This is a genomic window from Synechocystis sp. LKSZ1 (assembly GCF_040436315.1).
In the GTDB taxonomy this organism is placed as follows: domain Bacteria; phylum Cyanobacteriota; class Cyanobacteriia; order Cyanobacteriales; family Microcystaceae; genus Synechocystis.
On record NZ_AP031572.1, the window covers coordinates 1837888 to 1953230 of the forward strand.

Below are 115343 nucleotides of genomic sequence, written 5' to 3' on the forward strand. Positions count from 1 at the left end.
TTGTCAACAGCAGCAACAACAAAATACAAAAAAATTACATTGGCACTAATGCAGGTGGAACTTCTGGAGCAGGTAACTCATTTGGTGTTTCTGTTAATTCAGGCAATAACAATATCATTGGCAGTGACGAAGATGGCAACAATGATGCCAGTGAGGGAAATTTAATTTCTGGTAATGGAAATGTAGGTGTTCTTTTCTTCGGAAGTAATAATTTTATTCGAGGCAACTATATTGGTACTAATTTTGATGGCACATCGGCTATAGGAAATGGAATCCATGGCATTTATATTGGTTCTTCTAACCATAACATTGGTGGATCAACAGCCACAGCTCGCAATATCATCTCTGGCAATAGCTTCAGTGGGGTTGCTATCTTCGCAAATCTTGCATCTAATGCTAGCAATAATATTGTGCAAGGTAACTATATCGGTACAGATATCAGTGGCAATAATCCTTTAGGTAATGGTAGTGGTGGTGGTGTTCGTATCACAGGTGCCAATAATACGATTGGGGGGACTGGTGCTGGAGAAGGTAACATTATTGCGAATAGTGCGGGCAATGGTGTGTATGTAACAGATGCTTTTAACGCTAGCCCAAGCCTCAACAATGCAGGTAATAACATCTCTGGAAATAATATTTTCAACAATACAGGTTTGGGGATTGATCTTGCCACTGTTCAAGGTGATAGCGAGGTGGGCATAACACCCAATGATTTATTGGATTCAGATGCTGGTGTTAATAACCTGCAAAATTACCCCTTGCTAATCAAAGACAATAATGGCACTGTTCAAGGCCGTCTCAATAGTGCCCCAAACACCATTTTTCGGATCGAATTTTTTAGTAACACCAATGTAGATCCCAGTGGCAATGGTGAAGGTCAGACTTATTTGACTTTTCAGAATATAACCACAGATGGTAATGGAAATGCCAGTTTTACTTTCACGCCGCCAGGTGGGTCGCTCAATATAACGGCTACTGCGACAGACCCCCAGGGAAATACCTCAGAATTTTCGAGTCCCGCAATTGTTCCCGTCGTCACGATTACAGCCATTGATGCAACAGCAAATGAAGCGGGCGATCCAGGAACCTTTCGGGTTAGTCGTACTGGGGCCCCTATTGTCCCTTTAACTGTCAGTTATGCCGTTTCAGGTACAGCTACCAATGGTAGTGATTACAACAGCCTTTCTGGAACGGTTACTATTCCCGTTGATCAAACTTTTATCGATATCGCAATTAATCCCATTGATGATATCCAGGCCGAGGCTAATGAGACGGTTATTTTAACGCTGAGTAATAGTGTCAACTACATTCAAGGAGCCAACACAAACGGCACTGTCACGATTAGCCAAAATGATTTTGTTGTTACCAATACGAATGATAGTGGCGAAGGCAGTCTGCGCCAGGCTATTCTCAATGCCAATGCCATCAGCGGAGGCAATACCATTACCTTTGCCATTCCAGGTGGTGGGGTTAAAACCATTAATTTGCTCTCGGCTTTACCGAATATTACGGAACAAGTCACCATTGATGGCACTAGTCAAACTGGTTTTGCCGGGACTCCCCTAATCGAGTTAAATGGGGCCTCCGCCGGAGCTGTGAATGGCTTGACCTTGGGCGCCGGTTCTAACGGAAGTATTATCCAAGGCCTAGTCATTAATCGTTTTGGTAGCGGCAATGGCATTCTCGTTCAAAGTAATAACAACACCATTTTGGGTAACTTCCTGGGGACAAACGCTGATGGAACAAGTGCCCAGGCCAATCTGCGAGGCGTTTATATTGATGGTGGCTCAAATAATGTCATTGGTAGCTCTACGATAGCAAGCCGTAACCTAATTTCTGGTAATACTCAACAAGGCATTGTGATTGATAAAGCCAGCGCAATCGGTAACAAAGTTAAAGGCAATTACATCGGCACAAATCTAGCAGGAACCGCGGCCCTTGCTAATGGCTTCCATGGCATACAAATTCAAGGAGGCAGTAAAAATAATATTGTAGGGATTGATGGTGATGGAGCTAATGATGCCACAGAGGGGAACCTGATTTCCGGTAATGCTCAAATTGGCGTTATTACAGAAAACACAGGAACTACAGGCAATATCATTGCTGGCAATCTAATTGGAACCAATGCGGCAGGAACCTCTGCTATTTCTAACAATACAGGAATATATATTGCGAATGGAGCTGAGAATACCCGTGTAGGGACAGACAGTAACGGCGTTTCCGATAGTCTAGAGCGCAATATCATTTCAGGAAATACTAGTTTTGGTATCTGGAATCTTAATAATGCAGGGAATCATCGCATTAGTGGCAACTACATCGGCACGGATATTAATGGAACAACAGACCTAGGCAATGGCAGTGATGGAATTTTAGTTAATGGCTCAGCTAACAACACCATCGGTGGTAATCAAGTCAGTGATCGTAATGTTATTTCTGGTAATAATCGATATGGTATTTTGCTTACTTCAGCAACCACTACAGGCAATACCATTCAAGGTAACTATATTGGTACGAATGCTAGTGGTACAGGGGCAATCGGAAATAGCAACGCCGGTATTCGACTAGAGAGTGGCACCGCCAATAACTTAATTGGTACAAATGGTGATAGCGTCAATGATCTGGCTGAAGGCAACGTTATCTCTAGCAATAGCGTTGGTATTTCTATCGCTAGTAATACAACCACCAATAACACCATTGCTGGTAATAAAATTGGAACAAATGCCGCTGGAACGGCAAATCTGGGGAATACGACTCAGGGGATTTTGATTAGCGATTCTCCTAACAACACCATTGGTGGAACGGTCTTAAATGCCGGTAATTTAATTGTTGGTAATACTCAACAAGGTATTGCGATTACAGGCAACACAGCCACCGGCAATAAAATCCAAGGCAATTCTCTTTCTAGTAATGGAACTTTAGGCGTTGACTTGGGCGCTGATGGTATCACTGCAAACGATCTAGGTGATGGTGATGCCGGGCCCAATGGTCTGCAAAATGCACCGCGTTTAAGCCTAGCTCCCAATGGAATCGTTCAAGGCCAACTCAATAGCACTCCGAATACCACTTTCCGCATTGAGTTTTTTAGCAATACTAATCCTGACCCTAGTGGCTATGGAGAAGGCCAAACCTTCTTAAATTTCATCTCCGTCACCACGGATGGAAGTGGTAATGCCAGCTTTACCTTTGACCCCAGCGCGGCCAGCAATATCACCGCAACGGCCATAGACCCATCGGGCAATACTTCAGAATTTTCCAACGTTGCGGCTCAGACTAGCCCGACCTTTACCTTGCTGACGGATAACTTCACCGCTTTTTATAATCCCACGATCACTAACCTTGACTACAACCTTGTGGGACGACAAGGCGGACTTTTGGCAACGACCCGCTGGATACCTAATACCACTACTGCCCAAGTCGGCAACCCGACCCCCAACATTGACCAAGGTAATTATCTGTTATTGAGCAGTTCTGGACGAGCGGCCCTTGACCGGAACTTTAACGGTATCAATGCCCAGGGCGGCCTCAAAATTAGCTTTGAGCTGGCCCCGAATGCTACTAATACAAATTCAACCTGGTGGGGAGGCATTAGTCTTGGCCTCTCGGAAGCAAACAAAAATATTTTTATCAATAACAATGTTCCCCACTTTGGTATTCTTTTCCGGGGCAATGGCGGCATTCAGGCCTTTGATGCTAACAGTGATGTCAGCGGCGTGAATAGTGGCTGGGGAGGTACCGGCAATAGTAGTACTCTCTATCCCTTTAGCCTTGAACTCACTGACCCCACCGATGGCAATCCTTTTAATGGCATTGGTCAAACCAAAGTTGAGGTTTTTGCTGGCAATAATTTAATCTATACCTATACCAAGGGTAACGGGGGCTATAGCGACAACTACATCAACCTAGGAACCACTGGGACTTCTGGCTTTGATAATTTCAAGCTTGAAAAACTGGGTCGAGTCCCCTTTGCAGAAAATGCCACGGGTACGGTCTATACCGCAACCGCTATCGGGGATCCCCTGCGAAATCCGAGCTTGGTCTATAGCCTCGATGGGCCAGATAAAAATCTGTTCAATATTTCTCAAACAGGAGAAATTAGCTTTAAAGTGGCTCCTAATTTTGAGGCTGCGACAGATGCAGGGGAAGATAATATCTATAACCTGACAGTGATTGCCAGTGATGCCAATTTAACGGGCTCTCAAAATGTCACCATCACAGTGACCAACGTCAACGAGGCCCCGATTAACTCCGTACCAGACGGTCAAACAACGAATGAAGATACAGTCTTAGTCTTCAGTGCCAGCAATAGCAATCTCATTAGCATTAGTGATATAGATGCCGGGTCGAATCTGGTGCAGGTGGCATTAAGTGTGACCAACGGAGTACTGACTTTATCTGGGACAACGGGATTAAGCGTTACCAGTGGTAGCAATGGCAGTGGTAGTTTTACCATCCAGGGTACAGTAGCCAATATTAATGGGGCCCTGAATGGACTGACTTATCTGGGGAATAGTAACTTCAATGGCTCTGATAGTCTGCAAATTGTTACCAATGATCTGGGCAATACAGGTACTGGTGGTGCTTTAACAGATACCGATACAATGACCATTACGGTCAATGCCGTCAATGATGCACCAATCAACACCTTACCTAGTACCTTCAGTGTTGATGAAGACACGAACCTAACTCTCACAGGTTTATCCATTGCCGATGTAGATGCTGGCGCAGAGCCCGTAACCGTAACCCTGTCGGTAAATTCTGGTACTCTAGCCGCCACAACAGGAGGAAACGTCACTGTAACAGATTCTGGAACTAGCTCGATTATTTTAACGGGAACTGTTGCTGCGATTAATGCATTTCTGGCAGGAGGATCGGCCCCGGTCTTTTCCCCCATTAGCAACTTTAATGGCGATGTTCTCTTAACCCTGATCACCAATGATCAGGGTAATACGGGTTCGGGGGGAGCAAAATCGGCTACTGATACCTCAACTATCACTGTCAATTCCGTCAATGATGCCCCCAGTATTACCAGTGGGGCAACGGCCAGCATTGCGGAGAATAGCCCCGTCTCGACGGTGATTTACACAGGGACGGCGACCGACCCTGATACAACAGCGCCTAACAATACTGTATCTTTTAGCCTCAATGGTCCCGATAAGGACTCTTTTACCATCGACTCTGATGATGGAGAAGTGCGCCTGAAAAATCCTGCTAACTTTGAAGTACAGAATAGTTACAACATAGAAGTTGTTGTCACTGATGGCGGCAATCCGGCCCTTTCAGATACCAAGGCTGTCACGATTCAAGTTCTGGATGTTACGGAAAGGTTTACGACTCCCAATCGAGACTCCATCAACACCGGCCCTGGGAACGACTTTGTCACCACCACCCTCGATAACTTGCGCCAACGAGACAGCATCAATGGCGGTGCTGGCAACGACACGCTTGTTCTAGAAGGGCCGGGTAGTACCACTCCCCTAGAGATTAACCTGAGCAATTCTTCCCAGGTACTAGTTCAACCTAACTTTATTGGACTGCCTATTCCCTTCCTCTTTTTCCCCGTTCCTTGGAGTCAATCCTCTGTTAAGGGCTTTGAGAATGTGGATGCCAGTGGTTTTACTGGCAATCTCAATCTGACGGGTAGTAATCTAAGTCAGACTCTTAAGGGAGGGAGTGGCGCAGACAGAATCTTTGGCTTAGGAGGAGATGACCTCATTGATGGTGGCCTCGGGGCCGATGAGTTAACTGGGGGCCTGGGCAATGACATGGTTTACCTCGGCAATGATAGCGCCAGGGATAAAGTGTATTACAGTGCAGGGGATGGAACGGATACCGTGTTCCAGTTCAGTCGAGCCAATGACCAGATCCTCTTCAGTGGAATTGCCAATATTGATGTTGTTTCCAACGGAAGTAATACGGAATTTCGAGTAGGAGATGGTAACATAGGTAATCCTGGGTTTGCCACGGGAAGTCTGTTAGTGAGTCTGACTGGAGTTACTGGTTTTGATTCTACGGATGCCAGTAATGGCGTTATTAGTGGAGCTACTTTTAGTTTTAGCTAAATTGCTTTCGATGCCTGCCATTAATCCGAATGTCGGTTAGTACCATCTAAAAACCATTCCCAAAGGAATCATTTCCTACCTCCTCCAAAAGCGTAGTTGTCCACCGGAAGATTAGGCCTGTTTCCAGAAACGAATAATTTCTCGGACGTGGTTCAAAACTTGGCTATCCTCCGTCAGTTGGGCAATGGCCGCTTCCGCTTCCCTCGCTAGGCGCTGGTGGGCCGTGTCATTGCTGGCCTGGAATTGTTCTAGGTTGGCCCGCAGTTGAGCCATCTCCCGACGCAGGCGTTCCCACTCGCTTTTTTGAATGGCAACCAGGGAATCCTCCCGCTCTGGATCAAGCTGTGTCTCTAAGGTTTGCATCGTACTTTCCAGTTGGTTGACCCGTCCTCGTAGCTCCAGTACATCTTCTCGAGGATACTGGATTTCTTGGCGAATCATGGTCAAGCGGATGGCTAGGTATTGATAAAAACGGACGGCTGGACGGAGGAAAGTCAACAGCAGGGTGGCAAAGGCGCTGACGTAGCCGACGGCACTAATACCTGAGCTAGCTAGATAGTATAAACCCAACGCAGATAGTAGATGCAGGGTAATGGCCGCCACGAGAGACCAACGGGCTACCTTGCGGACGTACTTTAATTGGTTTGGATCTACAGGAATATTCTTTTCTCGGGATGTAGCCGCTTCGGCCTTAACCGCTTCGGCCTCAAAATAAATATTCCAGGGAATGGTGACAACGGCCAGTAACCACCAAAAGCTGGCAATGCCGATCAACCAATCGACTAAGTTACCAGCAGGAATCTGGAGCCATTGCAGAATAAAAAAGGCGATTAAGGCCAGTAATCCCGTTCCTACGCTAAAGCTGACGTAACTAAAAAACATACCTTTGCCCCCTTGGTTTTTCTTAAGGGTATCCAGGCCCTAAAGGCCTTGAGAGGAAAAGGTTAACAGTTTCCAGATTGGCATCTCTAACCAATCATTGGCCCTCTGACGCTGATTCCCAATCCATAATATGTAAAGGGTTTGTTATTAGCAAGTATTCTGACTTAGAAATTAAGTAATTTCATCACGGCTGTGGATTTGTGTTGGCCTTGCACTAAACTTTCCCCTTTGGGTTCGGTGACGCTTCCCCGCCAAAACCAATTGGGCCAACACATCACTCCTAAGCTTGTTAGTTATATTAAGGCAAAATTAGACCCTGTAAATGAGCCAACGGCAAAATCGCTCTGACTATCAAAAATACCAACTAAGGCAATTTCTGAGGCCGAGATTGTCCTGTTACTTCCCGAATTGAAGTAATAAAGATATCCGTTTCCATTATCGTAGGCTAAAATATATCCTTGGCCCCGGGCAGCACTGGCATTGAGGGTAGCATTATCTGTTCTCGTACTATTCGATAAACCATCTAACAACATCGAACCATTCAGGCTAGCACCTAAATCTACCCCTGTTTCTGTGTTGTTAAAATTAAACAGGAACAGATCGGTTGTGGCTGTATTGAGATTTACACTAGTGGCTTGACTGACGATTGCCGTTGTGGGGCTCCCTAAACCTACACGAGTCGTCAAAGAGTCTGATAGAAGAACGGTATCGCCTACTGTCCAATCGGTAATAGTATTACGGTTGGCTGAGGTACTAATGGCACTTAAATCAAACCGATCATAGCCATTCCCCCCCGTTAAAATATCTACGCCGCCACCACCTTTAAGTGTATTAATAGCATCATTCCCTGTCAAACTATTATTACCTGCATTTCCAGTACCATTAACTGCGGCACTGCCCGTTAAGGTTAACTTCTCCACTCCAGCAGGCAAGGTCGTGGTGATCGCAGTTGTTAGAGTATCGGTAATAGTTGTCACGACAGAAGGCGTTGAGCCTAACATCCCGTTACTTGGGTTAGAAAGGGTTAAAGTAAATGTTTCATCTGCTTCACTAAGCGCATCATTAAGAATAGAAATATTAATGGCTTGACTGGTTACTCCAGGATTAAAGGTTAACGTGCCACTGCTGCTGATGTAGTCCGAGCCTGAACTAGCCGTGCCATTGCTGGTGGTATATTGGACTGTCAACGGTTTTGATCCCGCCGTATTGAGGGTGACGGTATAGCTGACAACCTGATTACTGGTCAAACCTTCTACAATTGTTTGCGGACTGCTTGCAATATTGACGATCGGAAAATCATTATCTGTATTAACTACACTGACATCGGTCGCGTCTAGCCCGTTGTAACGACTATCGCTGGAAACCGCGGGCGCCAAAACAATACTATAGGCTTGATTTCCATCTATTATGGTATCATTGACTCCAGTAATCGTTACTGTTTGGGCGATATTCCAATTACTATTGGTAAAGACTATACTGCTGACATTGACTGTTCCTTCGTTGGGGTTACTACTGCTAAGCCCAATGGTGACATTCGCTGTCGGAGCTTGATTTAAGACGACTGTAAAGGTTGCCTGTCCTCCAGCTTCCGTCGTTGTTAACCCTGAGGTGGGGGAGACGAGAATGGCTGCATTCGCAACAGGTTGAACCAAATTTCCCGTGATATAGTATTGCCCGAGACTCCCGTAGTCGGAGTAGCCTGTGGTGAGATCCCCTTTGCCAACGCCATCAATAGCTAAGTAATAGGTTCCTGCATTCAGAAATACGTTGCTAAAATTAGCGGTAAGCAAATCAACGGGATTGGATTGAAATAAAAGCTGACCATTAGTATCATAAATTCCTGCCCAAATATCCAGGTTACTACTGCCACTGGGAGGTGTTAGGTACTCAATAGAGTAGTTACCATTATTGTAGATATAGGTCTGGGTAATGGGATTAATTGCTAAATTGATATCACCAGTCCCTGTACTGAACTGAAACCAATCTTGATCCGTACTCCGTTCAATTAGTCCAAATTGATTGATATTCAGATTGCTGACACTGAGCAGACTCGCTGTTGCTAAGGTATTCCCAAAATCATCGCTCCGATAACTAAACCCATTCTGAGTGGTGATGATATTTAAATCATCTTCCAAATTGTTGGCATTGACATATTCTCCCTTGCTCCATTGGCTGAGGGGTTGGTAGTACCCCACGCCCATAATCGGGGCCCATCCGGTAGCCCCAGAACCATGGCCACTGTAATAACCATCTGTTGGCGTCCCATCATGATCCAGTCCAAGATTATGACCGACTTCGTGGGTAATGGCTTCGGCAATATTTTTTTCACCATTGCCTAAATTTTCTGGAAAAACTAAGGCTGGTTTATAGTAATCGCCAACGGAATCAAAGACATCGACATAGGCAATTCCTCCGTAATTCCCAAAATAGCTACTAATGGGGCTAATTAAGGCCCGAGTCCCATAAACCTGATCGCTAGAACTACTACGAGTGAGGTAATCTTCGCTCAATAACTGAGTCGTGACATTAACATCAAAGGGGGCAAAATCCTCTGCGACCCGTTGCCAGATGGCTTGAATGCGGGCCAATTCCGTATCATTAAAGGCTGGATCACTATCTAAACTCCAGGCTGGGGCATTGATTGCATTTCCTCCATTTTCACTATTTGTCCAGGCTGTATTCGCGGGTAGAGTATGGCCATTGAAATCTAGATAAATGGTTTTAGTCGCCGTCGGCTTACTATGCAAAAAGAAGGTATTGGCTAGACTGGTGGTGGCCATCGCGACAGCCGGTGTGCCATTGGCCAAATCTGTAGTCTGGAAATTCAAAGTATTCGTACAAAAAGGACAACGGCAGGTCACTGCTGGGTTCTGCAGAGAATGCTCCTGAGCCACTTGGGGATTGAGCCAGCCATTACCCTGGAGCAAGGTGATTGCAGTTTCTTCCGGGGGGTTGATGAGGCCTAATGTGGGAGAGAAATCAAAATTGGCATCGAAGGATCTCGGTACACCCTCGATCAACACAGCAGTTAAGGTCTGCTCAGTTCCGGCCAGGACATCCGCAGACAGGCCCTTGCCTTGATAGGCGATGGTGATAGGAAGGGATGGGGTTTCGACGGCGGCCACTCGGTCTCCCGGTTGGTTAGGCAGGGTTAACCCAAAATCTAAATTGAGGAAAGATTGTAGGGGGGTAGAGAGAAAATTCATGGGGTTAACCTCTCGGTAACAGCAACTAGTTCCGTTAAAAGGGCCTAAACCGCCCAATAACTGCCTTCGATTTCACTGTAAACAAGTGCATCCCTAGCCAACAACAGAAAAAACACTGTACATCGGCAAATCAAGAAAACTGAAGGGCCAAAGTTCAGCAGATTTACCGATAGCTCCAGAAAAAGTTCATCCTGCCAGGTCTCAGTGCTACAAAGTAAGAGGCGAGCAACAGGCCTTCATCAACCACGGGCCAATGGCTGTTAGGGGGAGAACCTCTTGGGCCGCCCCCAGTAGAATGGCCTCCCGAGGCATGCCAAACACAACACAGGTTTGCTCATCCTGGGCAACAGTCAAGCCTCCCATCGTGGCAATGGCCTGGAGCCCCTTTGCGCCATCCTTGCCCATCCCCGTTAATAAAATGCCAATGGATGCTGGCCCCCGGTGACGGGCCAAGGAATGAAACATCACATCAATAGCAGGACAGTGGAGTTCTGTGATCAGGGGAGGGGTGGTTTGTAAACGACCCCGGCGATCAATTTCTAGGTTCAGGCGCTCTGGAGCGTAGTAAACGGTACCGCCTATCGGTTCCTCATCTGGAGCCGCAATTTTGACCCGCAGAGCACATTCTTGATTCATCCAGCTCACTAAGCCGCCTAAAAAACCCTCGCTAATATGCTGAGTACAGAGAATCGGTAGGGGAAATTGGGCCGGTAGGTGACTCAATATTTTAAAAACAGCCTGGGGGCCACCGGTAGAAGCGCCGATACCGACAATACTCGGCCCCTGATCAAACCTAGGAATTGCCGGAGAAAATGAAGGCTTGGGCTCTAGGTGCTCTACTGGACGAAGGGGCCGAGTAAAAACCTTAACGCCGGCTAGAATCCGGATTTTGGTGAGCAATTCAGTTTTAATTTCCGCCTCACTCAGGCCAAGAACGGGTTTGGGTAAGACATCAATGGCCCCCGCTTGGAGGAGCTCACCAACCCTCTGCTCGTGGCCCTCCCCCACCGCGACACTGACCACTAAGATGGGCCGGGGAAAATGGGCCATGACTTGCTGAATCAGGGCCAGGCCATCCATCTCTTTCAGGTAGAAGTCCGTACAAATTACATCCGGTTTAGCCGCTGGAATCGCCTGGAGGGCTTCAACTCCCGATTGGGCCGACCCGACCACCACCAGGTCGGTAGCTGAATTGATGATGTTCTCTAGAATGTGGAGGGCAATGGGAGAATCTTCGACCAAAAAAACACGGATGGCCATGGATTTTACACGACGCGCTTACTTGCCAACACCCGTATTTTCGTGACGAGGGTATCCCGGAGGCGTTCGTAATCGGTGGGGGTGCCAGTGTTGGGCTTGGGGAAGAAATCCAAGGCCCCCGCTTGCATCAAGTTATAGATATTGTCTATATCATTGGGTTGCACGGCGTTACTAATCACCAATACGGGCCGGGGAAACTGTTGCATGACGGCCTTGGTAAATTCCAATCCATCCATGCCGGGCATCTGGAGGTCGGTACAAATCACATCCGGTTGGGTGCGGGCAATCACCTGGAGACCGGTGGCCCCATCCGTTGCAGTTCCCACCACTTCGACGGTATCAGAGGAATTAATCAAACGTTGGAGAATTTCTAGGGCGACGATGGAATCCTCGATCAAGACAACCTTAATTTTGCTCATAAATCAATTTCCTTAAACTATCCAATAATAAACTCTGATCGAAGTCCCCTTTGGTCAGGTAGTCGTTAGCCCCAGCGTCTAGACCCCGACGACGGTCATCTTCCTTGGCTAAAGTGGTGACCAAAATAATCGGTAGCTGGTCGTAAGCCCCTAGACGACGAATTTGCTCTGTGAGTTCAAAGCCGGAAAGGTAGGGCATCTCGACATCAGACACCAGGGCCGCAAAGGGCCCCTCTGCCTGCACCTTCGCTAGGCCCTCTCGCCCATCGACCGCCACCGCAACTTCGTAGCCAGCCCCCTCCAAAATTCGTCGGAGTTGGGTCCGGATGGGGAGAGAATCTTCCACTAACAGAACCCGGGGTTTGCGGATGCCCGCCGGGGTGAAGTCACTAAGAACCCCCACCGTCTGCTCAACCTCTAGGAGGGCCGAGGGATTAAGCACATGGCAGACTTCGCCGGTACTGAGAATCGTAGCGCCTAGGAGGAGGGAAATGCCGCTGAGGAGGGGGTTGGGATTTTTGAGTTGAATCTCCTGGTAGTCCCACAGGCGATCGACGATCAGGCCTTGGTACTGGCCTTGGCCCTTGAGGACGACACAGGGCCGCTTACCCGCCTGTTCCTGCATGGGTTGGCCAACAATATCTCCCAAGGCCTTGAGGAGGAGCGGTTGGCCCTGCCAAAGAATACAGGGCCGGCCCTCTAGCTGAAAAATCTGCTGAGGATCGAATAAAAAAGACAAGGCAACCCCATCAACGGGAAGGGCATAGCAATGGTCTTGAACACTAACCAGTAAGACTGGAATCACACTGCGATTAGCCCGGAGCAAGATGCGAAATCGACAGCCTTGGCCCGGTTGCGATTCCACAGCCAATTCCCCCTGTAATTTTTCCACGCTGGCCTTAACCACATCGAGGCCAACGCCCCGGCCGGAAATAGCACTCACCTCACTTTTGGTTGAAAAGCCAGGGCGAAAAATCAGAGATTGAATTTGTTCAGGGGCCATCAGGGCCAATTCGGTGGGGGTCAACAGTCCTTTTTTGACGGCTGTTTCACCAATCGCCCGGTCGTCTAGGCCCCGGCCGTCATCCTGCACTTCAATCACAATCTCACTGCCTCGGCTATAACCCCGTAACCAGAGATTCGCTTGGGGCGGTTTACCGAGACGGGTTCGCTCCGCGGGCGTTTCTAGGCCATGGTCGATGGCATTGCGGAGCAGATGGGTGAGGGGGGCCTTGATTTCATCTAAGATGCGGCGGTCTACTGCTGTCTCACTACCCTGGAGGTGCAATTGCACGTCTTTGTTTTGTTGTTTACTCAGATCCCGCACCGTGCGTGGAAAAAGATTAAAAATTGTTGCAAAGGGAAGGAGTTGCAGTTTACGGACATCCCGTTCCAGGGCCTCCGTTACAATTTCGAGTCGCGTTGTATCGGTCTGGGTTTGGCTAGTCAGTAATTGCAAACACTGGCCCATTTTTTCCAAGGCCTGGTCGATCTGAGCAAAATGCTGTTGCAGGGGAGAGCGGTGGGGGCCCTCTAGGGCCAAGGCCTGACCCTGTTTACTAGCCCGCTGGGTATTTTCCCAAAGAAGATGGAGAGTTTGAAGAACCTCCAGTTGTCGCTGCATTCTCTGCTGGGTGACGGTGAGTTCCCCCGCGTGATTGACCAGTTGATCTAACTTGGCCCCATCCACACGAATGGTATCCAGGCGTTCGGCCTCGGGGCCAATCGTCGGCGCTGAAGTAAGGGCCACAGGTTCCGTCAAGGCTTCCAGTTCAAGCAGGGGGGATGGCAGACTTGACGTAGCGGGTTCTGCCACCAGGGCCAGAAGCGCTTCGATGTCATCCTCTGGGGCATTCTGGGATAAGCTTTCTAGGGGCCAAGCCGAACTGAGATCCGCCATCGTGGGGTTAGAGACCAGGGGCTCACTACTTTCTTCCAAGAGGGTCATTAACTGGGCCGCTGTATGAAAAACACTGACTTGACTCGGTTCCCCCGTTACTGCTTCCTGGGCAATTTTTTTGATGGCATCAACCCCCTGCAATAGGCCATCACAGACCTGGGGCGAAAATTGGCCCTGGCCCTGGTGAATCGCACTTAAAACCTCTTCCAGGTGGTGGGTCAAGGATTCTGCCTCACTCACCCCCAACATACGGGAATCTCCCTTGAGAGAATGGGCCTCCCGTAACAATTCCTCTAGTTTCGAGCGATCCTGGGGATGGCTTTCCAGCCAGAGCAGACCGGCTTCTAGGTTACTGAGATGTTCCGTGCTGGCGACCTGGTATAAATGACGCAGTTCTTCATCTTCAATGAACATAAGCTAGACCATTTCCTTCAGTGACTGGGCCGATTCCGAGAGTTCCTGGGTGGCGGCTCTCACTTGCGTCACGCTACTCGCTGCCTCCCGAGCGCCTAGGTTGATGGCATTCATGGCGGATACGGCCTGCTGTACCCCAACGGCCTGTTGCTTGGAACTGAGGGCAATTTGCTGGGTATTCATGGAAATATTTTGGATAGCATCGGCAATGCGTTGGAAAGCACGTACTGTTGAATTAGCCAAACGGATGCTTTCAATGGCCTTCTTGCTACCTTCATCGGTGACCATCACCGTGCTATTGATCGAGGCCTGAATTTCCCGAATCAGAAAGCTGATTTTTTCTGCCGATTGTTTACTCTGGTCGGCCAACTTACGGACTTCCTGGGCTACCACCGAGAACCCTTTACCCTGCTCTCCCGCCCGTGCCGCCTCTACTGCCGCATTCAGGGCCAAAATGTTGGTTTGGTTGGCGATATCGGCCACCAATTCCGAAACTGTTGTGATTTGAGAGGTCTGTTCGCTTAAATGGATGATTTTTTCGGCAATGGAAGAGACATTTTTCTTGAGAACCCCAATCCCTTGTACCGTGGTTTGAATCGATTCTTTGGCAGAGTTAGAAAGCTCTAGGGCCTGCTGGGCACTGGCAGCCGCCGTGTTGGCTTGTTCTGCTGATTGACGGGAAGAGGCGCCCAATTCTTCCATGGTGGTGGTGGTTTGGTTCACCGAGGCGGCCTGTTGAGAGATCACCTTATCCTGTTCTGAAATCGAAGCCGCAATTTCCGTCGAAGATGCCGCCAGTTCACTCGAGGTTTGCTTCAATGTGTTGGTTAGATTCCGCAGAACTAAAAACGCCCCCACAACCACCGCAAAGGACAACAGTAGAGAAAGGGTCTCTAACGACTTGGCCAACTGCTCATCGTTTTTGGCCTGGGCCTCGGCCGTTCCCACCATTCTGTCCGTTGTCCCAAAAAAGGTTTCACTGAGTTGAAAAAGCTCTGCTTCATTGGGGGCCGGCTGGGCTAGGAGTCCTTCAATCTTTTTCCATTCGTTTTGGACATCGAGGAGGGCCGCTCGAAAGACTGGATCGGTAGCAGGAGGTAACTTGAGGGCCTCATCACCGTTAAGCAGGCCATTAATTCGCTGACTGGTTTTTTGCTTCAGGCCGTTGATGACCTCTGGCTTACCATTGTTTAATTTCAGCTTTACTAACCGCTGGGTTCCCCCTCGAACCAAACCGGCTTGGTTGACAATGGTAGAATCCCTCGCAATATTGCCAGTTAAAATCATGAGCATGGCATCTAAGGTCGCCAACACCAGAATGCTCGCAATAATAATGGAACCCTGGGTTTGAATTTTCATAAAAATTAAGCCTCATTTGATTAGTTAATTAAGTGTCAAGAAAGCCTGAATCGCTAACCCTAATTGAGGGCACTCAAGCTGATTATCATGCGAGCGGGATCTAGGACACTGACTAGTTTTTCTTGCTGGAGAATTGTCCCCATGAGATGGCGCTCTTTATGGGTTAGGGCCTGAGCTTGAAGGGCTTCGACCTCTATTTCTATCACATCCTGAACCTGATCCATCACAATTCCAATGCTGGTTTCTTCAACTTCTAGTACCACTGCTTTACGGGGTTTGGCTTTAGAAGCGAAGGAAAGATGGAGAAGGGAATGAATATCAACAATGGTTAGGATTTCGCCCCGTAAATTAATGTTGCCGACGATATAGGCTGGGGCACAAGGAACAGGAAAATACTGCTCAATATCGATAAATTCTCGAATTTTTTCGAGGGGAAAAGCAATCAACGCCTCGGACAGTTGAATCACTGCAAACGCAGCTTTTTCTTGTTTGTTTTCTCCTTGGGAAAGCTGGGCTAAATTGATACTCCGTTGATGCAGGTTTTGACGCTCTGAAACCGTCAGATGAGGGGCATACTGTTCATAAAAATTGCCTAAAATACTGGCGTCTCCAGTTTCGGTTTCTACCTGGCCCAATTGGGCTACGGCCGCTGGGGCACGGATCAGCGTTTCGGGATTGAGGAGAGGGACTAAAGTGTCTTCGGTACGAATTAGGCCCTGTAGAAAAGCGGTACTCACCGGATTATCATGACCATAATCCGGTTCTGCCTCTAGTTGCTTTGGTGATACTTCAAGAACCCCATCAACCCCATGGACGATCAAGCCAACGAGCAATTTCTGCCATTCGAAAATAATGACACTGTCCTTCGGCGAACAGACGGGCTGGGCTAGGCCTAGGCGCTTAGCTAAATGCATCATCGGTACTGTTTTGCCGCGTAAGTTCAAAACGCCGACGATATCCGTAGGGGGCTCCGGTAGGGGGATAAGTTCTGGTAATAAAAAGATTTCCTTGACCAATTCTAGGGCCAGCGCGTAGGGACGGTCTTGGAGGTAAAAACGGAGGTAGCGATAATTATCCATGCGGGGCTAAACAAACTCCTTAACCGTGCTGAGCAATTGGTCTTTATTAATCGGCTTGGTGAGATAACGATTGGTGCCGGCCATGTGGCCCTTGGCTCGGTCAATTAGGCCATCCTTGGCCGTGAGCATAATCACTGGCGTATCCTTAAATTTGTGGAGTTTGCGAATCGTCCGACAAAATTCCAAACCGTCAATTTCCGGCATGGTCACATCTAGCAAAATCAAGGAGACCTCCCGACGATTCAGCACTCCCAGGGCATCCATGGCACTACTCGCCGAAATCACTTCGTAGTCTTCGCACAAACTGCGGCGAATCATTGCCTGGACAATCGGGCTATCATCCACACTCAAAACCACTGGCAGGGCCTGGGACTGCACAGCCATCTCGCCCTGCAGGAAGTCTAGTAGGCGTTCATTTGTCCACCGATAGTAGAGAGGCGCCAAGGTCAAGGGATCTTGATGTAGAGCTTCTGCAATATCCATAAAAGAACGCCGTCCATCGACCCACTGCTGGAGGTGTTGCCGCGTTGGATGGTGGTGGATGGTGCCTAAAACCCCTGATCTGAGACGAGGGATGGCATCTAGGGAGGGAATCGCCGATAGGTATTGGCGCCAAACCTGTTGTCGCTGGGCTATTTTCTGTAGGATGCTACTACAATCAATGCCATGACGATCCGAGCCATAGCCCATATCAAAGAATGTTTCCTCCTCCACGGCCACGGCACAGGAATAGGGCATTATTTGCTCTAGCAAAATAATCATGCGTTCCGTGGCGACTCGTTCGATATCCTCCCAGCTAAAGGCCCTTGTCCCAATAATGGTATCTAGCAGTTCCCATACCGAGGTCGCATTGGTACGTCGGGAAGCATATTCCATCAAGGAATCGGCGTAACCCACCTTAAGCCACTGGGCAATCAGGTGAACGAATTCACTCGGACTCGGGATTGTTCTTTCAACCAGCGTCAGACATCCATCCTGGAAAGCCAGAAAACAAGTCAGTTCCCGATGGCTATTTGGCAGGGCCGTGGCAGAGACTTTAACTAAGCCAGAAAATTTAGATTTCTGCAACCGGGAAAGGTGATGAACCAAGTTCTGGGAGGATTGGGAGATCTCTGAGGATGAAAGTTGCATAGCGTTACTCCTGGAGAAACAAGGATTGATTTAAGGGCCTGCTTGGGAAAAAAGGCATCTAGACCAGGCCCATTGCATTTCAGTACATATTTTCTAACTATTCTGCCTGCTGATTTCCCTGGTATTGCTGATGCTGGCAAGTATCTCAAAGTGTGCTCATTGGTCATCCCTAGTCGGCGGTTCATCGGTAGGCAAGGAACATTAATGGTTCTACGCAGAATTTACCAGTTGAAGTTCATAAATTTAATTGAATTCCACAAAAACTTAATGAATCTAAACAAAAATCAATGAACCTAAGTTAACTAAAGATGGGTCAAAAATCCCCCCGGCAAGGACGGAATTGAGCTGGGAATGCTGGAAATCAAGGCTTCAGTCTCGTTTGGTAGGGTCAAACGGCTCATGCTTTTTGACGAAATGGTCAATGTCGCAATTAGTAAAGAAAAGCAAAGATAATTTTAGGCATCGACAACAAATAGACTTATTTTTCATCAAATACAGACTATTTTTTTGGATTTTAATCATCAACTTCTCTAAGAAAATGGGAAGAAATTCCCCTGAGAAATTTTTAGTTTATTTGTCACCTCAATTGTGGTGGAACTGAATACGGGAATAACCTAACACGGTCAAAATGAGTGGAAAGTATAAAGAAATACCATTAAACTCTTGCCACTATCTCGAAAATGCAACTTGCCTGTGCTGACGATGAAAAAACAGCATACTGCTCGGGTTTGGGACTAAACCATGCAAGATTTATTGTGACTAAATTCAACGGCTTACTAACCAGGCCCTAGTCGCGCTCAACCATTGCCGACCATCTCACTAGACCACCAAGATGATGCTTGCACTCGACGATCATTCACCCAAGGAAACAACGAGATTCAGTACCGCATCTATACTATAGGAACCAGTCACTGGAAAGTCTAAGCCCATTTCTTTAACAAAAGGTCTCTTTCCCGTTTTGACACATCCCACACCTTTTCGACCAAATTTTCAATATCCAGTTCTGCACGCCTTCAGACGGCTCCGCCATCTCTACCCTAACCCTAGCCAATGAGAGTTTGGGTCGCAATTGATTGGGCCCTTTTGAGAATACCAGTACTTCTCCGTATATCACTGAAACGGCCCTGGCGGGGTTTGTAACCAATGGAGGTTTCTGAACCATTCAATGTATATAGTGTTGGCCTTGACCATTAGCCTATCCACCATCTTCGGTTGTTCTGCTGCGGTTGAACCCAAGACCGCCGGGCCAACTCAAAAGGCCCAGCAGCGAAAATTCTGACAGCTTTTACTCAGTAAACCCGATACAATCAGAAACATTGTGCAAATTTTCTGACTTCACTTCATTGGGTAACTCTGTGCAACTCAAAAATCCACCCTTGACCAGCCAAAAGATTAATTCTGCTAACAAAGAACTTCCCTTCACCTTGCAAGACCTCAAAACCGCGATCCCCGCAGAATGTTTTGAACCGTCTACCGGCCGTTCTCTGGCCTATTTTTTTGCTGACCTCGGTATTGTTGCTGGCCTGTATGCCTTAGCCGCCTACCTCGATTCCTGGTACCTTTACCCGATTTTCTGGCTGGCCCAAGGCACCATGTTTTGGGCCTTGTTTGTGGTAGGCCATGACTGTGGCCATGGTTCCTTTTCCCGCTCCAAGTGGCTCAACAATTTGATTGGCCACCTGGCCCATACCCCCATCCTGGTTCCCTACCATGGTTGGCGCATTAGCCACCGTACCCACCATGCCAATACCGGCAATATCGACACCGATGAAAGTTGGTATCCGGTGACAGAAACGAAGTACGAAGAAATGACCTGGTATGAAAAGCTATTTCGTTTCTACCTACCTTTGCTAGCCTATCCCCTCTATCTTTTCAAGCGTTCTCCCAACCGGGAAGGCTCCCATTTTTTCCCCAATAGCCCCCTCTTTCGTCCTTCCGAAAAAGCAGATGTGCTCACCAGTTCTCTGTGCTGGTTAGCCATGGTGGCATTTTTGGGCGTTTTAACCGTCCAGTTTGGTTGGCTATTTTTACTCAAGTTTTACCTCGTTCCCTACGTTATCTTTGTGATTTGGTTAGACTTGGTGACGTTTTTACACCACACCGAAGCGGATATTCCTTGGTATCGCGGGGAAGATTGGTATTTCCTGAAAGGGGCCCTGTCCACTATTGACCGGGACTATGGTTTTATTAATCCGATCCATCACCACATTGGTACCCACGTGGCCCACCATATTTTTTCCAATATGCCCCACTACCACCTCAAAACCGCGACGGCAGCCATTAAACCGATCCTAGGGGATTACTATCGTTGCTCCGATGAATCGATCTGGAAAAGCTTCTGGCGCTCCTACTGGACTTGTCATTTTGTCCCTAACCTTGGCTCTCCGGTGTTCTATCAATCCCGCTCCCAGGCCAAGAAGGCTTAAAGGTGTGTTGGAAAAGCCCCCTGTCTTCCTCAGATTGGGGGAAAAACTCAGGTTCAGGCCCCTAGACGAGGAGATTGACACCCAATCTTTGAAACCTGACGACACCAATGACTCCACCTTTCCTCCCCTTGGCAAGGGGAGGTGCCACAGGCGGAGAAGTAAAAATCTGTAGCTTCAACGTGAAGGATTAGTATAAGCGGCATTCGTGGAGGGCCTATTGGGGGCAAGGAAGAGCAACACTGCCATGGGATCATGAATAACTAAAATCATTTTTTGTCGTAGGTAAACCGCTATGCGTATTTTGATCATGGGAGGAACCCGCTTTATTGGGGTTTATCTCACTAAAGTCTTAGTTGACCAGGGCCATGAGGTCGTCCTTTTCAATCGGGGAAAACGCCCCGCTCCTCTCCCAGGCCTGCAAGAGATTCAGGGCGACCGTCAGGATATAGATCAACTGAAAGCCAAATTGGCAGGGGAATCCTTTGATGCCATTTTTGATAATAATGGCCGGGAGTTGGCGGATACCCAACCCTTGGTGGAGCTATTCCAGGGCCGTGTCCAGCACTTTGTTTACGTCAGTTCGGCAGGAGTTTATCTCAAGTCTGACCAGATGCCCCACCGGGAAGGCGACCCCATCGATCCCAACAGTCGCCACCGGGGTAAATTTGAAACCGAGGCCTACCTCTCGGAGAGTGGTATTCCCTGGACTTCCGTGCGGCCCACCTATATCTATGGCCCTCAAAATTACAACGATCTAGAGGCTTGGTTTTTTGACCGTCTTGTCCACGACCGGCCCATTCCCATTCCTGGCCAGGGCCAACACTTTACCCAGTTTGGCCATGTACAAGACCTGGCTTTGGCCATGGCGGCTATTCTTGGCAATTCCCAGGCCATTGGCCAGATCTATAATATCTCTGGCGACCGCTACGTCACCTTTGATGGTCTAGCTCGGGCCTGTGCCCAGGCCGTTGGCAAAGATCCCCAGCAGCTCAAACTGGTTCACTACAACCCCAAACAGTTTGACTTTGGCAAACGGAAGGCCTTTCCCCTGCGAGTGCAACACTTTTTTGCAGACATTACTAAAGCCCAGCAGGAATTGGCCTGGCAACCCCAGTTTGACCTCGTGACGGGGCTACAGGATTCCTTTGAGAATGATTATTGTCCATCGGGCCGCCAAGACCAGCAACCCGACTTTAGTCTAGATGACGAAATCTTGGCACGGGTCGCAGGGGCCTAATTTTTCCCTTCTCGTGTCTCCATCCCTAAACTTTCCACATTGCCCAATTGGTAACGCACCTCATCAATGGCCCCGTTCAGTTGGGCAATTTTATCCTCTAGGCGACGACGGGCCAGTTCAATATCCGCTTCGGTTTCCAGGCTATTGAGATCGGTTTCTAGGGAAGATTCCAATTCTGGCTCATTTGCTTTCTTCAAGGCCCGGTTGGCCAACACGGTTCCCAGAACACCACCGACGACACCACCGACCAAACTTCCCCAAAAGAAGCCGCTAGCAAAATTATCTTTTTGACTCATGGTATTTTCCTCCAAACAGCAAAGTAATCACGAATGATTTGATAATCAACTTGTCTAAAAACTAGGTGCCGAAGGCCCGGTCTCCCGCATCTCCTAAACCGGGAACAATATAGCCCTTTTCATTTAATCCTTGATCAATCATAGCGGCGTAGATCGTCAAACTAGGATAGGCGTTACTCAATTGTTGCAGAGCCGGCGGTGCAGCAATCACCGAAATTACCCGCATCAGGGCCGGGTCGGCTCCCCGTTGGGTCAACTCCTGGAGGGCCACCATTAGGGTTCCCCCCGTAGCTAACATCGGGTCAAGAATCACTACTTGGGTTCCAGTGGTAAACCGTTCCGGTAGACGGTTGAAATAGCAAGAGGGATGGAGACTCACTTCATCCCGCACCATACCCAAATGGTACACCGAAGCCAAGGGCAGGAGGGTCTGGGCCCCATCGAGCAGGGACAGGCCGGCTCGGAGGATTGGCACAACGGCCAGGGGCGTTTCCGGGTTAATAAAGGTCGCAGGGGCCTCGGTTAGGGGCGTTTGCACCGTCGTTTCTAGGGTCAGAAACCAGTAGCGGGTGGCCTCGTAGGTCAGCCAGCGGCCCAGTTCCGTCATCGCTGTTTTGAATAAAACCGGTGGTGTTGTCTGATCCCGTGCAATGCCCAGCCAATGTTTGATCAAGGGATGGTCGGGGACATAAACACGGAGTTGGGAGGCCATAGACGAAAAATGTTAATAAACCAATGTGTTCTAGTCTATCAAGCCCGGCCCCTGGGATTTCCGCAGTCTAGGAGAATTAAAAGGCCAAGGACCAGAGCTTGGCCCCCAACAGATAAATGCCCAAGGTAATGCTAAACGTCCAACCGTAGGCAAAGCACATCAGCAGGCCGTCGGCCTCTAGCATGGCCACCGTGAGTAATAAAATACCAATGGCTGGAAATGGATTGGTTAGAGGAATCGGCAGGATCAGCAGAACCGTTAACCAGGCCAAAACCAGGCCATTCAATCGCCAAATGTAGGGATGGGTCGCCAAAACCATTAAACGGGGCCGCGTCACTCGTTCCAAAATCTTGGTTAAGCGCTTGATATGTTTGAGGAGATGCTGGGCAAGGGCCGTGGGAAAAGACGCCCGAGCCATCTGGGCCGGTAACCAGGGCCGATGGAAGCCTAACAGCATTTGCCCCGACAGTAAGAGAATGACGACTCCCGCCACTCCCGTTAGGCCGGGGGGAATGGGAAAAATAAAGGGCAAGGCCAAGAAAGCAATCAGCAGACAAAAGCCTCGTTCCGCCGTGACGTTGAGGATATCCTTTAAGGTCAGGGATTTTTGGGCCACGAGGGTCAACAGGGCCTCAATATCCTGGGAAAATTTGAAGTTCATTGTCCACGCTGGGGCACTTCCCAAATTTTTTGACTATCTTAACTTCTTGGATATCGTCCCTGAGCTTAACTTTTTTCCAAGTCTGGGTACATCCTCTAAATTTCATCCCAACCCGTAATGCCCGACGACATCACGTAGCTGGTGACAGTGGCCTCAAAGAAATTGGCCTTGGTGTGGGCCTCTTTTTTTGTATCAGAAAAACGCTCTAGGTGAGTATAGGGACTCTTGCTATACTTGGCTTCCTTGTAGAGCGGCTCTAGACCAATGGCCCGTAAACGACTATTCGCCAGATATTTAGTATATTGCTCCGTACTCGCTTCAGTAATCCCTAGGATATTGTCCCCTACGATATGATTCGTCCAGGCGCATTCGTACTCAACAGCGCCGGCAAACATTTCATAGATTTGCTCGAGGGAATGGGGAAAGACCTGCATGGCCTCCGGGATTAATTTTTGGTAGAGGCGCACATGGCTCAATTCATCCCGGTTAATCATTTTAAAAATATCGGCACTGCCTGGCATCAACATGCGCGAGGCCAAGTTATAGAAATAGATAAAGCCATTGTAGAAGTAAAGGCCTTCCAGTAAATAATCCGCCAGTAACGCAACAAAATAGTTTTCCTGGGTCGGCTGATCAACGTACTGTTGGTAGAGACCGGCGATAAATTCACAGCGTTCTTTTAAAACCTTATCCGTCCGCCAAAAACCGTAAACATCATTACGGCGCTCCATAGGAATGATGGTCTCAATCATGTACTGATAGCTCTGATTGTGCATCCCTTCCTGGGAAATTTGCTCCGCCATACAGAGACTGATTTCCGGGGCTGTAATACTACTTTTGAGGTGGGGAATATTACAGGTCTGGACAGAATCCAAAAAGGTCAGATACGACAAAATACCATCAAAAGCGTAGCGTTCTTCGTCGGTTAAATTCCAATAGTCGGTAACATCCTGGGTAATATCTAAGCGTTGGGGAATCCAAAAATTTTCCCGCATTTGCTGATACAAACCCACGGCCCAGTTGTAACGCACATCATTCAATTGCATCAGGTTGGTCGTATTGCCAAACCAAATGGTGCGGTGCGCGACGGAATCATCTCCCGTGGGATTAAAGATGGGCGTAATGGGCATCGCGGCGGAGGCAGTCGGCTCGGCTAACAGCATGGTGATTTCAGAGCTTGGATGGACAAGAGCTAGATTAACAAACGGCTTTTTACTCTAGCACAGCATCCCCTAGAAATGCTCAGAAACCCTTTCCCTTAGCGCTCCCTAGCTAATTCTAAGTCAAGGCCTGCGGGTGATACTTAGACAAAAAATCGCTAAAGTCTGACTACACAACTGACCCCACTGTCCCCTTGCGAAGGGAAGGTGCCGCAGGCGGAGGAGTATAAACGTTGTGAACAATCGCCTTAGCTGAGCTGAGTTATCAATTGCTCAACGCGAACCTTGATTTCGTCCCGTACCCGTTGAAAGGTTTCTAGAGGCTGACCATCGGGGTCGTCCAGTTGCCAATCTTCAAAGACTTCCCGCAACACCCAGGCCTCCGGTAAATTCACGCCACAACCGCAGAGGGAAATGACGGCATCGTAGTCCTCCGCTTGAAACTCACTGATGGCTTTAGATTGTTGATCCGAAATATCAATACCAATTTCCTGCATAACCTCGACTGCTGTGGGATGCACCCGCGAGGCCTCCAGGCCAGAACTGGTGACGGCAATTTGGCCCCGCCCGAGGGCCTTGGCGAAGCCTTCAGCCATCTGGGAACGGCAGGAATTTTTCTTACAGGCAAACATTACTTTTTTCATGGTTTTTTCCGTTAAGGGTTGAATTAGGACTGTTGCTGGGCCTTGCGTTCGCTGTGGCGGTCGGTGAGGTAGTCCACCTTATCCCGCAGGAGTAGGGTGAATTTATACAATTCCTCCATGACATCAATGACGCGGTCTCGGTAGGGGGAATCCTTCATGCGGCCCTCGTCATCAAATTCTTGGTAGGCCTTGGCCACAGAAGATTGGTTGGGAATGGTAAACATCCGCATCCAACGGCCCAAAATACGCATGGTATTGACGGCATTAAAGGACTGAGACCCGCCGCTGACCTGCATCACCGCGAGGGTTTTGCCTTGGGTCGGCCGCACCGCACCGATTTCGAGGGGAATCCAATCGATCTGATTTTTGAGAATGCCGGTGATATTGCCGTGCATTTCCGGGGAAGACCACACCTGGCCCTCAGACCACTGGCTCAGGCTTAGCAATTCCTGTACCTTGGGGTGACTATCGGGGACTTGGCCGCGCAGGGGCAGGTCGTGGGAATGGAAAAATTTTACCTCGGCCCCCATCTCCGTGATGATTCGAGCCGCTTCCTCCGCTAGTAGGCGACTGTAGGAACGTTCCCGCAGTGAACCGTAGAGAAATAAAATACGAGGGGGATGGTCAAAGTGACTCATTACTGGATTCCTTAAGGTAAGAAAATGTCGAACTTGCTAGATAGACTTAGCAGGTAAGAAATAATGTTTTTCAAACCAAAACGCTACATTAACCAAACCAATCAAAACTGGCACTTCGATTAACGGGCCAATCACAGTGGCAAAAACAACTCCAGAATTAATACCGAATACGCCTACGGCTACGGCAATAGCCAACTCAAAGTTATTGCCGGCGGCAGTAAATGCGACACTAGCCGCTTGGCTATAGTTTGTCTTAATTTTCCAAGCCATGTAAAAGCTAGTGAAAAACATAAGTGCAAAATAGAGAATTAGTGGGATTGCAATTCGCACCACATCCAGTGGAATTTGTACAATCAAATTCCCTTTTAGACTAAACATCACAACGATAGTAAAGAGGAGAGCAACGAGCGTTAGGGGACTAATTCTAGGCAGAAATTTTTCGTAATACCATTGTTTGCCCTGGGCTTTGACTAAAAAGAAGCGGGTTAGAAATCCAGCCAAAAATGGAATTCCCAAATAGATCAACACGCTATGGGCAATCTCAGCAATACTCACATTAACGACACTGCCTTGTACCCCAAATAGTGGTGGCAAAACACTTAAAAAGAACCAGGCATAGGGACTATAGAAAACCACCTGAAAGAGGCTATTAAAGGCAACTAGTCCAGCTGTATACTCAGTATTTCCCCTTGCGAGGTCACTCCAAACTACTACCATTGCAATACAACGGGCTAGGCCTATCAAGATTAATCCCACCATATAATCTGGATAGTCACGCAGTAAGAAGATTGCTAAGAAAAACATTAAAAATGGGCCAATAACCCAATTTTGTAAGAGAGAAATACCAAGAACTTTACTGTTGCGTAAAACGTGCCCTAGCTCCTCGTAACGCACCTTTGCCAAGGGGGGATACATCATTAAAATCAAGCCGATGGCGATCGGTATATTAGTCGCGCCAACTTGAAATTGATTGATGATTTGATCAATGGCTGGGAAAAAGTAGCTGATACCGACCCCAGCAAGCATCGCAAAAAAAATCCACAGGGTTAGGAAACGATCCAAAAAGGAGAGTTGTTTCAGCGTTGTCGTCATAATCGATGCATCAACTAATCTTGATGCATCGATTATATATCAATTAATCTTGATTTATCAACACATCACTCTGTCTCAAGGCAATTTCGAGTCGGAAAGAGCTCCCCGAAGCGTCGATACTGACTGAGGTACTCTTCGAGCTTGAGAAATTGGGCCAAGTTGAGGCGGTAATAACTCCAGCGGCCCTGTTGCCGCATTTGCACCAGTTGAGATTCCTTCAGGGTTTTCAGGTGGAAAGAAAGCTTGGACTGACTCACCTCCAATAAGTCACAGAGGTCACACACACAAAGTTCCTGGGAGCGGAGATGGTCAAGAATCCGCAGGCGTAATGGATCGGACAGGGCCTGGAAGCCCGCCTGAAATTCCCTCAAATCAGTCATTGACATTGGCAAAAAGGGCCGCAAATGGGGATACAGTGCAACCAGCACTCACAACGGCACTCCCCCTATCCTACAATTTTTCTGGGTGATTTTTGTACTAATTGGCTGGAGCTTGGCAGTAATGGTTAAAGCGGGCCTCTAGTTGAGCGGCCGTCAAATTCTGCGTCCAATATTCAATTAAGGCATGGCCCAGAGCCCAGGCATTGCGGTCGGGGGCCGTGCGATTATCTATCAAGACGGGCCAGAGGGCCATTAGATCAAAGCTCTGGGTTTCGGCTCCCGTTCGGTTGAGCAGGGTGAAGAGGTCGTAGGCCAACTGCAATTTCCCGATCACCACCGGCAACTGTTCGATGGGAATTTGCTCTGCCAAGAGGTAGGCCAGGGCCGGTGACCCCGTGGACAGCGTGGAAATCACCTTCAGAACCGGGCTTTTCAGCAAGGCAGTCAGGCCCTGAGTCGTCGTCAACTGAAAGGTATAGCGGTCAATTAATTTAGCGGCGGCCAGGGTACGGGCCTCTAGGTTGTCCAGAAAACGGGCCAAGCGCTGTTGTTTGGCCGGAGCGATGGTGGCCAGGAGGGTTAAAGATAAGGCCTCAAGGCCCCAGGCCCGTCGTCCTAAACTCGCATCCTCGGTGACCAGGGGCAGAACCTGGGTGCAATAATCTCCTAACTGCTCACTGCGGTATTGCAGGGCTTCTCGAATGGCTACTTCCTTGGCCTGGGTTCCCCATTGCCAATCGTAGGGGGGTTGCCATTCCCGCACGGGCCGGAGTCGATCTACCTGGGTAACGATCAAGAGTACTGGCAGGGAGGGAATTTGCTGGTGGAGGTCGCGCAGAAATTCCCCATCCATCTGCAAAGACGGATCGAGGGCCGGGGTCAGCAGGAGTACCAGATCGGCCTGCCCCGCATAGTCCAGCACCTGTTGCCGTAGGTCTGAGCGTTGATTTTGCTCGTAGCCAGGGCTATCCCAGAGTAGAAGGCTTTCCCCCGTAGGAGTTTGCCACTGGAATTCCGCCAGGGTTTTGGTACTGGGCAGGAGATCGGTTTTAGCCAGATTTTTTTGAAAAAGGGTATTAATTAAACTACTCTTACCGGCCCCGGTGCGGCCAACCAGGAGTAATCGCAAGGGTTCCTCCGCCAAGGTTTCGGGGGACTCTGCCTGCTGGAATAATTCTCGCAGGGCCTGGGTTTTGGCCTTGGCTAGTTGGGGCGTTGCACTGGGCAGTTGTTCCAGGGCCGGAGATTGAGAACCGTAGAGCAGGATGGCCTGGCGAGCCAGGTTGCGTAACACATTTTCCCGTAGGAGTTGGCCCAGATTTCCCAGCAGTTGTTGGGTCGCTTGCTGACTGGTGTTGGCACTGGCTAAACGGGCCGCCGCTGCCGCTGGGTTCAATAGCCATTGACTCCAGTTCCACAGTTGCCAGAGTTTTTTCAGGGACGGTTCCAGACGTTGGTAGACCTCGTAGGATTGATAGGCCTGGCCCAAGGTGACTTGATTCAAGGCGGGCGAGAGGGTGGCAACCCAACGATCTAGGTCATCCACTGTGCCCCGTAGTAGTTGATAGGCATCGGGGAGGTAAATATTAAGTAACGGATATTTCACACCGGGATGATGGGCCTGGGCCACCAGGGTAATCACGGCTTGGCACCGCTGGCCAAAGATGGAGAGGTCTTGCCAGAGGGGCGGATCGGCCTGGGCCTGTTGGAGAATGCCGCGCAAACCAGCTTCAATCTGCGGCAGAATCTGGCCCTCGTCCGGGGGGAGGTCGAGAGTCGGAACGTCGGGTTGGCCAAAACTCTGATTTAGGGCCATGGGGGCCGTCCACCGCACTAAAAGCCAACGCCAAGGGACCAAAATAAGCAGAATAACCGCCCAAATCCAGTTCAGGCCCCAGGCATGAATTTGGTAACTAGCGGCAACGAGCAGAAAGACGATAACCCCCGCCGGAGGGGCCATCAGCAGAAACCATTGCCATCGCTGAAAACGAATTGGGGTCATCGGTCAAGCGGGAACGTTGGGTTGCGATTGCCTCAATTCTAGTCCTCCCCGAAGGAGTCACGAATAGCGAGTCCCTTCCAGGGCCATCTGCCTACAAAAAAACCAGTGAGCGGATCACTGGTGCAAAATGTTGTTGTTGAGTGAGGAAATCTTGGCTGCGTGTTCCCAACTCGCGGAGCGTTGGATTCCTTATGCTACGAATTGTAACATGCAACACGAAAATTTTGTTACAAAAAAGTAAGGATTTTTCCCTAATCAGATGTTTTTAGATATAGTGGGATGTTGGAAGGTTTTCCCCAAAGGACGACTTCCTGCTGATAAACCACCATGCCGGGCCGAGCGCCCTTGGGTTTAAAAACGTATTTCGGTTGAGTATAAATAACGGGAACTTGTTCACTGCCCCGGGCCTGGCTGTAGTAGGCGGCCCAATCCGCCGCACATTGCAGGTCGCTTTCCTCAACGCTGGCCCCCGGTGGAACCCGAAGCAAAACATGACTGCCGGCAATTTCTTGGCTATGGAACCAGAGGTCGTAGTCCGTTGCCACTCGGAAGGTGAGGTAATCATTTTGGCGATTATTACGGCCGATCCAGACCTCAAAACCGGACGGACTGGCCTGCTGGTGGGGCTGGAAGGTTTCAGTTTTGCGGAGACTGCGGGGATAGGGACTGTCTAAGTATTTCTGCTCGATGAGTTCCTCTCGAATTTCCTCCAGGGCCTGGAGGTCTTCTGCTTGGTGCTGGTTGGTCAGTTGTGCGAGGCTGGCTTCAATTTGTGCCAGGTAGGCCAATTCCGCTTGCACGTTTTCGAGGAGAGGTAGAACGACGGTTTTAGCCCGTTTTAATTTTTGATGTTGGCGGTACAGGGCCTGGGCCGTTTGGATGGCATTTTTATCGGGCCGCAGGGGAATCCGCACGGGTTGGCCCGTCTCGAAATCCGTCAGTACCATTTCCGTCATGCCCGCCTGCCATTGATAGCTATGGGCCATGAGGAGATCCGCCTGCTGTTGATACTGCTCCGATTGCTCCGATTCCGCTAAGCGTTGCTGAAAGAGAAGCGCTTTCTGTTGGAGTTTTTTATGGTGATACTGGACTTTTTGCTGGAGTTGCTGGCGTAGCTGTTGGCACTGTTCCCGCCGTTGGCCATGGCTATAGTAATCATTGATCAAGGTATTCACCTTGCCCACGGGTTCCAGCAGGCCCTGGCCCAGAACCGTATAACCGTTGCTCGTCCAACCCGGATGGAACTGCTCGGTTTCTAAGGCCTTTAACCAGGCCTGCCAGGCTTGAAACAGGCCCTGCCAATGGACTGGAGTCAGGTCAGTATTGGCAACAGTTTCTGGGAGTTGCGCCTGGGTCAACAGGGCCTGGGCCACCATCGGACTCACCCCCCGATAGATTTTAATCAACTGTTGTTTGAGGGGGCCAGGAATCAGGCTCAGTCGTTCCTGCCAGCGGGTTTGATCCTCGTCTAGACGGGGACATTCTCCCAAGAGAACCGGCGGTGGCGTATAGGGTTGGCCCGTTTGCACCGTTCTGACCCGCGATTGCTGGGCATTGACCTGATGGGCCACGGTGATAATTTGCTGGTGGGCATCGGTGAGCACCAGGTTGCTGTATTTGCCCATAATTTCCAAATAGAGATGGAAATGGGGGGCCTCACCGGGACGCGGGGCCACTTGTAAATCCAGAACCCGTTCCCAGGGGGCCAGGGGGGCCAGGGCGGTCAGGGCCAATCCCTTAATTTGGTGCCGCAGTTGGTCGCTAAAGGTAAAGGTGTCGGCATGGGTGGGTGGGGCCTCTCCCAGACAAAGCCGAGCGGCCTGGGGATGCCAACAGAGGGTCAACCAACCCCGGTGTTGCAAGGTTCGCAGGGCCAGGGCCAGGGTGTAGCGGTCGCGCTGATAAACCTGTTCAATCCGGGCCGGTAGCCATTGCTGACGGAGTTCCGCCACAATCGCCGTCAGCGTTGTGAAATCAAAGGATTGCATGGCGGAGTCCTAGGCTTCCCCGGAGACCGCGGCCCGGTATTCCTGGGCAGATAGGGTGTGCTGGGGCAGGGATTCACCCGCCTTAACCTGGACTTTCACCAACCAGGCCTCACCGTAGGGGTCACTGTTGAGTAATTCCGGGTTGTCCAACAGTTGTTCGTTCACCTCCACCACAGTGCCACTGACCGGCGCGTAGAGGTCGGAGGCGGCCTTAACGGATTCCACAGCCCCAAAACTGGTCTGCACCGTTAGCTCATCCCCCACTGCGGGCAATTCGACAAACACAATATCGCCCAACTCATCGACGGCGAAGGCACTTAGGCCAACAGTGGCCATCTCCCCGACTAGACGTACATATTCGTGGCTATCTAGGTAGCGCAGATCCTCTGGGTATTCCATGGGCTTAACAGTAATGTCCTCTGGCTAGTTTACCCCATCTCTTAAATTGGCCCTGGCTTTGTCTAGCAATTTGGCGGAGTTATCTCCCCTTCACTTCTCCTTCTGCTATCACTACCGAGAATTTAGGAAACTGGCTCAATTGTATCGAGATTATGGAAAATTTTAGCTCAACATTTAATCATACAATAGCCCATTCTTAATCTTGAAATGAAAAGGTATAGAGTTGGTCAGGCCTCTTGGCAGAGTAATCGTCTATCCCTAATAGACCGCCAAGGAAAATAATTTATTTGCACTCGAGAGGCCCTGAACCCTAGTTATACTTCGGAGAACACTCGCGTTTATGTCTTTTGATACCAATCAGCCCAGCCTAGTCCAGGGCCTCGCTGGATACACGACGGATCCACTCTTCACAGTCGGTGAAACCATTGGCAACTATACGCCTGTTGGAATTCTCGACGGAATTGGCGCCATTGAACTCAATGGCACCACCGTTCGTTTTTACGTTAACCATGAATTAGGGCCCACCGTTGGCTATGCTTACTCCCTTGAAAATGGTACGCAATTGAAGGGGGGCCGGGTTAGCTACTTTGATGTTGACAAGCGCACTCTTAGTATTGTTGATGCGGGACTCGCCTACGACACCATCGTCAACCGAGCCGGTCAAGTCGTCGCTTCTTCGAGCGTTTATTCGCCAAGTAATCCCAGCGGCTTGGATAGCGCAACTGGATTAAATCGTCTTTGCTCTGCTTCTTTGTTTGAACCTAACCAATTTGGTTCGGGCCGGGGGTTAGTAGATCCAATTTTCTTCACCGGAGAAGAAAGTGCTGGGACAAACTATGCCCTAGACATCCAAACAAATACGCTGTACGCCCTCCCCGCCTTTGGCCGTGCCGGCTATGAAAACGTCGCTGAAGTAGACACCGGAACCACCGATAAAGTTGCGTTTGTCATTGGTGATGATACTGGCTTCTCACCGTTGTACATGTACGTCGGTAATAAAAATGCTAAGGGCGATGGTAGCTTTTTAGATCGCAATGGCCTAGCTTCTGGCAAGGTCTACGCTTGGGTTGCCGATGATCCCACGAATCCTAATGACCCGATCGAACTTAGCGCTGAGACCTTCAAGGGTACCAATAACTCGACCAATGGCAGGTTTGTCGAGATTGCCTATTACGATCCTGCGCAAGCCGGTACAAATGGCTACGATAACCTAGGATACGCAACCACCACCAAGCAAGACGACTTAGCGGCCGCTGTGAATGCATTCCAGTTGGCTCGTCCTGAGGATGTTTCTACCAATCCTGCTGATGGTACCCAGTTTGCTGTCAATGCGACGGGAACAGGTAACTTTGATAAGTGGGGAACCGTATACCGATTCGATATTGATTTCCAAAATATCGCTGCCGGTAATATCACCGCAAAGGTTGACATCCTGTTTGATGGCAATGAAGCCAACAAGCAAGACTTTGGTTTGCGGAGTCCCGATAACCTAGATTGGGCTGATGATGGCAAGATTTATCTCCAAGAAGACCGCTCCATTGACGCTTTTGGAACTATCTCTGGAGAAGAAGCTTCCCTGTATAGCCTCAATCCTTCTGTGTCTGATCCCTCCGCAACGTTAACTCGCATTGCTCAAGTTGATCGTTCTGCGTTACCGGCAGGTCAAACTGATCCAGTTCCCAATGATATTGGCAACTGGGAAACCTCTGGAATTCTGGATGTTTCCACCCTATTCGGTAACAATCCCGGTGATCTCATTGTCTTTGATGTGCAGGCGCACAGTCTCAAAGATGGAGCAATTAGTAGCCAAAATCTTGTAGAGGGAGGCCAACTCCTATTTTTGGTTGGCCCTGAGGCTACTTTAGTGCAAGACAGCGCCCTCGTGGTCGGTTCTAATGTTGCAGATACCAAGCTTGGCGGGATTGATTTTGATGGGGTTAATGATCTCGTCTTTACTGGTGCAGGCAATGATGAAGTGGATGTCCCGCTGGCAGGGGCATTGAGCGGCTTTAACCGCATTAGCGTTGGTAGTGGTAAAGATACGGTGTTTGCCGCCGATGACGATCGCGTCTTTGGTGATGCTGGCGATGACCTGCTAGATGCCACAGATGCATCAGGCTATCGTCTCTCTGGTGGAGCCGGTAATGACGACTTATTCCTCGGCGTGAATGGCCGGGCCCTGGGGGGAGACGGTAACGACCGCTTCTTCGTCCAGTCCGGTGGCGGTAATATTCTCTCTGGTGGCGCGGGCTCTGACCAATTCTGGATGCTGACGGATAGCTTACCCAGTTCTCCCAATACCATTGCCGACTTTACCCCAGGTACCGATGTGATCGGTATTGCTAACCAAGGGGCCGGGGTTGATTTTGCTGACCTCAGCTTCTCCGGTAACAACATTGCTCTCAACGGTGTCACCTTCGCCACCTTGACCGGCATTCAAACCAATACCTTAACCGCGGCTAACTTTGTGTTTGCGTCTCTGTAAACCAATTGACTTAGCCTATTAAGCCAGGGCCTGGATTTGGCCTCAGTGCTTTTATCTCAGGGAGTTGCCAGCAGGTAGCTCCCTTTTTGGGGGTGATAGTTTGGCCATGGGGATTATCCTTGGTAGAGGCCATCAATAGGACTGGCCCAGTTGGATAAATATCTCGATGATTTAGGATTGGATACCGGTTGGTTAGTGATCTTTGACCGTCGACCGGGGTCGTCTACCATGGGAGAACGAATCGAGATCGAGACAGAGGAAGTAATAAGTCCGGCGGGCCGAGCCATTATCGTGATTCACAGTTAGGCCTGGGCTTGATTGAGCTATTACCTAGAAAACTCCGTTTGAATTAGCCACAAAACTCGCCAGGGCCGTTTCAGCAGCGTACAAAGAAGCGCTGGTATCCCCAAAAGGAGCCAACCAATTGCGACCAAAGACCTCATTACTGGGGCCAGAGGTTGCCTGGCGTTCTAAAGGTGTATCAATGGCATTGCTGATTAAATCGGCACTCGCTATCTTATTGCGGATAACTGTGAGATCCTGATTATCACCTGGCTTGTTCCCATTACTGGCCCCCAGGGCCACGGCTAAAGCAAAATTGACCGGCGTGACTTGGTTCCGATCCAACAGGCCTGTCCAGAAGTCCCAACCGCCTTGCTCTGGATCTCGATTAAAAGCCAGGTTATAGACTTTTTTGACCTTGTCTCGGTTATTTAAAGCCCCATAGAGACGGTCGGCCTCACTGCCGGGAGCCGTATTCCCGAAAGAGTTGGCGAGGTCTTCAAATTCAGGACTGCCAAAGACAGCTTGTTTGGCCCCAAAAACTTGCTTCCAGAAGGCCAAACCATCCGGGTCACCGGGGCGGCCATAGTAGGCGACATAGGCAATTTGTACCGTACTTCCTTTGAGAACCAAGGGAGCGGTGGAGGTATCATCCTGTTCAATGGTGCCAATGGCCTGAGCTTTTTGGATAACGGCATTGCTGGGATTACTTAGGTTCACCACGAAGGTTTCGCTGTTTTCATCTAGAGTGTCTCCAATAATCGGCACATTAATCTGGCCAATGAGTTGGCCCGCAGGAATGGTCAGGGTGCCATTGGTAGCGGTGTAATCAGCGGGATTAGTAGGAGTAGCGATATTGCTAGGGGTCGCGGTATGGCCGGCAGGAGTTGCAGTGGAGTAGTTGACGCTGACGGGTTGGCTACTTGTCTGGGAGAGCGTAACGGTAAAGGTTAGGTTTTTAGTGCCACTGTTGCCTTCGCGAATAGCCGCATCTTGAATACTGAGATTAGGAATTACAAAGTCATCATTCTGAATGGTTCCCGTGACTGCCGTTGTTGTCCCAATGGTATAACCCGTTCCAGTCGCTAAAGTAAGAGAAACCGTTTCATCGGATTCAACAATGCTATCTGGGGTTGGGTTGACAATAACTGTCGCCGTTGCAGAACCGACCTGGAAGACAACACTATTAGCAATATTGGCGTAGTCTGTACCGTTGGTGGCAGTTCCGCCGATGGTGTAATTGACGGTCAGGGGATTGGTTAGAATACCTGCCCGAGTGAAGGTATAGACCAGATTATTGACCCCATCTTCCGTCACACTATTTGGACTCACTGCCAAGGTCACATTAGCGAGTTCACCCACGGTTGTCGTGGTTGCATCGGCCTGGGCGGGTGGGGCTTCGGTCTGTCCAAGGTTATCAATGGCCACGCTATAAAAGGCATGCGTCTTGCCCACTTGGCCGTTATAGACCGCTGAAGTCTCCGTTGTATTATCTTTCCACAGGGTAAAAGGGCCAGCATCAACGGCAACGTAGATATCATAAAAGGCCAAGCCACTGCCATTATCAGTGCCACTCCAGCTTACGTCAAAGTTTGCTTGACTATTCGTCGGCAAAGCATTGACGCGACTCGTCGGCACGTCAGTATCGAGGGTATTAAAGACGGGGTTACTGAGCAGGGCCGTTTGGTTATTGAAGGTAATCCGGGCCTGGGCATCAATGCGGGGATTATTGCTTAGGTTGGCTTTCGGTTGAATGCGATAACCGGCAAAGCCTTGGCCGGCGCCACTGGCATTATTAGCTGGTAGGAAACCCGATATCGCGCTATTCGCCTCTGTTCCTGTCGTGGGATTGATGGCTGTTAAAACCCAGGTAACTGTCCGGGTAGTGGCGTTGAGATCTGCCGTAGCATCCACAAAAACGCCAAGACTAGAGCGTAGGTCTAAACGTTCAGCGTAGGATTGGCTTCCCGTCGAGACATCAACGACAATATCCCCAAAGCCAAAGTCCTCTAGGCTGAAGGTTGTCAGGTCTAAATCCGTATCGAGGTCTACCGTGAGCACCACCTTCGCCACGGGCGTTGTTCCGGCGGGATTATTGTTGGTAAAGCGAACGGTGTAGGGAAGGACGGAACCCGCCGTCATCCAGAATTGGGAACTGAAACCATCAGGATTGATTAAGGTATTCGCACCATTGATAGTCACCTGTCGCTGCAGGGCCGTATAGCCTTGCAGGAATTCCGCCGCGTTGTTGGTCAGGGCCAGGTCAAGAATGGCATCTTTGAGCAGGTCAGGATCGGTAATCCCGGCATTACGGGCTACCTGTTCTGCCGCTGAGCGTTGGGCCGGGGTCAAGGCTTCTAGGGTAGTGATGACGTAAGGAAAATTGGGATCGGTGAAATTATTCGTGGTCTCCGTGGCCGCAATGGTGAAGTCATCACCATTATCTAAGGCCTGGACAAAAGCCTGGGCAGAAGCCGGGCCATAATCAAACAATGAGGTGGCCTGGGTGATGCGCCAACTGTTGCCATAGTCGCCGTAGAGTTGTTGAGCAGAGAGTGCTCCGCCCAGAATGGTGCCGTTACGGAGAGCAAAATCATCACTGGGATTATCATTGTTATTGCCCAGCAGGCCAACCACTTTGCCTTGACGATTATCCGCTAGGCCCAGGCCAATATCGAGATAACTACCGTTGATAGTGATGACAATCTGGTCATTGTTGGCGGTCAGGATAGTATAGCGGTTGCCGTTGCGGAGCAGAAGACTATTACCTAAGGCGTAGGGAGTGCCATCGGCAAGAGTTGTGCTGATGCCATTAATACGAGGGCCATTTTCGTTGAGGTAAAAACCGATGCGTTGTCCGTTAATTTTGAGGGCAATGGCCGTATTGACGGAGACATCGTTGCGAGTGCCCCAGGGCTGTTGTCGGGTCTGAATTTCAAAGTCGTCAACGGTGGATTTAACGAAGGTGAATTCCCCAACGGCCTGGAAGTCGTAGTTAATGCCATCAAAGGTCGTTAGGTGAGGATCCCCGTTAGAACCGCCGGTCAAAGCATTTAACAGTGAAGAGGCAAGAGAACCAAGTAGGCCGCTCAGTGCAGCTCCGTTACCCAAGCCATCATAGAGAGACTGCGCCCCCGGCCAATTTTTAATGCCACCGCCTGGATACTTGAAGCCTAGAGCAGGCGGGAGATAACGTCCGAGTAATCCACCAGAGATAATACTAATGCCTAGCCCCCCAGGTGTAAACCCACCATTAGCCCCTCCAATGGTTGAAATGCCGTAGCCGACTCCTCCCGCAATCGCTCCATAACCTAACCCAATTTCTGCTGCAACGAGAGCACCAACAGCGGCTGTGGCGGCAACACCGGCCCCAAAACCGGCAATCGCGCCAGATGCAGTGGCTCCTGCAGCGCCTTGTACGTTGATACCTGCACCATAGCCATTTGTAGCGATATAGCCTGTTAATCCAGCGATTGCTCCGTAACCAGCGGCCGCCAGAAAGGGATTGGTTCCCAAGGGATCAGTGATGGTAATGGGATTGTTGAGAGCGTATCGATATAGGTTGGTATCGCCTCCGCCCAGATTGAGGGGATCAACTTCAGTAAACCTTCCCAGGGCCGGGTCGTAAAACCGAGCCCGCATGAACATTAATCCGTTGTCATCGTTGGTGACGCCCAATTGACCGACGTATTCAAAGGGATTGGCAACGCCTTCGACTTTGACCAAGGATTCCCCAAAGGGAAGATAGCTATAGCGATTAACGTAACTGCCATCGGCCCCGGAGAGGCCAATAGTAGAGCCAAGGGCATCGGCATCATAGTAATTGGCCGAACCATTACCATCAAAGCGACTGACCAACCCGAGGCCATAGGTGTAGTTAGCGACTAAGTTCCCACTGGGGTTATATTCGCCCACAACATTCCCTAAACCCAGGGGATCGACGAGATATTCGGTGCGTTGGCCGTTAAGAATCGTGGCAATGCGATTGCCCAGGCCATCGTATTGATATTGCCAGGTTCCCTGGGGCGTGACAACGGAGACCAGGCGATTTTCGGCATCGTAGCCATAGGCTGAGGTCTGGCCGGCTTCGGTTTTGCTGATTAAATTACCATCGGTATCATAGGTGTAGATAGCATTACCAACGGTAGTGTATTGGTTCAGGCTGTTGGTGGCATAATTCTTGGTGGCCCCATTATCAATGCTGACAATCCGATTACCGGCCCCGTCGTACTGATAGCTAAGGGTGCGGCCGCCTGGGGCCAACACAAAATTCAATTGCCCCGTTGCATCGTACCCATACTGGAAGACGCCCTCTAGGGTGGTCATGCTGGTACGCCGTCCCAGGTCATCGTAGAGATATTCAAAACGAGAATTAACCGTATTATTAGCCTTGTAATTGGTTAACCGACTCAGTTGACTGCGGGGGTCATATTCGTAGGTGGTGTAGGTGCCATTACCATTGGTTTCTTTAATCAGGCGGCCAGCACTGTCGTAGTCGTAGCTAATAATCGTTTGGCCGGTGCCATTGATCAGGGTTTTGAGGCGACCCACTGTATCGTAGCTGTAGTTGACGGTATAGCCATCATTCGCCACTAATTTAGTGCGTTGGCCATCGGCATTGTAGGTATATTGCAGAGAACGGCCGGTGGGATAGATGAGACCCGTCAAGCGATTAGCTGTATCGTACTGCAAGGCTAGGGTGCCACTGCCATCCACCACACTGGTTAGATTGCCGCGAGCATCATAGCTATAGGTGACGCTGGTATTGTCGGCATACTGTTTTTTCGTGAGCAGGCCGTCTTTGTTGTAGGTGTATTGAATGCTTTGACCCCGACGATTCACCAAGTTGGTAATGTTACCCAAACCATCAATGCTGAATTGCTCACTACTACCATCGGCATAGGTTATTTTTGTCAGATTGCCCTTGGTATCGTAGGTATAGCTGACGCCATTACCCTTCGGGTCGGTGAAGCTAGTTAATTGGCTAAAATTAGCATCGTAGGTAAAGTTGAAATTTTGTCCTAGGGTATTGACTCCGCCAATTAAATTGCCCTTGGCATCATAGCGATAACGAGTAGTATCCCCATTGGGTAATCCCGTATTGAGTAGATTGCCGTCGGCATCGTAACGGAGCCGTAAATTTTGGTTATTCACCCCACGGATTTGACCGCTATTGCCCTGGTCATCGACGAGAACTTTTAGGACAGCACCCGTACTATCTGTCACTGTGATGCCGCCTGTACTGTCGTAGCTATAGGTCAGGGTCTCGGCCTGATTATTGCTGGCCTCTTTAGTTAAGCGGCCTTGGTTGTCGTATTCAAAAGTACGCTGATAACCTAAATTCGTCGTGACGGATAGCAGAGAGTATTTTTTAGCCGCAACATTGCCGGTGTCGTAGGCATAGGTCGTGGTTCCCTGGGGCGTCGTGACCGATTGTAATAACTCTCCCGTCGCATCGTAACTATAGGTATTGCTCTGGCCCGCAGAATCCGTGACTTGGCTCAGGCGGCCCTGGGCATTGTAGGTCAGGGTTAAACTATCACCATTGGTGTGAAGGAGCTTGGTTAAGCGGTTATTGCTGTATTGCAGGGTAATGCGGTTGCCGTTGGGGTCTTCAATGGCGCTAAATTTCCCGTCATTGGCAAAGGTGAAGATAACGCCATTGGCCTCTTTGAGGCGATACTGTCCATTGCTCAGGGTGATGCGATTGCCCTGATTATCGAGATAGGTTCCGTCCCCTTGCTTGGCAAAAAACCGTAATAAATCCCCGACATTACGAATCAGAATATTGCCGTCACTATCGGTGGTGACTCGCAGATCCCATTCCGTTGACCAGCCCCGACCAAGGGTTCCCAGATTGTACCGTTCCGTTAGGGATTGATAGAAAACCCGATTAAAGGTCAGCGACAAGCCGGGAGCTGGATCTAAACTATCGATGGAACTCACCAAGGGCGATGAAATCAGGGCGGCATTGGCCTGCTTCAGCTCAAAATTATATAACTGCGTCACATTATTGGTGCGTTGGCCCAGTTGACTCAGATAGGTGGCATTTTCGGCCAGGACAGTCTGGAACTGGCCCGCCGTTTGCCCTACCGCATCGGTTAAATTCTGCCACAGGGCCTCCCAGGCCGCATTGTCGATAAAACTATAGTCTGCCCGAGATTCCGCCTTAATACTGCCCCAATTAATTACTTCGTTGGCCGGGACGGTCTGGATATTAAACGAGAGCGGCCCATTGGCATTTGCTTGGTACTGAAACGTTAATTGTCCACTGGCTCCAGGAGGTAAAACACCGGCCGGGCCACTGCCATTGGTCGCCAATCCCAGGTTCAGCAGTTGTTGTAGGCTTGGACTCGTCGTGACACCGGTTGGGAAATCAATCGTTGCATTCGTAGCCGTAACCCTTAACAAGGGGGCAACCAGATCCGTTTGGCCGACGTTGGTATAGTCCACTTGAACGAAACCCGCCGCCGGATAGCTCAGCTTGAACTGGAGATTCCCCACCACGCCACTAGTTACGCTAAAGACATCATTAGCCACAAAATTACTCTGACCATTATTGGCTTTGAGGTCATACAAACCTGTACTCAGGCCTTTCAAATCAAAGGTGGCCCAGGCCTCGGTCTCGCTCACCCAATAGATCTTTTTCGCCGCTTTCTCTGTTCCATTGGGCGCAATGAGACTGAATTGATCCTGGGGAGAAAAGTTTTGACCTGTAATCACCAGCGTCCTTTCCCCCTGGTTACTGCCGGAGGCCCCCTGGGGTAAGGCCCGGATTACCGGCGTCGTAGTACTATCTAGGATGGTTAAGGTAGCGCTATTCTGCTGACCGATACTGGCCCCTTGGCTCGGATTGACCAACAACAGATTGACCGTTTCATCCGGTTCCGCAATGTTGTCTTTAACAATCGGAATAGAAACGGTTTTCGAGAGTTCCCCATCGGCCAGAAGGACGGTAATCAAGGCCCCGTTATAGTCGGCGGGGGCTTTGGCCGTACCATTACTCAAAGCCACAGAAACACTCACCTCTCCCTCACTGCCTTGGGTTCGTAGAACCGTGACTGCCGCAACGGCTGTTCCATCTTCAAGCACACTAAATTGGGGCGCACTGAATTCAAGCACACTGGGCTTAAAGACCGCTGGAATGTAGCTAAAGGCGGCGGAATTAAGGTTAAGACCTGTAATGTTCCGAAAGACACTAATCAATTCATCGGGTTCATTACCGGGTTTATCTAGAAAGAGTTGCGTGTTATTCAGGTCAACTTGCAGGCGGTAGCGATTGGCGGTTCCCCGCAGTTGTACGACATCGCCTTCCGTGGGATTAAAGTCAGCAATATCTGCGTAGTCATTCGTTCCATTACTATTCGGATTGCGGTCATCGTAGTAGTAAACATTGGCATCCCCCAAGACAAAACGGTCGGCTCCTGGCCCTCCGAGTTGGTAATCCACTTCTCCAAAGCCCGGATTGAGGGTGTTCGGATTAACCCCAACTAAACTATCGTTACCAGCTCCCCCAAAAAGTTGGTCTCGACCGGCCCCACCCTGAAGACTATCGTCGTCATCTCCTCCCGATAGGCCATCATCGCCACTACCACCTATCAAGGTATCATTGCCAGCTTTACCCTCTAGCTGGGCGTACAGGGCCGCTGAAGCATCTATCTTGTCATCACCGCCCTCGGCATTACCAAAGAAAAAGAGTTGTTCAATTTCCTTAATCGTGCCACCGGTGGATGTCGTTCCTCCATTGATATTGTTGTAGGTTACTGTGATGCCAGCTAGGGTTCCGTAGAGGTCTAGGCGGTCATTCCCTGGCCCGCCAATAAAGACATCGGCCTCAGGGACTTCTCGGAAGTAATCATTACCGGCTCCACCATCCAGGCTATCGTTACCAGCCCCCCCAAAGAGTTGGTCGTCTCCAGCTCCCCCGAAAATACTGTCATTGCCTTCTCCTCCCGTGATATTGTCGGCACCAGTACCGCCAATAAGGGTATCATTGCCCGCTCCCCCGTCTAATTGAGCGTACAAGGCCGCAGAGACATCCACCTTGTCATCACCGCCCTCAGCATTACCAAAGAAAAAGAGTTGTTCAATTTCCTTAATCGTGCCACCCGTGGACGTCGTTCCCCCATTGATATTGTTGTAGGTAATCGTGATGCCAGCCAGGGGGGCATAGATATCTAGGCGGTCATTACCCGGCCCACCGATAAAGACATCGGCCTCGGGCACTTCTCGGAAATAGTCGTCCCCCGTTCCCCCATCCAGGGTATCGTTACCAGCCCCCCCAAAGAGTTGGTCGGCTCCGCCCCCCCCAAGAATACTGTCATTACCATTTCCCCCAACCAGATTATCGGCACCAGTACCGCCAATAAGGGTATCATTGCCCGCTCCCCCGTCTAATTGAGCGTACAAGGCCCCAGATGCATCAACATAGTCATTCCCCCCATCGGCACTGCCAAAGAAAAAGAGTTGTTCGATTTCCTTAATCGTGCCACCGGTGGAAATTGTGCCCCCACTGGGATTTTGATAGATCACAGTGATACCAGCGGCAGTCCCATAGAGGTCTAGGCGGTCATTCCCCGGCCCACCAATAAAGACATCGGCCTCGGGCACTTCTCGAAAGTAGTCATCTCCCGTTCCCCCATCAAGGGTGTCATTCCCCGCTTCGCCGTAGAGTTGGTCGGCTCCAGAACCGCCCAGAATGCTGTCATTCCCCTCCCGGCCAAACAACGCATCGTCACCACCACCACCACTGATGAAGTCGTTATTCGGTGTGCCGATAAAATTGTTACTCTCATCACCGCCAATAAAGTCTTGCTTTTCGACGACAACGCTATCACCGTCCACAAAAATTAGACCCTGATCCTGCTCCGTTTGCAGGAGAGCCAGACTTTCGCTGGATAACGGAGAACCCTGCACCATAGCCGCAAAGATGGCCCCTTCATCCCCTGGGCTATCCTGCTCATTTAAAATACTGTCAATTTGATGACCGATTTCTTCCAATAATAAATTGACCAAGGATGATACGACACCCGAGGCCACAACCTGATTTAAATAGGTACTAGAGATATAAATTCGATTGGTTTGGGTTGAAAAAGCGCCATTGGCGGTACCCAATATCTCTGCGGATACAACTTCTATCGGTGGAAGGAGGCTAAAATCCCCTGCTAACCAGGCCTGACGGAGTCCTTCACTGGCGGTTTCTCCAAAAATTAGAGCCATGATGGCTGAAAAATCGGGGGATTGAGCAAAAACGGTCAGCGATGCTTCTGCCTCCACCAAAGCCTGATTCAATAAATCTAACGTAGGAGATTCAAGACTACTATCAAACTCCATCCCCAGACTGGGATTGCCAAAACAAAATAGAGTAGTCATATAGCAGCATAATAAAAAGTGTAAAGAGCTTGCTACAAAAAACTTTGCAACAACACCATCCTAATAGCTTCTATCAAAAACTAGAAAATATTTTGATGTTAATAAATATAAAGTAACAAATAAAGCATTTGAGTCTAAGCACGATTTTAGGGCTTTTGTTCGTGCTTAGTCAGACCCACTAAATCAACCTTATTATCGTCACAAACTAGTGTTATTCACAAAACTCGCCAGGGCCATTTCAGCAGCGTACAAAGAAGCGCTGGTATCCCCAAAAGGAGCCAACCAATTGCGACCAAAGACCTCATTACTGGGGCCAGAGGTTGCCTGGCGTTCTAAAGGTGTATCAATGGCATTGCTGATTAAATCGGCACTCGCTATCTTATTGCGGATAACTGTGAGATCCTGATTGTCACCTGGCTTGTTCCCATTGGAGGCCCCCAGGGCCACCGCCAGGGCAAAATTCACCGGCGTGACTTGGTTTCGATCCAACAGGCCTGTCCAGAAGTCCCAACCGCCTTGTTCTGGATCTCGATTAAAAGCCAAGTTATAGACTTTTCTGACCTTTTCTCGGTTATTTAAAGCCCCATAGAGACGGTCGGCCTCACTGCCCGTCCCAAAGCTATTGGCTAGGGTTTCAAACCCAGGACTCCCAAAAACTACCTGCTGAGAACCGAAAACCTGATTCCAAAAGGCTAGGCCACCGGGATCACCAGGCCGACCATAGTAGGCGACGTAGGCAATCTGAACGGTTCCCCCTGTCAACACCAAGGGATTGGTGGGAGTATCATCCTGTTCAATAGTGCCAACGGCCTGGTTGTTGGACAAGACAGCGCCTACGGGATTGCTCAGGTTCACCACGAAGGTTTCGCTGTTTTCATCTAGAGTGTCTCCAATAATCGGCACATTAATTTGACCCGTAAGTTGGCCCGCGGGAATAGTCAAAGTTCCTTGGGAAGTCGTGTAGTCAGCAGAATTAGTGGGAGTAGCGATATTGCTAGGGGTAGCGGTATGGCCAGTAGGAGTCGCAGTGGCAAAGTTGACGCTGACCGGTTGCGTGCTGACCTGGGAAAGCGTAACGGTGAAAGTTAAATTTTTAGTACCATTATTGCCTTCCCGAATAGTCTTATCTTGAATACTGAGATTGGGTAAAGAAGAGGTCGTTACTCGAAAAGTATCTTCTACAAATTCACCAAAAAGATTGGTTGCTCGTAGGGTGATGTCTGCGTTGCCGATCTGACCGGGTTGATAGTCTAAGATTAATTGCTGGCCCTCTAGGCGGGCATTCACTACCAAAGGATTAGTGTTATTAGTAATGCTAAACGTCAAGTCAGGCTGTTGGCTTACACTAATGCTACTAAAACGAACTAGGTTATTTGCACTAACAGACTGACCAGAAACATAGTTAATCAAGGGTAAGTTAGGAAATGAGGAGCCAGCATTGTAAGTTGTAACACTAGCAATGGCATCCATGGTGGCTAAATCATTGACACTTAAAACTTGACCGAAAGCAGTAAATCCACCATTTTGATTGTCAAGATTACTAGAATTATTATTCAAATTAAAGAACCATTCATTGGTGGCAGAATTCGGTCCACCGCCGGGAATTGGGTTGCCTTGGCTATCTGTCGCTGGAATTTTTGCCATAGCAATCGTACCGCGCGTATTAGACCGGAGTGGACTAAATTCATTCACAACGGGAGGATTACTAGGAATATCCGTTAGAGGGGGAAAGTTTTCGGTGCTATATCCCCCACCTTGAACGATAAAACTAGGAATAGAGCGATGAATAATGGTGTTGGTGTAGCGGCCTTGATCGATGTAAGTCTGGAAGTTTTGAACCGTTAGGGGGGCTCCACTGCCAACTTGATCAAACAAAACAACATTAATTTCCCCATTGCCAAGGGTGCTATTGGCCAATTGGAAACGAGCAATTTTTCCCGTTGTTCTGGGATCATCAAAGTAGGTCTTTAGATTTAGCTGGGTGTCCGGTGCATCCGCTGAAACGAAAAAATCGTTGATCGGTGTAGCCTGAATTAAAGACTCAACAATATTGGTGACATTAATTGTTAATGTTTTTTCATAAAAAAGCCCATTTTGATCAGTAACCCGAACACGAATGCTACGGGTCTTTTGAGCTTCATAATCAAAAATACTATTGCTACGAAGTTGATTATTGGAAATCGTAAATAGGTTATTATCTGCTCCTCCGTCTCCTGACACAAGGCTATAGGTAAAGACGCTTCCTGAATTAGCCCCTGGAACTGAAAAGGTACCAATCAGGGCTCCTCTGGCCTGATTCTCACTGATATTACTATTACTGAGGAGAATGTCATTCGGGGTTTGATTAACGGTAATTTCGTTTTGTTGAGTACTCATTTATTGTTGATGGTGACAACTAATACATTAAGGCTAAAATCTAAACAGACAACCAAGACCTGTTGAAGGTAAATAGTGTAATGATGCTCCCCGAACCCCTCATAAATTAACACAGGGCCTCTCAAGAATCCAAGGCCTTAGGATACATTGGGCTATGCTTTAAACTAAGGTTCCGCTGCAGCTAGAACCTGCACCCGCCGTACATCCGAAGCAATAGGGAGCGGTTTGAATCTCCGAGACCAAGTCTAGGGAGTTGGCTGCTAAGAGGTGGGCAACGGCAAGAGCCTGGCCTGGGGCCGTTTGAGCCGGCAGGGAGGCCATTTGATTAAAATCGCAGTCGTAGATATGGCCCCGATAATCAATCGATAATTGCTGGCGACACATCAATTGAGGAACCGTTGCGGGATTAAAATGATCGGCTAAAAATTGTAGGTAGGGCTGATAGAGTTGGCGGTGTTCCAGTTGGAATTGAGTCCGGCCCAGAGGCAAATTGGTAATCGTTAGTAGGTTATTAAACTGAATGTCAAACTGTTGTCCTAAAAACCGTTTGTAGTCTTGTTCTAGACTCATCTGGGGAGGCGGCAAAATAAAGCATTGGCCCTGAGGAACGGGAGGATTATAAACCAGATCTAGCCGGAGTCGAGGGTCTTGGCCATAGCCGAGGCGATTGAGCCATTGCAAGGCCTGAATGGAGCGTTCAAAAACCCCCTGGCCGCGCATCCTATCAACATTGTCTGCTAGATAGCAAGGCAGAGAAGCCACAATATGAACTTGCTGTTGAGCACAGTATTCTGGTACATCTCCAAAACTATCCTCAAAGTAAATCGTCAAATTAGAGCGAACAATGACCTGTTTTTGATGGTTTCGAGCTGCTTCCACCAGGGGTTTAAAACCATAGAGCATTTCCGGCGCACCACCGGTCAAATCCACCGTTTGAATCTGGGGAAAACGCTCAATGAGTTCAATGAGTTGCCGACAAACATCCGGTGTTAATTCCTCGGTACGATGAGGGCTGGCCTCGACGTGGCAATGATGACAGGCCAGATTACAGCGCCGACCCAGGTTAATTTGCAGGGTTGAAATGGGTTGTTTGGTGAGGGGCCGGGCTAAGCATTGTTGAAAGGCGGCTTCGGAGATGAGTGGCTCGGTATAGGCCATGGTTAACAACAGCCTCCGCCACTGTAGTGCCAGGTAGAATCCGTCACCCAAACCGACTGGGGATAGGCCAGGGCCAATTTTTGGGCGGTTTTGTCACACACGGTCGCGGGAACGCCCCTCGATAAAATATGGCCGGCTTGGTCATCTAAAAATTCCGATTCACCGTGATAAATAGCCGTTTTTCCCGTAAAGACACAGGCCCCATCCGCGGGCACGGGAACTTTAATGGCCACGGAATCTAAACTTTCTAGCAAAAGCGGTTCCGAGAGTTGGTATTGTTGGCAATCCAGAAGACGGTAGGGACGACGGGCCCGGATTTCAATCTGGCCAAAACCGACGGCGATCAGTTGGTGGATGTAGTTGTCGTAGGTTAGGGCCCCGGATAGACACATGGCCCGGAGACGTTCATCCTGTTGGAGGTGCTCAGGAATGGGTCGGGCGGCAATGGGGTCACTCATCAGGAGACGGCCCTGGGGTTTCAACACTCGAAAAGCCTCCCGTAAGGCCCGCTGGAGATCCGTCGGGGTAAAGATATTAAATAAACAATTTTGGGCCACCACATCTACCGAGGCATCGGGGACAGGTAACTGAAAAGCATCTCCTGCCCGGAGTTCCACAAAACTGCGCTCAAACCAAGGATTTTCCGCCTCGGCTAAGCTCAGGTTTCGCGCCGCCGCCACCCGCATTTCCGCCACCGGATCGACCGCAATGATGGCCCCTGGGCGACGGGAAAAGTAGGCAAATTGCAGGGCCTCTAGGCCGCCCCCAACCCCCACGTAAAGCACCGTCGGGGCCTGGCCCAATTCATTGGCATGAACCGTCGTGCCACAGCCGTAGTTCATCTCAGCCATAATCGCTGGAATCTTAAGGCCCGGCAGTTGCAAAGGACTACTCTGCACACAACACAAGCCCACCTCAGGGGTCTGGGCAACCGCTTGATAAAATTGGGCGGTGGTTTCTAGATAGGTCATCGAAGGTTGGTAATAAAATTCGCTTGTTTTATCCTGGCACGAAGCTCTCGCCAAGGAAAGTTAGGTCAGTCAAGAAATCACCCAGGATGTAATCCCATTACGTTCTACCGGCACGCTTGGTTTCAACGGCGAACTCAAAACCTTCCAGACAACTGAGAAACTGTCAAAACGGCTAGGGCGCTAGTCTGTCAGCAGATTAGGCTAAAAAGTAGCGACTCTTCAGCCGATAAGACGCAACTCAATGGCCGTTAGACCAACCGAACTCCATGCTTCCTTCCACCTTAGCTCTCCATCCTGAACTTCAACGCTACCGCGTGTCTCCTTGGCTCATGGGACTGATATACCCCCTAGGGGCTCGGATCTTGATTCCCTTCTATTTTGGCAAAATTATCATTCATGGCCAGGAACATATTCCTCGCTCTGGGCCGGTGATTGTGGCCCCGACTCACCGCTCCCGTTGGGATGCGTTGCTCATTTCCCTTGCCGTGGGGCGTCGGGCCAGTGGGCGAGACCTCCGCTTTATGGTAACCGCGACGGAGGTACAGGGCCTGCAGGGATGGTTTATCCGGCGCTTGGGGGGATTTCCCATTGATCTCAAACGGCTCGAATCCAGTAGCTTGCGCTACAGTGTGGCTCTGCTCAAGGCCGGGGAAATGCTGGTGATTTTTCCCGAGGGGGGCATCTTTCACGATGACCACATTCATCCCCTTAAGCGAGGTGTTGGTCGTATTGCCCTGGAGGTCGAACATCAATTGCCAGGCAGTCAGGTTTCGATCCTGCCAGTCTCCCTCCGCTACAGTCGGCCCTATCCCACTTGGGGAACGAAGGTCGAAATTCACATTGGCGAACCCCTGCGGGTGGACACTTACGATCTCAAAACGATGAAGGCCAGTTCAGAAAAATTAACCCAAGACCTCCAGGCTCGCCTCCAGGCCCTCCAGCCCGTCCCCGTAACTGAGATGGTTCAGATCGGCCAATAGGATTGACTTGATGAACTTCCATTTCTAAGACAAGGCAGTATAGTTAGTTGAGTGAGTAGCTCAAAAATTCGTAACCCTATGACCTACTGCCTCGGTATCGTCAACCGTTTTGGGATTGTGATGGCGGCGGACTCGCGCACCAATGCGGGGGTCGATTATATTTCCGCCTATAAAAAGCTTTTCGATTTTTCGATTCCCGGTGAGCGCGTTATTCTCCTCTGTACCTCTGGTAATCTCTCCATTACCCAGGGTGTGCTCGCTAAATTACGGCGGGATATTCAACAAGAAGAGGAAGTGAATTTACACACCCTGCCCAGTCTGTACGATATTGCCAACTATATTGGTAACCAAAGCCGGGCCATTCAAGACCAAGACCGAGCCTGGCTAGAGCGGGACAAGATCGATTTTCAGTGCAGTTTTTTGCTGGGGGGCCAGTTACCAGGAGAAGACCCCCAACTTTACCTGATTTATCCCCAAGGGAACTTCATTCAAGCCACCAAGGAAACGCCATTTTTGCAAATTGGCGAAACGAAGTACGGCAAGCCGATTCTTGACCGCACCATTACGGGCGATACCCCCCTCGAAGCCGTGGCCAAATGCGCCCTCTTGTCCATTGACTCAACCATGAAGTCGAATATTTCCGTGGGCCCGCCGATTAATTTAGTGATGTATAAGGCTAATAGCTTTGCCATGCACCATACCCTCCAATTACGCTTGGGGGCCCCCTACTTGGCCAAAATTCGTCGCTATTGGGAGGCCTCTCTCCGCCAGGCTTTTGAGGCCATTCCCGATATTGAATGGGAGCACGACCTAACGGATTCCCAAGAAGACATTTTCATTGATTAAGCCCCCAGCTAGAATAAACAAAAATTGCCAAGGCCCCATGATCTATCTCGATTCTGCGCTGGTGGAGCAGGCCCGTCAGCTTACCACTCTCCCTTGGGTAAAGGGCATCACCACCAATCCCACGCTCCTGGCCCAGAGTCCCCTTTCCCCCACAGAAACCCTGCAACAGTTGGCCCACCTCAGTCCAGGTGAACTTTATTATCAACTGCTCAGTGTTGACTACGAGGCCATGTTGAGGGAAGGGAAACAGGCCTATGAATTGATTGGCGAAAAGACTGTCCTCAAAATTCCCGCCACAGAAAGGGGTTTTCGAGTGGTCACGGCCCTCTCGCCCCAGATTACTTGCTCGGTGACAGCTATCTACCATCCCATCCAGGCCGCCATTGCCGCTGAAGCCGGGGCCAAATATGCCATTGCCTACGTCAATCGGGCCACCCGGTTATTGGGGGATGGCCTAGCGTTGGTGCGAGAGATGGCCCAGGTGCTACGAGGAAGTTCTACGGAAATCCTGGCGGCCAGTTTAAAAAATCCTAGCGAAGCGGCCCAGGCCCTCCAGGCCGGTGCCGATCATTTAACGGTTCCCTTCGAGCTACTCCAGGCTATGACCAGCCATCCTCTCTCCGAAGAGACTGTACAGGCCTTTAACCAAGGAGGCCGGGGAATCCTCTAAGCCTATGCGTTTTGAACAACAAATTGAAATCCAAGCCAGTGCCACGGCGGTGGAACAATGCTTCACCGATTTAGACCTGATGCACCGTTGGCTTAATCCGGCCCTGCGCTGTGAACCCGTTGGGGAATGGTCAACAACCGTCGGCAGTCGTAGTCGCTTTATTCTCCAGGTTCCCCTCTTAAAACCCAGTCTGCGCAATACGGTGATTCAACGGGAACCCGGCCTGGTGGTCTGGGAATTTCGGGGCTTTTTCCAGGGCCAAGACCGTTGGGAATGTCGTCCGACGGCCCAGGGAACCTTATTAATTAATTGCTTTGAATTCACCATTCCCAATCCACTCGTCAGCTTTGGCTTTCAGTTATTCGCTGCTCGTTGGACAAGTCGGGATATGCAGGCCCAGTTGCGTCGCTTGAAACAGGTGGCCGAGGCTTACTACCAGCAAGATAGTTTTTGAGCCAGAAGGCAAAGGTTTTCTTAAGGATTCAAAGTATTTTAACCAATGGCGATAGGTCTAATGTCGAAGTTAGTTATTACCCTATATGATCTTTAATATATTCTTGAGTCAAGAAAAACGATGTACGTTTTAATCGGCGGTGCTGGCATGATGGGACTGGGCTTAGCCCAACAGCTCTTAGACCTAGGACACACCGTTGCCAGCATTGATATTGACCCCTTGGCCTGTCGGTTTGCCCGCGAAAAGATTGGTGTGATGGCCTTTGAAGGCAGTGCAGTTAGCACAACGGTGCTGATCGAGGCTGGAATTCGACAGGCAAATGCTGTGGTCGCCGCCTTGAGGGACGATGCCCTGAATCTGGCCCTGGTCACCTTGTCGAGAAGCTATGGGATTTCCCATATTGTAGTTCGTATGTGCGATCGAGAATTTCTGGATGCGTATCGTCTGGCTGGTGCGAGTCATATCATTAGCACCATCGATTTAGCCGTTGCCACCATGGCCAATGCGATTGAATATCCTGAAGTTGAATCCATGATGCACTTTGAGCAAGGCCAGGTCGAAGTCCTAAAATTACCTGTCCCGGATAATTGTTATGTGGCAGGACGTACCGTGGCCCAAATTGCTCAAGATACTAACTTTCCGACGGGTTCTCTGATTATTGGCTATCAGTGTCACGCCCATGCCAGTTTAGAGATTCCGAATGGTAATACTATTCTGGAAGCCGGCTCAACTATTCTAGTCGTCACTCGTCCAGAATTTGTCAAACCAATGATCGATTACCTCGGTATTCGTGTTAATCATCGTCCAACGATAGCAGTCTCTCATCCAAATCCTTGAGGTAGGATTCCACTAAATCCTCTGGAACAATGCGCTTACGAAGCGCATGACTGACGGCACCTTTTTCAGCCAGAAAGAGTTGTCGTCGAATGCCGTCTAAATGACTGTGATTACTTTTCCCTTGTCCGGCTCTAGACTGGTTATAGGCCTCCCGCAAAACCCGTTCCGACACGGCGACTTTTGCTTGATAAGCAGCCCAAAGTTCTTCGTAAACCGCTTTGGATAATACGCCGGACTTGAGTAAATTGACTAATTCATCTTGCGCCGCTTTTGAGGCAATCAACTGAATCTGCAACTTGCCAATTTCCTGAGTTACAGCTGAAACATGACTAATCTTGAGTTGCTTAATTAGCCAGGGTAAGGCTAATCCTTGGATGACTAAAGAAAATAAAACCGCTCCAAATACCAGCTCGATAATGAACCCTCTTCCTGTTAGGGTTAACGGAATGGAAACGGCTAGGGCCATGGAGAGGGAGCCTTTAATATTACCCAAAACCAGAACATGCTGCCAGCGGAGAGGAATCGGACGATCAATCCAACGGAGTCCTGTTAATAACAAATATACGGAAAGAACCCGTCCCAATTGATAGGCTAAAATGACCAATAAAATAGAGGGTAAAGCTTGCCATAGTGTCAGGGGTTTAATTTCAATACCAATGAGTAGAAAAATAAATGTGTTGACGCTAAAGCTAGCATACTGCCAAAAACTGATTAGGGTAATCCGATCGGAAGCGGATGCACTACGAGGTAGGCCTAAATTGCCAAACACAAGGCCAGCAATAACGACGGCGACGGCCCCAGATACTCCCAAAAATTGCCCGATTTGAAAGGTGCCTAGGGCCAGGGCCACTGTCAGCAATAGACTACTTAAGGGATCTTGCAAGCGCACAAAGATAGGCAGACAAAGATAGCCTAAAATACCTCCCACTAGCCCACCACCAACCGCAACAACCAGTAACTCCTTAATGCCTTGAGCTGCGGTGATGGCACCCGTTGCATAAATCCCCAACAGTAAATTAAAGGAGACGAGGGCCGCTGCGTCATTAAAAAGTGTTTCACCCTCCACAATGGTCGATAATCGGGAGGGGACGCGAATCTCCTTAAAGACCGCAATCATTGAGACCGTATCGGTATTAGCTAAAATAACGCCCACGAGTAAGGCCGGAATCCAATCTAGCCCGAGTCCGAATTTTATTAGAACGGCAATAATCGCTGACGATAAGACCGCACCAGGGCCCGCCAGAATTGCAATGGGTTTAAAGGTGCTACGAAGGCGGCTAATATCCGTATTAATGGCCGCTTCAAAAATGAGAATTGGCAGAAAAAGATTGAGCACCAAGGAGGGATCTAATCCAATCTGACGCGATAATAGATTGGTAATGGGTAATCCGGCTAACACTAATCCCGTCACGTAGGGAATGCGTAATCGCTGGGTCACGAGCGCAACGACAGTGGCGGCCAGCAGCAAAATAATTAAAATTGTAACCAGGTCAGGAATGCTGACAGTGATTTGACTGTTCTCGGTCGCGTTGCTATTCAGGGGAGTTTGTTGTGCGAAAAGCCAGACTAGCAATAATTTACCCTCCTTAGGCGGCAAGCGCTAACTTTATAATGGCTAAGGTCTTTAGAAATCTTAACCATGGCCCGTATCAACGACAATTACCTCAAACTCAAAGCTGGCTATCTTTTCCCGGAAATTGCCCGCCGGGTGAATGCCTTTGCTGAAGCCAATCCCAAGGCGAACATTATTCGTCTAGGCATTGGCGACGTGACAGAACCCCTTCCCGAAGCTTGCCGTCAGGCCATGATTCAAGCCGTCCAGGACATGGGGGAACGGAGTCGCTTTAAAGGTTATGGCCCAGAGCAGGGTTACGCTTGGTTACGGGAAAAAATTGCCCAGCACGATTTTCAAGCCCGAGGCTGTGCCATTGATGCCTCGGAAATTTTTATCTCCGATGGCTCCAAGTGCGATACCGGCAATATCCTTGATATTTTTGGCAAGGATAATAAAATTGCAGTCACTGACCCCGTTTATCCCGTTTATGTGGATACGAACGTCATGGCCGGCAATACAGGTGACGCCAACGACCGGGGTGAATACGATGGCCTAGTGTATTTACCAATCACGGCAGAAAATAACTTCACGGCCCAGATTCCCAACGAGAAGGTGGATCTGATTTACCTCTGTTTTCCCAATAATCCTACCGGGGCCACCGCCACCAAGGCCCATCTCCAGGATTGGGTGAACTACGCCAAGGCCCATGGTTCCATCATCTTTTTTGATGCCGCCTACGAGGCCTTTATCACCGATCCAGAACTGCCCCACTCCATCTACGAAATCGAAGGGGCTCGGGATTGTGCCATTGAGTTTCGCTCCTTTTCCAAAAATGCTGGTTTTACTGGTACCCGCTGTGCTTTAACCGTTGTACCAAAAACCTTAAAGGCCAAGGCTCAGGATGGTTCAGAGGTTGAACTCTGGAAACTATGGAATCGTCGCCAGTCCACCAAATTTAATGGCGTATCCTACATTGTTCAGCGGGGGGCAGAAGCGGTCTATTCCCCCGAGGGCCAAGCCCAAGTCCAGGGCCTGATTAAGTTTTACTTAGAGAATGCCACGATTATCCGCGAACAACTCAGTGCCGCTGGCCTAACGATCTATGGCGGGATTAATGCGCCCTACGTCTGGGTCAAAACCCCCGAGGGCCTGTCGAGTTGGGACTTCTTTGACCAGCTCCTCGAAAAAGTCAATGTGGTTGGGACACCAGGATCGGGCTTTGGGGCCGCTGGAGAAGGCTATTTCCGCATCTCAGCCTTCAACAGTCGGGAAAACGTCGAGGAAGCAATGCGACGAATCACGGCGAAATTCAGCTTAACGTAAAGCTTGGGCTAGTTTGGTGACGAAATACACTGCTGGGCCTATCGTCAGAAATCTATGATTGGATGCTCATATTTTGTTTGAGGGTCTATGCATGGTCAAGGATAGTGCATCTCAGTTGCTCAGTCCGTCCTTAGAGCAGATGTTATCAGGGAACGCTTCTAGCCCTGGGGTTTGCCAAAGTTGCGGTGACTACCATCTCACAGAGGATCACTGGCAGTACATGGCGGATATGCCCCAGGATCCCATTGATTTAGTAAGTGACCTGGTAAAAATGGGTCTCTACAGCACCGAGGCCCTAGATTTAGCGGATCTGATGGTCCACCAAGAGTTACGAGAGGCCCTGTTTGTCGATCAAATGGCCGGCGATAATCCCGACCTGCGGGGCCTCTACGAAGATCTGATCAACGAGGCTGGGGGACTGGATGCGGCCTTTACAGCTGCCTTTGGCCCCCAAGCGGCAGAGTTCTTTAACACCACTGTCAAACGCGGCCCCTTTACCCGTCGTAAGTTTCTCAAGCAAGTGGCTGTCGCTGGCGGTATTTTGGCCCTGGGGTTCTCCACCCAAAATGCCCTTGGCCAGAGCAAAAATCCCAGTGGGCCGCCGGAAAAGAAAAAGCTACGGATTGGGTTTATTCCCATCACCTGTGCCACTCCCATCCTCATGTCCGACCCCCTGGGCTTCTATAAAAAGTATGGCCTAGATGTTGATCTGGTTAAAATGCCGAGCTGGGCAGCCGTCAGGGATTCCGCCATTGCAGGGGAATTGGATGCCTACCACATGCTCTCCCCGATGCCCATTTCTATCACCCTTGGCCTGGGGTCGGCGGCCTTTCCCATCCGTCTAGCTAGCATCGAAAATATTAATGGCCAGGCCATTACCGTGGCCATGAAGCACAAAGACAAAGTAAAAGGGCCCAAAGACTTTAAAGGCTTCCGCATTGGGGTTCCTTTCCCCTACTCCATGCACAATCTCCTACTCCGTTACTATTTGGCCACCGGCGGCATTGACCCCGATAAGGATGTCAAAATCAGCGCCGTCCCCCCACCAGACAGTGTGGCCAAGCTCTCCGTCGGTGATTTAGATGCCATGCTGATGCCCGACCCCTTTAATCAACGAGCGGTCTTTCAAAAGGTCGGTTTTATCCACATGCTGACTAAAGACCTCTGGAATGGCCACCCCTGCTGTGCCTTTGCGGCTAGTAAAAAATGGATTGACCAGTATCCCAACAGCTTCCGTGCCGTCAATAAGGCCATTATCGATGGCTGTGGCTACGCCAAAAATGCCGTCAATCGCACCCGGATTGCTAAGGCGATCTCCTCCCGCGAATATCTAAACCAGCCGGAACCGGTGGTGGCCGCTGTCCTGACCGGCAAATTTGAGAATGGCCTGGGCCAAACCCTGAATGTCCCTGACCGGATTAGCTTTGATCCCTATCCCTGGCATAGCTTTGCCTACTGGATTACCTCTCAGATGGTGCGCTGGAGCCTACTGCCGGCCCAACAGGCAAAATACGCCGACATTGCCAAGCAGGTCTTTATGGATGATGTGGCCCGGCAACTGGCCAAGGAAGTGGGTCAAAATCCTCCCACCAAGGAATTGCGGGTTGAAAAACTGAAGTACGACACCTTCAATCCGGCCAATCCCGCCGCCTACATCGCGGCCCAACGCAAAAAATATGGTGAGTAGTCATGGCGACTAAAAGTATTTGGCGTCGGCACGAAAATCTCTGGGCTGTTCTACTCTCCCTCCTGTTGTTAGCGTTGTTGTTAATCCTTTGGGAATGGGGCTATCAGGCCAAAATTTTTGCCGAATTGATGCCCTCGGCCACCGACACCCTTAAGGAGGTCTGGTTTTGGTTATCCAATCCTTTCTACGATAAAGGGCCTAACGATAAAGGTATTGGGATTCAGCTTTTGGTGAGCCTCCGGCGGGTTGCCATTGGCTTTACCATCGGCAGTGTGATTGCCATTCCCCTGGGTTTTTTAATTGGCCTGAATCCCATTGTCTCCAAGGCCATCGATCCCTTTATCCAATTACTAAAGCCCGTTTCCCCCCTGGCCTGGCTCCCCCTGGGCCTGGGATTGCTCAAAAGCTCGGAAATCACGGCTTTGTTCGTCATTGCCATTACCAGTGTCTGGCCAACCCTGATCAATACCAAGTTTGGGGTCAGTAACGTCGATCCAATGTATTTGGATGTGGCCCGTACCCTTGGGGCCTCTCCCTGGCGCACGATGACCAAAGTTATCTTGCCCGCCGCCGCCCCTAATATTATTGCGGGCCTCCGCATTAGCATCGGTATTGCTTGGCTGGTGATTGTTGCGGCGGAAATTCTGGTCGGAGGCACCGGCATTGGCTATTTCATCTGGAATGAATGGAACAACCTCAAAATCACGAGCATTATCACCGCCATTATTGTGGTGGGCTTGGTGGGCCTTCTGCTAGACCGGCTGTTTGGTTTGTTACAACAATGGGTCTCCTTTGGCAGAACCACCTAATCTCTTTTGTTATCGCTAACCCCTAGGGAGGCTCTGCCCCTTGATGACGCAATCTCCACTACTTCATGACGGGAATGGGTTGGCTATCCCCAAGGCCCATCTTTCTCTGCGCAATATTGCCATGGTCTACGAGGGCCAATCGGGATTTCTCGACCAAATCGTTCGACGCAAACCCAAACGCAGTCGCTATGTGGCCCTCCAAGAGATTAGCCTTGAGATTGAGCGCAATACTTTTGTCTCAATCATTGGCCCTTCTGGCTGTGGCAAATCAACACTTCTCAATATCATTGCGGGCTTGGCGGAACCCTCCGAGGGGGCCGTCACCCTCAACGGGAAATTAATTACCGCTCCGGGCCCAGACCGGGGCATTGTTTTCCAGAACTATGCCCTGCTTCCCTGGCTGACGGTCTCGGAAAATCTTCATTTTGCCATCGAAACGGTCTACCCCAAAATGCCCAAATTTGAACGGGGTGTTTTAGTCTACGAGCATCTCAAGTTGGTGGGCCTGGATGGAGCAGAACGCAAGTATCCCCATGAATTATCGGGCGGCATGAAACAGCGTGTCGGGATTGCGCGGGCCTTGGCCATCGATCCCGAAATTCTCTTGATGGATGAACCCTTTGGGGCCCTAGATGCCCTGACGCGGGGATTTCTTCAAGATGAAGTGTCTCGCATTTGGGAAGAAAAGAAAAAAACCGTGGTCATGATCACCCACAGTATCGAGGAGGCCCTGCTCCTCTCCGACCGCATTGTGATGATGACGCGGGGGCCCGCCGCTCAAATTGCGGAGGTGTTAACGGTGCCCTTTCCCCGGCCCCGCCATCGCGATACCCTAGACCAGCAGGCGGGTTACCACGACCTCAAGGCCCGCATGGAACAACATCTTTCCCAGGAGACCCGCGCCGTGGAAGAGGCCCGCATTCGCCTATCCAGCTAGGCCTGTCTCTTCGTGCAACGGTCACGAAAGCCCATTTATCCCATCTTTGTAATTAAGTATCAAGGAATTCTATGACGACCCTACCTGAGTTCACCCAAACGCTCCTTGCCGCCAAAAAAGCTAAGGGCCTGACCTTCGCTGACCTAGAAAAGATCCTCGGCCAAGATGAAGTTTGGATCGCGGCCCTGTTCTATGGCCAGGCCAGTGCCACCCCGGCAGAGGCCGAAAAAATTGCCGAGGCCCTGGGTCTCGACCCAGCGGTGACGGCGCCCCTAATGGCCTGCCCGACCAAAGGCCTTGGCCCTGTGGTTCCCACCGACCCCCTCATCTACCGCTTCTACGAAATCATGCAAGTCTATGGGATGCCAGTCAAAGAAGTGATTCACGAAAAATTTGGCGACGGCATCATGAGTGCTATTGATTTCACCCTGGAGGTAGATAAGGTGGAAGACCCCAAAGGCGACCGGGTCAAAGTGACTATGTGTGGTAAGTTCTTACCCTACAAAAAATGGTAAGAGTTTAATTGTTGCGAGTTTCCCCCCTGGGTCTGATTGGGTATCAAGGCTAGGGGGCATTTTTTTGAAAAGACAGGAACTATCGCTCCCAACGAAACTTGCGTTCCGCTTCGGAGATGGGCAGATCACAGAAATCCTCAAAGCTAAGGTAATTGCTCACCAAATATATACCGGCAAGTCTCCCAGTATTGAGGGATCTAAGAGGCTTGGGGAAGGGAGTTTTTTCCTGGCAATCGCCCTACAAGCTAATGATGGTACTGAGCAAATTTGGCCATAAAGCGCCGGTCTAGCCAGTCTTTCCAACGCCAGGCCAGGGCCGAATGCCAGGCCCAGGGCCCCCAGGAGGCCAGGGCCGTTTGTTGGCCGGTACCCAAGAGACTGAGATAACGCTTTTGGGGAATATAAGGCTTTAAGGGTTGGTGTAGACAATAGCGACGCAAATTCTCGAACAAGGGCCGGCCCTGACGCACAGCAAACACCCCGGCTTTGGGACAGGGATGGGGGGTGAGGCTAGCAATGTCGCCACTGGCAAAAATGAAGGAATGGGACAGGCTTTGCAGAGTCGGACCCACTTGAATAAACCCCCGGTCATCCAAGGTTAATCCTGACGGTCGCAACCAATCGGGCGCACTGGCCTGGGTCACCCAAAGGACTAAATTGGCCGCTATCTGATGCCCTGTCTGGTCGATCACGGCATAGGTCGTTAACGGGGCCATCGGAAAGCCTTGGCTAAAATCCTTCTCCACTGCTTTGACTGTTTTGCCTAGGCTGACTTGAATCCCTCGCTGGCGCAACATCTGACTAACCCAGCGCCTTGCTTGCCGACTATGGCCCGGCAATAAATGTTCCCCTTGGTGGAGTAAATGAATCTGGAGGCGGGGTGATATGGGCCGCTGATCAAATAGATACCTTAGACGGGCTTGCAAATTCAGGGCCAACTCGACCCCCCCGGCCCCCCCGCCAACAATCGCTAAGGTGACTGTTTTTACCAAAGGAGAGCGAGTTTTGACCAGAAAATCCTGCCAGGCTTCTAGGAATTGCGGGACGGGCTTGGCCGGCAGTACCCACTCGGCCCCGGCCAACGGGCCCAGGTACGGGGTACTCCCGAGATCTAAACTCAGTAGATCAAAGTCTAACCAACCCTGATTTGGGGTGTGTAGGCGTTGGTTATCGGGGTCAACAGCGATGGCGGTATCGAGGACAAAGCGAGCTTGGGCCCCCTCCGCCAGGGAGGGCAGATCAATATGAATTTCGCCATGGCGATACAATCCCGCCAAGTAACCAGGCACCATGCCGGAATAGGGGGCCTGATGGACATTACTAATCAGTACTAACTCGACCCCAGGGAGTGGCCGCTGGCTCCAATAGTGAAGCACCAGGGCATGGCTATGGCCGCCACCGACTAGGACAATTCTCATGGCCCTCCCATAAAAAACTTGACCTTTGGGCTTTTTACACTATAATGATTATTTGCGGCCAAAACGTGATTAATCAAAGCTATTTCAACTTTTATTTTTCCTGGTTGCCCTAGCCGCCTGAAGATACTGAGGAAGCGCTTTCCTTAAGTCTGACAGGGTTCTCGGCGCTCCGTTCAACGGTTATGTAGGATTAACTCTCCCTACCACTAGCCCGCTAACGGTTGGTCAGTTCCTGACCACTCGCTCAATCATCAACAATTCGTTGTTTTCAAAGACTTGGAGTAAGCCATTACTCCTTATCTTGGTGTTGAGCTTCTCCTTCCATCTATACCTAATTCAAAGTAGAGGGTTAGACTGTGTCTATTGGTATTTTAGGAACAAAACTGGGCATGACCCAGATTTTTGATCCAGAGCAAGGAATTGCAATTCCTGTAACGGTGGTGCAGGCTGGGCCCTGTCCCATCACCCAAGTTAAAACCCCGGAAACTGATGGCTATAGCTCCATTCAGTTGGGTTATTTAGCCGTTAAAGAAAAGGCCCTGAGCCAACCTGAGTTGGGACACCTCAAAAAATCGGAGACGGCTCCTGTTCGTCACCTCAAGGAATATCGTCTGGACAATGTTTCCGACTACCAACCGGGTCAGGCCGTAACGGCAGACATTTTTGCCGTGGGGGATCTAGTCGATGTGGCTGGCCAAACCATTGGTCGGGGTTTTGCTGGTTATCAAAAACGCCACAACTTCAAACGGGGCAACATGACCCACGGTTCTAAGAACCATCGCCTGCCCGGTTCGACGGGGGCTGGTACCACGCCCGGTCGGGTCTTCCCCGGTAAACGGATGGCTGGACAGTACGGCGCTTCCCAAGTCACCATTCGTCGCCTGACGGTTGTAAGAGTTGATGTAGAGCGTAACTTACTGCTCATCAAAGGGGCCCTCCCCGGTAAGCCCGGCACCCTGCTGAGCATTACCCCTACAAAGAAAGTGGGACGTAAATAGGTTTCCTGATTACCGCATTTCTGATTAACGGAAAGAATTATGGTTAGTTGTGTCGTTAAAAATTGGCAAGGGGAAGACGTGGGAGAAGCGTCCCTCTCGCTGAAGGTCGCCAAAGATGAAAATGCGGCCCACATTGTCCACCGGGCCCTTGTCCGTCAGCAAAACAATGCCCGTCAGGGAAATGCCTCTGCCAAAACGCGGGCGGAAGTCCGGGGCGGCGGACGTAAGCCTTGGAAGCAAAAAGGAACGGGGCGAGCCCGGGCCGGTTCGATTCGCTCTCCCCTCTGGCGTGGGGGTGGGGTGATTTTTGGCCCCAAGCCTCGGGACTACAGCACCAAGATGAATCGCAAAGAGCGTCGCTTGGCCCTGAGAACCGCCTTTAGCTCCCAATCGGAAAATCTGGTGGTGGTGGAATCCTTCGCGGAGAACCTCAGTCAACCCAAAACCAAAGAATTGGCGGCGGCCTTAACCCGTTGGGGTGCAACGGCGGATAAGCGAGTTTTGTTGATTTTGACGGATATTTCCGAAAATGTTTTTCTTTCCGCTCGTAATATTCCCTACCTCAAGGTCTTGAGGGCCGATAGCTTGAATATCTACGACATTCTCGTTGCCGATACGATCGTTACCACCCCGGAAGCCCTTGCCCAACTCCAGGAGGTTTATAGTGACTAGCCCTGATACTCGTAATCTTGCTGACCTAATTGTCAAACCCATTGTCACCGAGAAGGCCACTCTGCTACTTGAGGACAACAAATATACCTTTGATGTTCTGCCCAAGGCCACCAAGCCAGAAATTAAAGCAGCGATTGAAATGCTCTTTGATGTCAAAGTGACTAAGGTGAACACCGCCCGTCCCCCCCGTAAAACCAAGCGCGTCGGACGTTTCCTCGGATACAAGCCCCAATTTAAACGAGCGATTGTGACGCTCCAGGAAGGCGACGCCATCAGTCTCTTCCCCGATGTTTAACCTTCATTGCACTCATTACGGTACTAAGTAAACACCATGGGCATCCGTTCCTATCGGCCATACACCCCCGGAACTCGGCAGGCTAGTGTCTCCGACTTCTCCGAAATCACGAAAAGTAAGCCGGAAAAATCCCTGACCACCTACAAGCACGACCAAAAAGGTCGTAACAACCGGGGGGTCATTACCAGTCGCCATCGGGGTGGTGGCCACAAGCAACTCTATCGCATCATTGATTTTCGTCGGGACAAGCGTGATGTTCCCGCCAAAGTGGCAGCTATTGAATACGATCCCAACCGCAATGCCCGGATTGCCCTGCTTTTTTACCAAGACGGGGAAAAACGCTATATTCTAGCTCCAGCCGGATTAACTGTTGGTACTACAATTATTGCGGGAGAAGCGGCCCCCTTTGAAGTGGGGAATGCCCTTCCCCTCAGTCGCATCCCCCTAGGTAGTGAGGTTCATAACATTGAACTGATTGCCGGGAAAGGTGGCCAAATGGTGCGCTCCGCCGGGGCCTTTGCCCAGGTCGTTGCTAAAGAAGGGGATTACGTCACCATTAAGCTCCCTTCCAAAGAAGTCCGCATGGTACGCAAGGAATGCTACGCCACCCTGGGACGAGTCGGGAATGCCGATTTTCGGAACCTGAAATTGGGTAAAGCTGGCCGGACGCGCCATCTTGGTAAACGTCCCCATGTCCGCGGTAGTGTGATGAACCCGGTGGATCACCCCCATGGTGGTGGTGAAGGTCGGGCTCCCATTGGTCGCTCTGGCCCCGTTACCCCTTGGGGTAAACCGGCCCTGGGAGCCAAAACCCGCAACAAGAAGAAGCGGAGTACGGCCCTCATCGTGCGTCGTCGGACGAAGTAAGCGTTCTGTTACTGGATTTTATTACATTACTCGGATTAAACTATGGGTCGTTCTCTCAAAAAAGGGCCGTTTGTGGCGGAGCATCTCCTGAAAAAGGTAGAAAAGCTAAACGCCAAAGGCGAAAAACAAGTGATTAAAACCTGGTCTCGGGCTTCCACTATCCTCCCGGAAATGGTGGGCCATACGATTGCTGTCCACAACGGCAAACAACATGTCCCGGTTTTTGTTTCGGAACAAATGGTCGGTCATAAGCTGGGTGAATTTGCGCCGACGCGAACGTTCCGCAGTCACTCTAAGAGCGATAAAAAAGCGGGTCGCAAATAAGTCAAGAGGTCACAATACACTATGGCGATAGATACGACAGTCGAAACCAAGGCCATTGCCCGCTACGTGCGGATGTCCCCGTTTAAGGTGCGCCGTGTCCTGGATCAAATCCGGGGTCGTTCCTACCGGGAAGCCTTGATTATTTTAGAATTTATGCCTTACAAGGCCTGTGAACCTATCCTCAAGGCCCTGCGGTCTGCGGTAGCGAATGCGGAGCATAATGAAGGGTTAGATCCAGCTAGCCTGGTGGTTAGCCAGGCCTTTGCTGATGGCGGCCCCAGCCTGCGTCGCTTCCGGCCCCGGGCCCAAGGCCGAGCCTACCAAATTCGTAAACCCACCTGTCATATTACGGTTGCCGTGGCACCGTTGTTGACAGAGAACTAAGCCAACCTGTTCATTTGCCAAGCAAACTCAAACCATGGGACAAAAAATACATCCAGTAGGCTTCCGCCTTGGCGTTACCAAAGAGCACCTCTCCTGTTGGTATGCCGACGCTAAACGTTACCCAGAGCTTCTCCAGGAAGACCATAAAATTCGACAGTACGTCGAGAAAAATCTGAGTAACGCCGGCATTGCCGATATTCGCATTGAGCGTAAGGCCGACCAAATTGAACTAGCTATCCATACGGCTCGCCCAGGGGTCGTGGTAGGCCGGGGGGGATCTGGCATTGAGCAACTGCGCCAGGGCCTTCAGAGCGCTCTGGGGGGCACCCGGCAAATTCGTATCAATGTAATCGAAGTAGCCCGCGTTGATGCAGATGCCGCTTTGATGGCAGAATACATCGCCCAACAGCTAGAGCGTCGGGTTTCCTTCCGTCGCGTCGTTCGTCAGGCCATTCAACGGGCCCAACGGGCCGAAGTGAAAGGCATCAAAATCCAAGTCAGTGGTCGTCTTAATGGTGCAGAAATTGCCCGTACCGAGTGGGTTCGCGAAGGACGGGTTCCCTTGCACACCCTGCGGGCTGATATCGACTACTCCTATCGCACGGCTAAGACAACCTACGGAATCCTTGGCATCAAGGTCTGGATTTTCAAGGGAGAAATTATTCCCGGACAGGAAGAGTTTACCGCTGTCACCCCAGCCAACCAACCCCGTCGGAAATCCCGCCGTCAACAGTTTGAAGACCGTTCAGAGGATAAGAAATAGAGCACTATCCCCTGGGAACGCTTTTCTCTAGTCTGCCTCTCCTACTGATAACTAACCACTGATCGCTGATTCATCATGTTAAGTCCCAGAAGAACAAAATTCCGTAAACAGCAACGGGGCCGGATGCGAGGTTTAGCGGAGCGCGGTAGCACCCTCAACTTTGGTGACTATGCTCTCCAGGCCACGGAACCCTGCTGGATTACCTCTCGCCAGATTGAAGCGGCCCGTCGAGCCATGACCCGCTACATTCGTCGGGGCGGTAAGATTTGGATTCGTATTTTTCCCGATAAACCCGTCACCATGCGTCCCGCAGAAACCCGGATGGGTTCCGGTAAAGGTTCCCCTGAATTTTGGGTGGCCGTCGTCAAACCCGGTCGCATCATGTTTGAACTAGATGGGGTTTCCGAAGAAGTAGCTCGGGAAGCCATGCGCCTTGCAGCCCAAAAATTACCCATCAAAACTAAATTTATCACTCGTCAAGAGGAGTACATTTAACTATGCCTCTGCCTAAGATTGCCGACGCCAGAAAGCTTAACGCTGAAGAATTGGCAGAAGAAATTTTAGCCGCTAAGCGCAAACTGTTTGAATTGCGGTTCCAACAGGCCACCCGTCGCCTCGAAAAAAACCACGAATTTAAGCATACGCGTCATCGCCTAGCTCAACTGCTCACCGTCGAACGGGAGCGTGAACTCACCGCCCAATCATCCGAGGAGGAGTAAATCCCGATGGCTACTAAAGAGCGCGTGGGAACGGTTATTAGCAACAAAATGGATAAAACCGTCGTTGTTGCGGTAGAAAACCGCTCTCCCCACCCTAAATACGGCAAAATTGTCGTCAAAACCCAAAAATTCAAAGCTCACGACGAAGACAATCGCTGTCAAGAAGGCGACCGGGTTCGTATTCAAGAAACCCGTCCCCTCAGCAAAACCAAGCGTTGGATCGTGACGGAAATCATGAGCCATCAATCCTAATTGTTTACCCCCTGGAAATTGCTGTGATTCAACAACAAACCTATCTCAATGTCGCAGACAACAGTGGTGCCCGTAAACTCATGTGCCTGCGGGTTCTGGGAACCGGCAACTGTACCTACGGTGGCATTGGTGACCAAATTATCGCCGTTGTCAAAGATGCGATTCCCAATATGCCCGTCAAAAAATCCGACGTGGTTAAGGCGGTGATCGTCCGGACGAAACAACCCCTGCGTCGTGATAGTGGCATGACCATCCGTTTTGATGACAATGCCGCTGTGATTATTAACAACGACGGTAATCCCAAGGGAACGCGGGTCTTTGGCCCAGTGGCTCGTGAACTGCGGGATAAAAACTTTACCAAGATCGTTTCCCTCGCCCCGGAGGTTCTCTGATGAGTAAAACCCAAAAAGCGCCTCAACGTTACAGAATGCACGTCAAAGCAGGAGATACCGTCCAGGTCATCTCCGGTAAAGACAAGGGTAAGGTCGGTGAAATCCTGAAAACTATCCCTTCGGAAAGCCGGGTGGTGGTCAAAGGGGTCAATATCCGTACTAAGCATGTAAAGCCCCAACAGGAAGGAGAATCGGGACAAATCACTACCTACGAAGCTCCAATCCATAGCTCCAAGGTCATGCTCTATTCTGTTAAGGAAAAGATTGCCAGCCGCATCTGCTACACCTTTACCGATGATGGTCGGAAAGTGCGGATGCTCAAAAAAACTGGCGAAATTCTCGATAAATAGAGATAGATCAGCCGACAAGTCCCTCAGTAACCAGTTTTTTTACCGCCCACAATAGTTCATTTATTCTCTGACCAAGCCCAGAGAGCAGAATAAAACCATGGCCCAACGACTCAAAAGCCTTTACCAAGCAACCATCGTTCCGAAACTGAAGGAAGAATTTGGTTATACCAACATTCACCAAGTCCCCAAAGTGGTGAAGGTGACCGTTAACCGCGGTCTAGGGGAAGCTTCTCAAAATGCCAAAGCCTTGGAGTCGTCTCTAAGTGAACTGGCTACGATCACGGGACAAAAGCCTGTGGTCACCCGCGCGCGTAAGGCCATTGCCGGCTTCAAGATTCGTCAGGGGATGCCCGTTGGGGTGATGGTTACCCTCCGTTCTGACCGGATGTATGCCTTTCTCGACCGCTTGATTAATTTAGCCCTACCTCGCATTCGCGACTTCCGAGGCATCAGCCCTAATAGTTTCGATGGTCGGGGTAACTACAGTTTGGGTATTCGTGAACAGTTAATCTTTCCGGAAATTGACTACGACACCATCGATCAAATTCGGGGTCTAGACGTTTCCATTATTACCACTGCCCAAACCGATGAAGAGGGCCGCGCCCTCCTCAAGGCCATGGGAATGCCCTTTAGAAATCCCTAGGCTTCAGGAAGCAACAGCTCATCCTTGATGGCTGTTCAATGCTCACTGCCAAAGAACCCATTAGGAGTATCAACGTAAGCAATAATGGCCTCTAACGACACGATTTCCGATATGCTCACTCGCATCCGTAATGCCTGTGCAGTGAGACACTCTACCACCGAAGTCCCCACGACTAAAATGACCCGCAGTATTGCCCAGGTGCTGAAAAGCGAAGGCTTTATTGAAGATTACGCTGAAGTGGGAGAAGGGGTTAAAAAATCCCTTGTCCTGACCCTAAAGTATAAGGGCAAAAATCGTCAGCCGCTGATCAATACCCTCCAACGGGTTAGCAAGCCAGGCCTCCGGGTTTATTCTCCCTGTAAAAATATCCCTCGGGTACTGGGGGGCATTGGCATTGCCATTGTCTCCACCTCTCGCGGTATTATGACCGACCGGGAAGCTCGTCGCCAGGGCATCGGGGGGGAAATTCTCTGCTACATCTGGTAATCATAGGTCGATGACTACCCTCTGAGTAATTCTAAAGTTTAAATCTACACAACTGCTTATGTCTCGTATTGGCAAACGCCCTATTACCCTTCCCGCCAAGGTTACGGTGGAATTGCAATCGTTACAATTAACGGTTAAAGGCCCCAAGGGAACCCTGGCCCGTCAATTACCCGAAAAGGTGGCCCTCCAGCAGGCTGACAATGTCTTAACAGTGGTGCGTCAGGATGAATCACGGACAGCACGGGAGCGCCATGGCCTGGTCAGAACCCTCGTCGCCAATATGGTGGACGGAGTTTCCAAGGGCTTTGAACGTCGCCTTGATATCCAGGGGGTCGGTTATCGTGCCCAGGCCCAAGGCAATAAATTAATCCTCAACGTTGGCTACAGTAAGCCTGTGGAAATGCTGATGCCTGAAGGGATTCAAGTTGTCGTCGAAAACAATACCCAAGTGATTGTCAGCGGCATTGACAAGGAATTAGTCGGCAATATGGCCGCCAAAATTCGGGCTGTACGTCCCCCAGAGCCTTATAAAGGCAAGGGGATTCGTTACCAAGGTGAATTTGTTCGTCGTAAAGCGGGTAAAACCGGGAAGAAATAAGCTATGAAAGAGTCACGCAAAATTGCTGTTCAGCGTCGCCACCGACGCATTCGCCGAATTATTACCGGCACCCCCGAGCGGCCACGGTTAGCGGTTTTTCGCTCAAATAATCATATCTATGCGCAGGTTATTGACGATGTTGCCCAACATACCCTGGCTTCTGCATCGACCCTCGATCCCGACCTCAAAGCAGATGTAGAGACTACGGCGACCTGTGAGGCTTCAGCAGCCGTGGGTAAATTAGTTGCCCAGCGGGCCATTGCCCAGGGCATCGAAAAAGTCGTTTTTGACCGAGGTGGCAATCTCTATCATGGCCGTGTCAAAGCCTTGGCAGAGGCAGCCCGGGAAGCTGGCTTAAGTTTCTAGATAACCTTAGATATTTTACGGAGAAATTATGGCAAAGCGTCGTAAAACGAGCCGAACCAAAGCCAAAGAAACTAACTGGCAAGAGCGCGTTATTCAAATTCGTCGCGTCAGCAAGGTAGTCAAAGGAGGTAAAAAACTAAGCTTCCGGGCCATTGTTGTCGTAGGTAATGAAAATGGTCAAGTCGGCGTTGGTGTCGGCAAAGCCGGTGATGTAATCGGAGCCGTCAAGAAAGGGGTCGCCGATGGCAAAAAGCAACTGATCGATGTCCCCTTAACCAAGGCTAATTCAATCACCCATTTGGCCAACGGTGCATCAGGGGGAGCGAAGGTAATTATTCGTCCCGCCGCCCCTGGGACGGGGGTAATTGCTGGGGGAGCCGTGAGAACGGTGCTTGAATTGGCTGGGGTTAAAAATATTTTGGCCAAACAACTAGGTTCTAATAATCCCCTCAATAATGCCCGGGCCGCTGTCAATGCCCTAGAAACGCTTCGTACCTTTGGTGAAGTTGCGGAAGAACGGGGTGTCAGCATCGAGCATTTGTACACTTAGACTGCATCGCCCTGGATGTTCTCCGGTGTGTGGGTCTTGGCCCTTGTGCTCTAGCCCGTCTCTTTAGATTAAACCTTTGCAATTGGTCATCAATACTATGCAACTTAATGAATTAGCTCCAAAAGAGGGCGCGAAGAAACGCCGTCGTCGGGTCGGCCGAGGTATTTCAGCCGGCCAAGGCGCGAGCTGTGGCTTTGGTATGCGTGGTCAAAAATCCCGTTCTGGTACGGGAACCAAGGCTGGCTTTGAAGGAGGCCAAATGCCCCTGTATCGTCGCCTGCCAAAACTTAAACACTTTCCCCTCTACAATCCTAAACATTACACCGTGGTCAATGTGGGCAAACTCGCAACCCTAGCGCCCGAGACGGAAGTCACCCTAGAAACTTTAATGGAAGCCGGCATCGTCACCAGTAATGATGGCCCACTCAAAATCTTGGGTCACGGCGACCTTTCCGTCGCGCTCACGGTCAAGGCCCTCTGTAGCGCCGGTGCCAAAGCCAAAATTGAAGCCGCTGGCGGCACGGTTGTCAGCGAAGAATAGTTCCCCCGCCAGCCCGTCCCTGTGTCACCATGGGCAGTAGTAGGCGTCTTGCCTAGTGGACACTGATAACACAATCATGGATGTCAAGAACAATGGTCGTTAGTCGCGATAAAACTCCAAGTGCGCAGGAAACCTTCTTGCAAATGGCCCAAGCTGCGGGTCTCCGCGGCCGGTTGTTGATCACAATTGGGCTATTGATATTAGTGCGTCTGGGGATTTTTATTCCCCTACCGGATATCGACCGTCAAGCCTTTAGCCAAGCCATCAGCTCCAACGCGGTGTTAGGTTTCCTCGATATCTTCACCGGGGGCGGGATTTCCACCATTGGTATTTTCGCGCTGGGGATTCTTCCCTACATCAACGCCTCCATCATTATGCAGTTGCTCACGGCGGCCGTACCGGCCCTGGAAGATCTGCAGAAAAATGAAGGAGAAGCGGGTCGTCGTAAGATTTCCCAGTACAGTCGCTACGTTGCCTTGGGCTGGGGCATTATCCAGAGTGTGGGATTAACCGTGGGTCTACTCCGTCCCTACGCCCTGAACTACGGGCCTTTATTTATTGTCCAGACGGTTTTGGCTCTGACCGCAGGATCCATGTTTGTCATGTGGATTTCAGAACTATTGACGGAACGAGGGATTGGTAACGGGGCCTCTCTACTGATTTTTGTCAACATTGTAGCCACCCTGCCTCGCACCCTAGGCAATACCATCGACTATGCTCAGACCGGAGGGCGTCAAGCGATTACCTCGGTGGTTTTGTTGTTTGCGGTCTTCTTAGTGATGATCATTGGGATTGTCTTTGTCCAGGAAGGAACGCGGCGAATTCCTATCATTTCGGCCCGTCGCCAGGTCGGCAAGCGCTTATACCGTGAGCGGACAAGCTATCTACCCCTCCGTCTAAACCAAGGTGGGGTTATGCCGATTATTTTTGCCTCGGCGGTGTTGATTTTACCCTCTTCTCTAGCCAGCTTTTTTAACAACAATCAAGATTTGAGTGCCATCAGCCAAGTGCTGATCCAAGTGAGCAATACCCTTCGTCCCGGTACCTGGGTTTACACCATTGTTTATTCCTTGATGATCTTTTTCTTCAGCTATTTTTACGCCAGTTTAATTGTTAACCCCGAAGATGTTTCTAAAAACCTTAAGAAAATGGGGTCTAGTATTCCGGGGATTCGACCGGGCAAAAAAACCGAGGAATATTTAGAAGGGGTACTCAACCGCCTTACCTTTTTAGGGGCTATTTTTCTCAGTATTGTGGCAACAGTGCCGATCTTTGTTGAACGAGCCACTGGAGTAACGACTTTCCAGGGACTAGGAGCCACTTCTCTGCTGATTCTGGTCGGGGTGGCTATTGATACAGCCAAGCAAATTCAAACTTATGTCATCTCTCAGCGTTATGAGGGCATGATTAAGCAGGATTAAGACCATCGTTTCAGGCCGGGTTAAAATCCCTGCCTGATTTTTTTTACTTTTTTTAAATTCATTTTTACCACAGGTTATACACATGACAGCGGGACGGGGCTTAATTTTTTTAGGGGCACCAGGGTCGGGGAAAGGCACCCAGGCTCAAATTTTAGCGACAGACTTACAAATTCCCCACATTTCCACCGGAGATATGCTCCGTCAAGCCATTGCCGATGCCACCCCCCTAGGGCAACAGGCCAAAAGCTATATGGAGCAGGGTGAACTGGTGCCGGATGATTTAATCCTCGGCCTCATTCAAGAACGACTCGGTCAACCCGATGCCCAGAAGGGTTGGATTCTAGATGGTTTTCCCCGCAACCAGTCCCAGGCGGAATTTCTAGACAACCTCTTGACGCAAATCCACCACGAGGTGGGTTGGGTGATCAACCTCCACGTCAATGATGATGTGATTGTGCAACGGCTATTACAGCGCGGTCGAGCGGACGACCAGGAGGAGACTATTCGTCATCGCCTAGAAGTATATCGAGAAAAAACTGCTCCGTTGCTGGCTTTTTATCAAGCAGCCCAAAAACTTCACACCGTTAATGGCGATCGATCCATGGAGGCCATCTCCGACTCTCTACGAATGCTGCTGACGACTTAAAACGTTACCAAAATTTGTTAAGCTATTACAGGTGGGTCTTGATACCGCCTGGTTTTGTCTCGACTATATACCTTTCCCAAAAAAACAACAGGAGGTCAGCAAAGGATTGTCTAAGCAAGATTTAATTGAGATGGAAGGAACCGTAACAGAGTCGTTACCCAATGCTATGTTCCGCGTCGATCTAGATAACGGCTTCAATGTTTTGGCTCACATTTCCGGCAAAATTCGCCGTAACTATATCAAAATTTTACCGGGCGACCGCGTCAAGGTTGAGCTGACTCCCTACGATCTAACCAAGGGGCGAATCACCTACCGTCTTAAAAATAAAAAATAAATCCACTTCTAGGGCCTTGCAACCGCCGGGGCTTTCCTGTTTTTCCAATAAAAGCCCTCTAAGAAGCTGACAAGAGTCCCACTTATTGCTATAATAAAAAGCTTGCAGTGTTGCCAAAGAATAGGCATGAAAGTTAGAGCGTCTGTCAAAAAAATGTGTGATAAGTGCCGCGTCATCCGACGACGAGGCCGTGTGATGGTGATTTGTTCTAACCCGAAACATAAACAACGTCAGGGCTAGGACTTTCTTTAAGTCTTCATCAATCCAGTCTAATCAACAAGTACCAAATCCAACTGATAGAGGGAGAAACAACGTGGCGAGGATAGCTGGTGTTGACCTGCCCCGAGATAAACGTGTCGAAATCGCGCTGACTTATCTCTACGGCATCGGTCTATCACGATCTCAAAAAATCTTAGCAGAAACCGGGGTAAACCCCGATACGCGGGTGAAGGATCTCAGCGATGAGGATGCCTTGGCCCTGCGGACGTATATAGAGGCCAATTACGAAATTGAAGGGGATTTGCGCCGCTGGGAGGCAATGAACATCAAGCGTTTGGCCGACATTGGTACCTACCGAGGACGTCGTCATCGTCAAGGATTGCCAGTGCGAGGTCAGCGGACTCGAACCAATGCCCGCACCCGCCGAGGGCGTCGTGTTACTGTTGCCGGCAAGAAAAAAGCTCCGGCCAAGAAATAATTTTTCGACTATTGCAATTCTATTCAGCAGAAAACTTAGGCTACAACTATGGCGCGTCCAACCAAGAAAAGCGGCCCCAAAAAACAGAAAAAAAATGTTCCCAGTGGTGTCGCCCATATTCAATCCACCTTTAACAACACCATTGTTACCATTGCTGATACTCGGGGAGATGTGATCTCCTGGGCCTCCGCTGGCTCTAGTGGCTTCAAGGGGGCCAAAAAGGGAACCCCGTTTGCAGCCCAAACGGCGGCGGATAATGCCGCGCGGCGCGCCATGGAGCAAGGAATGAGACAATTGGAGGTTATGGTGAGTGGGCCAGGGGCCGGTCGAGAAACAGCGATTCGGGCCTTACAGGGGGCTGGTCTGGAGATCACCCTCATCCGTGATGTTACCCCCATCCCCCACAACGGTTGTCGTCCCCCTAAACGTCGGCGGGTGTAATCCTTGCGCCTAGGGACTCTAACGGACAAAGTTGGGATGTTAGAAAACCGCACGACATAAGCAAGCAAAGGGCTAACGAATGATAGACAAGGGAGATCACGGCTGTGGCGCAGTTTCAGATTGAGTGTGTGGAATCCACCACCAGAAAAAATCAGGGTCAGTATAGTAGATTCGTGTTAGAACCCCTAGACCGGGGTCAGGGAATTACGGTGGGGAATGCCCTCCGGCGGGTTCTTTTATCTAATTTGCCTGGGGCGGCCGTCACGGCAATCCGGATTGCTGGCGTTAACCACGAGTTTGCCACTATCCCGGGGGTGCGAGAAGACGTCCTAGAAATCATGCTCAACATGAAGGAAGTTATCCTCAAAAGCTACAGCGACCAACCTCAAATTGGTCGTTTAGTGGCGACGGGCCCCGTTACGGTCACGGCGGGACATTTTGATGTGCCTTCGGAATTAGAGGTGATTGACCCCAATCAGTACGTGGCAACCTTAGTGGAAGGGGCCAAGCTGGAGATGGAGTTTCGGGTTGAGCGGGGCACCGGCTACCGAGCCATTGAACGAGGCAAGGATGACTCCTCTTCCCTGGATTTCCTGCAAATTGACTCGGTTTTTATGCCGGTTACGAAGGTTAATTACAGTATCGAAGAAGTCCGGATTGATGGTCTGGGGATTAAAGACCGTCTGACGTTGGAAATCTGGACCAATGGCAGTGTCCATCCCCGAGAGGCCTTGTCGGAAGCAGCCCAGATTATTGCTGGCCTATTTGCTCCCCTGAAGGACCTCAACGAACTGGAGACGACCCAAAGTGATTACCAAGATGAGGTCAATCCCGAAAGCCAAATTCCCATTGAGGAACTCCAACTTTCCGTTCGTGCCTACAACTGTCTCAAGCGGGCTCAGATTAATACCGTAGCCGATCTCCTGGACTACAGCCAGGAAGACCTACTGGAAATCAAAAACTTTGGCCAAAAATCGGCGGAGGAAGTGATCGAAGCCTTACAAAAACGCTTGGGAATCACTCTACCGCTGGAAAAAGCCAAGGTCTAAATGGATAAATCAGACTAAATTTTTAACGTCTTCAGTTTAACTTTTAGGAGAAAACCAATGCGACACGGATGTCGAGTTCCCCAGCTGGGTAAACCAGCCGATCAACGAAAGGCCCTCCTGCGGGCCCTGGCCACGGAATTGCTCCGCCATGGCCAAATTACCACTACCAAGGCTAGGGCCAAAGCAGTTCGTGCCGAGGTGGATCGCATGATCACCTTAGCCAAGGATGGCTCCCTCGCGGCTCGACGACGGGCTTTGGGTTACATCTACGATAAGGGCCTGGTTCATGCCCTCTTTGCTGAGGCCCAGGAGCGCTACAAAAACCGGAATGGAGGCTACACTCGCGTGGTACGAACCCTTTCCCGTCGCGGCGACAATGCCGAAATGGCCATTATTGAGCTAGTTTAGAGCGCTAATTGTCTGTCGTGGAACATTCTTCCCCTTCTTCCCAGCGTGTTGCCCTGTTACTCCAGTATTTGGGCACCCATTTTCATGGCTGGCAACGACAACCCCAGCATCGCTCGGTACAAGGAGAACTCGAAGCGGCCCTGACGTCCGTAGTGGGTGAGGCCATTACCGTCCATGGTGCGGGTCGTACCGATAGTGGCGTACATGCAGCTGCCCAGGTAGCCCACTTTGATGTGACAGGAACAGGAATCGCCCCGGAACGCTGGGCCCAGGTGTTAAACGCCCGATTACCCAAGGATCTTTTAATCCGTGCTTCCACTGCTGTTCCGGTCGGCTGGCATGCTCGTTTTTCGGCCCTGTGGCGGCGTTATCGTTACACGATTTATACCGACCAATGGCCAAATCTCTTTGTCCGTCAATTTAGTTGGCACTACTATCGAGCGCCGCTAGAGGAAAACCTCATCCAAAGGGCCTTAACCCCCTTATTAGGCCGGCATCACTTGGCGGCTTTTCACCGAGCGGGGTCTAGTCGTCCCCATTCCTGGGTAGAGGTGCAGGGGGTCGAGTGTTATCGACGAGGGCCAATTTTAACCCTGGAAATTCAGGCCAGTGGCTTTTTGTACGGGATGGTTCGCCTCTTGGTGGGCCTACTGGTGGAAGTGGGGAGCCGTCAGCGTTCTTTAGAGCAATTCCAAGAGATTTGGATGCAGCAACGGCGCGAATTGGTTAAGTATGCGGCACCGCCCCAGGGCCTCTGTTTACTGCGGGTGGGCTATCCAGACCCACTTTTTCCGCCCAACCTTTGGTTTGATAGCCAGCCGCTCCTGAGCTTTTCCTCCCCTTGACGGGCCGCTATTGCCCAATGGTTTAACCTTTTATTGATAGCTAAAATCCATGAACAAAACCCTACTCCCCAATCCAGAAACCCTAGAACAAAAGTGGTATATCATTGATGCCGCCGATCAACGCCTTGGTCGTCTGGCCACGGAAGTTGCCATGATTCTCCGGGGAAAAAATAAACCCACCTTTACTCCCCACTTGGATACCGGCGATTTCGTGATTATTGTTAATGCGGAAAAAGTCGATGTCACTGGCAGAAAGAGAGAGCAAAAACTCTATCGTCGCCATTCTGGTCGTCCAGGCGGAATGAAAATTGAAACCTTTGATAAGCTCCAGGCCCGTATCCCTGAGCGCATTATTGAGCACGCCGTAAAAGGGATGTTGCCCAAAAATTCTCTGGGCCGCAAGCTCTTTACCAAGCTGAAAGTCTATGCAGGCCCTGGCCATCCCCACCAAGCTCAACAACCTGAAACCCTTGTCATCAATACCATTCCCGCTGGAGATAACTAATGCAAGTCACCGATTCTAAAAACAAAGTCGTTTACTGGGGGACGGGCCGCCGTAAGCAAGCCGTGGCTCGTGTCCGCCTGGTTCCTGGCACGGGCGAAATCATTGTCAACGGCAAAGCCGGGGAAATCTACTTTAACCGTATTGCTAACTACCTCCAGAGCATCAAGGCTCCCCTAGAAACTCTGGGCCTTGAGAACGAATACAATATTTTAGTTAATGCTTCCGGTGGGGGCCTGACGGGCCAAGCCGACGCGGTTAAATTGGGCGTAGCTCGGGCCCTCTGTCAGTTAGCCCCGGAAAATCGTCAACCCCTGAAGGTGGAAGGCTACCTCACCCGTGACCCCCGCGCCAAGGAACGGAAGAAATACGGTTTACACAAAGCCCGTAAGGCCCCCCAATACTCCAAACGTTAGACAGAGGAATTTGATTATGCCCAAAGCTGGTATTCATCCCACCTGGTACCCTGAAGCTAAAGTGATTTGCAATGGTGAGGTCGTTATGACCGTGGGGTCCACCCAACCGGAAATCAATGTGGAAGTTTGGTCTGGCAACCATCCCTTCTACACCGGTACTCAGAAAATTATTGATACAGAAGGCCGGGTTGACCGCTTCATGCGCAAGTACGGTATGCGAGACAAAGGCAAAAAAGCCGACGACAAATCGCAACAATAATGCTCTTATGACTCTTCCCCCTGCTTGGGGGTTTTTTTTCAAGTATTGACTGTGGCTCAGCAACCCGATTGGATTACACTCTACGAACGCTTAGCCCAGGGCCAGTCTCCCGATGACGCCTTAGTCCAGGCATGTTTGAACTCGCGCAATGGTCTGGGGGAAACCATGCTCCATTGGTACGCCATTGAAGGGGAATCTTTTGTGCTAGAGCGTATTGTGAGCCTGGGTTTTGACGTCAATACTCAAAATATTTTTGGGAATACACCAATAATGGAAGCCGCTTTGATTGGCCGCTGGGACAATGTTAAGGTTTTACAGAATCATGGTGCCCGTTTAGATATTTGTAATCAGGAGGGCCAAGACTACTGGGCTTATCTAGAGGAATTTGGCATTGTTGTACCCGAAGGGATTTTTTCATGAAACTCTTGTTGACGCTTCCGGCCCTGGCCCTGGGCCTTAGTCTTGCCCTGCCGCTGGCCCTTGTCGCCCAAAACCGGGTGGCGGTGCTAGTGCCCCTGCCCCCAGCCTCAATCCCAGAAGGACTCGGCCGGGATGAACAACTCTTTGCCCAAGACCGTCAGGCCCTGCTTCAGGCGATTAACCATAGCTTGACCTATCTCAATTCCCCGAAAGCGGCCCGCGATTACCACAACTACCCCATTGCCAGCGTCACCCAGGCCCGGGTGAAGCGCTCACTCCTCCGTTTCCAAACCCTGGTGAAACAGGCTCGCTCGGCCCAGTCCCTGCAGTCGGCAGTCCAGCGGGAATTTGTTTTTTACCAGGCCAGTGGCCACGATCAACAAGGAACAGTACACTTTACCGGCTATTTTGAGCCGATTTACACTGCCAGTCGCCGTCGCACCGAGCAATACCGTTATCCGATTTATCGTCGGCCCCCGGATCTGGCTCAATGGCCCAAGCCCCATCCCCCCCGCAGTGTTCTGGAAGGCGCAGATGGCCGAGGTCGTCAAAGTCCCCTCAAGGGCCAAGAATTATTATGGTTCCGAGACCGTCTAGAGGCCTTTTTAGTCCAAATTCAAGGTTCGGCTAAAATTAATCTCCCCGATGGTCGGCACATTTCCTTGGCCTTTGATGGGGCCACGGATTATCCCTACACCAGCATTGGCAAGGAAATGGTCAAGGATGGTATTTTTCAACCGGGAGAAATCACCCTGCCTAAGCTGATCGATTACCTTAAGGCCAATCCGGCCCAGTTGGATCGTTACCTGCCCCGCAATCAACGCTTGATTTTTTTCCGAGAGACTGCCGCTACCGTGCCAGCAAAGGGTAGCTTGGGTGTGCCGGTCACCGCTGAACGCTCCATTGCTACAGATAAAACCTTAATGCCGCCGGGAGCCCTGGCGCTACTCCAGGCCCCAATCCCCAACCGTCAACTCCAAAAAACCTCGGTCAGTCGCTACGTCCTCGACCAAGATACGGGTAGTGCCATCCAAGGGCCAGGCCGGGTGGATATTTTTATGGGAACCGGCACTCTGGCTGGAGACCGGGCGGGCCTGATGAGTGACGATGGAAAATTATATTATCTTCTTCTGCGTTGAGCGAGGAAGGGATTGCGGGCCGCAGATTCTGATAAGTTAGGGGAGAATGCGTTATCGCGCTTGGTGGCCCCATGACTTCCCAACCCCGTTCCTTGTTCGTAACCCTGGCCCTTGCCGTTTTTTTGCTATTCAGTTTGGCCGGCCTTGGGTTCTATTGGATTTTAGCCCACAGTTCCCTGCCGCTGTTGGCTGGGGGCGTGGAGCGGGCCCCGATCACAACGGCTTTTATTCCTAAACAATCATCGGTGGTACTATCGCTATTGGTGAATCCCGACCGCCTGGAATCCTTTGCCCAGTTGGTGGTCGATCCCCAACGCCGCCGCCGTACCCATCGGGAAATCCGAGAACTCGAGCAAAGTCTCTTGGCGAAAACCGGGCTAGAGTACGAGCGGGAAGTCCAACCCTGGCTAGGAGAAGAAATGACCCTGGCGGTCACGGATTTAGACTACGACCACCAAGCAAATAATGGTATTCAACCAGGCTATCTCTTGGTTGTCCATAGCAAAGACCCCCAACTCAGTCGGGAATTTTTACAATTAGCCTACGCCCGAGCCTCGATTGCTGGGACATCCGACCTTGTTTACGATACCTATCAAGGGGTAAACCTAACCTATCAACGTCCCCGCCAGCCGACGAGCAACAGCAATTTATTAGCAAGTGCGGTGGTGGGAGATTACGTTCTTTTTGCCAATCATCCCCGAGTTCTGCGACAATCCTTAGCTAGTCTCCAGGCCCCTGGCCTCAAACTCGATGATTCCCCGGCCTTCCAAGCCGCTCTCCAAAGCCTAGACTCTCCCCGCATTGCCCTCCTCTACGCCAATTTCCCGGTCCTATCTGCCTGGTTAAGTCAACAAGCCAAGCCGGAAACGCCCGCCCTAGACCAGACCCTCACCCTAAGTTTGGCCCTCCGTGCCCAGGGCCTGGTGGCCAAAACGGCTCTAACCGGGGTCACCGCACCGCCCCAAGCCCTTCCGGCCTTAACTCAACCCGTCAGTACGCTTTCCCTAATTCCTAACCGTAGTGGGTTAATGGCTTCAGGTCACAACCTCCAGGCCCTCTGGCAACAAATTCAAACGGGCCTGGCTCCCCAGAGCCCTCTCCAGCAGACTCTAGAGCGTTTGGTTGACAACCTACAAAACCCCTTGGGTCTGGATCTGGCCCAGGATATTTTTGCATGGGTGCAAGGGGATTACAGTCTCATGCTATTGCCCGGACAGAAAAATGCTCGATTCGACTGGGCGTTTGTAGCCGAGCGTTTAGCTAATACACCAGTAGAGGAGGCCTTTGCTCATCTGGATAACCTTGCCCATGAACAGGGCTACGAAACTACCACTCTACCCGTTCGTGAGCAATCCGTCCGGGCCTGGACGAAACTAACGGCCAATGCGATTAACCAAGTAACAACCCTAGAGGCCCAGGTGCGCGGGGCCTATTTGCTCCAGGATGAACGAGTGATTTTTGCTACTTCTTTAGAGGCCCTGTCTCAGGTTCTACAGCCCGAAAAAGAGGCTTTAATCAACAGCGAAACCTTTCTTAAGGCTATTAGCGCTCTACCAACAGAAAACCAGGGCTACGTTTATATCGATTGGCCAGCGAGTGAAACCTTTTTAGCTAAACAATTTCCCTTCCTACGGGTGGTTGAACTTTCTCTCAAGCCCTTGTTTAATAACTTGCGCTCCTTGACCCTAGCTAGTGAGGGCCAAACGGAAAATGTCCGCAAGACCACGGCCTATTTCAACCTAGGGGTGCAGTAGGCTCCGCTGGGTCACGCTCTTGCTTGGGAATTTCCATGGCCTTAGGCGATTGCTTACAAAGTTTATACCAGCAAATCCCCCAGTCTTGGGGGATGTAGGGGTCTTGAAGACGTTACTTTTTTGCTTGGAAATCGCCTTAGGGTTGCTTGACACCAGGAATATAGGATTCAACGACGTTGCCGGTTTTTTGACAATTGACCATTAGGTAATCACAAACAGGACAGGCAGTTTCGGTAATCTGAAGTTGGGGAAAATGCTGTCGCTGGGCATGATTACCACAGTTGGGACAACGAATTGTTTGTTTATTAATCATGGGAAGGGCCATCATAAAAAGTACGAAAAAATTAAAAACGAAGATGTAATGAAACCGGCTATCGGTAAGCGTTTAAAAACGGAAGGACTTCAACAGACGACCAATCAGAAAGACCTTAACCTTACTGAGAAAGCCTGAGAAATTACTGGAAAAGGCCCCAGTACAGGAAGAAGTTTGACTCAAGGTCTCCAAGCTGAGTGAGCTGATCTGGTAGCTCTGAACTTTTCAAACATCCTCTAAGAAAACTCGTCAACCATCACGAAGTCCGTGATCCTGTCAGAGTTTACCGTGATCCCTGAGCTTATTATTCAAATTATTGGGCCCAATAGGACTTATCTTAAGGATTATTTAAAGTTATGTTGGATTTCCCTTAATCCTCTGCGGCCTAACTTAAGTCGCCAGAGAACGACGAAAGGGCCTGGGGTCTTGGTCGCGTCGATGCTGGGTAGGGATGGGGGGGCCTTGACGATCCCCTGCGAGGGCTGCCGTTATTTCCAGAGATTCCCGCAGGCGCTTGGCGGCATAGATGGACATATCCCGCGGCACACTGATCCGGTCTCGCAGATAGCGCAGGGCTAGATCCGACTGGGGCGGCGGCGAACAGGCCAGGCCTGTCATCAGGTGGGTGAGGGCACACCGCAGGGCCTCTTCAACCATGCTATTTTCGGCGGGGTTAACCTGCACTAAAGTATGGCGATGTTTGAGCACTCGATGTAGGGCCTCAGTCCGAGAGGTACTGGGTTCGACATAGCCCACATCCGGCAGGCCTAGCCAAGGCCCTTGGTCAACTTGTCGCTGGCAATCGAGGGTTTGGGGGTTATCATTGGCCCAACAGCCCCCCATCTGCGGCGGAAGATCGTGGGCGTGGGTATGGAAATCACTCTGGGTACCGCGATAGGTAGAGCGGGTTTCCATGGCCTCAAACCAGGCCCCTAGACGGGGATTTGCCTCCCGCAGGGAATAGCCTTTGTAGTAAAAAAGACTGGCATTCATCCGTTCGACGTAGGGGGTAAAGATAACATCCGCACTACTGAACGGTTCGAGGAAATAGGGGCCGGGTGCTTGGCCCAAAGCGGCCTCGACCTGGGCCACCACCCCCAAAAATTGTTCTTGATGATTTTGTTCTTGCCGAGCAGACCGGGTCGGCGTACAGAGCCATTGACACCAGGCCCGGAAGAGCAAACGCTCCAATCTCCGTAGGGGCAAAACCTGGGGTGTTTCCAGGCCGTAGCCGAGGGGGCCAAAGGCCTGCTCCAGAGCCAGCAAAATATCATCACTTTCGGTAATCAGGCGGCCGTCTAACTCCAGAGCCGGTAACATTCCCGACGGCACCTGGCGCCGATACCAGGCCTCCTTATCGCCGTAGCAAAACATCGTGACTTTTTTGACCCGGTAGGGAATTTGCTTTTCCTCTAACCAGAGCCAAACTTTTTGGCAGTAGGGACACCAGGCATGGTTATCACGGTAGAGGGTGACTCGTACCGTTTCTTCCGGTTGGTTAAATAAGCGCAAGTTGGCCTGGGCATTGGTTGGCCCCTGGACAAGGTCTAGAGCAAAGGTATTGAGAGCTTCTAATTCTGACCAACTGAGGGGTGACATTACCATAGTAAAATAGGATCAGGAGCGGACGAGAGGCAGGGTTTGCATCTTAATAGCAGTCTTAGGGCCAAGGAAGCTGTTAGGAGAGAGTTGTGCAGAGTATGGTTGCCGCCAAGCAATCGTGATCAACCATTGTCCCACTTGCAGAACCCTTTGTAGAAAGAGCCACTGTCGGACTAGCAGATGATAGCGTTGCCGTAAACAGTCTAATCCCTGACGGGCCGTGTAGAGGTGAGCAGGGGCCGGCCCAAAAATACCATGAGCACAGCGGTCTAGACGCTTTAAGCGCTTTGTCAGTCGTCGTAGAGAGCGTCGCCATAACCAGAAGCGAACCGCTAAGTAGCAGTTGAACAGGGCCAAACAGAGGTTAAAGCAGATGACGAACAGAAACATGAAATGCTAGTATAGTAAACTGACCTGGGGAATTAGCTCAGTTGGTAGAGCGCTGCGATCGCACCGCAGAGGCCAGGGATTCGAGTTCCCTATTCTCCATATATTATTAACTTTTTGGGACGGAGATTCCCGCATTAATCCTGTCTTTAGACCTTGGGGATCAACACCAAACCGTCAGGATTTTGATACTCTCGTGATCCTATCTCCTACCGAAGCAAGGGTCTTGCCGACTGACGACTATCAGTATAGGGAATTGACTATGTTCTCAAGGGAGAAAGTCTCTGCCTAAGCGTTCAACCCAAGACGGTAAGATTGATGCTGGTGCTTATTGATATTGATTAGGAATCCGAACTTCTATGACCGTTGCTATCCCCGATTTTTGCCAAGGCATCCAGTATTTTGGCCAGTCCCTTCCCGATTTTGACCGTTATGGCCAAACTGCGGCCCTTGCAGAGGGCCAAACTGCCATCCCCAAGGCGACTGATCCCCAGGCGGTTTATCAAACCCTCCTAGCAGCGGATGCCCTACGCTACCTCACGCTCCAGACCACTGCTACCAAGGAGTCCGGCCACCCCGGGGGATTTGCCAGTATTGCCGATGCGATTGCCGCTTTGGTGATGCTCGGTCATAAAAATATTTTGACGGAAGTCGGCCACCATGCGCCGGGGTTCTATAGCAATATGTTTCTGGATCGCTCCCTAGAAGAAATGGGGATCAAGACAGTACAGGATTTAGGAGAGCGCTTTCGGGAAATGCACGGCCTACTGGGCCATCTGTCGGGCCAAATTCCTGGCCTGCTCGGCCCTGCTGGCCCCCTGGGGCAGGGTCAACATTTTGCCATGGCCGGGGCCAAGCTCCATCCCGGCGTTTTATTCCCGGTCACCATTGGGGATGGTGGCTTGGGCGAACCCTACATCATGAGCAGTTTTGGTCATTTCCATACTGCTTATCCCCATTGCACCAACTTCCTACCAATTCTGGTCTGGAATGGTTACAGCCAAGAACACCACAGTATGGTCTCCACGAAATCCAACGCGGAGATGATCAAGTACTGGGAGGGCCATGGCTTCCAGGCCGTGATTTTAGTCAATGCCAAGGATTTTGATGATGCGAACCAGACAGGGGAATACGTTGATAGCACCCAGTTTTCTTGGATCCAGCGTCTGGCCTTTACCCAAGCGGTCTTAGAAGCAACGGATCGGGCCGCTCAATTGGCCCTGGGGGGAACCCTGACAGTACTGATCGTTAAGCAATTAAAAGGAGCCGGTGTCCACAAACGGGGTGCCCAATCCCATAACCTCTATCCCGGCGATAGTCTCAGTAAAGACTACATTGTCAGCGCTCTCCAGGAACGGGCCCTGCCCCCGGCGGCCTGGCAACTTGTCCGCACCAACTTTGAACGGGCTAGTGGGGGCCCGGCGGCCCACCGCGTCGTCACCGAGCAGGTATTGCCCCTCAGCGATCTGGGTCAACTGCCCCTGACCGAGTACACCGTCCAGGGAGAAAAGAAAGTAGCCACAACCGCCATGGGAGAACTGGTCGTCCACGTTGGAAAAAACGATCCCCATTTCGTCGTCACCAATGCCGATGGTAATGCGGCCTCCGGGATTAATAACATCAACGTTGGCCTCAAAATTATTCACCCGACCGTAGATGAGACCTACTACCAAGGGCCCCAGGGCCAGGTCTATGAACCATTAAGTGAGGATGCCTGTGCGGGCCTCGCCGCGGCCCAGGCCCTGTTCGGTGCCCGAAGTCTTTGGTGTTCCTACGAATCCTTTGCCATCAATGGCCTACCGATTTGGCAGACCGTGACCCAGGCCATGGCAGAACTGCGCCGTCCCACTCCCTCGACCATTACCCTCTTCACCGCTGGGGCCTTAGAACAGGGCCGTAACGGTTGGACACACCAACGCCCCGAGATCGAAAACTACTTCGCCGCCATGATGCGCAATGGCAACATCTTTCCTCTCTTCCCTTGTGATGCCAACAGTATCCAAGTCTGCTACGAGTGGGCCCTGCAGACAAAAAACAAAGGTATTACCATTACTGCCAGCAAATCTCCCCTGCCGATCCATACCACCTTCGAGCAAGCTCGCCAGGCCCTGCAGGATGGGGGCGTGATTTTGCACCAGAGCCCCGGAAAAAAACAAGTCGTCTTTGCGGTCTTGGGTGATATGACCCTCCTGCCTGTATTTGAAGCCGCGACCCGTCTAGAGGCCGAGGGCCTTGGGGTCAAAATTGTGACCGTGATCAATCCCCGCCGACTCTATCGGCCCCAGGATGTACTCTGGGAATCTTGTACTGAAGCGGATAGTCATTTCCTCGATGACGACGGCTTTGGGCAACTGTTTGGGGGAGCAGCCCTGATCGGCGTTACAGGTGGTTCCAGCGCCATGCTCGAACCCTTACTGTTACGTTCCACCGCCCCGCGCGATGTTTTTGCTTGGAAGCGGGGAGAAACCACCGCAAGTGCAGGGCAATTGATGGGCTACAACGGCCTCACTGCCGAGGCCCTGGCAGAACGGGCCTTGCAATTGCTCGGCTAATCCTCAATCTCTGAAGCCCGACAATGCACTAACCCCACCCGTCCTCCCCTTGCAAAGGGGAGGAGACGTCTCTCAATTACGGTGACGGGGCCTGCTGCGTTGTCAGATCAAGGGTTGAGACGGGGCTTCCCAAACGTTGTAGCTGAGGTTGTAGGCCTTTTTCCTGGCCAACGATCAAAGTCACCATGGTTTCTGGGCGTAGATGTTTTTGGGCCACTGTTTGAATTTGGTCAATCGTCGTTGCTTTAACCTGGCGTTGGTAGTCAAAAATAAAATCCGGGGGATAGCCGTAATATTCGTAGGTCATCAGGCGAGACAGGGTTTGGCCGGGATTTTCAAAGCGAAAGATAAAGGAATTGAGAATGGATTCCTTGGCGTAGGTCAGTTCGGCCGGGCTAACAGGACTGGTTTGGAGGCGTTTAATTTCGGCCCGCAGGGATTGGATAAATTGGGCGGTGGTTTCCGTGCGAGTCTGGCCCCCCGCCAGAAAAGTGCCGGGATAGTCGTAGGCTGCTTGCCAAGATCCAGAAACGGAGTAAGCCAGGCCTTGCTGGGAGCGGATATTGTTAAACAGTCGGCCCCCAAAACCACTCAGCACGCCATTCATCACTGTCAGGGCCGGGTAGTCGGGGTCTTTGGCCAGGCCGCCGAGTTGGCCCATTAGGACGGTGCTCTGACTGAGATGAGCCTGGTCAGCCAGAAAAATATGGTCGTCATTGTGTTGGCTCGCACTGGGGGGAGCTAAATTGGGTTTAGCCGTTGTCACCCGCCAGGCCCCGAAATATTTTTTCAACAGGGCCTTCATTTGCTGACGATCAAAATCTCCCACAATACCGAGTAGGGTCGTTTCTGGCCGGATATAGGTACGATGAAAATTAATAATATTCTGCTGCTGGATGGCCCCTAGGGTGGAATATTCAACGGTGCGGGCGTAGGGACTCTCGGCCCCGTAGAGGAGTTTGCTAAATTCTCGGCTGGCAATATCACTGGGGTTATCGTTACGACGGGCAATGGCTCCCCGCAATTGATTGGTTGCCAGGGCCACTTGTTCAAGCTCGAAGGCCGGGGTTTGAATAACTTCCGCAAAGAGTTGCAGAACAAAGTCGGTATCCTTACTTAGGGCATCAAAACTCGCAGAACCGGAACTAGTACTGATGCTAGTTTCAATGGCCGCCGCCCGCTGTTCCAGTAAACGATTGAGGTCGGCACTGGGATGGCTCTGGGTTCCCCCAAGGCGCATCGTTATTCCCGTTAACTGCGCTAGGCCAACTTTCTCCGCCGGTTCCCAGCGAGAGCCAGCCCGAAACAGGGCATTACCCCGCACCAAGGGTAGGTGATGATCTTCAACCAAGTACACAACCAGGCCATTAGGCAGGGAATAACGTTCGTAGGCCGGTAACGTAATCTCTGGCAAGGGCGGAAAGGTTAATTCGTCATAATGGCGAGGGCCAGGATTGGCGGGGAGATCTCCCCGAGCAACGGCGGGTAGATGCAGACAGCAGACGAGGGCCAAGGCCAGGCCTAAGAGTCCCCAGAAGGAGAAACGTTTGTGCATAGTTGTTTTCTTGATGATGGAGGCAAAATCCAGATTCCGACTGCCTGGAGGAGGCAAACGACGGCTACACGTTCCTTCCCCAGACTTGCTACAGTGAGAGCATAGCAAGTATTTTCCCCCGAGGAGTCCCGCGTGAAGACAGTTTCTTCTCCCCTAATTGCCCTGAGTGAGTCCGGTTTAGGTTGTGGGCTGACGGCCTTGGCTTTTGCCCTGCTCCTGGGGGCCGTGGGTCTGGGCTGGGTGGTGAATGGCCTGTTGTTGGCCCTGGGATTTGTCCTTATTCTTCCCTTACTGGCCTTTTGGGGCCTGCGTTGGTGGCTGAAACAAAGTTTAATCGAGGGACCCTGTCCGGTCTGTGGTTACGAATTTACCGGCTTCAAGGGCCAGGAGTGCCGTTGCCCCAGTTGTGGAGAGGCCCTGAAGACGAGTCCCCAGGGCTTTGAGCGACTTACACCACCGGGGACGATTGATGTTGAGGCAGTGGAAGTCGCGGTTACGGTTTTGGAAGACTAGGCCGAGCTTGGGGACTCGCACTCAGCCAATAGGTTTCCGACCGACCAAGATGCTGGAGGTGCCGTCGCAAGAAGGCCGACAACAGGGCCAAGGTGCTGAGTTGGGCGATTAAACTTAACCAGAAAGCGGCACCAGCACCAGCAGTACTAGCGGCCATGGGCAGAACGCTAAACCAAAGAACATGAGCCCCAAAGCTCTTGAAGAGAAGCGCAACGCCAAGGGGAATCAGTCCCGACAGCAAGAGTAGACCAACGCCCAGGAACAGCCGATTAACCGCTAGACGCAACAGGCCGTACTGGAATGCCAGGGCCAGAATCAGACTAAAACTCGCCCCGAGAATCAGGCCAAAGCCCAGGGAGAGTCGGTAATTCCCCAGGGGGAGAAAGACCATAATCGGGATCAGATAGAGAACGACAATGCCCCAGTTCGCTAACAGGGCCAACGGTGCTGGACTCTGTTCACCCCAGAGTAAATCAGTCCAGAGAGAGCGCTGATGTTGCGGCGCTTGGTGGCGGTAACGGGCCCAGGTGCGGAGAGTATCCCGACTCAGGCTGAGGGCATTGGTCAAGACTAAGAAAAAGGCCCAGAGGATCAACTGAAGGATGACAAAATTGCCCCGCAGATACACAGCAACCTGTTGAGGATTATCCATAACCCCTTTGATGCCCATATCCTGGAAGAAAAAACCGGCCACGGTGACGATCAAGGTCAAGGTCATGCCATAGCTCTGGGCCTTACTCCAGGTGGAGCGCTGGGGACTGCGAAAACAACGTTGTAGGCCTTGAAATAGCCAGTAACTCCAAAGACTATAGTTAAGGATAATAAACGCTAAACCGCTCCAGTCCTGTTGAAAGACCGGCAGGCCATACCAACGCAGGCCAAGGAGTTGATCCGAACGCAGATAGTCTAGGCTCTGCTCGGAGAGAAAGGTCGCATCGGCCAAATAGTAGAGGGCCTGACCTGGGTAAAACAACTGTAGCCACTCCCAGAGATAGTGTCGTTCTTGATAACCTCCCTGGAGAGTCGTCAGGGTCATGGCCGTCAGCACAATTGCCAGCAGGCCGCTAATGGCAAAGGCCTGGCCTAAATTATCCTTGCCCATAGCCAAGCCGATCAGGATAGCGAGGGCAAAACAAAAGACCGAACCGGCCCCCAGAACCGCATAAAAGCTCAGCAAAAGTGGCAGGGGAATATTGGCGGCAAGGGCCGCGACGAGGTGCAGAGGGATCGCCAGGGCCAAGAAACCATAGACCAGACTAGGCACCCCCAGCAGCTTACCCCACAGGAGTGTCAAAACAGAGCGGGGACTGAGCCGCAGAAAATTGAGGGTACCCCGGCCATTTTCCTGGGCTAGATCCGTAATTAGCAGGTACACTCCCCCAACCCAGAGTAAAAGAATACTCACCGTACTTAGGGTTACAAACACATCAAGCCACCACAAGGGCCAATTGATGATGAGATTGCCTAAAAAGTCTTTGGTGCAAAACAGGCCGTTATAGTAACTGTTCTCATACTCCGGTGGTGGACTGCCTAGACAATACCGATTGAAGCGGCTCAGTTTATCGGGCAGGCCAGCTTGTAGGATAAAAAACAACAGGCCCTGGGCAATGGCACTAGCTACGACCACCATTTGGCCAGTGCGGAGACTATAGCGACTTTTCAGCTCTCGATAAAGCTGGGGATTCCAATCTCCAAGGCGGTCAAGCAAGGAAACGAGGGAGGAGCTAGGCATGGGGGTCTTCCAAAAAACAAAAGTTAAGAGGCTTTCAAGACCAGGGGCAACCAATCTAGATGAAGCCCGAGTCTATGAGCATTTTGAGAAGAATGGTGTTGTCCATAGCTGCATGATAGCGGGGAGCCACCGCGATCCGCACGTTATCAATGCCTGCATCTTCTACACTTCTCAGGCCAGTGTCAAGCTAGAGGATTAGACCAAACCCCGGGAATTAGTACACTACCTTTGTGTCAAAGAATTTAGGGACTTAGCAGCTATCTAATTAGCACTCTATGGGGATAATTGCTAATTTTTGAAAAAAGTTTACAAATAACTCTTTTTCTAAAATCATTCCCTACAATTATAAAAATCAGTCTCTATTTATTTCATGTAATAGAGGTCAGCGCGCGCTCTGGACTGTGAACTCGATGAACAGACAACATCCTCGAAAAACAGTCTAACTATTCATGAAAAACTGGACTGAATCGACTTTCCGTGTGAATAGGAGTGTTCTTGCTCTATGGCCTACTCATTTGAACTCTTGGGGGTTTCTCCCCTCTTAACCTTCTTCGATCATCAACAACATAACGAACAAAATCCCCAGCGCCCCAAGGCCTATCTAGCATCCTATCGCTGTACCCTCGATAGCTTTATTCAGGCCATTGATGATATTCCCAAAAAGCCCCAGTGGAATTGGGATGAAGTTGTAGAAGCGATGGTACGCTTTTGGCTGAAACATGAAGACACAGTTCGCCACTGCGAAAACGAGTTACCCAAGGGAGGCCCAGAACCCTACTTGGTCGTAGCTCGGGTCGCCAATCTGGATGCCCTCCGCTATCAATTTGAAAGTCTATACTGGGCTGACTGATAACTGATCTGTATCTCTATATTCCGAGAAGCCTTTCTCCGAGAAGCGAAACAAGGAGTCCATCAGTGATTTCTGAGCTGCGTCGAGTCCCTCACCAGTCTAAGTCTGTCGGGTGGGGGTTCGGCCTGTCGCTTGGGTTACCAATCAGCCAAAAGAGATGGGCTATAATAGAGACTGTCAATTAACGAGGTTATCATCGCGCCTACAGCAGAAAAAGCCTCCCTAAGATATTAGAAATCTGGATTAATTGACGCCCTTACCTATCAGTTTTAACTATGAACTGTCTCATTACTGCTGTTACTGGTTTTGACTGAATGCCCTGATATCCAAGGCTTACACCGAGAAAAAGAATTTTTTTAGGTTCCGATTTGAGAAAGTTTTAAGATAGTCCCCTGCTGAGTTGATGCGCAACATTGCTCTCTTAAAGTTTTCTTAACCAACTACTCACTCAATGATGAATTCCTGAGGTAACGTGCGTGATTGCGATTTCCCTACCTCCCCAAAAACGGAGTTGGAGTACACTCAGTTTCTCATCAACGCTCTACCTTTGCCCCATTCTCGATCTTTTGCTGGCCCATGTTCCGCCAACGCTTCAAGCTGAAATCCGCCTAGGATTACAAGAGGCCCTGGTTAACGCCGCAATCCATGGTAACCAACTAGATCCCAGTAAAGCGATCGTGGTGGAATTTTCCGTTTCCCGAGAGGGCCTCTGTTGGGTCATTTCTGACCAAGGGAGTGGTTTTATCCCCCATTGCCATTGTGCTTCCTGCTCTTCTACTGAAATAGCACCTCTACCTCCAGACGAAGCAGAATCCGGACGAGGTCTAAGTATTCTCCATCAGATTTTTGACCAAGTCGATTGGAATACCAAGGGAACTCAACTGCGTCTCAGTAAGCGACTACCGAGAATGCAAATGGCCTGAATCAGTCCCTCCTAGAAGACGCCCTCTATCGCATCATTTCCCGCTCGTTTTCTCCTTTCTAGGGCGCTGTGCCTAAGCGATACGTTGGGAGGAGGCTACTTTTTGATAGATCTGGGCGGTTCCTGGGAAAAAATTTTGGATAATCCAGAAAAGAATTTACAAAATTTAATATAATAGCCTCAATAACGACTAGGTATTTTTTCTCATTGCCCTAATGACGGAACAACTTCCTTGGCTTTCGATCCTGATCCTCCTGCCGCTGGTGGCCGCCTTCCTCATCCCGCTGTTACCAGATAAAGAAGGAAAACAAGTCCGCTGGTATGCCCTCGGTGTGGCGCTAGCGGATTTTATTTTGATGATTTATGTTTTCAGTCGGAACTACGACATTACCAGTAGTTCCCTACAGTTAGCGGAAAAGTATCCCTGGATTCCGCAGTTTGGCCTAAGCTGGAGCGTCTCTGTGGATGGAATTTCCATGCCCCTAGTATTGCTGGCAGGCTTGGTCACGACCCTATCTATCTTTGCGGCCTGGCAGGTTAATCACAAACCCCGCCTATTTTATTTTTTAATGCTGGTGCTCTATGCGGCCCAAATCGGTGTCTTCGTAGCCCAGGACATGCTACTCCTGTTCATTATGTGGGAACTGGAACTGGTTCCCGTTTACCTTCTTGTTTCTATCTGGGGGGGGCAAAAGCGTCAGTACGCTGCGATGAAATTCCTGCTCTACACCGCTGCCGCCTCGATCTTTATCTTGGTGGCGGCCCTGGGTATGGCGTTCTACGGCAATCAAGTCACCTTTGATATGGTGGAATTGGGTCTGAAAAATTATCCCCTGGCCCTGGAACTCTTTCTCTACGGTGGCCTGTTGTTGGCCTTTGGGGTCAAGCTGGCGGTTTTCCCCCTGCATACTTGGCTCCCCGATGCCCACGGTGAAGCTTCAGCACCGGTTTCTATGATTCTGGCGGGTGTGCTTTTGAAGATGGGGGGCTATGGCCTCCTGCGGCTAAACCTGGGGATTCTTGACCAGGCCCACGTTTACTTTGCACCTATTTTGGTGATCCTAGGCGTTGTCAATATCGTCTACGGGGCCTTTACTTCCTTTGCCCAGACCAACATGAAACGACGTTTGGCCTATTCGTCGGTTTCTCACATGGGTTTTGTCCTACTGGGGATTGCCTCCTTCACGGATCTTGGCATTAGCGGGGCCATGCTCCAGATGCTTTCCCATGGTCTGATTGCAGCGGTACTCTTCTTCCTGGCCGGGGTAACCTACGACCGTACCCACACCCTTTCTTTGCCGGACATGGGCAATATTGGTAAAGTGATGCCCACCGTCTTTGCCCTCTTCACCATGGGGTCGATGGCTTCCTTGGCCCTGCCGGGCATGAGCGGTTTTGCCAGCGAACTTTCGGTCTTTGTCGGCATCACCACTAGCGACCTCTACAGCACTACCTTCCGTACCGTGACGGTATTCCTGGCAGCTGTCGGCCTGGTGTTAACGCCCATCTATCTCCTCTCTATGCTCCGTCAACTCTTCTACGGCACCGGTAGTCATCCCCTCTGTAATTTAGAAGGGCAGAAAGTTCAGGGCTCAGGAGAACTCGAGGCCGTTTGTTTTGGCACTAGTTGTGTGTTACCCGCGCAGGCCCATTACGATGACGCCCGGCCCCGAGAGGTCTTTATTGCAGCTTGTTTCTTGATTCCGATTATTGCTGTGGGCTTCTATCCCAAACTGGCGACTCAGATCTACGACGCCACGACGGTGGCCGTGAATCAAGAAATTCGGGCTTCCTACGACGAATTTGCCCAAGCAAAAGGCCTGACCTATGCAGAATCCCCCCTCAAGGCGCCGGAAATTTTAAGTTTGCGCCCCTAGGAATGCCATGAGGGCCTAGTCTGTAACCTTACTCCTCCTCCGATCCCCCGTTTTGGGGGATTTGCTATTCCTGGGTGTTATTCCTTATTTGTTCCTGATTGCTTCATGGTTGCAAGTCACCGCCTTGTTCCCCTCCTATTTCTACCAGCTGGCATCGGTCTTTTACACCCCATTCTGATCGATGGCCCCCTCGACCAACGGTTATTAGCGCTAGGATTTTTACTGCTCGCAGTGGATCAGGCCCGGATGGCCCGCCTCGATCTAGCGAACATTACAACCGTTCAGATCCAGTTAGCAGAAAGGGGCCTAGCAACGTTCTCTCCTTCGTTAACGACCTTTACTCGACTCACCTGGGGAACCATTCTCTGGGAATTGCTGGGATTCTATAGCGGGGCCTTTCATCTGGGCTGGGGCATTATTCTGGTACTCAGCAGTCAAGTCTTCTTCAATGCCTTGGCAACAATTTCCCTCACACCGGGAGCGCCAGAACCCCTCCAGCCAAAACCGTTAGGGGAAAAATGGGGGCTGGTAGTCGCGAATAGTTGTGGTATCGGTCTGATCCTGCTTTGGATGGCAGACGTTATGCCCTGGGCCATCGTCCTCGGCCTGTGGGCCATTGCCTGTATCTACGCGGGAGGCAAAATTTTACAAAGCATTAATCCTTCTGGCCTGTTGGCCAGACACCCCGAGGAAGAGTCCATTTCTACGATAGACGCGACTACAGCAAACCATTGAAGCGACTATCGCGGGAGGCCAAACGGGCCTTACCGGCGGCGGCCCAGGCCTGGAGTTGTTGAATTTGCTCTTGGGCCGTCCGGGCCAAGGGAATCAGTTGACTAGCGGCTTCTAAAATATCATCGGTGGTGAAATCTCGATTTTGACTAAAGCCCAAGTGCATAGCTTCGATCAGAATTTGCTCAATTTCCGCCCCAGAAAAATCGGGGGTTTCGTAGGCAAGCCGCTTCAGGTCGTAGGCCGGTAAATTATGGGGCCGCAGACGGGATAAGTGGACATTGAAAATGGCTTCCCGCTCTTGCTCGGAGGGCAGGCCAACAAAGAAAATCTCATCGAAACGGCCCTTGCGCAGTAACTCCGGGGGCAATGATTGGATATTATTAGCCGTTGCCACCACAAACACCGGCGAGGTTTTTTCCGCTAACCAGGTGATAAAAGTCCCAAACACCCGACTAGTAGTGCCGCCATCTCCCCGACCATCTACCCCCGCAAAGGCTTTGTCAATTTCATCAATCCAAAAAATGCAGGGGGCCAGGGCTTCGGCTAAGGCGATCATTTGACGGGTTCGGGCTTCGGATTCCCCCACTAGGCCGCCAAATAAACGGCCTACATCCAAACGAAGCAGGGGCAGATGCCAATGGTGGGCAATGGCCTTAGCGGTCAGAGACTTCCCCGTACCTTGGATGCCGACTAGCAGAAGGCCGCGGGGATAGGGCAGGCCATAACTACGGGCCCGTTCGCCAAAGGCCCCGCCTCGACGCAACAGCCATTCCTTGAGATTATCGAGGCCGCCGATGTCGCTGATCCGTTCCGTAGCGGGATAGAAGTCAAGAATTTGGGTCTGGCGAATTGATTGTCGTTTTTCTTCTAGGATTAACTCCACATCCTCCGGCTCAATGTGGCCATGGCTGGCCAGACAGCGGGTCAAAACACGCCGAATTCGCTCCAAGGATAGGCCCTGGGCCGAGCGGGCTAGTTCCTCTAACAATTTTGAGTCAAGAGTTTGGCCCATGGTCAACAGGAGTTTTTGGATTTCGGCCTGAATTTCTGAGCGGGCCGGCAAGGGAAAATCCAGAACAGTGATCACCTCCGTTAACTCGGCAGGAATGCGCACATCCGGGGAAAGTAACACTAAGTTTTTAGGCTGGGACTTCAGGGAACGGGCAAGATTCCGCAACTTCCGGGCAATGGCAATGTCCTCTAGAAAACGATGGAAGTCGCGCAGGATAAAAATGCCTCCTATGTTAGCGGGCAGTTTTTCCACTAACTCCAGGGCCTGGAGTGGGTTGCGTTTGCCGACTCCTTCACTATTAGGGTTACCTTGATAACCTTCTACAAAATCCCAACAATAAACAGCTCGATTGCCGAGTTTTTGGGCACAATCCCGAATAACGGCCTCTACTCTTTCCTCTTCACAGGTCGGAATGTAGAGTAGGGGATAACAAGCCCGGAGAAGGAGTTCAAATTCTCCCTGGAAATCCATGATTTTGTTCCCACATACAAAAGCTTTTTCTAGCCTACAGGCAAAGGCCCTGGGACGAAAATGACTGGGATCGCGGACAAGAACTTAACCTTGATTGGGGTCTATCTCTTGCCTCGGCATAGACCAATGGTGTGACCAGCTAAACATGATGATTGAATTGATAAATTAACCACAGACCAAAACCCAGGCCGATTAGGTTTGGCCCCCAGGCCGCTACCACCGGGGATACCCATTCAATCATGCCTAAACTTCCCAGCAAAAAACTGAGTAAATAGTAGATAAAAATAACCGCAATACTTAGACCAAAACTTTTTGCTCGGCTGACTTTTTGGGGCTGAGTTCCCAGAGCCGAGCCCACCAAGGCAAACACCATACAAACAAAAGGAAAAGCTATTTTTTGCTCAGTTCTAACTTGGAAAAAATTAAGCTTTTTGGTATCCCCAATGAGGCGCAAAATATCCATATATTGCCGAGCCTGGATGATGTTCATTTCGTAGGGGTCACGACTTTGGCGGGCGAAATCAAAGGCGGCCTTGGGCAGATCGAGGGTCTGGTGTTGAAAGGGTAGGGCCTCTTGGTAGGAGCTATCCGGCGAGAGTTTATAGAGTGTCCCCTCAAAAAACTCCCACTTTTGTTGTTGCTCATTCCAAGTAGCCTGGTGGGAGATCAAAATTTGTTTTAAATTAGTTCCAGCCCAGCTCAATACGGTCAGTGCCTGCATCGTTTTACCATCGAAGCGCTCGGCGTAAACCAAGTTTTTCAAGCGACGACTGGTTTGCCCATTGGCCAGGGTCAGGGTTTCAAATTCAGGATAAAAAATATCGCGGGTCTGCCAAAAGGGATGCTCTTCTTGAATCGCATTAACGAGAATGCTGGTGGCTTGATAGTTAGCGGCAGGAACAACCCATTCATTCATCATAAAGGTTCCGACCGTAACCCCCAGGCTCAAAATAATCGCCGGCAAAACAATTCGGTACAAACTAACACCACAACTACGCAGGGCAATGATTTCACTGTCACTGCTTAGGCGGCCAAAGGTCATCAAGGTGGTCAGCATGACCGAAATAGGAAGCGCGTAGGCCACAAATTCCGGCACTTTGAGAATCAGAATTTCCAGGGCCTTGAGCACCGGCAATTGTTTTTCCACAATTTTGTTAGCCAGATCCGAAAGATTGCCCACCGCAACCCCCAGGGTGGCGACGAGTCCAACGCTAAAAATAAACGGCGGGATCAGTTGCGTGGCCAGGTAGCGGTCCATAATCGACCCGTAGGGCCGAAAAACGAGAGTCGTGTACCAGGAGGGTAAAAACTTAGGGAGGAGCATGACCAGAAAAATACGATGTGGCTATTGTATCAGGCCCATGAAAAATGACTGTCCCCCTTTCCAGAAGGACAGTCCATTACCCAATCGTTGAATTGAGGGCCAAGGTTGGCCAAGCTGATTGATCAGTTTTCGCGGCTAAGAACATCCTGAAATTGTCTGATTGCGGCGGCACCAATATTAAAAAGGGCCCAGGCACCAGCAATCAGCAGCGGACTAAGAACAATAATGACGCGCCAATCCATAGTTTATTTTTACCTCGTATGTCTAGAAAAATTAAAATTTTTTGATCACTACTATATATATCCTAATCCTGACCCCTTGGGAATCCAAGCGCCGTCCCTTTGCCCGCATGCACTAAGGCCAGTTGGGCGTAATGCTGGGCGTGTTGGATCAAGTCCTGGGCCTCCACTTCCGTGACTTCTCGTACTACTTTACCGGGAACTCCCATCACCAGAGAGCGGGGGGGAATATTCTTTGTGACCACTGCCCCAGCGCCAATAACACTGCCGGCTCCCAAGCGCACTTGGTTAAGGATAATGGCCCCAATGCCAACCAGACAGCCCTGCTCAATGTGGGCACTGTGGATCACCGCCCGATGGCCCACCGTAACCCAATCCTCTAGACAGGTGACGGCACCAGGATCGCCATGGAGAATGGCCCCGTCCTGAATATTGGTTCCAACACCGACCTCAATCCGTTCGAGATCCCCCCGCAGAACAGCCCCATACCACACACTACTTCTAGGGGCGAGATAGACGTTACCGATCACAGTGGCATTGGGGGCCACAAAGGCCGCGGCAGACAGATCGGGGACAGTCAAAGAAATATTCCAGTCGGACATGACGGATTACCAGGAGGAAGAGACCAGACTTAAAAACGGAGCAATTAGATTAAGTCGATATAATAGTGCCGATGCTTGCGTTGAGTTTGCCATGCTGAATCCCAGTTTACAGTATCCGCCCTTTGGCCCTGAAATTCAGTGTCCCCATTGTCGCCAGCTCATTCCGGCGCTGACCCTCACCGATAGCTATCTTTGTCCTCGCCATGGGGCCTTCGAGGTAGATGTCAACACCAAGGAACTCGTTCATTTACAATCGGGACGGCATTGGCGCCTGTGGCAGGGGGAATGGTACCGCCAGCATACCCACCCGGATGGTATCCGCTTTGAGATCCATGAAGCACTAGATCGTTTGTATGGTGAAGGATACCGGGCGACCAAGGTCATTATTGCCCATCGCTACAAGGCCCTGGTCAGTGCTTACTTAGAGCGCAATCATTCCCGTCGTAGCCTCGAAGAAAATACGCTACCCCGCCTCTACGGTCTACCGGTGGAGTTTAGTGCAGCCCAGGCCGCGGAGCCGTGCTGGGAGGTCATTAATTTTGACCTAGAAAAAGAACTGGGGGTCCCCAAACGCTATCCTTACTTTCGTCTGTTTGAATAGGGCCATGCAGTTACATCACGTTTCCATCCGCACGGCCGACATTCACCGGGCTCTGGCCTTTTACGAAGCCCTCGGCTTTTCCGTACAAGAACGCTTCACTACCGGCTTTACTCTGGCCTGTTGGCTAGAGGGCCTGGGTAGTCGGCTGGAACTGATACAAATTCCTGAACCGAAACCGGCCCTCGATGCTTTTCACGATGAGCACTACGTCGGCTACTATCACCTATCCTTTGAATTGCCCCCGGATGGGCCAAGTCTAGGCCATTGGCTAGAAGGGTTTGAGATAAAGCTCCAAGCCCTGGCTCTGCCCTGGAAACTCCTACTGGCCCCGCAACCACAGATGATCGGCGACCATCTCTATGAAGTGTTATTCTTGGCCGACCCGGATGGCCTGGCCCTAGAGTTTATCCGGCGATTGCCCCGCCTCGGCTAAGATTCAGTTTTTAGCTTAGGGATAATGCCTGGTATTCCTGTTGGAGGAGGCTAACCAGCATTTCATTGCCGGCGGCTTGGGCCGCTTGAATGCGTCGCTCGATATTCTGGCGGATATTATCCTGGTGCTGTTGCGCTAGCTCCGTGGGTTGAATCTCGGGAGGAGTATAGAAATTAAGGGTCGGACAGAGGTTAAGGTAATCTTCGGGGCTATAGTCGGGGGCCCGATAGCTAACGCCCCGATAGCGCAGGCCATTTTGGGGGAAAGTTTGGGCTAGATGACGAGGATAGGCCGCTTTGGTGACAGTGGCCGGTTGCGGGGGAGGGGGCTCTGGGCTTTGCAGAACTGGATTGACCAGCGTTTTTTCGTAGGGGGTACCGCGATAGGATAATTTCATAGGACTCAGTTGGCGGTGCTTTTAAAATAGTAACTTATTAATCTGTATCTATTTTTACATTTTAACCCTCATCTGACCACTGTCCATCCTGCCCAGTGGCCGACTACTATGACCGACCTTCCCTTCCTAGACCCCTATCGACTGGTAACGGGCTCTAGTCGAGATCAGGCTCAATTACTCACTTTTTTGCGCTGTACCTATCAGGAATTGTTTCCCCAGCAAAAGGCCTTTGACCATCTCGCCCAGACAGTTGAACAGTATTTCTCGGCTCGTTCCCCACTCTGGTGGGTGCAGTCACGTTTAGAGCTGAATCCAGTACCCGTTGCTGGCCTGTGGTTAGGGAATGCCATCGACCAAGTCACAGGAGAACGCTACAGTCATATTTTTATGCTCTATGTGGTACCGACTCATCGGCGTCAGGGTATTGCCACGGCACTACTCCGGCATGCCCAGCAATGGAGCCAGGCCAGGGGGGAACGGCAATTGGGCCTACAGGTATTTCCCCACAATACGCCGGCCCTGGAACTGTACCAAAAGCTCGGCTTTCAGACCCATGCCATCACCATGCTCCAAACCTGGCCCCCTAGGACGAATGTTCAAACACATTGCCAAACTGTTCTAGATCCAAATTAACAAAAACCGGTAAACAGTCAAAACAGCGTTGGGCCAAGTTCAACCGGTCTTCCCGCTCTAGCATGGCTTGTAGACGTTGTTTCACGGGGATCAAATAACGGACATCGTTGGCAGCGTAGCTCAGTTGAGACATAGAGAGATTCTCAAGGTTACCCCAATCGGAACTCTGGGCATTTTTATCCAGTTCAACGTGCAGGATTTCCTGCACCAAGCTTTTCAGACCATGGGAAGCGGTGTAGGTACGGGCCAGTTTACTGGCAATTTTAGTACAAAATACCGGGTGAGTTTTGATGTCGAAAGTGTGTTTGAGCTGGGCCAGGTCAAAGCGAGCATAGTGAAAAATTTTCAGCACCTGGGGACTTTCCATCAACTGGGTCAGGTTGGGGGCCTGGGTTTGGCCTTTGTGGACTCGGATCACCGTTACCAGGCCCTTGGGGTCACAGATTTGCACCAAACAGAGGCGATCTCGGTGGGGATTGAGGCCCATGGTTTCCGTATCGACGGCAATTTCGGGGGCCGTCAGCAGTTGGGCCAGGACTTGGGGGGGGAGGTCGTGATCAAAGGCTTGGAATTGCGTCAGGGTCGTCATAGAAGCTATTACGAAAAAGAACAAGAAGGCTGGCTCCCCAGGTCGGGGTTTGTCGCATTCGCACTGAAAGCAAGCAAGCGCCAGGGCCAATATTCAGTTTGGCAGAGCCGGGCCCTGAATGAACCCGGTCAAGGCCTTTTTAAAAGTCACTAAACCTGGATACGAGGGCCGGTAATGAAGGCCGGGAAAGCCGATAGAATAATTGGGATTCATTCCTTCCCTCTCTACGGATAGTTGCCATGCCACGCCGCGATGATTTGCAGAAAATTTTAATTTTAGGGGCCGGGCCCATCGTCATCGGCCAGGCCTGTGAATTTGATTATTCCGGAACTCAAGCGTGCAAGGCCTTAAAGGAAGAAGGCTATGAAGTGGTTTTGATCAATTCCAATCCCGCTTCGATCATGACCGATCCGGAGTTGGCCCATCGGACGTATATTGAACCCCTAATCCCGGAAATTGTGGAAAAGGTAATCGAGAAGGAACGGCCCGATGCCCTCTTACCTACCATGGGTGGCCAAACGGCCCTGAATTTAGCAGTGACGTTATCTAAGTCAGGGGTACTGGAAAAGTACGGTGTCGAACTGATCGGGGCCAAATTGCCGGCCATTGAAATGGCGGAAGACCGGGATTTATTTAAGCAGGCCATGGCCCGCATCGGCGTTCCCGTCTGCCCCTCCGGCATTGTTAATAATATGGAAGATGCCCGTAGAATTGCCCTAGAAATTGGTTCCTATCCCCTGATTATTCGTCCCGCTTTTACCTTGGGAGGAACCGGGGGCGGCATTGCCTATAACCAGGAAGAATATGAAACCATGGCCCAGTACGGTCTGGAACAGTCGCCAGTGAGCCAAATCCTGGTGGAAAAATCCCTCTTGGGTTGGAAAGAGTACGAGCTAGAGGTGATGCGAGACCTGGCGGATAACGTGGTAATTATCTGCTCCATTGAGAACTTTGACCCCATGGGGGTGCATACGGGCGATTCTATTACTGTGGCCCCGGCCCAAACTTTGACGGATAAGGAATACCAGCGCCTGCGAGACTATTCCAAGGCCATTATTCGGGAAATTGGCGTAGAAACCGGCGGCTCCAACATTCAATTTTCGGTGAATCCCGCCAATGGCGATGTGATCGTGATTGAAATGAACCCCCGCGTTTCCCGTTCCTCGGCCCTGGCCTCTAAGGCTACGGGCTTTCCTATTGCCAAGTTTGCAGCCAAATTGGCCGTGGGCTATACCCTCAACGAAATTTCCAACGACATTACTCAGAAAACGCCCGCGTCCTTTGAACCCACCATTGATTATGTGGTGACGAAAATTCCTCGCTTTGCCTTCGAGAAATTCCCCGGTTCCCAACCTATTCTCACTACCCAAATGAAGTCCGTGGGTGAGGCCATGGCCATTGGCCGTACCTTTCAAGAATCTTTTCAAAAGGCCCTGCGCTCCCTAGAAACCGGCCGCTTTGGCTTCGGTTGTGACCGCAAAGAAACCCTGCCTACCCTGGCCCAAGTCCGTTCCCACCTGCGTACCCCCAATCCCGAACGGGTCTTTTCTCTGCACCAGGCCCTGACCCTGGGGATGAACGTCGAGGAGATCCATGAATTAACAGCTATTGACCTCTGGTTCCTGGATAAATTGCAGGAACTCGTCGAAACTGAAAAATTCCTCAAGCAACGATCCTTGACGGCCCTGACGGCCGAACAAATGCGCGAGATTAAGCAACAGGGTTTTAGTGACCGCCAAATTGCTTTTGCCACCAAAACGACGGAAGACGAAGTACGAGCCTACCGTAAATCCCTGGGAATTGTGCCGGTCTATAAAATGGTGGACACCTGTGCGGCGGAATTTGAGGCCCTGACGCCCTACTACTATTCCACCTACGAGCCAGAAGAAAGCGAAGTCCTCCCTTCTGATAAACCCAAAGTCATGATTCTCGGGGGCGGCCCCAACCGTATTGGGCAGGGAATTGAATTTGATTACTGCTGTTGCCACGCGGCCTTTTCCCTGAGTGATGCAGGCTATGAAACCATCATGGTCAACTCCAATCCAGAAACCGTTTCCACCGACTACGACACCAGCGACCGCCTCTATTTTGAACCCCTGACCAAGGAAGATGTGCTTAACATCATCGAAGCGGAAAACCCCGTGGGGGTGATTGTGCAATTTGGGGGCCAGACTCCCTTAAAACTCGCCGTTCCCCTACAAAAATACCTGAGTAGCCCTGATTGCCCCGTCCAAACAAAAATTTGGGGAACGTCTCCCGACTCCATTGATACTGCCGAAGACCGGGAACGCTTTGAGCAGATTTTGCATACTCTCCAGATTAACCAACCCCCCAACGGGATTGCCCGCAGTTACGCAGAATCTCGGGTCGTGGCCAATCGCATTGGTTATCCTGTCGTTGTACGACCTTCCTACGTCCTCGGGGGCCGGGCCATGGAAATTGTCTATTCCGATGAAGAACTAGAACGTTACATGGTCTATGCCGTACAAATCGAACCGGATCACCCCATCTTAATCGATAAATTCCTGGAAAATGCCATTGAAGTGGATGTGGATTCCATCACTGACCAGACGGGCCAGGTGATTATCGGTGGCATTATGGAACACATCGAAGAAGCGGGGATTCACTCCGGCGACTCGGCCTGCTCCATTCCCTACACTAGTCTGTCGGATAACGTTGTTGCCACCATTCGCCAATGGACTCAACAATTGGCCAAGGCCCTGAACGTGGTGGGCCTGATGAATATTCAGTACGCTGTTCAGGGGGAACAAGTCTATATTCTAGAGGCGAATCCCCGCGCCTCCCGCACCGTCCCCTACGTTTCCAAAGCCACTGGTGTTCCCCTAGCTAAAATCGCCTCCCTGGTGATGTCGGGCAAAACCCTAGCGGAATTGGGAATGACTGAAGAACCCCAACTGCGCCATGTTGCTGTAAAAGAGGCCGTCCTGCCCTTTGCCAAATTCCCTGGGGCCGATACCCTGCTGGGGCCAGAAATGCGCTCCACCGGCGAAGTGATGGGTATTGATACGGACTTTGGTAAGGCTTTTGCGAAGGCCGAATTGGGGGCCGGCGTTGACCTGGCCACCACGGGCACGGTCTTTGTCTCCATGAACGACCGGACGAAGGCTGCCGCTGTCCCCGTTGTTCGCGATTTACTGGAGTTGGGCTTTAAAGTGGTTGCCACAGCGGGAACCCAGAAAATCCTAGCCGAAAATGGCATTGAAGGCATTGAAGTGGTACTAAAACTCCATGAAGGCCGGCCCCACGTTTTGGACTGGATTAAAAATAATTGGATTCAGTTCATTATCAATACGCCCAGCGGTGAGGAATCCCAACTGGATGGCCGCACAATTCGTCGGGCCGCCGTGGACTACAAATTACCGATTATCACCACCATTGCTGGGGCCAAGGCCACCGTGGCCGCGATCAAAAGTTTGCAGACCCATCCCCTAGAGGTCAAGGCCCTGCAGGACTATTTGTAGGCGAATCTGTTCCAGGCACCATCTTGCCTAAGGAGATAGCTCTCACGACTGCCGGTTGGAATCGTTACGGCTGACGCCAGAACGGTGTACGGCTCTGGTCTCAAAATAGCCTGCTGCCTCAAGCAGACTGTTTTGTCGCAATCTGGGCTAAGTTAGCCTGGATGGTCTGGACGTCTAGATTTTTGCCGATAAACACCAATTGGGTTTGGCGGGTTTCTCCAGGTTGCCAGCGTCGGTCGTAGAAACTATCGAGGTTGGCCCCGACCCCCTGGATCACGAGACGCATGGGCTTACTGGGCACAGAAACAAAGCCCTTGATGCGGTAAATTTCCTGCTGTTGTACCAGTTGCTGTAGGTGTGCAATCAGGCCCTGGGGGTCGTAGGCCTGGTCAGAGACAAACTGAGTAGACTGAATTTCATCATCGTGGTCGTGGTCTTCCTCGTGGTCGTGATGGCTGGGGCGTTCGCTCAAATTATCTTCCACGGCAGCCTGGAAACCTAGGAGGATATCAGGATTGATTACTCCTTGCTGACAGGGAATAATTTTGACCCCAGGCCGGAGTTCCTGCTTGAGCCATTTTTCAACGGTCTGACGTTGCGGTGCTTGGAGTTGGTCAGTTTTGGTTAAGAGTACCAAGTCCGCACAGGCTAGTTGATCTTCAAAAAGTTCTTCTAGAGGCGTTTCATGATCTAAATTAGGGTCAGCTTGCCGTTGCTGGAGCAGGGCCGCTAAATCACCCACCAATTGGCCCTGGGCCAGGGCCTGACCATCTACCACCGTAATCACCCCGTCCACCGTAGCGTATTGCCGAATATCCGGCCAACGAAAGGCCTGTACTAAGGGTTTGGGCAAGGCCAAGCCAGAAGTTTCAATAACGATGCAATCCAGTTCCTCGCGCCGTTGGAGCAGGGCCTGCATCACTGGATAAAATTCCTCCTGCACTGTACAGCAGAGGCAACCATTGGTAAGTTCAATAATTTGACTGCTGGGATTTACGGATTCCGTCTCGTCATCGCAGACTTGACAGGACTTGAGCAATTCTCCATCAATGCCAACATCGCCAAACTCATTCACCAAAACAGCAATCCGCCGCCCTTGGTTATTTTGCAGGAGATGACGAACGAGGGTCGTTTTTCCTGCGCCCAGAAAACCTGTGATTACCGTAACCGGAATTTTAGTCATTATTGCTGTTTAAGATGAAATGGAGATGATTTTGTCCCCCTCGTCCATGACGAAGAGAAGGCTTGGGGGTAAAGGCTAAAATAATTTGCGCACCTTGGGCAACATGGCGACAAGCTTTTAACTGACATGGCGTTCCCTACAATAACCCATCCATCAGGGCCAGGATCTCCTCTGTTTCTGGTGTCAGAGCGTCGGGCTGGGGAGTCCGTTGCTGATGGGCCATCCAGAGGTCTCTTAAGGCAATTAACTTCAAACTGTTTTCAGCGAAGGTTTGGGCAATGGCCAAGGCCCCGGCGAGATAGCCGGTGGCACCGAGATCCATCATGGCGGAGCGACGCAGTTGTAGGTCAGGGCCTTGCAAAGCTTGAATCAGACGTTCCGCGTAGGTCGGGGCAAGGGTCAATTGATAAAGAGCCCGGGCGGCCGCGTACTGTACCTTAGGGGCAAAATGATCGAGAAATGGTTCTAGCTGAGGAACCGCTTCCTTGGCCTGGAGAGTTCCCAGGGCCTCTAGAATGGCCTCGTAGGGCTGGGCCAGATGGGGTTTACCGGGCACCAATTGTGCTGCTTCAACGCCACCAGCCAATAAGTTGAGGAGGGCCGGAATGGCCTGAGAGTCCTGTAATTCTCCCAAGGCTCGTACTGCCGCTTCGCGGACGTAGTAATCGTCGCAATCTAGGGCCTGGATTAGGGCCGGAACCACCGTCGGGTCGGCTAATTTACCCAAGGCCTTAGCCGCATTACGTCGCAAAGGATAGCCGCCATCGGGAGAGCGGTCGGTCTCATCCTGTAGGGCCGCGACGAGAGCGGCAATTGCAGTGGGGTCGGTCACGCGAAAACGGCCAATCCACCAGGCCGCATAGTAGCGAGCACTGGGATCTTCCGTCTGTTGTAGATTGGTCAAAGCCTGTTCGACGGTATAAGCGGCAGAAACGTCGGTCATTGTTTAGGAGGCAGTCGGATTGTTTAAATTAAACAGGAAGGGGATGGCCCCTTGGTTTTTATCTCCGCCCAGCACAAGAACGTTGGGCATTTGGGCCCCACCTTCCCGCCAGGCCTCAATGGCCTCTTTTTGTAACACCAGTTCTCCCCCCTGGGCCTTCAGGGTTTCCGCCAAGAGCCGTTGGGCCTCGGCCTTCCCTTTGGCGCGATTAACATCTGCCTGGGCCTGTTGCTCTGCTTCCTGCGCCACATAGACGGCCCGCTGGGCTCGCTGTTCGGCGATTTGTTTTTCTTCCACGGCCCGGGCAAATTCCGGAGAAAAATTGAGGTCTACTACACTCGTATCCAGAACAATAATACCGTACTTTTCTAAGCGGGAATCCAGGGCCATATCAAAATCCTCTTTTAATTCGGAGCGCTTGGTAATAGCCTCTTCCACCGTCCGCCGTGCCGCCGCAATCTTAAAAGACTCCTGAGTCTGGGGGGCAATAATTTTGGCTACGATATTTTGTAAAGACCCTTGGGTGCGTCGAATATTGACAACCTGAGTCGGGTCGAGACGGAAATTAATGGCAAAGCTGGCCGAGAGGTCTTGCAGATCTTTTGTCGAGCTTTGGGCCGGCACTTCAAACTTTTGTACCGTCACATCATAGATATCCACAGAGGATACAAAAGGGGGCTTATAATGCAGACCTTCTAGTAACGCCCCATCCTGAGCCTTACCCAAGATACTTAAAACCCCAGCTTGACCAGGGTTAATAATCACAAAAGCATTCAAGGCAATTAAGACCAGGAGGGCCGCAAGAATGCCTCCCACAATGGGCTGCCAGCTTTCGGCAGAGGATTTCCGCATAATGTTGTCCTTAATACAATGGCAAGGTAATGCTCTCCCATGCTGACAGAGAATTGGGGCGCTAGGCAAGCCCGAACCCCTTGGGATGGCATGATTGACCGGAAGAAACTTCGACCAATCTAGAGTCGGGTAATGCGAACGGGGATGCGACCATGATTTTTATTGGCGATACGTCGAAAGGCGGCACTGCTCAAATCGAGAGAACAAGCACAACGGTCTGTTACTGTGACAATAACAGAGCGGCCAGTTCTTTGATGGGTGACCCGTAGGCGGGTTCCTAGGGGATAGCGGGGATGGGCAGCAACATAGTGGTTGGGATTATAGGGTCTGCCATTGGCCATGCGTTTGCCAGCAAAACTAGGCCCGTAAAAGGTTGCGGTTTGGGCCGAAACGGATACAGGTAATGATAGAGTCAGCAAAATCGCTACGAGAAAAAGACGCAAATCAGATTTCCTCCAGAATTGTAAACAACGTCACGTTATTATACCTAGGCTTTTCTGTTTTTGCCGAGAGATGTAGTATTTTTGCTCTTTCCCCTTTGGGTCTGGCCCCCCATTTTGGGGGTCTAGAGACGACAATAGAAGTAGTCTCTAGGGAGTTTTCTGATGTTTAAGCCACTTATTCTCACTGTCCCCCTGGCCCTACTTACCTTGATAGGAATTGCCCATACAGCTAGCGCTGTCCCCTATCGTGTCTACTCCACCGGAAGCCCTGGATTCACCCGTGGGGTCGTGATTCCACCATCGAACAACCTGGGTTACGATGTCTATCGCTATCCCCAGGGCGGTTACTACCAGCAGCCGGGTAATAATTTCACTACAATTACCGATAACAATGTCTGGATGCCTTGTGTACGCAACCGAGGCTATTACCAAAACTATCCCTATCACTATCCTCGAGGTAATGCCTACCCGCCTTACAACCGAGGATATGCCAGGTGGTAACTCGGCCAGTCATTCCATGTGAACGATAGTAAAAAATTATCCCATTTTTTCCTGATTTGGCAGAGGGGCCGAATCGTCGGGGGAATGGTCTGTCAAAGCCAGACTTAATTGCACGTAGGGGAGAGTGGTCATCGTCGGAACGGGTGATTGTAGTCGTAGCCAAAAATCCTCTAGCCAGCCCTCAGAGCTTCCCGGTAATTGCCGGTCTCGTTCCAGCCATTGTTGCAGAACCGTTTCCCGACCATCCTGGGGCGGCACCAGACGATACACTCGCACCGATTTTTGGTTGAATCGCTTCCGTTTTAGGGGGGCCAGACCGTAGCCAATACAGTCCAAAAAGCGGCGTAGAATGGTGATCGGGCCCGCATTTTTAGCCAAGCCAATGCCCATTACGGTTTTAATATCCTGACGATTGCGCAGGGCGATCTCCGCCAGACGTTGTAGATCCGCATCAAGGGCGCAGAGCTCCCGTTGGGGATTGGCGAGGAGAATAGGGAGTCCCAAGACGTCTAGGGTGCCAATTTTGGCCCCGAGCTGGGAGCCGTTGAAGTCGGGGAGAAAAAGACTGCCGTGGCCCTGATCGATCAGCGTCCGGGCGATCTTGGTATCCCGGTCAGCGAGGTAGGGACGACCGAGGGTGAGAAAGTAATGCAGGCGAATTCTTTGATACCAGCCCTGATCATCCTTCTGAACCAGTTCTGGGGTCACGGGTACCCCATAGCGTTGCTGGAGTTCGTAGCGACGCAGGGCGTGACGCTCGTTAGGACTTTTGATTAATCGTTTTTTCAAGGCCTCGAAGTCCTCGACACTTAGTAAAGGCGCCGTGGCAATGGCCTCGCATTCGGCCTGGTAATTTTGCTCACGCACGGCCTGGATGGCTTCGGCTAATTGTTGACTACCGGGTAGTGGCTCTTGGTTAGAGGAATCATTGTCTTCTTTGGCCCCCTGGGACTGGGGCGGGGGGGGATAGCCCAGGAGTTGGTGGCCTTCCTGTTGGAGCAGGGCCAATACCGAGTCTCGATAGTGGATCATGGCTGCATTGACACGGACGGCCATTCGGGCCCAACAGAGGAGGGATTCTGCTTGAAAGCCGGTATCCAAATCATCGAGATCCGCCAGATCGGCCTGTTGGAGCAGGCGAATATTTAAGTCCGTTAAGCGTTGGCCCGAGGTCAACAGGGCCGGTATGGAAGTGGAGCCGTTGCCCACCTGATTAAAGCCGTAGCTGGCTACCCAGAGATAGCGGGGAATATTTTCTCGAATTCGGCCCAGGGCCTGGCAAACGGAGGTGGCGGTCTGGACTCCCTGGGCAATGGCCCAAACAGCGGTAAAGTGGCCCTTGAGGTCAATACTGACACCGGTTTCAATGGCCGGGCTAGCCAATACTACATCGTATTGGGGTAGTAGATCATTTAATTGGGACACGGCATTATAGGCGGGGTGGCTGGGGTCAGAAAGGGATTCTGCATCTAACCGCAGGATCTTGACTTGGGGAAATTGTCGCTGGAGATAGGCTTCGAGGTTGCGGGTTCCCCAGGCACTGGTGAGCTTTTGGGCCGATAGGCAGACAAATGGCCGGCCCCCATCTCGAATGTGTTGTACCAGATGCTTGACTAGGCGACGGGGATCATTTTCGCCGTAATGATAGACAGGCCAAGCCTCGGTACTATCAGGTTGCCAATCATTACAGATCAGGTAGGGATCAAGAGGAATCCCCGCCAGGGCCGTTAGGTAATCGAGGGATACATCGCTGAGATCGGCATCCGCCACGATTAAGCGGCCGTCACCACTCAGAGCCGTTTGCAGTAACTGCTTGAGGGATTTGAGAATGGCTACCCGGTGGGAGCGGCAAGTATCACCATTCAGAGCATGCCACAGTACCTGCTCCACTTCATCAATAATGATTAGGCTGTCGGCCCAACGTTTGGGGTTGAATTGGGCCTGGGATTGGGGATGGAGCGAGTCGATACAAAGCCCATAGCCGTAGATAGTTCCCTGGGGGCCATCTTTGACGTCAGTAACATAGTCTAAATTAAAGCGCTGACAGAGTTCCTGCACCAGACGAATACGATGGCCAATTAAGAGAACAGGGCGATGCTCTGCCATGGCCTGGCCCACCACTCGGCTTAGCCATTGGCTTTTTCCGGTTCCCTTGGGAGATTTCACGGCGATCAAGTTAGCAGAAGCCGGTAACGGCAGATCCGGAAGATAACGCGCCGTGAGGGCCAGGGACGGCCCATAGGTAAGGCGGTTAAAACTTTTGGCCTGCCACACCTCTAGGGACAGGGCCTGGTCATAAACCTGTTCCAAGATGGTTAGGCCCTGTTGGGCGATTAGGTCATCAATGCCTTTGCCCCAGACCGGATTCCAGGTCATGACCTTCACCAGACACTGATTTTGCTGGAACAAATAGCCCAGACGTCTAACAGCCAGGTGAACCTGTTGGATAGTTTTTGGCTTGGGGTCTTGGTCAAAAACAATGTAGATCGGTCGTTGGGGCACCGCCAACTTTTGCAGGGCCGGGATTAGATGGGATTTACCAATGCGTCGTCCTAGGGCATCCTTCGGAGTCCGGTAGCCACTGTGAACCCCTGGCAGAGCAATGGCCGCCAAGCCGGCTGTCAGTAAAGACCCAGCCTTTTTGGCCCCTTCGGTAATACAGAGAGGGATCTGGGGATTCTGCATGAGCCATTGCCAAAAACCCCCATCTTCTTGCTCTGGGTCTAGGTCTTCCGCTAGGATGGACAGCCCAGCCCGCTCAGCAATGCGTTGCCAAAGATGTAAAGGAACCCGCAAAGCAAAGAGGCCCGTCGGGGCCTGGGGAGGATGTTCATACTTGATCACCTTGCCCTTTTCCTGATGGATGCGAGGAGAGTTGGGCTTAAAACAGCCCCAGAGATCCCGCTCCCCCGATAGTAAATCAATACCTGAACACCACCAACCCCCAGCTACGGTATGTTCATAGCGATTGAGGATGGATTGACTGACCCGGCCGTCATTTCGCCGAGGCAACGTATCCGCGTACAGCAGATGCTCCGAAGCCTCGTTCCCCTGGAGAGAAGTCACGTTAAGATGAATAAGCTGGTCGTCAACACAGCTTGCCTGCCATTCCTGTAAGTAATCCATTGCCGGGCCTGCCTGAACCAATCAAGCACTATATATAGCGTGAGGGATTCCAATTCTAGGGCTAAAACGCTAAATGTGGAAGGAGCAAAATTTCACAAATTCAGTCAAAATCTGCCCTGATCACGAATAGGCAGAGGGCTAGCGGCAATAACCCTGGATTCACATATCTTTACTTGAGAAATCGGTTGATGGGATTGCTAACAAAGTGTATATCTGCAAGTCTCCCAGACAAGGGAATTTAGTCATTCTTGCCGCAGAACGTCATTTAGCGGTTAATCCCAATAGTTCCAATATTGCTCCCTTCCTTGTCAAGGCTGCTTGGACTTTTGCGGAGAAGATCCACAAAGATTCGATAAAATGACCTTTGAGTTGACTCCCTACTAAATCCTGATAATGCACACCTTTTTGCCGATCGCCTATTTTGAAGACCACTTCATCCCCTTTGCAGAGGCTAAGCTGTCCGTTGCGACCCATGCCCTCCATTATGGAACAGCGGCCTTTGGGGGTTTGCGCGGCATCCCTGACCCTGAAAATCCTCGCCACATTCTCCTGTTTCGCCTCGACCGCCACTGTCAGCGGCTCAGCAACAGCGCCAAGTTTTTGCACTACGACATTTCTGCGGCCAAAATTGAGCAGATCATCACGGATTTTGTTCGGAAGAATCAACCCAAGAGTTCCTTCTATATCCGACCCTTGGTCTATAGTTCCGGTTTGGGGATTGCGCCCCGCCTCCACAATATCGAAAAAGACTTTTTAGTTTATGGCCTGGAAATGGGGGATTACTTGGCCGCCGATGGGGTCAGTTGTCGTTTGAGTTCCTGGCATCGCCAAGAAGATCGTAGTTTCCCGTTGCGGGGTAAGATCAGTGCCGCCTATATCACCTCGGCCTTGGCCAAGACGGAAGCAGTGGAATCGGGCTTTGACGAAGCCATTTTGATGAATAGTCAGGGGAAGGTCTGCGAAGCCACAGGGATGAATATTTTTATGGTGCGCCATGGCCAACTTATTACCCCTGGCCCTGAGCAGGATATTCTAGAAGGCATTACCCGTGAGAGTATTTTGTCCTTGGCTCAGGATCTGGGCCTTTCCACCGTCCAGCGCTCCATTGATAAGTCGGAGTTGCTGATTGCCGATGAAGTCTTTCTCAGTGGGACGGCCGCCAAGATCACCCCGGTTAAACGCATTGAGAGCTTTGTTTTGCCGACGGAACGGCCCATTACCCAACAGTTAAAAACGGCCCTGACCGCCATTACTGAAAATCGGAATCCCCAATACGCCCATTGGGTAAATACCATTTCCCTAGACTAGACTTTTAGTCAGACCCTTCGTATCCTGTCTACCCACCCCACCTACGTTAGGAATCCTGTGTCTTATCGCCATCGTTGCCTTGCCATTTTATTTGGTTTGGGATTAGTCAGCGGAGCCGGCCCCAGTTATGCCCAGGCTCTGTTACCCTATGCTCCCAATCTTGACAGCCGTCAACTCGAACAGCAGGGTATTACTCTGACCGAAGATGTCCTCCAATTAGTACGATTCCAGCAGTATGATCTGGCTCTGCCCCGAGCCAAGCTAGCAACCCAATTGGCCCCGAACCGATTTCAGACTTGGTTTATTTTAGGAACCCTCTATCTGCAAGAAAAAGAAATTGACCGGGGAATTGAAGTTTTACTCAAAGCCCAGGCCTTAGCCCCCGAAGAAGCCGGCATTAAATTTACCCTTGGTAGTGCCTATTTCCAAAAGGGGGATTATCCTGCCGCTATCTCCGCTCTCCAGGCTGGCCTCCAGCAGAAGCCTGATAGCACCTCGGCTCTGTTTGATTTAGGTAATGCTTACCTGAAGCTGAAGCAATATCCTGAGGCCATTACTACGTTTGAGAAGGCGGTTGGCACCGATAAAAGCTTCTGGCCAGCCATCAACAACATTGGACTAATCCAGTATGAACGAGGCGATAGCGAAAGCGCTCTCCAACAATGGCAACGGGCCTTGGCCCTGGATCCGGAACAGTCGGAACCCCAATTGGCCGTAGCGGTACTCCTCTACAAGCAAGGCAAGACCGCCGAAGGTCTCCAGCAGGGAGAAGCGGCCCTGAAGCGGGATAGTCGCTATGCTGAGCTTAAATTCCTGGAAGAAAATCTCTGGGGCGAAAAACTATTGCAGGATACCCGGGTCTTTTTTGCAAACCCTACTATGCAGGCCCTGATTAAAAATTTACCCCCCGTTGTTGAGGAAAAAGACCAAGGCTAGATGTAATACATAAAGCCAGCTTCGCCATAGGCCTGACGACGGTCACAGAGGTCTTTTAAGGAGCAATTCTCTAGTATCGATTGGGCGGCCAAGCTGGCCTTTTGCCATTCGTCGCGGATTAGTTGGCTCTCCGGAGTTAGGCGCTCCGATTCGGTTCCCCATTGATGTTCCCCTTCGATGGTGGCCACTACATCCAAAATCTTGATCTGTTCTGGATCCTGGGCCAGAAGGTAGCCGCCCTTAGCACCCCGCTGACTTTTGAGTACCCCCCCGCGGCGTAATTGGCCGAGAATCTGTTCGAGATAACGCTCAGGAATCGGTTGCTTGTCCGTAATATCCCCGACGGTTAGGGGGGTTTGTCGGCTGTGCTGACTAGCAATTTCTAACAGCGCAAGCAGGGCGTACTCTACCTTGGAGGGCAGGTCGAGGAGGACGTAGCTGGAAGTTTTCAAAACAAGGTTAGGGAATGACGGTTTTCGTATCGGGTTACTTTCTTTTAGGATACGGGGTTGAGGGCTGTCAAGACTAGGGCGGCGATATTCGAGACAACCAATGCTAGGATTAGCCCCTAGGTGATGGAAAAGACAGTACAGAAAACCGATGGCAAAACAACTCCCCTTGGCTGACTCCAGCCGGATTCTTCCCACGGAACTCCATGAGGAAATGCAGCGTTCCTACCTGGAATACGCCATGAGTGTGATTGTGGGCCGGGCCTTGCCGGATGTGCGGGATGGCCTGAAGCCGGTACACCGCCGCATTCTCTACGCCATGTATGAACTGGGGTTGACCCCCGACCGGCCCTTCCGTAAATGTGCGCGGGTGGTGGGGGACGTTTTGGGGAAATACCATCCCCACGGGGATCAAGCCGTCTATGATGCCCTGGTGCGCATGGTGCAGGACTTTTCCAGTCGCTATCCCCTACTGGCGGGCCATGGTAATTTTGGTTCGGTGGACAATGACCCTGCCGCCGCCATGCGCTACACCGAAACGCGCCTAGCCCCCCTGGCCATGACGGCGGTGCTCCAGGAAATTGACGAAGCGATTATTGATTTTAGTCCCAACTTTGATAGTTCCCAACAGGAGCCCACGGTGCTCCCGGCCCAGTTACCGATTCTGCTCCTTAATGGTTGCTCAGGCATTGCGGTGGGGATGGCCACCAATATTCCGCCCCATAACCTGGGGGAAGTAGTCGATGGGCTAGTGGCCCTGATCGATAATCCTAATTTGTCCGACCAGGCCCTCTGGCAATTGATTCCCGGCCCTGATTTTCCCACTGGCGGCGAAATCCTCGACAGTGAAGGCACTCAAATGGCCTATCAAACTGGCCGGGGACTGATTCCCGTGCGGGGGGTGAGTCACCTAGAAACCATTCGCGGGGAAAAGCGCCGTAGTCATACCCGTACCGCCATTGTCGTCACCGAGTTACCTTACCAGGTTAATAAGGCGGCCTGGATTGAAAAGGTGGCCAGTCTCGTCAATCAACAAAAGTTAGAGGGCATCGCCGATCTCCGGGATGAAAGCGACCGGACAGGGATGCGGGTAGTAATCGAATTGAAACGAGATGCTGACCCCCAGGCCATCCTGAGCACGCTCTATCGCACCACGGCTCTGCAGAGTAATTTCGGGGTGATTTTCTTGGCCTTGGTCAATAATCGACCGGTTCAGCTTTCCCTACGGCAAATTTTGCAAGAATTTCTCCATTTTCGGGAAGAGACCCTGATTCGCCAGTATCGCCACGAACTGAGTCAGGCCCAGCAACGGCTAGAAGTCCTGTCCGGCTTGCGTACTGCCCTGGGCTATCTGGATCAGGTGATGGAAATTCTGCGCTCGGCTCCCGATGGCCCGACAGCCAAGGCCCAATTCCAGGTGCATCTCGACTTAACCCCTGTTCAAGCCGATGCGATTTTGGCTATGCCCCTCCGTCGTATTACTGGCCTAGAACAGCACAAACTAGAACAAGAATATACTGCTCTGGCCCATCGAGGGCAACAACTGGAAACCCTCCTAGACAATCGCCGGGAACGCCTCAAGGGCCTAAAAAAAGAACTGCGCCAACTCAAAAAACAATTCAGTGACCCGCGCCGCACTCGTATTCTGCAATCCATGCCTCTCCTGCCGGCAGTGGCCCAAACGCCAGAACCAGAACCGCCGAGTTCTATCCCTCTCCTGGAACCGCCCAAACCCCCAACTGCAAATCGGCAAGTTCTAACGCCCTCTCTTCCGTCCCCCCAACAGGTTTCTCTGGCCTTGTTTACCCCCCAGGCCCCGCCGGAGAGTGCAATTTTGCAGATTACCAGAACAGGGGAAGCGTCTTGGTGCCTCCCAGAGCAAGTAGTTCCTCGTTCAGATCTGGTCTTTCAGGCCTCGATTCAGGCCCAGAATCACCTGTGGGTGTTTAGCCAACTTGGCAAGGTGTATCCCCTGGCCGTGGCCAAACTTCCCCCGGCCGCTAGCCAGGCCTCAATTTCCCTAATGTCCTTATTACCCAAGGGGGCCCAGAGCGAACCATGGGTGACTCAGCTCTTTCCCCTCGCGCCTGAACAGGATTTATTACTCCTGACCCGCCAGGGTCGTTTAAAGCGTTTAGCGACCACAGAATTGGCTGAGCTAGGGCCACGGGGCCTGAGTTTACTCAAGCTCAAGGAGGATGATCATCTGCAATGGGTGCTGAGCCTGGCCGCGGAAACCAGCCCGTCGCAGAATCTGTTGTTGGCCACCAGTTCCGGCCGCCTCCTGCGGGTTCTCTTGACCCTCGACCAAATTCCCCGCCTTGGACGAACCGCCCAGGGCCAGACGGCATTACGACTCCGTCCCCAAGAGGCTCTGATCGGGGCTTTAGTGGTGGATGCTACAGCTCAAGTTGGCCTCTTGACTCAGCAGGGCTACGGCAAAGCCCTAGCAGTGGACACGCTTCGTTTGGCTAAATTAGAAGATTTGGGGACGACGGTGATCCAATTCCTGACACCAACAGATCGCTTACTGGCCCTGTGGCCTCGACCCGTCGGTCTGGCCCTGAGAACCAGCCTTGGACGAGATTTATCGGTGCAGGACAATCAATTGACGCTTTGGGGCAAGGATGGCCCTGGAGATTACCTGGTTCCCCTGGAAGCAACGGAGCAAATTTTGTGGGCCAATCCTTGGGCAGTGGATATTGGCCCTTTGTCACCCACGAGTTAACAAAAAAACTACCAGGAGCGCAGGGCTCGTAGTTGCGGTGTTTTCTTGAGTTGATGGGCCTCCATCCGGGTCAGGACATCTGCCAGAATGGTCACGGCCTCAGCAATAAATGGGCCCTTATTGAGCATCACACATTCGGCCCGTTCGGCCATGGCCGCATCGGTCATTTCACCCCGCGACGGAGCGCCATTTTTGACTAAGCTTTCCAGGACTTGGGTGGCCCAAATCACCGGCACATGGGCCGCTTCACAGAGCCAAAGAATTTCTTCTTGAATTTCCGTCAAGCGTTGATAGCCAATTTCCACCGCCAAGTCTCCCCGCGCAATCATCACCCCAAAGGGCTGTTGCCCAGCAGCGCGAACGATCAACTCCGGTAAGTTACGGACGGCTTCATCGGTCTCAATTTTGGCAATGATGGGCGGGAGGGGGGCCGTGGCCCCAAGAAGGTCTTGGAGTGCGACTTGCAGTAGCTCGATATCGGCGGGCTTTTGGACGAAGGAATA

At 51.0% G+C, this 115343-nt stretch carries 105 protein-coding genes and 1 tRNA gene (2 of these 106 only partly in view); 63 read left to right on the plus strand and 43 right to left on the minus strand.

Translation table 11 applies throughout. From position 1 onward, the window contains the following. Positions 1 to 6059, plus strand: partial view of a choice-of-anchor Q domain-containing protein gene (locus ABXS88_RS08575; RefSeq protein WP_353674758.1) — the 3' portion only. 3493 nt of this gene lie to the left of the window's left edge; 6059 of the gene's 9552 nt are visible here — the last part of the coding sequence; the start codon falls outside the window, past its left edge; the stop codon is at positions 6057 to 6059. A gap of 111 nt (positions 6060 to 6170) precedes the next feature. On the opposite strand, the gene ABXS88_RS08580 is transcribed toward ABXS88_RS08575, so the two are convergent. The 8 genes from ABXS88_RS08580 to ABXS88_RS08615 all read right to left on the minus strand — a co-directional run bounded on the left by ABXS88_RS08580 (position 6171) and on the right by ABXS88_RS08615 (position 17709). Further along, positions 6171 to 6941 carry a hypothetical protein gene (locus tag ABXS88_RS08580; RefSeq protein ID WP_353671630.1) on the minus strand — a complete coding sequence of 257 codons (771 nt, stop codon included), beginning with the start codon at positions 6939 to 6941 and terminating at the stop codon, positions 6171 to 6173. Positions 6942 to 7234: 293 nt separating this feature from the next. Beyond that, complete coding sequence (locus ABXS88_RS08585) at positions 7235 to 10147, minus strand: Calx-beta domain-containing protein (protein WP_353671631.1); 2913 nt, start codon at positions 10145 to 10147, stop codon at positions 7235 to 7237. Between the two features lie 207 nt (positions 10148 to 10354). Then, entirely contained in the window at positions 10355 to 11407 is a 1053-nt protein-coding gene (locus tag ABXS88_RS08590) for a chemotaxis protein CheB (protein WP_353671632.1), read from the minus strand. A gap of 5 nt (positions 11408 to 11412) precedes the next feature. Next, positions 11413 to 11826 (minus strand): response regulator, encoded by a 414-nt coding sequence (locus ABXS88_RS08595; protein WP_353671633.1) that lies wholly within the window; start codon positions 11824 to 11826, stop codon positions 11413 to 11415. Beyond that, positions 11813 to 14140, minus strand: coding sequence for a hybrid sensor histidine kinase/response regulator (locus tag ABXS88_RS08600; protein ID WP_353671634.1), 2328 nt, complete (start codon positions 14138 to 14140; stop codon positions 11813 to 11815). Before ABXS88_RS08600 ends, ABXS88_RS08595 begins: the two co-directional genes overlap by 14 nt. Positions 14141 to 14143: 3 nt before the next feature. After that, entirely contained in the window at positions 14144 to 15499 is a 1356-nt protein-coding gene (locus tag ABXS88_RS08605; protein WP_353671635.1) for a methyl-accepting chemotaxis protein, read from the minus strand. A gap of 59 nt (positions 15500 to 15558) precedes the next feature. After that, the gene (locus ABXS88_RS08610) at positions 15559 to 16578 is read right to left on the minus strand and encodes a chemotaxis protein CheW (RefSeq protein ID WP_353671636.1); all 1020 of its coding nucleotides are present in this window, start codon (positions 16576 to 16578) and stop codon (positions 15559 to 15561) included. 6 nt (positions 16579 to 16584) lie between these two features. Next, positions 16585 to 17709 (minus strand): response regulator, encoded by a 1125-nt coding sequence (locus tag ABXS88_RS08615; protein WP_353671637.1) that lies wholly within the window; start codon positions 17707 to 17709, stop codon positions 16585 to 16587. Positions 17710 to 19064: 1355 nt separating this feature from the next. Between ABXS88_RS08615 and ABXS88_RS08620 the strand changes: the two genes are divergently transcribed. Both ABXS88_RS08620 and ABXS88_RS08625 read left to right on the plus strand, forming a co-directional pair. After that, entirely contained in the window at positions 19065 to 20135 is a 1071-nt protein-coding gene (locus ABXS88_RS08620; protein ID WP_353671638.1) for a fatty acid desaturase, read from the plus strand. 292 nt (positions 20136 to 20427) lie between these two features. Continuing rightward, positions 20428 to 21372, plus strand: a complete 945-nt coding sequence (locus ABXS88_RS08625) for an NAD-dependent epimerase/dehydratase family protein (protein ID WP_353671639.1) — start codon at positions 20428 to 20430, stop codon at positions 21370 to 21372. On the opposite strand, the gene ABXS88_RS08630 is transcribed toward ABXS88_RS08625, so the two are convergent. From ABXS88_RS08630 to gcvH, 11 genes are all read right to left on the minus strand, one after another. Then, on the minus strand, positions 21369 to 21668 hold the full coding sequence (locus tag ABXS88_RS08630; protein ID WP_353671640.1) for a hypothetical protein: 300 nt from the start codon (positions 21666 to 21668) through the stop codon (positions 21369 to 21371). The genes ABXS88_RS08625 and ABXS88_RS08630 overlap by 4 nt on opposite strands. Positions 21669 to 21729: 61 nt before the next feature. Next, positions 21730 to 22380, minus strand: coding sequence for a uracil phosphoribosyltransferase (gene upp, locus ABXS88_RS08635; RefSeq protein ID WP_353671641.1), 651 nt, complete (start codon positions 22378 to 22380; stop codon positions 21730 to 21732). Positions 22381 to 22456: 76 nt separating this feature from the next. Then, the gene (locus ABXS88_RS08640) at positions 22457 to 23041 is read right to left on the minus strand and encodes an exopolysaccharide biosynthesis protein (RefSeq protein WP_353671642.1); all 585 of its coding nucleotides are present in this window, start codon (positions 23039 to 23041) and stop codon (positions 22457 to 22459) included. 95 nt (positions 23042 to 23136) lie between these two features. Further along, positions 23137 to 24204: a ribonucleotide-diphosphate reductase subunit beta gene (locus tag ABXS88_RS08645; RefSeq protein WP_353671643.1), complete on the minus strand. Its 1068-nt coding sequence runs from the start codon at positions 24202 to 24204 to the stop codon at positions 23137 to 23139. 245 nt (positions 24205 to 24449) lie between these two features. Further along, positions 24450 to 24845 carry an arsenate reductase, glutathione/glutaredoxin type gene (arsC, locus tag ABXS88_RS08650; RefSeq protein WP_353671644.1) on the minus strand — a complete coding sequence of 132 codons (396 nt, stop codon included), beginning with the start codon at positions 24843 to 24845 and terminating at the stop codon, positions 24450 to 24452. A 23-nt stretch (positions 24846 to 24868) separates the two neighbouring features. Further along, on the minus strand, positions 24869 to 25483 hold the full coding sequence (arsH, locus tag ABXS88_RS08655) for an arsenical resistance protein ArsH (protein ID WP_353671645.1): 615 nt from the start codon (positions 25481 to 25483) through the stop codon (positions 24869 to 24871). Positions 25484 to 25519: 36 nt separating this feature from the next. Continuing rightward, positions 25520 to 26575, minus strand: coding sequence for an ACR3 family arsenite efflux transporter (arsB, locus tag ABXS88_RS08660; RefSeq protein WP_353671646.1), 1056 nt, complete (start codon positions 26573 to 26575; stop codon positions 25520 to 25522). A gap of 65 nt (positions 26576 to 26640) precedes the next feature. Further along, positions 26641 to 26961, minus strand: coding sequence for a metalloregulator ArsR/SmtB family transcription factor (locus ABXS88_RS08665; protein ID WP_353671647.1), 321 nt, complete (start codon positions 26959 to 26961; stop codon positions 26641 to 26643). A 91-nt stretch (positions 26962 to 27052) separates the two neighbouring features. Continuing rightward, entirely contained in the window at positions 27053 to 28957 is a 1905-nt protein-coding gene (locus ABXS88_RS08670) for a GTPase (RefSeq protein ID WP_353671648.1), read from the minus strand. Positions 28958 to 29208: 251 nt separating this feature from the next. Beyond that, complete coding sequence (locus ABXS88_RS08675) at positions 29209 to 30945, minus strand: NFACT family protein (protein ID WP_353671649.1); 1737 nt, start codon at positions 30943 to 30945, stop codon at positions 29209 to 29211. Positions 30946 to 30954: 9 nt separating this feature from the next. Further along, positions 30955 to 31344, minus strand: a complete 390-nt coding sequence (gcvH, locus tag ABXS88_RS08680; protein WP_353671650.1) for a glycine cleavage system protein GcvH — start codon at positions 31342 to 31344, stop codon at positions 30955 to 30957. A gap of 340 nt (positions 31345 to 31684) precedes the next feature. Between gcvH and ABXS88_RS08685 the strand changes: the two genes are divergently transcribed. Further along, positions 31685 to 33829: an alkaline phosphatase PhoX gene (locus tag ABXS88_RS08685; RefSeq protein WP_353671651.1), complete on the plus strand. Its 2145-nt coding sequence runs from the start codon at positions 31685 to 31687 to the stop codon at positions 33827 to 33829. A gap of 150 nt (positions 33830 to 33979) precedes the next feature. Further along, a complete protein-coding gene (locus ABXS88_RS08690) occupies positions 33980 to 34135 on the plus strand; it encodes a hypothetical protein (RefSeq protein ID WP_353671652.1) in 156 nt (51 codons plus the stop codon). A 24-nt stretch (positions 34136 to 34159) separates the two neighbouring features. On the opposite strand, the gene ABXS88_RS08695 is transcribed toward ABXS88_RS08690, so the two are convergent. The 4 genes from ABXS88_RS08695 to arsM all read right to left on the minus strand — a co-directional run bounded on the left by ABXS88_RS08695 (position 34160) and on the right by arsM (position 47988). After that, positions 34160 to 43483, minus strand: a complete 9324-nt coding sequence (locus ABXS88_RS08695; RefSeq protein ID WP_353671653.1) for a Calx-beta domain-containing protein — start codon at positions 43481 to 43483, stop codon at positions 34160 to 34162. A 198-nt stretch (positions 43484 to 43681) separates the two neighbouring features. Continuing rightward, positions 43682 to 45859, minus strand: coding sequence for a peptidylprolyl isomerase (locus ABXS88_RS08700; RefSeq protein ID WP_353671654.1), 2178 nt, complete (start codon positions 45857 to 45859; stop codon positions 43682 to 43684). Positions 45860 to 46018: 159 nt separating this feature from the next. Next, a complete protein-coding gene (arsS, locus tag ABXS88_RS08705; protein ID WP_353671655.1) occupies positions 46019 to 47017 on the minus strand; it encodes an arsenosugar biosynthesis radical SAM (seleno)protein ArsS in 999 nt (332 codons plus the stop codon). A gap of 2 nt (positions 47018 to 47019) precedes the next feature. Continuing rightward, complete coding sequence (gene arsM, locus ABXS88_RS08710; RefSeq protein WP_353671656.1) at positions 47020 to 47988, minus strand: arsenosugar biosynthesis arsenite methyltransferase ArsM; 969 nt, start codon at positions 47986 to 47988, stop codon at positions 47020 to 47022. A gap of 266 nt (positions 47989 to 48254) precedes the next feature. Here arsM and ABXS88_RS08715 point away from each other — a divergent pair, with 266 nt between their 5' ends. From ABXS88_RS08715 to ABXS88_RS08735, 5 genes are all read left to right on the plus strand, one after another. Further along, a complete protein-coding gene (locus tag ABXS88_RS08715) occupies positions 48255 to 48968 on the plus strand; it encodes a lysophospholipid acyltransferase family protein (protein WP_353671657.1) in 714 nt (237 codons plus the stop codon). Between the two features lie 78 nt (positions 48969 to 49046). Beyond that, complete coding sequence (locus tag ABXS88_RS08720) at positions 49047 to 49814, plus strand: proteasome-type protease (protein WP_353671658.1); 768 nt, start codon at positions 49047 to 49049, stop codon at positions 49812 to 49814. Between the two features lie 37 nt (positions 49815 to 49851). Next, positions 49852 to 50484, plus strand: a complete 633-nt coding sequence (locus tag ABXS88_RS08725) for a transaldolase family protein (RefSeq protein ID WP_353671659.1) — start codon at positions 49852 to 49854, stop codon at positions 50482 to 50484. A gap of 4 nt (positions 50485 to 50488) precedes the next feature. Continuing rightward, positions 50489 to 50938, plus strand: coding sequence for an SRPBCC family protein (locus ABXS88_RS08730; protein ID WP_353671660.1), 450 nt, complete (start codon positions 50489 to 50491; stop codon positions 50936 to 50938). Positions 50939 to 51058: 120 nt separating this feature from the next. Then, positions 51059 to 51775 (plus strand): TrkA family potassium uptake protein, encoded by a 717-nt coding sequence (locus ABXS88_RS08735; protein WP_353671661.1) that lies wholly within the window; start codon positions 51059 to 51061, stop codon positions 51773 to 51775. On the opposite strand, the gene ABXS88_RS08740 is transcribed toward ABXS88_RS08735, so the two are convergent. Further along, complete coding sequence (locus ABXS88_RS08740) at positions 51732 to 53348, minus strand: sodium:proton antiporter (protein WP_353671662.1); 1617 nt, start codon at positions 53346 to 53348, stop codon at positions 51732 to 51734. The two genes, ABXS88_RS08735 and ABXS88_RS08740, sit on opposite strands and share 44 nt — an antisense overlap. Positions 53349 to 53414: 66 nt before the next feature. Between ABXS88_RS08740 and ABXS88_RS08745 the strand changes: the two genes are divergently transcribed. The 5 genes from ABXS88_RS08745 to cynS all read left to right on the plus strand — a co-directional run bounded on the left by ABXS88_RS08745 (position 53415) and on the right by cynS (position 58601). Beyond that, positions 53415 to 54653, plus strand: coding sequence for an LL-diaminopimelate aminotransferase (locus ABXS88_RS08745; RefSeq protein WP_353671663.1), 1239 nt, complete (start codon positions 53415 to 53417; stop codon positions 54651 to 54653). Between the two features lie 91 nt (positions 54654 to 54744). Further along, positions 54745 to 56340 (plus strand): CmpA/NrtA family ABC transporter substrate-binding protein, encoded by a 1596-nt coding sequence (locus ABXS88_RS08750; protein WP_353671664.1) that lies wholly within the window; start codon positions 54745 to 54747, stop codon positions 56338 to 56340. Between the two features lie 2 nt (positions 56341 to 56342). Beyond that, the gene (ntrB, locus tag ABXS88_RS08755) at positions 56343 to 57149 is read left to right on the plus strand and encodes a nitrate ABC transporter permease (protein WP_353671665.1); all 807 of its coding nucleotides are present in this window, start codon (positions 56343 to 56345) and stop codon (positions 57147 to 57149) included. 43 nt (positions 57150 to 57192) lie between these two features. Continuing rightward, positions 57193 to 58086 carry an ABC transporter ATP-binding protein gene (locus tag ABXS88_RS08760; RefSeq protein ID WP_353674800.1) on the plus strand — a complete coding sequence of 298 codons (894 nt, stop codon included), beginning with the start codon at positions 57193 to 57195 and terminating at the stop codon, positions 58084 to 58086. Between the two features lie 71 nt (positions 58087 to 58157). After that, positions 58158 to 58601 (plus strand): cyanase, encoded by a 444-nt coding sequence (gene cynS / locus ABXS88_RS08765; protein ID WP_353671666.1) that lies wholly within the window; start codon positions 58158 to 58160, stop codon positions 58599 to 58601. A gap of 245 nt (positions 58602 to 58846) precedes the next feature. Here the strand turns inward: cynS and ABXS88_RS08770 are convergent, their stop codons facing one another. Beyond that, on the minus strand, positions 58847 to 60019 hold the full coding sequence (locus tag ABXS88_RS08770) for an FAD-dependent oxidoreductase (RefSeq protein WP_353671667.1): 1173 nt from the start codon (positions 60017 to 60019) through the stop codon (positions 58847 to 58849). Between the two features lie 356 nt (positions 60020 to 60375). Between ABXS88_RS08770 and rplC the strand changes: the two genes are divergently transcribed. The 33 genes from rplC (at position 60376) to ABXS88_RS08935 (ending at position 79550) form a co-directional block, all read left to right on the plus strand. Beyond that, positions 60376 to 61017, plus strand: a complete 642-nt coding sequence (gene rplC, locus ABXS88_RS08775) for a 50S ribosomal protein L3 (protein ID WP_353671668.1) — start codon at positions 60376 to 60378, stop codon at positions 61015 to 61017. Between the two features lie 39 nt (positions 61018 to 61056). Next, positions 61057 to 61689, plus strand: a complete 633-nt coding sequence (rplD, locus tag ABXS88_RS08780; RefSeq protein ID WP_353671669.1) for a 50S ribosomal protein L4 — start codon at positions 61057 to 61059, stop codon at positions 61687 to 61689. Further along, entirely contained in the window at positions 61682 to 61984 is a 303-nt protein-coding gene (locus ABXS88_RS08785; protein WP_353671670.1) for a 50S ribosomal protein L23, read from the plus strand. Before rplD ends, ABXS88_RS08785 begins: the two co-directional genes overlap by 8 nt. A gap of 36 nt (positions 61985 to 62020) precedes the next feature. After that, complete coding sequence (gene rplB, locus ABXS88_RS08790; RefSeq protein WP_353671671.1) at positions 62021 to 62851, plus strand: 50S ribosomal protein L2; 831 nt, start codon at positions 62021 to 62023, stop codon at positions 62849 to 62851. Positions 62852 to 62893: 42 nt separating this feature from the next. After that, positions 62894 to 63175, plus strand: coding sequence for a 30S ribosomal protein S19 (gene rpsS / locus ABXS88_RS08795; RefSeq protein WP_353671672.1), 282 nt, complete (start codon positions 62894 to 62896; stop codon positions 63173 to 63175). A gap of 21 nt (positions 63176 to 63196) precedes the next feature. Then, positions 63197 to 63559, plus strand: a complete 363-nt coding sequence (gene rplV, locus ABXS88_RS08800) for a 50S ribosomal protein L22 (protein WP_353671673.1) — start codon at positions 63197 to 63199, stop codon at positions 63557 to 63559. Positions 63560 to 63593: 34 nt separating this feature from the next. Beyond that, positions 63594 to 64322, plus strand: coding sequence for a 30S ribosomal protein S3 (gene rpsC, locus ABXS88_RS08805; RefSeq protein ID WP_353671674.1), 729 nt, complete (start codon positions 63594 to 63596; stop codon positions 64320 to 64322). A gap of 75 nt (positions 64323 to 64397) precedes the next feature. Further along, positions 64398 to 64817, plus strand: coding sequence for a 50S ribosomal protein L16 (gene rplP / locus ABXS88_RS08810; RefSeq protein WP_353671675.1), 420 nt, complete (start codon positions 64398 to 64400; stop codon positions 64815 to 64817). Positions 64818 to 64819: 2 nt separating this feature from the next. Then, positions 64820 to 65041: a 50S ribosomal protein L29 gene (gene rpmC / locus ABXS88_RS08815; protein WP_353671676.1), complete on the plus strand. Its 222-nt coding sequence runs from the start codon at positions 64820 to 64822 to the stop codon at positions 65039 to 65041. 6 nt (positions 65042 to 65047) lie between these two features. Continuing rightward, complete coding sequence (rpsQ, locus tag ABXS88_RS08820; RefSeq protein WP_353671677.1) at positions 65048 to 65293, plus strand: 30S ribosomal protein S17; 246 nt, start codon at positions 65048 to 65050, stop codon at positions 65291 to 65293. A 23-nt stretch (positions 65294 to 65316) separates the two neighbouring features. Next, a complete protein-coding gene (rplN, locus tag ABXS88_RS08825) occupies positions 65317 to 65685 on the plus strand; it encodes a 50S ribosomal protein L14 (protein ID WP_353671678.1) in 369 nt (122 codons plus the stop codon). After that, positions 65685 to 66035 (plus strand): 50S ribosomal protein L24, encoded by a 351-nt coding sequence (gene rplX, locus ABXS88_RS08830; RefSeq protein WP_353671679.1) that lies wholly within the window; start codon positions 65685 to 65687, stop codon positions 66033 to 66035. The genes rplN and rplX overlap by 1 nt, the downstream gene beginning before the upstream one ends. A 97-nt stretch (positions 66036 to 66132) precedes the next feature. Continuing rightward, positions 66133 to 66678 (plus strand): 50S ribosomal protein L5, encoded by a 546-nt coding sequence (rplE, locus tag ABXS88_RS08835; protein ID WP_353671680.1) that lies wholly within the window; start codon positions 66133 to 66135, stop codon positions 66676 to 66678. An 84-nt stretch (positions 66679 to 66762) separates the two neighbouring features. Continuing rightward, positions 66763 to 67164, plus strand: a complete 402-nt coding sequence (gene rpsH / locus ABXS88_RS08840) for a 30S ribosomal protein S8 (RefSeq protein WP_353671681.1) — start codon at positions 66763 to 66765, stop codon at positions 67162 to 67164. Positions 67165 to 67222: 58 nt separating this feature from the next. Further along, positions 67223 to 67762, plus strand: a complete 540-nt coding sequence (rplF, locus tag ABXS88_RS08845; RefSeq protein ID WP_353671682.1) for a 50S ribosomal protein L6 — start codon at positions 67223 to 67225, stop codon at positions 67760 to 67762. A gap of 3 nt (positions 67763 to 67765) precedes the next feature. Next, positions 67766 to 68128 (plus strand): 50S ribosomal protein L18, encoded by a 363-nt coding sequence (rplR, locus tag ABXS88_RS08850; protein WP_353671683.1) that lies wholly within the window; start codon positions 67766 to 67768, stop codon positions 68126 to 68128. Positions 68129 to 68156: 28 nt separating this feature from the next. Next, the gene (rpsE, locus tag ABXS88_RS08855) at positions 68157 to 68678 is read left to right on the plus strand and encodes a 30S ribosomal protein S5 (protein ID WP_353671684.1); all 522 of its coding nucleotides are present in this window, start codon (positions 68157 to 68159) and stop codon (positions 68676 to 68678) included. A gap of 97 nt (positions 68679 to 68775) precedes the next feature. Then, the gene (gene rplO, locus ABXS88_RS08860; protein WP_353671685.1) at positions 68776 to 69219 is read left to right on the plus strand and encodes a 50S ribosomal protein L15; all 444 of its coding nucleotides are present in this window, start codon (positions 68776 to 68778) and stop codon (positions 69217 to 69219) included. 92 nt (positions 69220 to 69311) lie between these two features. Beyond that, positions 69312 to 70640, plus strand: a complete 1329-nt coding sequence (secY, locus tag ABXS88_RS08865; protein WP_353671686.1) for a preprotein translocase subunit SecY — start codon at positions 69312 to 69314, stop codon at positions 70638 to 70640. A gap of 82 nt (positions 70641 to 70722) precedes the next feature. Further along, positions 70723 to 71286, plus strand: a complete 564-nt coding sequence (locus ABXS88_RS08870) for an adenylate kinase (protein WP_353671687.1) — start codon at positions 70723 to 70725, stop codon at positions 71284 to 71286. 106 nt (positions 71287 to 71392) lie between these two features. Continuing rightward, complete coding sequence (infA, locus tag ABXS88_RS08875) at positions 71393 to 71620, plus strand: translation initiation factor IF-1 (protein WP_075600645.1); 228 nt, start codon at positions 71393 to 71395, stop codon at positions 71618 to 71620. A 126-nt stretch (positions 71621 to 71746) separates the two neighbouring features. Further along, a complete protein-coding gene (rpmJ, locus tag ABXS88_RS08880) occupies positions 71747 to 71860 on the plus strand; it encodes a 50S ribosomal protein L36 (RefSeq protein WP_006515920.1) in 114 nt (37 codons plus the stop codon). Positions 71861 to 71933: 73 nt separating this feature from the next. After that, complete coding sequence (gene rpsM, locus ABXS88_RS08885) at positions 71934 to 72317, plus strand: 30S ribosomal protein S13 (protein WP_353671688.1); 384 nt, start codon at positions 71934 to 71936, stop codon at positions 72315 to 72317. A gap of 48 nt (positions 72318 to 72365) precedes the next feature. Continuing rightward, positions 72366 to 72758, plus strand: coding sequence for a 30S ribosomal protein S11 (rpsK, locus tag ABXS88_RS08890; RefSeq protein ID WP_353671689.1), 393 nt, complete (start codon positions 72366 to 72368; stop codon positions 72756 to 72758). Positions 72759 to 72862: 104 nt separating this feature from the next. Continuing rightward, on the plus strand, positions 72863 to 73807 hold the full coding sequence (locus ABXS88_RS08895) for a DNA-directed RNA polymerase subunit alpha (protein ID WP_353671690.1): 945 nt from the start codon (positions 72863 to 72865) through the stop codon (positions 73805 to 73807). A 57-nt stretch (positions 73808 to 73864) separates the two neighbouring features. Next, a complete protein-coding gene (gene rplQ, locus ABXS88_RS08900; protein WP_353671691.1) occupies positions 73865 to 74215 on the plus strand; it encodes a 50S ribosomal protein L17 in 351 nt (116 codons plus the stop codon). 17 nt (positions 74216 to 74232) lie between these two features. Continuing rightward, positions 74233 to 75060, plus strand: a complete 828-nt coding sequence (gene truA / locus ABXS88_RS08905; protein WP_353671692.1) for a tRNA pseudouridine(38-40) synthase TruA — start codon at positions 74233 to 74235, stop codon at positions 75058 to 75060. A 49-nt stretch (positions 75061 to 75109) separates the two neighbouring features. Then, positions 75110 to 75565 (plus strand): 50S ribosomal protein L13, encoded by a 456-nt coding sequence (gene rplM / locus ABXS88_RS08910; RefSeq protein WP_353671693.1) that lies wholly within the window; start codon positions 75110 to 75112, stop codon positions 75563 to 75565. After that, on the plus strand, positions 75565 to 75978 hold the full coding sequence (gene rpsI / locus ABXS88_RS08915) for a 30S ribosomal protein S9 (RefSeq protein ID WP_353671694.1): 414 nt from the start codon (positions 75565 to 75567) through the stop codon (positions 75976 to 75978). Before rplM ends, rpsI begins: the two co-directional genes overlap by 1 nt. Before the next feature lie 16 nt (positions 75979 to 75994). Continuing rightward, complete coding sequence (rpmE, locus tag ABXS88_RS08920; RefSeq protein ID WP_353671695.1) at positions 75995 to 76237, plus strand: 50S ribosomal protein L31; 243 nt, start codon at positions 75995 to 75997, stop codon at positions 76235 to 76237. 51 nt (positions 76238 to 76288) lie between these two features. Then, entirely contained in the window at positions 76289 to 76657 is a 369-nt protein-coding gene (locus ABXS88_RS08925) for an ankyrin repeat domain-containing protein (protein WP_353671696.1), read from the plus strand. Continuing rightward, positions 76654 to 77796, plus strand: a complete 1143-nt coding sequence (locus ABXS88_RS08930) for a murein transglycosylase A (RefSeq protein ID WP_353671697.1) — start codon at positions 76654 to 76656, stop codon at positions 77794 to 77796. Before ABXS88_RS08925 ends, ABXS88_RS08930 begins: the two co-directional genes overlap by 4 nt. 71 nt (positions 77797 to 77867) lie before the next feature. Beyond that, positions 77868 to 79550, plus strand: a complete 1683-nt coding sequence (locus tag ABXS88_RS08935) for a DUF3352 domain-containing protein (RefSeq protein WP_353671698.1) — start codon at positions 77868 to 77870, stop codon at positions 79548 to 79550. Positions 79551 to 79686: 136 nt separating this feature from the next. Here ABXS88_RS08935 and ABXS88_RS08940 read toward each other — a convergent pair whose 3' ends face one another. The 3 genes from ABXS88_RS08940 to ABXS88_RS08950 form a co-directional block, all read right to left on the minus strand. Then, complete coding sequence (locus ABXS88_RS08940; RefSeq protein ID WP_353671699.1) at positions 79687 to 79878, minus strand: replication restart DNA helicase PriA; 192 nt, start codon at positions 79876 to 79878, stop codon at positions 79687 to 79689. Positions 79879 to 80253: 375 nt separating this feature from the next. Continuing rightward, positions 80254 to 81468: a glutathione S-transferase gene (locus ABXS88_RS08945; protein WP_353671700.1), complete on the minus strand. Its 1215-nt coding sequence runs from the start codon at positions 81466 to 81468 to the stop codon at positions 80254 to 80256. Positions 81469 to 81480: 12 nt separating this feature from the next. Continuing rightward, positions 81481 to 81855, minus strand: a complete 375-nt coding sequence (locus ABXS88_RS08950; protein WP_353671701.1) for a hypothetical protein — start codon at positions 81853 to 81855, stop codon at positions 81481 to 81483. A 26-nt stretch (positions 81856 to 81881) separates the two neighbouring features. On the opposite strand from ABXS88_RS08950, the gene ABXS88_RS08955 reads away from it, so the two are divergent. Together ABXS88_RS08955 and ABXS88_RS08960 are read left to right on the plus strand one after the other, a co-directional pair. Continuing rightward, a tRNA-Ala gene (locus ABXS88_RS08955) sits at positions 81882 to 81954 on the plus strand. A gap of 257 nt (positions 81955 to 82211) precedes the next feature. Then, a complete protein-coding gene (locus ABXS88_RS08960) occupies positions 82212 to 84404 on the plus strand; it encodes a phosphoketolase (RefSeq protein WP_353671702.1) in 2193 nt (730 codons plus the stop codon). 76 nt (positions 84405 to 84480) lie between these two features. On the opposite strand, the gene ABXS88_RS08965 is transcribed toward ABXS88_RS08960, so the two are convergent. Further along, the gene (locus ABXS88_RS08965) at positions 84481 to 85959 is read right to left on the minus strand and encodes a pitrilysin family protein (protein ID WP_353671703.1); all 1479 of its coding nucleotides are present in this window, start codon (positions 85957 to 85959) and stop codon (positions 84481 to 84483) included. Between the two features lie 132 nt (positions 85960 to 86091). Between ABXS88_RS08965 and ABXS88_RS08970 the strand changes: the two genes are divergently transcribed. Further along, positions 86092 to 86472, plus strand: coding sequence for a hypothetical protein (locus ABXS88_RS08970; protein ID WP_353671704.1), 381 nt, complete (start codon positions 86092 to 86094; stop codon positions 86470 to 86472). On the opposite strand, the gene ABXS88_RS08975 is transcribed toward ABXS88_RS08970, so the two are convergent. After that, positions 86453 to 88204 (minus strand): hypothetical protein, encoded by a 1752-nt coding sequence (locus ABXS88_RS08975; RefSeq protein WP_353671705.1) that lies wholly within the window; start codon positions 88202 to 88204, stop codon positions 86453 to 86455. The two genes, ABXS88_RS08970 and ABXS88_RS08975, sit on opposite strands and share 20 nt — an antisense overlap. A gap of 502 nt (positions 88205 to 88706) precedes the next feature. Between ABXS88_RS08975 and ABXS88_RS08980 the strand changes: the two genes are divergently transcribed. The 4 genes from ABXS88_RS08980 (at position 88707) to ABXS88_RS08995 (ending at position 92588) form a co-directional block, all read left to right on the plus strand. Next, positions 88707 to 89054: a hypothetical protein gene (locus tag ABXS88_RS08980; protein WP_353671706.1), complete on the plus strand. Its 348-nt coding sequence runs from the start codon at positions 88707 to 88709 to the stop codon at positions 89052 to 89054. 476 nt (positions 89055 to 89530) lie between these two features. Beyond that, positions 89531 to 89977: an anti-sigma regulatory factor gene (locus tag ABXS88_RS08985; protein WP_353671707.1), complete on the plus strand. Its 447-nt coding sequence runs from the start codon at positions 89531 to 89533 to the stop codon at positions 89975 to 89977. A gap of 214 nt (positions 89978 to 90191) precedes the next feature. Further along, positions 90192 to 91853, plus strand: a complete 1662-nt coding sequence (locus ABXS88_RS08990; RefSeq protein ID WP_353671708.1) for an NAD(P)H-quinone oxidoreductase subunit 4 — start codon at positions 90192 to 90194, stop codon at positions 91851 to 91853. A 105-nt stretch (positions 91854 to 91958) separates the two neighbouring features. Then, positions 91959 to 92588, plus strand: a complete 630-nt coding sequence (locus ABXS88_RS08995) for a hypothetical protein (RefSeq protein WP_353671709.1) — start codon at positions 91959 to 91961, stop codon at positions 92586 to 92588. Here the strand turns inward: ABXS88_RS08995 and ABXS88_RS09000 are convergent. From ABXS88_RS09000 to ABXS88_RS09015, 4 genes are all read right to left on the minus strand, one after another. After that, positions 92572 to 94071, minus strand: a complete 1500-nt coding sequence (locus tag ABXS88_RS09000) for an AAA family ATPase (protein WP_353671710.1) — start codon at positions 94069 to 94071, stop codon at positions 92572 to 92574. The genes ABXS88_RS08995 and ABXS88_RS09000 overlap by 17 nt on opposite strands. Before the next feature lie 139 nt (positions 94072 to 94210). Then, positions 94211 to 95395, minus strand: a complete 1185-nt coding sequence (locus ABXS88_RS09005) for an LptF/LptG family permease (RefSeq protein WP_353671711.1) — start codon at positions 95393 to 95395, stop codon at positions 94211 to 94213. A gap of 122 nt (positions 95396 to 95517) precedes the next feature. After that, a complete protein-coding gene (locus tag ABXS88_RS09010; RefSeq protein WP_353671712.1) occupies positions 95518 to 95637 on the minus strand; it encodes a photosystem II protein Y in 120 nt (39 codons plus the stop codon). A 62-nt stretch (positions 95638 to 95699) separates the two neighbouring features. After that, positions 95700 to 96236, minus strand: a complete 537-nt coding sequence (locus tag ABXS88_RS09015) for a gamma carbonic anhydrase family protein (RefSeq protein WP_353671713.1) — start codon at positions 96234 to 96236, stop codon at positions 95700 to 95702. Positions 96237 to 96327: 91 nt separating this feature from the next. Here ABXS88_RS09015 and ABXS88_RS09020 point away from each other — a divergent pair, with 91 nt between their 5' ends. After that, a complete protein-coding gene (locus ABXS88_RS09020) occupies positions 96328 to 96837 on the plus strand; it encodes a TIGR02652 family protein (RefSeq protein WP_353671714.1) in 510 nt (169 codons plus the stop codon). A 4-nt stretch (positions 96838 to 96841) separates the two neighbouring features. Next, positions 96842 to 97270 carry a VOC family protein gene (locus ABXS88_RS09025; protein WP_353671715.1) on the plus strand — a complete coding sequence of 143 codons (429 nt, stop codon included), beginning with the start codon at positions 96842 to 96844 and terminating at the stop codon, positions 97268 to 97270. A 10-nt stretch (positions 97271 to 97280) separates the two neighbouring features. Here the strand turns inward: ABXS88_RS09025 and ABXS88_RS09030 are convergent, their stop codons facing one another. Next, on the minus strand, positions 97281 to 97667 hold the full coding sequence (locus ABXS88_RS09030) for a DUF4278 domain-containing protein (protein ID WP_353671716.1): 387 nt from the start codon (positions 97665 to 97667) through the stop codon (positions 97281 to 97283). A gap of 108 nt (positions 97668 to 97775) precedes the next feature. On the opposite strand from ABXS88_RS09030, the gene ABXS88_RS09035 reads away from it, so the two are divergent. Beyond that, positions 97776 to 98300 carry a GNAT family N-acetyltransferase gene (locus tag ABXS88_RS09035; protein ID WP_353671717.1) on the plus strand — a complete coding sequence of 175 codons (525 nt, stop codon included), beginning with the start codon at positions 97776 to 97778 and terminating at the stop codon, positions 98298 to 98300. Here ABXS88_RS09035 and ABXS88_RS09040 read toward each other — a convergent pair. Further along, complete coding sequence (locus ABXS88_RS09040) at positions 98251 to 98898, minus strand: ribonuclease H-like domain-containing protein (RefSeq protein WP_353674801.1); 648 nt, start codon at positions 98896 to 98898, stop codon at positions 98251 to 98253. The genes ABXS88_RS09035 and ABXS88_RS09040 overlap by 50 nt on opposite strands. 230 nt (positions 98899 to 99128) lie before the next feature. On the opposite strand from ABXS88_RS09040, the gene carB reads away from it, so the two are divergent. Continuing rightward, positions 99129 to 102371 (plus strand): carbamoyl-phosphate synthase large subunit, encoded by a 3243-nt coding sequence (gene carB, locus ABXS88_RS09045; protein ID WP_353671718.1) that lies wholly within the window; start codon positions 99129 to 99131, stop codon positions 102369 to 102371. Between the two features lie 118 nt (positions 102372 to 102489). On the opposite strand, the gene cobW is transcribed toward carB, so the two are convergent. The 4 genes from cobW to ABXS88_RS09065 form a co-directional block, all read right to left on the minus strand. Beyond that, positions 102490 to 103554 carry a cobalamin biosynthesis protein CobW gene (gene cobW, locus ABXS88_RS09050; RefSeq protein ID WP_353671719.1) on the minus strand — a complete coding sequence of 355 codons (1065 nt, stop codon included), beginning with the start codon at positions 103552 to 103554 and terminating at the stop codon, positions 102490 to 102492. Between the two features lie 136 nt (positions 103555 to 103690). Beyond that, a complete protein-coding gene (locus ABXS88_RS09055) occupies positions 103691 to 104497 on the minus strand; it encodes a HEAT repeat domain-containing protein (protein ID WP_353671720.1) in 807 nt (268 codons plus the stop codon). A gap of 3 nt (positions 104498 to 104500) precedes the next feature. Beyond that, entirely contained in the window at positions 104501 to 105352 is an 852-nt protein-coding gene (locus ABXS88_RS09060) for a prohibitin family protein (RefSeq protein WP_353674802.1), read from the minus strand. A 116-nt stretch (positions 105353 to 105468) separates the two neighbouring features. Next, the gene (locus ABXS88_RS09065; protein WP_353671721.1) at positions 105469 to 105792 is read right to left on the minus strand and encodes a septal ring lytic transglycosylase RlpA family protein; all 324 of its coding nucleotides are present in this window, start codon (positions 105790 to 105792) and stop codon (positions 105469 to 105471) included. Positions 105793 to 105954: 162 nt separating this feature from the next. Between ABXS88_RS09065 and ABXS88_RS09070 the strand changes: the two genes are divergently transcribed. Then, positions 105955 to 106293 (plus strand): hypothetical protein, encoded by a 339-nt coding sequence (locus tag ABXS88_RS09070; RefSeq protein WP_353671722.1) that lies wholly within the window; start codon positions 105955 to 105957, stop codon positions 106291 to 106293. 36 nt (positions 106294 to 106329) lie between these two features. Here the strand turns inward: ABXS88_RS09070 and ABXS88_RS09075 are convergent, their stop codons facing one another. Further along, entirely contained in the window at positions 106330 to 109419 is a 3090-nt protein-coding gene (locus ABXS88_RS09075; protein WP_353671723.1) for a plasmid replication protein, CyRepA1 family, read from the minus strand. Positions 109420 to 109812: 393 nt separating this feature from the next. On the opposite strand from ABXS88_RS09075, the gene ABXS88_RS09080 reads away from it, so the two are divergent. Beyond that, on the plus strand, positions 109813 to 110727 hold the full coding sequence (locus ABXS88_RS09080) for a branched-chain amino acid transaminase (RefSeq protein WP_353671724.1): 915 nt from the start codon (positions 109813 to 109815) through the stop codon (positions 110725 to 110727). Between the two features lie 57 nt (positions 110728 to 110784). Further along, on the plus strand, positions 110785 to 111663 hold the full coding sequence (locus ABXS88_RS09085; RefSeq protein WP_353671725.1) for a tetratricopeptide repeat protein: 879 nt from the start codon (positions 110785 to 110787) through the stop codon (positions 111661 to 111663). On the opposite strand, the gene ABXS88_RS09090 is transcribed toward ABXS88_RS09085, so the two are convergent. Then, positions 111660 to 112115, minus strand: a complete 456-nt coding sequence (locus ABXS88_RS09090) for an Rrf2 family transcriptional regulator (protein WP_353671726.1) — start codon at positions 112113 to 112115, stop codon at positions 111660 to 111662. The genes ABXS88_RS09085 and ABXS88_RS09090 overlap by 4 nt on opposite strands. Before the next feature lie 148 nt (positions 112116 to 112263). On the opposite strand from ABXS88_RS09090, the gene ABXS88_RS09095 reads away from it, so the two are divergent. After that, complete coding sequence (locus ABXS88_RS09095; RefSeq protein ID WP_353671727.1) at positions 112264 to 114840, plus strand: DNA topoisomerase (ATP-hydrolyzing); 2577 nt, start codon at positions 112264 to 112266, stop codon at positions 114838 to 114840. A gap of 8 nt (positions 114841 to 114848) precedes the next feature. Here ABXS88_RS09095 and ABXS88_RS09100 read toward each other — a convergent pair whose 3' ends face one another. Beyond that, positions 114849 to 115343: the final stretch of a pyruvate kinase gene (locus ABXS88_RS09100; RefSeq protein WP_353671728.1), read on the minus strand. The gene runs 1074 nt beyond the window's last position; the window shows 495 of its 1569 coding nt (coding positions 1075-1569); its start codon lies beyond the right edge, outside the window; the stop codon is at positions 114849 to 114851.

What these genes read in the sequence shown, in the direction of transcription:
- ABXS88_RS09010 (WP_353671712.1), bottom strand. Translation starts at nt 95,637, where the DNA reads ATGGATTGGCGCGTCATTATTGTTCTTAGTCCGCTGCTGATTGCTGGT.
- upp (WP_353671641.1), bottom strand. Translation starts at nt 22,380, where the DNA reads ATGGCCTCCCAACTCCGTGTTTATGTCCCCGACCATCCCTTGATCAAA.
- rplO (WP_353671685.1), top strand. Translation starts at nt 68,776, where the DNA reads ATGCAACTTAATGAATTAGCTCCAAAAGAGGGCGCGAAGAAACGCCGT.
- ABXS88_RS08685 (WP_353671651.1), top strand. Translation starts at nt 31,685, where the DNA reads ATGTCTTTTGATACCAATCAGCCCAGCCTAGTCCAGGGCCTCGCTGGA.
- ABXS88_RS08590 (WP_353671632.1), bottom strand. Translation starts at nt 11,407, where the DNA reads ATGGCCATCCGTGTTTTTTTGGTCGAAGATTCTCCCATTGCCCTCCAC.
- arsH (WP_353671645.1), bottom strand. Translation starts at nt 25,483, where the DNA reads ATGAGTCACTTTGACCATCCCCCTCGTATTTTATTTCTCTACGGTTCA.
- rplP (WP_353671675.1), top strand. Translation starts at nt 64,398, where the DNA reads ATGTTAAGTCCCAGAAGAACAAAATTCCGTAAACAGCAACGGGGCCGG.
- ABXS88_RS08930 (WP_353671697.1), top strand. Translation starts at nt 76,654, where the DNA reads ATGAAACTCTTGTTGACGCTTCCGGCCCTGGCCCTGGGCCTTAGTCTT.
- ABXS88_RS09015 (WP_353671713.1), bottom strand. Translation starts at nt 96,236, where the DNA reads ATGTCCGACTGGAATATTTCTTTGACTGTCCCCGATCTGTCTGCCGCG.
- ABXS88_RS08950 (WP_353671701.1), bottom strand. Translation starts at nt 81,855, where the DNA reads ATGTTTCTGTTCGTCATCTGCTTTAACCTCTGTTTGGCCCTGTTCAAC.
- ABXS88_RS09080 (WP_353671724.1), top strand. Translation starts at nt 109,813, where the DNA reads ATGCACACCTTTTTGCCGATCGCCTATTTTGAAGACCACTTCATCCCC.
- ABXS88_RS08995 (WP_353671709.1), top strand. Translation starts at nt 91,959, where the DNA reads ATGGTTGCAAGTCACCGCCTTGTTCCCCTCCTATTTCTACCAGCTGGC.
- ABXS88_RS08975 (WP_353671705.1), bottom strand. Translation starts at nt 88,204, where the DNA reads ATGCCTAGCTCCTCCCTCGTTTCCTTGCTTGACCGCCTTGGAGATTGG.
- ABXS88_RS08715 (WP_353671657.1), top strand. Translation starts at nt 48,255, where the DNA reads ATGCTTCCTTCCACCTTAGCTCTCCATCCTGAACTTCAACGCTACCGC.
- rplV (WP_353671673.1), top strand. Translation starts at nt 63,197, where the DNA reads ATGGCGATAGATACGACAGTCGAAACCAAGGCCATTGCCCGCTACGTG.
- rplE (WP_353671680.1), top strand. Translation starts at nt 66,133, where the DNA reads ATGGCCCAACGACTCAAAAGCCTTTACCAAGCAACCATCGTTCCGAAA.
- ABXS88_RS08730 (WP_353671660.1), top strand. Translation starts at nt 50,489, where the DNA reads ATGCGTTTTGAACAACAAATTGAAATCCAAGCCAGTGCCACGGCGGTG.
- ABXS88_RS08965 (WP_353671703.1), bottom strand. Translation starts at nt 85,959, where the DNA reads ATGCACAAACGTTTCTCCTTCTGGGGACTCTTAGGCCTGGCCTTGGCC.
- ABXS88_RS08870 (WP_353671687.1), top strand. Translation starts at nt 70,723, where the DNA reads ATGACAGCGGGACGGGGCTTAATTTTTTTAGGGGCACCAGGGTCGGGG.
- cynS (WP_353671666.1), top strand. Translation starts at nt 58,158, where the DNA reads ATGACGACCCTACCTGAGTTCACCCAAACGCTCCTTGCCGCCAAAAAA.
- ABXS88_RS08675 (WP_353671649.1), bottom strand. Translation starts at nt 30,945, where the DNA reads ATGCAATCCTTTGATTTCACAACGCTGACGGCGATTGTGGCGGAACTC.
- gcvH (WP_353671650.1), bottom strand. Translation starts at nt 31,344, where the DNA reads ATGGAATACCCAGAGGATCTGCGCTACCTAGATAGCCACGAATATGTA.
- ABXS88_RS08630 (WP_353671640.1), bottom strand. Translation starts at nt 21,668, where the DNA reads ATGAGTCAAAAAGATAATTTTGCTAGCGGCTTCTTTTGGGGAAGTTTG.
- ABXS88_RS08770 (WP_353671667.1), bottom strand. Translation starts at nt 60,019, where the DNA reads ATGAGAATTGTCCTAGTCGGTGGCGGCCATAGCCATGCCCTGGTGCTT.
- ABXS88_RS08585 (WP_353671631.1), bottom strand. Translation starts at nt 10,147, where the DNA reads ATGAATTTTCTCTCTACCCCCCTACAATCTTTCCTCAATTTAGATTTT.
- cobW (WP_353671719.1), bottom strand. Translation starts at nt 103,554, where the DNA reads ATGACTAAAATTCCGGTTACGGTAATCACAGGTTTTCTGGGCGCAGGA.
- rplQ (WP_353671691.1), top strand. Translation starts at nt 73,865, where the DNA reads ATGCGACACGGATGTCGAGTTCCCCAGCTGGGTAAACCAGCCGATCAA.
- ABXS88_RS08760 (WP_353674800.1), top strand. Translation starts at nt 57,193, where the DNA reads ATGACGCAATCTCCACTACTTCATGACGGGAATGGGTTGGCTATCCCC.
- ABXS88_RS08665 (WP_353671647.1), bottom strand. Translation starts at nt 26,961, where the DNA reads ATGTCAATGACTGATTTGAGGGAATTTCAGGCGGGCTTCCAGGCCCTG.
- ABXS88_RS08990 (WP_353671708.1), top strand. Translation starts at nt 90,192, where the DNA reads ATGACGGAACAACTTCCTTGGCTTTCGATCCTGATCCTCCTGCCGCTG.
- ABXS88_RS09025 (WP_353671715.1), top strand. Translation starts at nt 96,842, where the DNA reads ATGCAGTTACATCACGTTTCCATCCGCACGGCCGACATTCACCGGGCT.
- rpsH (WP_353671681.1), top strand. Translation starts at nt 66,763, where the DNA reads ATGGCCTCTAACGACACGATTTCCGATATGCTCACTCGCATCCGTAAT.
- ABXS88_RS08615 (WP_353671637.1), bottom strand. Translation starts at nt 17,709, where the DNA reads ATGCAACTTTCATCCTCAGAGATCTCCCAATCCTCCCAGAACTTGGTT.
- ABXS88_RS08600 (WP_353671634.1), bottom strand. Translation starts at nt 14,140, where the DNA reads ATGTTCATTGAAGATGAAGAACTGCGTCATTTATACCAGGTCGCCAGC.
- arsS (WP_353671655.1), bottom strand. Translation starts at nt 47,017, where the DNA reads ATGGCCTATACCGAGCCACTCATCTCCGAAGCCGCCTTTCAACAATGC.
- rpsQ (WP_353671677.1), top strand. Translation starts at nt 65,048, where the DNA reads ATGGCTACTAAAGAGCGCGTGGGAACGGTTATTAGCAACAAAATGGAT.
- arsC (WP_353671644.1), bottom strand. Translation starts at nt 24,845, where the DNA reads ATGAAAAAAGTAATGTTTGCCTGTAAGAAAAATTCCTGCCGTTCCCAG.
- ABXS88_RS08670 (WP_353671648.1), bottom strand. Translation starts at nt 28,957, where the DNA reads ATGACCCCAATTCGTTTTCAGCGATGGCAATGGTTTCTGCTGATGGCC.
- ABXS88_RS08750 (WP_353671664.1), top strand. Translation starts at nt 54,745, where the DNA reads ATGGTCAAGGATAGTGCATCTCAGTTGCTCAGTCCGTCCTTAGAGCAG.
- ABXS88_RS09095 (WP_353671727.1), top strand. Translation starts at nt 112,264, where the DNA reads ATGGCAAAACAACTCCCCTTGGCTGACTCCAGCCGGATTCTTCCCACG.
- ABXS88_RS08695 (WP_353671653.1), bottom strand. Translation starts at nt 43,483, where the DNA reads ATGACTACTCTATTTTGTTTTGGCAATCCCAGTCTGGGGATGGAGTTT.
- rpsE (WP_353671684.1), top strand. Translation starts at nt 68,157, where the DNA reads ATGGCAAAGCGTCGTAAAACGAGCCGAACCAAAGCCAAAGAAACTAAC.
- ABXS88_RS09000 (WP_353671710.1), bottom strand. Translation starts at nt 94,071, where the DNA reads ATGGATTTCCAGGGAGAATTTGAACTCCTTCTCCGGGCTTGTTATCCC.
- ABXS88_RS09005 (WP_353671711.1), bottom strand. Translation starts at nt 95,395, where the DNA reads ATGCTCCTCCCTAAGTTTTTACCCTCCTGGTACACGACTCTCGTTTTT.
- ABXS88_RS09070 (WP_353671722.1), top strand. Translation starts at nt 105,955, where the DNA reads ATGTTTAAGCCACTTATTCTCACTGTCCCCCTGGCCCTACTTACCTTG.
- ABXS88_RS08605 (WP_353671635.1), bottom strand. Translation starts at nt 15,499, where the DNA reads ATGAAAATTCAAACCCAGGGTTCCATTATTATTGCGAGCATTCTGGTG.
- ABXS88_RS08720 (WP_353671658.1), top strand. Translation starts at nt 49,047, where the DNA reads ATGACCTACTGCCTCGGTATCGTCAACCGTTTTGGGATTGTGATGGCG.
- ABXS88_RS08945 (WP_353671700.1), bottom strand. Translation starts at nt 81,468, where the DNA reads ATGGTAATGTCACCCCTCAGTTGGTCAGAATTAGAAGCTCTCAATACC.
- ABXS88_RS08580 (WP_353671630.1), bottom strand. Translation starts at nt 6,941, where the DNA reads ATGTTTTTTAGTTACGTCAGCTTTAGCGTAGGAACGGGATTACTGGCC.
- ABXS88_RS09055 (WP_353671720.1), bottom strand. Translation starts at nt 104,497, where the DNA reads ATGACCGACGTTTCTGCCGCTTATACCGTCGAACAGGCTTTGACCAAT.
- ABXS88_RS08940 (WP_353671699.1), bottom strand. Translation starts at nt 79,878, where the DNA reads ATGATGGCCCTTCCCATGATTAATAAACAAACAATTCGTTGTCCCAAC.
- ABXS88_RS09035 (WP_353671717.1), top strand. Translation starts at nt 97,776, where the DNA reads ATGACCGACCTTCCCTTCCTAGACCCCTATCGACTGGTAACGGGCTCT.
- ABXS88_RS08725 (WP_353671659.1), top strand. Translation starts at nt 49,852, where the DNA reads ATGATCTATCTCGATTCTGCGCTGGTGGAGCAGGCCCGTCAGCTTACC.
- ABXS88_RS08640 (WP_353671642.1), bottom strand. Translation starts at nt 23,041, where the DNA reads ATGAACTTCAAATTTTCCCAGGATATTGAGGCCCTGTTGACCCTCGTG.
- rpmC (WP_353671676.1), top strand. Translation starts at nt 64,820, where the DNA reads ATGCCTCTGCCTAAGATTGCCGACGCCAGAAAGCTTAACGCTGAAGAA.
- ABXS88_RS08700 (WP_353671654.1), bottom strand. Translation starts at nt 45,859, where the DNA reads ATGAGTACTCAACAAAACGAAATTACCGTTAATCAAACCCCGAATGAC.
- rpsC (WP_353671674.1), top strand. Translation starts at nt 63,594, where the DNA reads ATGGGACAAAAAATACATCCAGTAGGCTTCCGCCTTGGCGTTACCAAA.
- rpsS (WP_353671672.1), top strand. Translation starts at nt 62,894, where the DNA reads ATGGGTCGTTCTCTCAAAAAAGGGCCGTTTGTGGCGGAGCATCTCCTG.
- rpsI (WP_353671694.1), top strand. Translation starts at nt 75,565, where the DNA reads ATGCAAGTCACCGATTCTAAAAACAAAGTCGTTTACTGGGGGACGGGC.
- secY (WP_353671686.1), top strand. Translation starts at nt 69,312, where the DNA reads ATGGTCGTTAGTCGCGATAAAACTCCAAGTGCGCAGGAAACCTTCTTG.
- ABXS88_RS08745 (WP_353671663.1), top strand. Translation starts at nt 53,415, where the DNA reads ATGGCCCGTATCAACGACAATTACCTCAAACTCAAAGCTGGCTATCTT.
- rplB (WP_353671671.1), top strand. Translation starts at nt 62,021, where the DNA reads ATGGGCATCCGTTCCTATCGGCCATACACCCCCGGAACTCGGCAGGCT.
- ABXS88_RS08735 (WP_353671661.1), top strand. Translation starts at nt 51,059, where the DNA reads ATGTACGTTTTAATCGGCGGTGCTGGCATGATGGGACTGGGCTTAGCC.
- rplD (WP_353671669.1), top strand. Translation starts at nt 61,057, where the DNA reads ATGGTTAGTTGTGTCGTTAAAAATTGGCAAGGGGAAGACGTGGGAGAA.
- rpsK (WP_353671689.1), top strand. Translation starts at nt 72,366, where the DNA reads ATGGCGCGTCCAACCAAGAAAAGCGGCCCCAAAAAACAGAAAAAAAAT.
- ABXS88_RS08935 (WP_353671698.1), top strand. Translation starts at nt 77,868, where the DNA reads ATGACTTCCCAACCCCGTTCCTTGTTCGTAACCCTGGCCCTTGCCGTT.
- ABXS88_RS08960 (WP_353671702.1), top strand. Translation starts at nt 82,212, where the DNA reads ATGACCGTTGCTATCCCCGATTTTTGCCAAGGCATCCAGTATTTTGGC.
- rpmE (WP_353671695.1), top strand. Translation starts at nt 75,995, where the DNA reads ATGCCCAAAGCTGGTATTCATCCCACCTGGTACCCTGAAGCTAAAGTG.
- ABXS88_RS08980 (WP_353671706.1), top strand. Translation starts at nt 88,707, where the DNA reads ATGGCCTACTCATTTGAACTCTTGGGGGTTTCTCCCCTCTTAACCTTC.
- ABXS88_RS08595 (WP_353671633.1), bottom strand. Translation starts at nt 11,826, where the DNA reads ATGAGCAAAATTAAGGTTGTCTTGATCGAGGATTCCATCGTCGCCCTA.
- arsB (WP_353671646.1), bottom strand. Translation starts at nt 26,575, where the DNA reads ATGACGACAACGCTGAAACAACTCTCCTTTTTGGATCGTTTCCTAACC.
- ABXS88_RS08610 (WP_353671636.1), bottom strand. Translation starts at nt 16,578, where the DNA reads ATGGATAATTATCGCTACCTCCGTTTTTACCTCCAAGACCGTCCCTAC.
- ABXS88_RS09020 (WP_353671714.1), top strand. Translation starts at nt 96,328, where the DNA reads ATGCTGAATCCCAGTTTACAGTATCCGCCCTTTGGCCCTGAAATTCAG.
- ABXS88_RS08645 (WP_353671643.1), bottom strand. Translation starts at nt 24,204, where the DNA reads ATGCTGTTAGCCGAGCCGACTGCCTCCGCCGCGATGCCCATTACGCCC.
- rpmJ (WP_006515920.1), top strand. Translation starts at nt 71,747, where the DNA reads ATGAAAGTTAGAGCGTCTGTCAAAAAAATGTGTGATAAGTGCCGCGTC.
- rplM (WP_353671693.1), top strand. Translation starts at nt 75,110, where the DNA reads ATGAACAAAACCCTACTCCCCAATCCAGAAACCCTAGAACAAAAGTGG.
- ABXS88_RS08625 (WP_353671639.1), top strand. Translation starts at nt 20,428, where the DNA reads ATGCGTATTTTGATCATGGGAGGAACCCGCTTTATTGGGGTTTATCTC.
- rplX (WP_353671679.1), top strand. Translation starts at nt 65,685, where the DNA reads ATGAGTAAAACCCAAAAAGCGCCTCAACGTTACAGAATGCACGTCAAA.
- arsM (WP_353671656.1), bottom strand. Translation starts at nt 47,988, where the DNA reads ATGACCTATCTAGAAACCACCGCCCAATTTTATCAAGCGGTTGCCCAG.
- rplR (WP_353671683.1), top strand. Translation starts at nt 67,766, where the DNA reads ATGAAAGAGTCACGCAAAATTGCTGTTCAGCGTCGCCACCGACGCATT.
- ABXS88_RS09030 (WP_353671716.1), bottom strand. Translation starts at nt 97,667, where the DNA reads ATGAAATTATCCTATCGCGGTACCCCCTACGAAAAAACGCTGGTCAAT.
- ntrB (WP_353671665.1), top strand. Translation starts at nt 56,343, where the DNA reads ATGGCGACTAAAAGTATTTGGCGTCGGCACGAAAATCTCTGGGCTGTT.
- rplF (WP_353671682.1), top strand. Translation starts at nt 67,223, where the DNA reads ATGTCTCGTATTGGCAAACGCCCTATTACCCTTCCCGCCAAGGTTACG.
- carB (WP_353671718.1), top strand. Translation starts at nt 99,129, where the DNA reads ATGCCACGCCGCGATGATTTGCAGAAAATTTTAATTTTAGGGGCCGGG.
- ABXS88_RS09075 (WP_353671723.1), bottom strand. Translation starts at nt 109,419, where the DNA reads ATGGATTACTTACAGGAATGGCAGGCAAGCTGTGTTGACGACCAGCTT.